This window comes from Cohaesibacter gelatinilyticus (assembly GCF_900215605.1).
Classification (GTDB): Bacteria; Pseudomonadota; Alphaproteobacteria; order Rhizobiales; family Cohaesibacteraceae; genus Cohaesibacter; species Cohaesibacter gelatinilyticus.
In genome coordinates this window covers 55,204-142,653 of the sequence record NZ_OBEL01000008.1, presented here as the reverse complement: position 1 = coordinate 142,653, position 87,450 = coordinate 55,204, and the positions used below count along the sequence as shown (strand labels likewise).

Sequence of the window (87,450 nt, the reverse complement as noted above, 5' to 3'; positions counted from 1 at the left end):
AAGTCAGCAGCAATGCTATGAAGGATAGTGACGAGCATTGCCAATATGGCGAGCATGGTGACCATGGCCCAGTGGCGCATTTGGTTTTCACGTTTCAGCATCTTGTTTCAGGAGCCCGGGGTGAGATTTGATCGACAGATAAAACTGACTTTCTCGACGCTGGCTGGGCTCTCCCTTGTTACGGCGGTCCTTGCTTTTGGCAGCATACTCTATTTGAACCAGAGTTATCGAACCTTGATTGAGAGCAATTCGCCCTTGATTGCCTCAACTTCCTCTCTTTCGGTTTCGCTGGAGCAAGTGGCACAACTATCCCGGGATTTCTCTCTTGCCCGTTCGGAGACCGAAGTCCTCGGCCTTGGACGAAAACTGAACCGAGAAGTCAATCAGGTCCGTCAGGAATTGCTTGCTCTGTCAGAACAGGACAATGCCCATCTTTCCATCTCTGATATTCAATCGGCAGCCGATATTCTGATCAAGGAGACCGAGACCCTGATGGGGCTGTCCGAGACGATTGCCAAGACCGATGATCAGCTGCGTGATCTAAGCAACGATAGCTTGCAAGCACTGGATCATTTGCGCGGAGTTGGTGACAATCTGGTCTCCAATGCGCGCGTTGCCCTGTCGTTGAACATGACCTCGCTCTATCAGCCGCAAAGCGATGAGAAGAAGACGGAAAGCTTGGACAAGCTGGTCGATGAGGATTTCTTTTTGCTGGAACGGATGGGAGAGTTTCGCCAGTCGGCCATTGATCTCTCCGGTCTGATCCAGAACCTTCTTCGCATCAAGGGTCAGAATGAAATCGAGCGCTTTCTTCCTGAGATCAGAAATCAATTGGATCGCATGAAAGTCCGCATTCCGCTTATTCAGGATGTGGACTGGGCAGTGCAGGTGAATGAGCGCTTTGCAAAGCTTCAAACCATTCTGGATGATGAGGGCTTTCCGGCCACCTATGAAAAGTTGTTTTCTCTTCGTCAGGATGCTTTGGATGCCAGCAAGTCCATTTCGATCAATTCTCTTTCGCTCTCGCGCAAACTCAGTCAGCTTATCGTACAGAGCCAGGAAGCGACCGAGAGACGGCAGACATCGGTTAGTGACCGCCTCAAATGGACACTCTTTGGTTTCCTGCTTTTGAGCCTTGGTGTCATTGGCGGAGCGGGTATCACTTTGACCTTTGCCAATCAGCGTATCGTGGCCCGCCTTCGTGATATCGCCTCCGGCATCGTAGCCTTGGCGCGCAATGATTTTTCTCGCAAGATTCGTCGTCGTTCTGGCGATGATTTGGGACGCCTTGAGCGTGCTGTTGAGATTTTGAATGGCAAGGTGAAGCATAATCACAGCCTGAAGTTGGAATTGCAAGCCAGCAAGCGCGAGTTGGAAGACAAGGTCGAAGAGCGGACCCGGCAGTTTCTTGAACAGGCGCGTGAAAGTGATCATGCCCGTGCCCATGCAGAAGAAGCCACGCGGTCTAAATCGGAATTTCTGGCCATGATGAGCCATGAGATCCGCACGCCTTTGAACGGCGTCATCGGCATGTTGCGGCTTCTGGAAGAAGAAGTCGATAAAACTGCTGGCAAACGCTTGAAGATGGTGCGTCAGTCAGCGCAGGATTTGCTCGATATTGCCAATGATCTGCTGGACTATGAGCGCTTTGGGCAATCGCGGGTCAATCTCAATCTGATCCATTTCGATATCAGGGCTTTTATCGAACAAGTGGTATCACTGGCCGGGGCTGATGCGCAAGAAAAGCATCTGTCGATGGACGTGTCCGTCTCGCCTCTGGTGCCGGATATCCTGCTGGGCGATGCCTCCAAATTGCGGCAAATCCTGATCAATCTGCTTTCCAACGCAGTGAAATATACCGAAGAAGGTGGCGTTCATCTATTTGTTGATATGCGTTATACCGATGACGGGCGGGACCTGCTGGTGATTTTCCGTGTTGAGGATAGCGGCATTGGCATTGCCAGCGATCAGTTGGAGCATATCTTTGATGCCTATGAGCACAGCCCGGAAGCCCACAAAGGCAAACGCTATAGTGCCGGACTTGGTCTGACAGTTTGTCGCCGTTTGACCGAATTGCTCTCTGGCATTCTGACGGTGGAAAGCGAGCCGGGCGAAGGCTCTTCTTTCCAGCTTATCGTGCCGATGCAGTTGGGTGAGGTCAGCGAAATCCAGTCAGCACAGCCGGAGGATCGTGGATATGCTCTGGATCTGAATATCTTGTTGGTCGAGGATCATTCGGTCAGCCGTCTGGTAGCCAAAAGCTATCTGGAGCATATGCAATGTGATGTGGTGGAAGCAGCAGACGGAATGAGTGCCCTGAAAGCGTTTGAGAAAGGTTCCTTTGATGCGGTTCTTATGGATCTGGATTTGCCCGACTGGACAGGTGTGGAGACCACAAAACGGATGATCCAGAAGGCTAGTGAGGCTGGATCAGAGCAGGATTTGCCACGCTTTGTTGCCGTCACCGCCCATGAAATGCGGGACATGGATGCCCTGCAACAGGCCGGGATTTCCCACTTTGTTCAAAAGCCCATCGCGCCTTCCGATCTGGTCGCCGCTCTCCAGGACCTCGCAGAGGCGGGAGATGTGATGCTGCCAGATGCGGAAGCAATGGAAGTCACGGAACAGGGCGCTTCGCAAAGGGATGATATCCGACGGCGTCTGGAAGAAGATATGCGTTACATGGGCGCGGATAATGTTGCGGCAATCCTCTCAGAATTTCTGGCAAAAACCCCGGATGATCTGACCCACCTCATTGCCGCTATGGAGCAACAAGAAGATCTTGCTCAAGTGGCGCATCTGGCTCATCGCTTGCGCGGATCTCTGTCCAATTTTGCCTTGAGTGAAGCGATGGGTCTATTGGCCTGGCTGGAAGATCAGGCCAAGGCAGGTGAGTTGGATTTATCACAGGCAGATGAATTGACGAAGCTGTTGGAGGTCGCTTTGCAGGATCTGATGGAAGTGGCGCAAGAGCTGGGATTGCACATCAATGAAGCCGGCGACTGATCAGCCAGCATCATCAGTGATGAAGATGTAGCCTTCGCCATGAACCGTGATGATGAAATCAGGTTGTCCGGGATCCGGCTCGATCTTCTTTCTGATCCGTCCCACCAAAACATCAATGGTGCGAGTGTCTGAGACAAATTGGCGATGAGTGACCATTTGCAACAGACGCGATCTTGACAAGACTTGTCCCGGATGAGTGACAAAAGCTTTCAGCAATTCATATTCGCCGCGGGTCAAGGCGACAGTTTTGCCTTCAGAATTCATGAGACGGCGACGGGCACTGTCAAAGCTCCAATGGCCTATCTGTGTACTGGGAGGTGACTGTTGGGATTGTGCCCTGCGGCACAGTGCTACGCGATAGAGGGTGATCTTGACCCGTGCCAGCAATTCGCGCGGATCAAAGGGTTTGGTCACATAATCATCCGCCCCCATTTCAAGGCCGATGATCCGATCCACTTGATCAGCACGACTGGTCAGCAGGATGATGCCAACGTCCGAGCGAGTACGCTGTTCGCGGGTGATCTGCAAACCGTCCTTGCCATCGAGATTGATATCGACCAGCAAAAGATCAGGCTCCACTCGCTCGACAAGTCTTTCCATCTGCTCGGCATCCGCGGCCTCACTGACCTGGTAATTCTGCTCGCGCAATAACGCCCCGAGGCGCTTGCGGGTGACAAGGTCGTCTTCGACAACAATGATATGAGGGTTATCGGTCATGGCATCACTTTAGGAGAAAGCGGGGCGAGAAAATAGGGCCATTTACATCTTGTTACAATTTTGAACGTCCTGTTTAGATGTCATGTGAGACCTGTTCAAAGCAATTTGAGACACTTTGGGAGAATTGACTTACATCCTTGGAGGATCAAATGACCGGCTTCAATACAGATCGTCGTACCTTTCTAAAAGGCGGTATGGCTCTTTTCGCATCCAGTTTGCTCAGCGGTTCTGCGCTGGCTGCCATCGATCCGAACTCCTTTGCCAAACGTGTGTTCCATGCAACCCATTTCGGCCCTTTTGAAGGCGTGGTCAAGGATGGCAAGCTGGTTGGCATCAACAACATGATGGAGCTGGATGCTCGTCCGACCGAGATGCTCAATTATGGTGTGATTGATCGCACCTATGACAAGACCCGCATCAATTATCCGATGGTGCGCAAATCCTATCTTGAAGGCTGGAAAACTGGCGAGATCAAACCTGAATTGCGCGGCAACGAAGAATGGGTTCGCGTCGATTGGGATACCGCTTGGAAACTGGCTGCCAAAGCTTTGCTGGATACCGCTAGCAACCATGGCAACGAAGCCATCTTCAGCTCATCTTATGGTGGCTGGTCCAATGCTGGCGTCTTCCGTCCAAACGTTTTGCAAGGTCGTCTGCTGAACCTGATGGGTGGCTGCACCAATACCCAAGGTGACTGGTCCGCCGGCGCATCTCAGGTTTCCCTGCCGCATATTATCGGTGATATGGAAGTCTATTCCGCGCAGTCTGCCTGGGAGACCATTCGCGATCATACCGAAGTGTTCGTTCTGGTCGGTTGCGATCCGATCAAAAATAACCGCGTTGAATATCGTGTGGCCGACCATGGCATGTATTCCCATTGGGAAGACATTCGCGATGCTGGCGTGAAATTCATTTCCATCAACCCGCAGCGCACCGCGACCGATGATTACATGAATTCCGATTGGGTGCGGATTGTCCCCAATACCGACGTCGCCCTGTTCCTGGCCATGGCTTATCATGTGCTGGAAAACGGCCTCGAAGACAAAGCCTATATGGACAAATATACCGTCGGTGCGGACAAATGGATTGCCTATGTGAAGGGCGAGACCGACGGCACTCCAAAAACACCTGCTTGGGCTGCCAAGGTCACTGGTATTGATGAAGCCAAGATCAAGGAACTGGCCGAACTGCTTGCCAAGTCCCGTACAGAGATTGCTGGTGCCTGGTCCCTGCAACGGGCGCAGCATGGTGAAATGACCCATTGGGCAATCATCAACTTCTCTGCTCTGACCGGCAAAATCGGCAAGCCCGGCCAAGGCGTCGGCTTCAGCTGGCATTATGGTAACGGCGGCATGCCACAGGGTGGCAATGCAACACCGGTTGGCATGAGCCAGGGTCGGAACTGGGTCAAAGGCGTTTGCCCCGCGTCCCGTATCACCGAGATGCTGGAAAATCCGGGCAAGGAAGTCTTTTATAATGGCTCAACCCACACCTATCCGGACGTCAAAGTCATCTTCAATGCTGGTAACAACTTCATGTCTCACCAGCAAGATACCAACCGCCTGATCCGTGCGCTCAACAAGGTTGAGACCATTGTCAGTGTCGATGTCTGGTGGACCGCAGCGACCCGTTGGGCCGATATTGTTCTGCCTGCCGCTTCTACTCTGGAACAGGATGATATCACCTCTGGTGGTACCTATTCCAATGACCGCGTCTATGCGATGAAGAAGATGATCGAACCGCTTGGTGAGAGCCTGCCGGATTACGAGATCTTCGAAGGTCTGGCCGACAAGATGGGCCTGTGGGCGCAGTTCACGGATAGCGAAGACAAGATGTATCACATCAAGCTGGCCTATGAAAAATCCTCTGCTGCCAAGGAAACTCCATTCGAGGAATTCTGGGAAAAAGGTTATGCCCGCATGCCGGTTCCAGAAGCTGCCCGCAAATGGGTTCGCCATGGAGCTTTCTATGAAGATCCAAAAGCCAATCCGCTGCATACCGCATCCGGCAAGATCGAAATGTTCTGTGAAGATATCGGCAACATGAAGATCGATGACTGCCCAGGCATGCCAATGTGGATGGAAAAACACGAATATCTTGGCAATGCCAAGCCGGGCCAATTGCATGTCGTCTCCCCGCATCCTTGGTTCCGCCTGCATAGCCAGATGGATCAGTCAAAGAGCCTGCGCGATATCTATAAAGTGCAGGGTCGAGAGCCGGTTCGCATCAACAGCGAAGATGCTGCATCCCGTGGCATCGAAGATGGTGATCTGGTCGAGCTTTACAACAAGCGCGGTACGGTCATTGCCGGTGCTGTCGTCTCTGACGACATCATGCCAGGTGTGGTGTCCATCTATGAAGGTTGCTGGCCACAATTGGATAGCAAGGGCCGCTGTAACTCAGGTCTGATCAACTTTGTGACTTCTACCCAGCGTTCTTCTGGTCTGTCAGAAGCAACAACCGCCAATACGGTTCTGGTTGAAATGCGCAAATGCACCGATCCGGAAGGTCCGAACAAGGCTTATGACAAACCACCAATCATTGAAGATGCAACTCTGCCGGAAATCTCCGATGAAGATATGGGCCTTGAACGACTGGAAGCTCTGACTGCAGCTCTCTATGCCGATATGGGGCCGGGTGAGAAGATTTTCTACGAGCGTTGCACGGTTTGCCATGCTCCACGCGAAGTCTCCCACTTCACCAAGCAACAATGGAAAGGAATTACCCCATCCATGTTCCCACGCGCAGGTCTTGATGAAGGCGAGTCCAAGTTGGTCATGGACTTCCTGATGAAAAATGCAAAGGACGCCCATTGATTTTCATCTCGCAGATGCATCCCGTAATGGGGTCAACATTACTGAGTCAGGGATGTATCTGCCCCTAACCTTCAAGTCCCCGCACCTAAAGTGGTGAGCCAGCCTGGCCGGATATCAAGTCCCCCGATATCCGGCCAGGCTATTTTTGTCTTGTAGCGCTTCCAGTTGTGTTTCCAGTTCCTGGATGCGTTCCTCTTTTTCATGCAAGGCGGCGCGCACGTCATCACCCTCGAAGCGTTGCGGGATATGCTGGGGGCAGTTGCGATCCCAGGCAAGGATGCGAAAGGTAATCACCTGCTCCGGCCGGATCAGATTGGTTTCGGTCCCCTTAAGCAGCTTGTCCATGAGGTCCGCATCCTCTTCAATGACCTTGGCTTCTCCCCAGATTTTGATACGGCTTTGATTCTGATAATCGATCAGGAACAAGAAGGCCTTGGCATTGTCTGCCAAATTGCCCTGACTGATGAATTGCTGATTGCCTTTATAATCGACAAAGCCGAGGGTCTTGTTGTCCAGAACCTTGATGAAGCCGGGCTGTCCACCGCGATGCTGAATATAGGGCTGGCCCTCTTCATTGGCAGTGGCAAAAAAGACGCTGCGCTGCTGGGCGATATAATTGGCCAGCATGGGAGTAATCTCCGTCGCCCAGCTGCCATTTTCCTCCATACGAGAATAGAGAAACCGTGAGCCCTTGCGCGACTGGATGGATTTCACGCGGTCAGTGAAGGCGATATCGCTGGAATAATCCATATCCATCTCTCCTTCTACAAACCGAGATCACTGAGACCCGGATGATCGTCGGGACGGCGGCCTTGTGGCCAATGGAACAGGCGCTCTTCTTCCTTGATGGGCAGATCATTGATGCTGGCATAGCGCTCTTTCATCAGGCCATCTTCATCAAAGACCCAATTCTCATTGCCGTAAGAGCGGAACCAGTTGCCGCTATCATCGCGCCATTCATAGGCATAGCGCACCGCAATGCGATTATCCTTGAAGGCGAAGAGCTCCTTGATCAGACGATAGTCATTTTCCTTTTTCCATTTCTCCCGCAGGAAGGCTTCGGCCTCTGCACGATTGGCGACGAAATGCGAGCGATTGCGCCATTTGGTATCGGGAGAATAGGCAAGGGCCACTTTTTCCGCGTCACGACCATTCCAGCCATCTTCGGCCAGACGAACCTTTTGGCGGGCGGTTTCTTCATCAAAGGGTGGGAGAGGAGGACGAGACATAGGATTTTCCTGTGTTTGCAAGATATGCCTTGTAATTTACTCTTCTTGTTGAAAATAATAATTGGAGAGAAATTGAAGTATCTATTTCAAAATATGAAATAATGATCTGTAGTTAGGAATTGTAGGAGCATCATGGACAAGCTTGATGGCATGCGGGTTTTCGTGCAAGTAGCGGAGCAACAAAGTTTCGTGGCCGCCAGCAAGGTCTTGGGGCTTTCGGCTCCGATGGTGACGCGGTCTGTTGCTTTGCTGGAGCAATCCTTGGGCGTCAAGCTCTTCAACCGTACAACGCGCCATGTCAGACTGACCGAAGCCGGGCGGCATTTCCTGCTTGATGCCAAACGCATCCTGGACGATCTGGAACAGGCCGAGGCCGCTGCATCCGGTCTTTATTCGACCCCGAAAGGCTCGCTTTCCATCACCGCTCCGGTTCTGTTTGGCCAGAAACATGTCATGCCAATCCTGACGGATTTTCTGATGCACTATCCCGATGTCGAGGTCAGGGCGCAATTGCATGACCGGGTGGTAAATTTGCTGGATGAAGGTCTGGATGTTGCTGTCCGTATCGGACATTTGAAGGATTCCGGCCTCTATGCCATTCCTGTTGGCAATGTGAATGTTGTGGTTTGCGGAGCACCATCCTATTTTGAAGCCAATGGCATGCCGCAAAAGCCGGAAGATCTGGTCGAGCATGAAATCATCCAGCCTTCCAGCGTAGAGACGTCAGCCATTTGGCAGTTTGAGACAAGCAAGGGAAGGAAGAGCATTAAGCTGAAACCTCGCCTTTCTTGCAATCAGAATGCAGGGGCGATTGCTGCGGCAAAGCAAGGCTTTGGCATCACCAGATTGCTCTCCTATCAGGTGGGGGAGGAATTCCAGGATGGTTCCTTGCTAAGGATCTTGCAGGATTATGAGTTGGAGCCTTATCCGGTCAATATCGTGCACCTGGAAGGTCGTCGGGCCAATGCCAAGGTGAGATCCTTCATCGATCTGGCGGTCGATCACCTACGTGCCAACCCCTTCATCAATCATCGTTAGGATCAGAAACTATATCTGTTCCGGCCTCGCAAAATGTTTCTCGAATATTGTGGGGCTGGTGCCAAGCTGGCGCTGAAAGGCGCGCTGCATTTGCTGACTATCGCGAAAGCCACAAAGACCCATCACCTTGCCAAGCGGGATGCCGGCATGGATGGCATCGCTGGCCTTCTTTACCCGCACCCGCTCCAGAAACTGTACAGGTGGGCAGCCGAGATGTCTTGCGCTTTGCCGAGACAGGGTGCGTGGGGTGAGACCGGCAAAGTCGGACATGCTTTCAAGGCTCCAGTCTTTTTGTGGATCCTGTATCAAGGCCGTGATCAGCTTCTGCAAGGTGCCATTTTCGCAATATTGCGCTTCCAATAGATCGGCGAACTGGCTTTGTCCACCCGCTCGCTGCACATAGACCACCAATTGCCGCGCGACCTTGAGCGCCGTTTCTGCCCCATGATCCTGCCGAACGATGGCAAGACAAAGATCAATGCCCGAGGTTACACCTGCTGACGTCATCAAGGTCGGGGATTGGTGATAGAGCTGATCAATTTGCCAATCGACTTGCGGGAAACTGGCTTTGGCTTGGCTCCTGCGCGACCAATGGGTCGTGGCGGTCTGTCCATCCAAAATACCAGCATCCGCCAGGAGCAAAGCCCCGGAGCAAATGGATATGACCCGCCCACGCGGACGGCTCATCCGCCATTTGGTAATCAGTGTCTGAAGCTTTGGATTGCCCATCTGAGCGTCCACTCCATTGCCGCCTGGGATCAGCAGATCATCTGCGCCACTTTCAAGGCTCGCTATCCCATCAGGCAATATGGTCAAGCCCGCGGTGCTGCGTAACGGCTCGCCATCCAGTGTAACGGTGCGCAGGCGATAGGCGGCTGGAAGATATTGATTGGTGGTCGCAAAGACCTCCATCGGGCCAGCAATATCCAAACTGTTTGCCTCGTCATAGAGCAGGATATCAATGCTTCTTGGTGATGAATGTGCAGATAAAATGTCCATAATTGATAATAGTATGACATTTTAGACAAAAGCCAAGTCTTTTACCCTGAGTGCCCGACTTAAAAGTCTCTGGGACCAACCCGCTCAAAAGAAAGACGTAAAGGCTTTGCAATGTTCACCCGCAATTTTCTCCTGATCCTGATGGCCAATATCCTTTTGGGAGCAGCCATGCCGCTGCTCATCATTCTGGGAGGCTTTGCAGGTGCGGAATTGGTACCGGGTTCGCTCTTGGTGACCCTTCCTCCAACCGTGCAGACCCTGGCCGGAATTTTGGTGGCCGCGCCCTTGTCCATTTTCATGGGTCGGTTCGGACGGCAGGCGGGTTTTCTGCTCAGCGCTGGCCTTGTCATGGCAGGAGGCGCATCGGGGGCTTTGGCCATGCAGGTCTCCCATTTCGGCTTGCTTTGCCTTGGCCATTTGCTGCTCGGCGCAGCTTTGATCGGCGTGAATTATTTCCGTTTCGCTGCGGCGGAAAGTGTCGAGGAGAAAAAGCGCGCCCGGGCCATGTCCTTCACCTTGGCGTCGGGCTTGGTCGCTGCTCTTTTGGGGCCAGAAATTTTCACCCATACCCGAAATCTGTTGCCGACCTTCCCTTTTGCTGGTGCCTATTGGGCGATTGCTGGCTTGGGGTTGATTGGTCTGCTGCCTGTTCTGGGACTTGGCAAAGAGTTGCGTCAGCGTACTCAATCAACAGGTCAGTCTCAAAAAGGCGCATGGAAAGCGCTCATCCGTCGCCCACAAATCCTCTTTGCTATCGGCGTGGCGGCTTTGTCTCATGCAGTGATGGTGTTCTTGATGACGCCCACCCCACTGGCCATGACGGGATGCGGTTTTGGCGAAGGGCAGGCAGCAGATGTCATTCGCTGGCATGTGGTTGCCATGTTTGCCCCTGGCTTCTTTACCGGTCATCTGATCGAGCGGTTTGGTGCCAAGAGCATTGCCAGCCTGGGGCTTTTGATCTCGCTTGGCTCAGCAGCGGTTGCGGCAAGCGGTCTGGATCTGAGCGATTTTTATATCGTGCTGATTTTACTGGGGCTTGGGTGGAATTTCGGCTTCACCGGTGGCTCGCACCTCCTGCAGGCCAGTGTGACAATGGAGGAAAAGCCTTTGGTGCAAGGAGTGAATGATACACTTATCGCACTTTGCTCTTCCTTGGCCGCGCTCAGTTCCGGTGCAATGGTAGTAAGTGTAGGCTGGACAGCTCTGTCTATTGCCGTCATGCCCGTGATCGTAGTGCTGATGGGCGCATTGATGCTGATTGGACGACGGCATGTGAGCAACGCATGATTGGTTCTCTCGCCACAGATTCTAGACAATCCATCATTTATGGCGAGAGCCCCTCAATTGCCAAGAGCCCTATGGCAATTGACGATTGGCTTGAGCGTCCAAAGCTGCTTCAAACTGTTCAACAGGCATTCCAGCGTCCAAAGCTTCCAGCATCAATTGTTGCTGGGTCTTGGGAGCAAGGCCGCCGATGGGTGGATCGCGATCCAGGTTGGTCGGGAAACTATAGCCTTCCGCACAGCAGGCAACAGAGGCGACGATCTGTTCATCGCTCAAGGTTTGCTTGGCTTTCAAATCCAGAAGGGCCGGATAAAGCGCTTTGCTCATGGCCAGACGATCAATGCTCTCCATGGCTCGGCCAAAGGCAGATGAGACCTGGAACAGGTTCACGAAACGATGGATGTCTGCGCTTCCATTGGCACCCGCTGCGTGCAATAGAGCGGGATTGAAGAAGACGGCGTCCCCCTTTTCGAGCGGCAGTTGAACATATTTTTCTTCAAAATAAGCCCGGAAATCGCCTCGTCTCCATGCCGCATATCCAGCCCGATAGGCTTGCGAGAAGGGCAGCAATTTGGTTGGACCACTCTCCACCGGCATATCGACATGCGCCAGCGCACCCTGCAGGGTCAGCACTGGTGATAGATCATGGACATGGGCAGGATAATATGAGCTGATCTCGGCGGTCTGGAAGCCGAGGTGATAGTCGCGATGGGCTTCCTGTGCGCTGCCGCCCGGATGGACCAGATTGACTTGTGCACTCATTTGATAATTGGGGCCGAGCCATGCCTCGCACACCGAATGAATGGCAGGATTGGCAAAATAGCGGGCAAAGACATCGGGTTCGGCCAGACAGAGCTTTTGCAGGCTGTTCCAGATGCGATCATTGCTGCCAGCAGCTGCGAAGTGATCAGCCTTGCTGCCAGATTCCTCTTTTTCCTGCGCAATAATTTGCTCATAGGCTTTGGTGGCTTGATCAATGGCTTTCAGATCCGTTCCAGCGCCTTTGACGACGATAACACCTGCTGAGAAACGCAAGATATTGGCCCATTCAGCCATCAGGCTGAGACGCTTGGCCGGATCTTGTAAAATGGGGGCGATGGTATCCGCCTGATAGATTGGAATATTCTTCTCGATTGCGCTGGCTGTTGGGGCCTGATCAGCTTCAAGGCTTTGCTCTGTCAGGGCTTTCAAATCATCAAGCTGGCAGTCATCGGCAAAGAAATATGGTGGATTGCTTTGCATGCTCATGTCGGTCTCCCGGATTTCTGATTAGTGCTTTTGCGTAGAGCCTAGCGAAGAAAGGTCTTGTGATCGACGCGATTTTCCATCAATAATCCATCAATGACCCATCGTTTCCCTGTCAAAGAAATTGCCCTTCAATCGGGTACCAGCGTCGCCACCGTGGATCGGGTGTTGCATGGTCGCCAGAATGTCAGCCCACAAACCCGCCGCCGGGTGATGGATGCGCTCAACGAGCTGGAAGGGCAGGAGCAGCAATTGTCCGCCCGCGGTCGTCGGCTCTTCTTTGATTTTCTTGTCGAAGCTCCAAAGCGTTTCAGTTCCGAGATCCGCCAAGCCGTAGAGCGAGAGATCCAGACCACGCGCACCGCCGTGATCCGTCCGCGTTTTCTGTTTCAGGAACAGATGAGCGATGAGCAATGTCTGGCTCATCTGGAGCGCATCATTCAGCGCGGCAGTCATGGTGTTTGCTTGAAGGTGCGCGATCGTCCTGCCATTCATGAAGCCATTGCCGAGTTGGCTGCGAAGAAAATTCCCATTCTGACGCTTTTTACCGATATACCGCAATCCAAGCGTCTGGCTTATCTTGGTATGGACAATGAAAAGGCCGGGAAGATTGCGGCCTATCTGATTTCTCAATCACTGCCCAAGGAAGCATCAAAGGGTAGCGTCTTGCTGACCCGCTCCCATGAGGAGTTTGTCGGTGAAGAAGAAAGGGCGAGAGGCTTTACTGCTGCTATCAAGAGCTTGCGACCCGAGCTGGATCTATTGGATATGAGCGGTGCGGCAGGCTTGCATCAATCTACCATCGAGCAACTTCGTGCGATGCTTCCCGATCAACCGGACATCGTCGCGGTCTATTCCATTGGTGGCGGCAACCGGGCCATCATTGAATGTCTGGATCAGTTTGATATTCATCCTGTTTGTTTTGTGGCGCATGATCTGGACAAGAGCAATCACAGCTTGCTGACACGGGAAAAAATCCAATATGTGCTGCATGACCGCCTTCAAGACGACATGGCCGCTGCCTTTCATCATTTGCTTCGTGCTCATAATCTTTGCCCGGAAATCAGCCCATCGCCCACCGGATCCGAGATTCACATCATCGTTCCAGCGCATGTTTCGGATGGTTTGGGCTGATCACCAACGGTCAACAATGCGTGATGAAATTCACAAATGATTTCAATCGTATTATCCTGCAGGCAACAGAGAATAAACGGAGGCAAGGATGGAATACAAAAAAACGCAGGAAGCTCTCGCTGGCCTGACCCCGGAACAATATCATGTCACCCAGCAAAACGGGACAGAACGCGCCTTCACTGGTGAATATGATAAGCATTTTGAGCCGGGTATCTATGTCGATATAGTCTCCGGGGAACCCCTGTTCGCGTCCTCCGCCAAATTCAATTCAGGTTGTGGTTGGCCTGCTTTCTCAAAACCAATCGACAAGGTCATGGTAACCGAACATCGAGACGCCTCGTTTGGCATGCAGCGGGTCGAAGTGCGCTCAAAGCATGGCGATAGCCATCTTGGTCATGTCTTCCCCGACGGCCCGCAAGATCAAGGTGGACTGCGCTATTGCATCAACTCGGCAAGCCTTCGTTTCGTGCCAAAAGATCAGATGGAAGCAGAAGGCTATGGGGACTATCTCGATCAGGTGGAAGCGGAATAAGGGACTGAACGAGCTGTTTTACAGCATATTCCCGAAAAGTGTGTGCGGTTTTCGGACAAGAATATGCTCTAGTTGATGGTTGATTGAGGAGTGTCGGGTGGTTTTGGTGGGCTTTGGTGGCGGATGTCATTGGTGTACAGAAGCGGTTTTCCAGCCGTTGGTCGGTGTGCGCGCCGTACGTCAGGGCTTCATCAGATCTGATGCACCTTTTGATAGCTGGTCCGAAGCCGTGGAAGTGGAGTTTGATCCTGAACTGATATCACTGCGGGATCTCATCAGCGTGCATCTGGCCACCCATGCCAGTATATCCGAACATAAGATGCGGGGCAAATATCGTAGCGCTGCCTATGTCTTTGATACGGATCAGCAAATGGACTGCGAAAGGATCATTGCGGACATTGGCAGTGAGGCGCAGACTGACTTTATCACGCAAGTCTTGATGCATCGAGGCTTCAAATCGTCTGATGAGCGCTTTCACAATTATTATCAATCAAAGCCCGAAAAACCCTTTTGCCAAGCCTATATCGAGCCCAAACTGGCCAAGCTTCGGACACAATATAAACAACTCCTGCAAGGGGAGCATGACCGATAATGACAATGACCTGGATTTTCCTGATCATTCTATCAGTCTTTGCTGCCTATTCTCTATTCAGCAAATTGATCACGCGCAGCCCTTTGACCCTTCCCATGATCTTCACAGGTCTGGGATTTGCGCTGTCCGATCCGCTTCATACGGTCTTGTCTGAAGACATTATCCTTGAAGGAACCAAAAGTCTGGCCGAAGTCACCCTCATTCTGGTGTTGTTTTCTGACGCCAGCCGTGTGCGGTTTCGAAAATTGATCATGAACTGGCAATATCCAGCGCGCATGCTTGTGATTGGTGTGCCGCTGACAATCGCGCTTGGAACAACAATTGTGCTTTGGCTGAATCCTGAGGCAACTTTCGCGGTTGCATTGCTGGCAGCAGCAGTTCTCACGCCTACCGATGCCGCAATTGCCCAATCTGTGGTAACCAGCCCAGACGTGCCCGACCGATTGGGTCAGACGATCAATGTGGAAAGTGGACTGAATGACGGTTTGGTGCTTCCTTTTGTGCTGACCGGGGCAATGCTTGCCTCCATGTCGTTGGGAGAGGCCCATGCCGATAGTTTGGCGATGGAAGCTTTGAGCGATATTTTCTTGGGTCTGTTTGCTGGGGTGGCAGTTGGCTGGTCTGCGGCCAAGGCCATGGACTGGGTGCAAAATCGTGATTGGATGCAGGAAGCATCAGGAGCGATTGTTTTTCTGGTGACCGCCTTTGCGGCCTATCTGTTCGCGGTGTCCATTCATGGTAATGGCTTTGTCGCTGCTTTTGTCTCGGGAATGGTGTTTGGCAATTCCTATCGCCACAATATCCATTTCATCAGTGAGTTCATGGAAGGGGCAGGGCAGTTGCTGTCCATGGCAGCTTTCCTTGTCTTTGGGGCATTTCTGTTGCCCAACGGCCTGGCGCATGTCAGCATGACCACTTTCATGGTGGCCTTTCTGTTTCTGACCCTTGTTCGCGTGGTGCCGACCTTCCTCGTCCTCACACGAAGTGGATTATCGACAAAAGAAAAACTGTTTCTGGGCTGGTTCGGGCCTCGTGGGCTGGCATCAATCCTTTTCACGCTGTTGATGATGGAGCAGTTTGATTTCCCCGGGGAAGAGGAGCTGTTGGCTTGTGTGTCCTTGACTGTCGGTCTGTCGATCCTGCTTCATGGCCTGACCGCAACACCGCTGGCCAAGCTTATTGGACGCGATGCCAATGATGGGGCCAGTATTGAGAAAAGCGATGGATTGGGACGTGATTTGAAGAAGTAAGCAGCCTTCATCCATTCCTCCAGTACGAGTTAAAGCCTCTGAGGCTGATATCCTTTGCGCTGTTTTTGACGTATGAGAGCCTGCATGGCGGTTTGCGCTTCTCGTCCGTCCGGATAGAAATCTGTCTTGCTCTGTCCGCGCTTGCTGCCAAGCCTGCCCCAATGACGGATCAGCGAAATTTCGCCAAACAGATTGGCTTGCAGCGACAGGCTATAATAGCGCTTTTTGTTTCGCGCTGGATCAATGCATTTCAGATGAATGTCGGGGCAAATCTCAATCATGGTGGGGGCAGTATCACAAGCCATGAATCTCACGTCCAATGAAAGTTTTGAATCAATCATCGCACTCGGATTCACCACTCTGATGGGTGGTTGGAAACTGACCTCTCAGGTGGAAAGTAACTTTTCACTTAACCGAGGCTGGCTGTAAGCGTCGTGACCTCTTTTCGTGGGATGATTTTCGTCCCTTTCTCTCATCTCATTGGAATCAATGATTCTTTTAACTCTGGCACACTCTTTGCTTTGAACCTCTCAGCACATGGCCGCGATAAGCCATGACAGGACCGTTTGCATCCATGCGCGTTTGAGACGCGCAGGAATGCGAACCAGACCAGAGGACAGTCAATGCAGGAAACATTTTACGATGTGATGCGACGTCAGGGCATTACCCGGCGCAGCTTCTTGAAATATTGCAGCCTTGCGGCAGCAGCTCTTGGCCTTGGGCCGAGTTTTGCGCCGCAGATTGCGCATGCCATGGAAACCAAGCCGCGCATTCCGGTGCTTTGGCTGCATGGTCTGGAATGCACCTGCTGTTCTGAAAGTTTCATTCGCTCTGCCCATCCGCTTGCCAAAGACGTGATCTTGTCCATGATCTCGCTCGATTATGATGACACCATCATGGCTGCAGCGGGCGAGCAAGCTGAAGCCATCATTGAAGAGACCATTCAGAAATATGATGGCAACTACATTCTGGCTGTTGAAGGCAATGCTCCGCTGAATGAAGATGGCATGTATTGCATTATCGGCGGCAAGCCATTCGTTGAGCAGCTGCGTCACGCGGCCGATCATGCCAAGGCCATCGTTTCCTGGGGCTCTTGTGCGTCATGGGGTTGCGTCCAGGCAGCGCGTCCGAATCCGACCCGCGCAACGCCGACCCACATGGTGCCGGGCATTGCCGATAAGCCAATCATCAAGGTTCCGGGTTGTCCGCCAATCTCGGAAGTGATGACAGCCGTTATCACCTATATCCTGACTTTTGAAAAACTGCCAGATCTGGACCGTCAGGGTCGTCCGAAAATGTTCTATTCCCAGCGTATTCATGACAAATGCTATCGCCGCCCGCATTTCGATGCCGGTCAGTTTGTCGAGAGTTTTGATGATGAAGGCGCACGCAAGGGCTATTGCCTTTACAAGGTCGGCTGCAAGGGCCCGACCACCTACAATGCCTGTTCCACTGTCCGCTGGAATGGTGGTCTTTCCTTCCCGATTCAGGCCGGCCACCCCTGCATTGGCTGCTCGGAAGATGGCTTCTGGGACAAGGGCTCCTTCTATGATCGCCTGACCAAGGTGAAGGGCTTTGGCATCGAAGCCGATGCCGACGAAATCGGCAAAACCGCTGCCACCGTCGTGGGGGGTGCCGCTGCCGTTCATGCCGCTGCCTCCATCGTCAAACATGTCGCCCAGAAGGGGAAAGAAGAATAATGTCCGTCACTGTTACCCCAAATGGATTTAATCTGGATACCAGCGGCCAGCGTGTGGTCGTGGATCCTGTCACCCGAATTGAAGGCCATATGCGCTGTGAGGTGAATGTTGACGAAAACAACATCATCCGCAATGCGGTGTCCACCGGCACCATGTGGCGTGGTCTGGAAGTGATCCTGAAAGGTCGCGACCCGCGTGATGCCTGGGCCTTCGTGCAGCGTATTTGCGGTGTTTGCACCGGTACGCATGCTTTGACCTCTGTTCGCGCCGTGGAAGATGCGCTGAATATCGATATTCCGGAAAATGCCAACTCCATCCGAAATATCATGCAGTTGTCCCTGCAGGTGCATGATCATCTGGTGCATTTTTATCACCTGCATGCGCTGGATTGGGTGAACCCGGTCAATGCGCTGAAGGCTGATCCGAAAGCGACCTCTGCCCTGCAGCAGAGCATCTCCAAACATGCCAAATCTTCTCCGGGCTATTTCCGTGATATCCAGACCCGCGTGAAGAAATTCATCGAGAGCGGCCAATTGGGCCCGTTCAAGAACGGTTATTGGACCAACCCTGCTTACAAGCTGCCACCAGAGGCGGACTTGATGGCGGTTGCTCACTATCTGGAAGCTTTGGATTTCCAGAAAGACATCATGACCGTTCGTACGATCTTTGGCGGTAAGGATACGCATCCGAACTGGCTGGTGGGCGGTGTGCCTTGTGCCATCAATATGGATGGCGTGATGGCTGCTGGTGCGCCGATCAATATGGAGCGCCTCAATCTGGTGAAATCCATTACGGATCGCACCATCGAGTTTATCGACAATGTCTATATTCCGGATCTTCTGGCCATTGCCGGCTTCTACAAGGACTGGATGTATGGCGGCGGTCTCTCCAGTCAGGCATTGTTGTCTTATGGTGACATTCCCGACCGTGCCAATGACTATTCCGCAGCCAACCTGATGATGCCACGGGGTGCCATCATCAATGGCAAGCTGGAAGAAGTTCACGAAGTGGATCTGCGCAATCCGGATGAGGTGCAGGAATTCGTGCCGCACTCCTGGTACAATTATCCTGATGAAGGCAAAGGCCTGCATCCTTGGGATGGTGTGACCGAGCCGAACTATGAGTTGGGTCCGAACACCGTTGGCACCAAGACCCATATTCGCGAGTTGGATGAAGGCGCGAAATATAGCTGGATCAAGGCTCCTCGCTGGCGTGGTCATGCCATGGAAGTGGGTCCACTGGCGCGCTATGTCATTGGCTATATGCAGGGCCATGAAGAGATCAAGGATCAGGTTGATGGCGTTCTGCGTCATCTGGATGTGCCGATCACAGCTCTCTTCTCCACTCTTGGTCGGACCGCTGCACGTGGTCTGGAAGCATCCTGGGCTGCGCACAAGCAGAAATATTTCCTTGATAAGCTGATCGCCAATATCAAGGCTGGCGATACGGCAACCGCAAACACCGATAACTTCGATCCGAGCACCTGGCCTTCTGAAATCAAGGGCGTTGGCTTCACTGAAGCCCCTCGTGGTGCGCTTGGTCACTGGATCAAGATCAAGGACACCAAGATCGACAATTATCAATGCGTTGTGCCAACCACCTGGAATGGCTCGCCTCGCGATAATCAGGGCAATATCGGTGCCTTTGAAGCCTCGCTCATGAATACCAAGGTCGAGCGTGCGGAAGAGCCGGTCGAGATCCTGCGAACCTTGCATTCCTTCGATCCATGTCTTGCTTGTTCAACTCACGTGATGAGTGAAGAAGGAGAAGAGTTGGCCGAAGTTAAAGTGCGCTAGGGGGAGATCATGTCTGATACAGACCAAATATCAACTGAGAAAAGGCATAGTGAAGAGGCTGTCTATATCTATGATGCGCCGCTTCGGGTCTGGCACTGGGTCAATGCTTTTGCCATTCTGGTGCTGTGTGTCACCGGCTACTTCATTGGCCAGCCTTTGCCTTCTGTCGCTGGCGAGGCCTATGACCATTACATCATGGGCTATATCCGTTATTTCCATTTTGTTGCTGCCTATGTGGTGATGATCGGCTTCGCTTTCCGTCTCTATTGGGCCTTCATGGGCCTTCATGCCAAACAGATCTTCTTCGTGCCTGTTTGGCGCAAGAGTTGGTGGGCAGAATTGATCCACGAGATCAAGTGGTATGCCATGATGGTGAAGGAGCCGAAGAAATATATCGGCCATAATCCATTGGCAGTGCTGACCATGCATGTTGCCTTCGTCTGGGTTCTGATCTTCATGATCATCACCGGCCTTGCGCTTTATGGTGAGGGCACTGGCATGGGCACCTGGCAATTTGACTGGTTCTCGTCGTGGGTGATCCCGCTCTTCGGACAAAGTCTGGATGTCCATAACTGGCATCGCATTGGTATGTGGGTGATGATCTGCTTCGTCATCACTCATATCTATGTGGCGGTGCGCGAAGACATCATGTCCCGACAGTCCATCATCTCATCGATGATTTCCGGCTGGCGCATGTATAAGGACAGCCGCCCGATGGATGGCAGCGAATAGGCCAGATCCATATAATCAGCATTGCTGATCGGATCTGCGGGGACATGTCCGGTCGGCATAAAGGGCGCTCCAGGCGCCCTTTTTCTATGCTTGTAGTAGAGCTGCAGGACCTCAGGCAATCAGGGCTGGCTAGCCACTTTCCGCCCAGATGGCAGGATTCTTACCGTCTGAATTTCAAAAATGGATAGAAAAAATACATTTTTCTATAAAAATGATAAATTTCCTTCCATTTATCTATTGCCAACTGCGTCAAAATGCCCTTCAATGCCTGCCATCCCATGACCGGGGATTGGAGGACCTGCAACATGACCAGCAAAAGCGTCTTGATTTTGGGGATTGGCAATCTGCTCTGGGCCGATGAAGGTTTTGGCGTTCGTGCCGTTGATGAGTTGAACCGTCTGTATGAATTTGAGGACAATGTTACGCTGTTGGATGGTGGCACGCAGGGCATCTATTTGGTGCAGCATGTGCGCGACGCAGATATTCTGATAGTCTTTGATGCGGTTGATTATGGTCTGCCTGGCGGAACCCTGAAGCGCGTAGAGGGTGATGAGGTGCCGCAATTCCTTGGCGCCAAGAAAATCTCTCTCCACCAGACCGGTTTTCAGGAAGTGTTGGCCATGGCCGATATGATGGACGACAGGCCGGAGCATTTGCTGCTGGTTGGCGTGCAGCCGGTTGAGATTGAAGATTTCGGCGGATCCTTGCGTGATGAGGTCAAAGCCCAGATCGAACCATCCATTGAGGTCGTGCTTGACTATCTTGCCAGTCATCAGATCACAGCCAAGAAGCGCGTCGAGAAACTCCCCGAAGATGTCACGCTGGCTTGCAATGTGATGCTCACCAGCCGTTATGAAGACGAACGCCCGGATGAAGCAGAGGCCTGTCGTGTAGGTGACAGTCGGATCATCGCCGATGATCGCTGGTCTGCACCGGAAGACTTTGATGGCGAGATGCAGGATGCGGTCAAAGGTGCTCATACCCTATCCGTTACACCGGGGGACCGCCTGTAATGTGCATGGGAATCCCAATGAAGGTGCGGGAAGTCGGCTTCGGTTATGCGGTTTGCGATGATCGCGGTGCCGAGCGCATCATCGACACCATGCTGGTGGGCGAAGTGAAACAGGATGACTGGCTGCTTGTTTTCATTGATGCCGCTCGTGAAGTGATAGCCGAAGAAGACGCCCTGAAAATCCGCGATGCCTTGAAGGCGGTGCAATTGGCCATGATTGGCGATGGCAATCTGGATCATCTCTTTGCCGATCTGACCAATGTTGCACCCGCCCAATCAGACAAATGATTCCAGCTTAGGACCAGCAAAATGGACTTTTCTCCCTTAACGACCAGCATCATCGAGCGAGAACAGATCGCCATATTGAACGAAGACAATATGGCTGACTTTCTGGCCGAGAATGGCGACGTGATCCTGATGATCTGTGGCGACCATGAGCGGCTGATGGAAGTCAATGATGCTGCCGTGATCTTGCCCGAACTGGTGAAAGCATCCAATGGATTGCTGACCCCGGCTGTGGTGGAGCGTGGTTTTGAGCGTGATGTGCAGCGCCGCTATCGCTTCAGTTCCTTCCCGTCCTTTGTGTTCTTGCGCGATGGTGGCTATCTCGGCTCCCTCTCCCGTGTGCTGGATTGGTCCGACTATATCACCGAGATCAATGCCATCCTGGCCAAGGAGCCAAGTGAGCCGCCCGCTTTCAAAATTCGTGGCTTCGAGACGCCAGCCAAGATTGAGACTGGCGCGACAAACGGCACGGCCGTTGCACCAAAACCAGAAAAAAGCATGACAGATCGCCTGATCGAAGAAGGAGCAGACAATGTCTAAGGATTTGATCCCCCCCGCTTTTGGCTCACAAGGCCTTGGTTCCGGTTTGGGTGTTGGTTTGGGCAACAGCTCGGCAGCTCTTTCTTCTGGCTTTGGTGTCGGCCCCGGCTCGCAACCGGTCGATGAAGACGGTATGGAGCTGGACTATATGGAAATGCCGCGCGAAATGGCGACTTTTGATCCGCCAATCGCACCGGAGCCAGAAGACACGACCGGCATGATTGCTGGCAAAGCCAAGCTCGAAGAGCTGTTGGTTGCTTTGAACGCCTATAAAGTGGGCGGTGCAAAGGGTAAAGTTGATATTTCCGAATTGACCTCCACTGATCTTGGCCTGATCAATCAGATCCTTGGTGAAGGCGAGGTATCCATCGTCTGCGGCTCCAATATTCAGGCACAAGAATCTGTGCTGGCTGGTGTCTGGCGGGTGTTGACCCACGATGACAATGGCGCCCTGATCCGTGACGAGATCGAGGTTGCCGATTATCCCGCTTGCGTGGAGCAGGCTGTTTTTGCAGAAGCACAGACAAGTGTTGGTGATGTGGATGCACAATTGCCACCGGGAATCTTCAACGCGCCGTCACTGATCTCTGAACTTCAAGACAAGCAAGGCAATTATAAGTCAGGCGATGTGGTGCATAGCATCAATCTCACCCTGTTGCCGCAGACCGAGGAAGATCTGGCCTATCTCGACAATAAACTCGGCAAGGGCAAGGTGGTGATCCTGTCCCGTGGCTATGGCAATTGTCGTGTTTCCTCTACCGGCACGAAGAATATCTGGTGGGTGCAATATTATAACAGCCAGGACGCCATCATCCTCAATTCCATTGAGGTGATCGATGTGCCGGACGTTGTTTGCGCCGCGCAGGAAGATATTGAAGACAGCGCCGAGCGTCTGGAAGAGATCCTTGTTATCTATCGTGATGGCGGAGAGACGCAATGAGCGAGCAGCAACCCGGCCTCAATATGTCTTTTTCCGGCGGCTCCTTTGGCGGTGATCTCTCAAAATTGAGCGATGATAGTGTGCTGGAATGCAAGATCTGCTGGCATGTTTATGATCCCAAACATGGGGATGATGTCTGGCAAATTCCGGCAGGGACCCCCTTCTCTCAGTTGCCTGAGCATTGGGCTTGTCCCAATTGCGATGGTGCACGTGAAGATTTCATGGTGGTGGATCAGGCCTGATGACACAGCAACCAGAGCATAAGGATGAGCTATCGAGCGGAGCCAATATATGCGCCCGAATTGAAGCTCTGTTCGAGACAATCGAACAGGAGCGCATGAAAGATGTGCCCATCCTCAATGATGCTCTGTCTGTTGCAGCCTTTGGATTTGAGACACCCGATGCAGGCGGTGAGCTGAGCACTTATCGTGTGGGCGTGCTGCTGACGCCCTGGTTCATGAATTTGATGCTGCTGCCCTTGCGACCCAGTCAATTGGATGGACAAAGCTTTGGTGAAAAGCAGAGCCATCGCCTTCCCGCTGGCCATTTTGAATTCGTGGTGGGCCGAGAAGAGGAGCTAGGTGCCTTTTTGACCTGCTCTCTCTTCTCCCCTGTGTTCCAGTTTGCTGATCAGGAGACAGCCTGCCAAACCGCAAAAGCGGTGTTGGAAGAAGTTTTGCGGGTGCCGGAAGAACCAACAGAGCAAAGTCAGGCCGAACAGGATATGCAGGCCATTTGGAAGGGTGAATTGCCCGAGCCGGAAACAGAAGAGATTGTTCAACCAGATACGCGGGAACCGGCTCCAGCCAGCCTTAGCCGTCGAGAGGTGCTACGCGGATTGCGCCCTTCTTCCAAAGAGAGCCAAGAGGTGCGGCCATGATCCGCGAAGACCAGCTCTCCATCCGTCTGTCCCCGAATGAGGAAGACAAGAATAACTTGCGCGTTGATATCGTCTCGACGCGAAAAAGCGATTTGGCGCAAATTTTCATCGGCAAAACTCCGATGGAAGCATTGCCGATGATTCCGCGGCTCTATTCCATTTGCGGTATGGCTCATAGCTATGCGGCCATTCAGGCCTGTCAGTCCTTGGATGACAGCAGGTCGTCGGCAATTCATGAGGCTTTGTGTCTCAATGAAATGCTGCGTGAACATGTTTTGCATATCGCCCTGCACTGGACCAAACAGATCGGCACAAAAGCACCACGCGATCAGATGCCTGTGCTGGTGCAGGCCTTTGAAGCGATCTCTCTCAAGCTCTTGGCTTATGCGCAGTTTGATAGTCAGCCCAAGGAAAAGCTGGAAGCAGCCCTCCTTGTTGCCAAGCTGGACCGGATCACTGAGTTGCTGGATGCTCTCTTCTTTGGCCATGCTTTGAAAGGCTGGAAAGATCTGAAAACTTCGCTGGATCTGGTCGTTTGGTGTGGCGATGACAACGGCATCATTGCGCGCATGATCAATCAGAGTATCCGCTCGGACCATCAGGACATAGCCGCAATTGAACCCGCCTTTCTGCCTGATCTGTCCAAGCAAGACTGGCAGCAGCTTTTGCAAAGGAACAAAGGCAGCGCCTTTTGTGATCAGCCGGATTGGCAGGATGCGCCACATGAAACCGGGTCCTTGCAACGACAAAGGCAACATCCCCTGATCAGAGCTTTGATGCCTGCTGGCAAAGCCAATCTTCTGGCGCGCCAGACAGCGAGAATTCTTGATTTGCTGAGCGTCATGGCGCAATTGCGTGATCAACTCAAGGCACTGGATGGTTATAATGCGGCGCCGATATTGCTGCAAAAAAATGGCGCTGGTGTTGGTGTGGTTGAGACAGCACGCGGTCGACTGGTTCATGCCATCGATTTGCAGGATGGATTGATCCGGCATTGGTCCATCCTTGCGCCGACTGAGTGGAATTTTCATCCCAATGGTGCGGCGGCACAAAGCCTGTCCCGCCTCACACCGGGGCCAGGGCTTGAAGAGCAGGCCCGACAGATTATGCTGGCCATTGATCCATGCATTGCGTTCGATCTTTTGGATGCGACGGGATTGGGGAAAGGAGCTAGCTATGCATGAAATGTCCATATGTGAAGGCATTTTGCAGGTGATTGAAGATCAGGCGAAAGCGCAACAATTTGCCCGCGTCAAACGTGTTCGCCTGGAAATCGGACCGCTGGCTGGTGTGGAACTGGAAGCGTTGACTTTTTCATATGACGTGGTGACAAAAAACTCGATCGCGCATGAGTCCAAGCTCGAAGTGATTGAGTTGCCGGTGAATGGCTGGTGCATGCCTTGCGCCAAACAGGTCAGTGTTGCTGCGCGCTACGAACCCTGCCCCGATTGCGGCTCCTATCAGGTGGAGATTACCGGCGGCGATGAATTGCGGATCAAAGATATGGAGGTGGAGTGATGTGTACCGTCTGCGGATGTGCCCATGGTGAAGTGAGCATTGAAGGCAAGGATCCTCATCATGCCTCTCATGGTCATGCACATGATCACAGTCATGATCACGACCATGGCCACCATCATCATAGCCATGATGAACAGGGCGGAGAGACCCATCATTATGGCAAGGGACCAGCCCATGCCCATGCGCCGGGCCTCTCACAAAGTCGGATGATCCAGATCGAGACCGATATCATGGCCAAGAATGATGGCTATGCGCATGCCAATCGGTCTTTGATGCAGAAGAAAGGCATCTTCTCGCTCAATCTCGTCTCCAGTCCCGGCTCGGGCAAAACCACTTTGCTGACCAAGTCCATCGAGGATTTGAAGGATGAGCTGCCCATTTCCGTGATTGAAGGCGATCAGCAGACGGCCAATGATGCCGAGCGGATTCGCGCGACGGGTGTCTCTGCAATTCAGGTGAATACCGGTAAGGGTTGTCATCTGGATGGCCATATGGTCGGTCATGCGCTCGAGAGTCTGGAACCGGAAGACAAGAGCCTTCTCTTCATCGAGAATGTCGGCAATCTTGTATGCCCGGCAGGTTTTGATCTTGGCGAAGCGCACAAAGTGGCGATCCTCTCAGTGACCGAAGGGGAAGACAAGCCGCTGAAATATCCCGACATGTTTCATGCTGCGGATGTGATGCTTCTGAACAAGATCGATTTGCTGCCTTATCTCACCTTTGATGTTGATGCCTGCATTGAAAATGCGCGCAAGGTGAACCCGAAGATCAAGGTGCTGAAGGTCTCGGCGACAAGCGGTGAAGGCATGGAGCAATGGTATCAATGGATCCGTGCTAGCCGCCAGATCGCGCTTATCGACCATACTTAAAGTTTGACCCCGCCTGAAGGACCAGTCAGGCAGAAAAGGACCAAAATCATGTGTTTGGCATTACCCGCAGAATTGATTGCCATTGATGAGGCAAGCGATATGGGCACCGTGTCGCTGGAAGGGGTCAAGAAGCAGATTTCCCTCGCGCTTGTCGATGGGGTGAAAGTTGGCGATTTCGTGCTGGTCCATGTGGGCTATGCGCTCAATACCATCAGCCCCAGCGAGGCGCAAAAGACGCTGGAGCTGATGAATGAGGCCGGATTGGTATCCGCTGATGAGGAGGCCGCACAATGAAATATGTCGACGAATTCCGCTCCAAGGACGGTGCCAAGAAACTGGCAACCGAAATTGCCCGCACGGTTGACCCCAACCGCTCCTATCATGTCATGGAGTTCTGCGGTGGACATACGCACGCAATTTTTCGCTATGGCGTTCAGGATCTGATGCCGGACAATGTGCAATTCGTCCATGGTCCCGGCTGTCCGGTTTGCGTCTTGCCGATCCCGCGCATTGATGCTGCCATTGAACTGGCCGAGCGCCATGATGCGATCATCTGCAGCTATGGCGACATGATGCGCGTGCCGGCCAGCAAGAAGCGCAGTCTGATCAAGGCCAAGGCTGACGGCGCTGATATCCGTATGGTTTATTCCACGCAGGATGCCTTGAAGATTGCGCAGGACAATCCTGATCGTCAGGTGGTGTTTTTCGCCATTGGGTTCGAGACCACCACCCCGCCTTCCGCTGTTGCTATCAAGCAGGCACAGGCCTTGGGCTTGGAGAATTTCTCGGTCTTTTGCAATCATGTCCTGACCCCAGCTGCCATTCAGCATATTCTGCAGGCCCCGGATTTGCGTGATTTCGGCGCTGTTTCCATTGATGGCTTCCTTGGGCCCTCTCATGTTTCCTCCATCATCGGCAGTCAGCCCTATGACTATTTTGCGCAAGAATTTCAAAAGCCTGTGGTGATTGCGGGCTTTGAGCCCCTGGATGTGATGCAAGCCACCTTGATGCTGATCCGTCAGGTCAATGAAGGCCGCTTCGAGGTGGAAAATGAATATAGCCGGGTGGTAACGCCAGAGGGCAATCTCAAGGCGCAGTCTCTCGTGCAGGAAGTGTTCGAGCTGCGTCGTAGCTTCGAATGGCGCGGTCTTGGTGATGTGCCCTACAGCGCTCTGCAAATTCGTGAATGCTATGCCGCCTTTGATGCCGAGCGCCGCTTTGATCTTACAAAATCCAAGGGGCAGGATGTGAAAGCGTGCGAATGCCCGGCCATTCTGCGTGGTGCCAAGAAACCAACGGATTGCAAATTGTTCGGAACGGTCTGTACGCCGGACAATCCGCAAGGCTCCTGCATGGTTTCATCAGAGGGCTCCTGCGCCGCCTATTGGAGCTATGGCCGGTTCCGGTTGGCACAAAACCAGGTCGCATAAAGGAAAAGCCATGTTGCAAAGAAAACCCGGCTCGAAACGCTTTCCCATGCGGCTGAATATCAAAAAGGGTCGCGTGGACATGACCCATGGCTCTGGCGGACGGGCCATGGCGCAATTGATTGAAGAGCTGTTTGCCAGTCATCTGGACAATGAATTATTGGCGCAAGGCAATGATCAGGCAGCTTTCTCGGTACCTGCTGGCCGCATGGTGATGAGCACCGATGGTCATGTGGTCTCGCCTCTCTTCTTTCCCGGTGGTGATATCGGATCGCTCAGCGTTCATGGCACAGTCAATGACGTGGTGATGTCTGGCGCAAAGCCGCTCTATCTTTCGGCTTCCTTTATTTTGGAAGAAGGTTTCCCATTGGCGGATCTCGACAAGATTGTTGCGTCAATGGCGAAAGCAGCCGAGGAGACCGGAACTCCGATTGTCACTGGCGATACCAAGGTCGTTGAAAAAGGCAAAGGCGATGGGGTTTTCATCTCAACCACCGGCATTGGGATTGTGCCCGATGGACTGATATTGTCAGGTGATCAGGTTCAACCGGGCGACAAGATTTTGGTCAGCGGCTATATCGGCGATCATGGCGTGGCCATCATGTCGAGCCGTGAAAATCTCGAATTTGAGACGAGCATAGCTTCTGATAGCCAGCCTTTGCATGACTTGGTGGCCGATATGGTGCGCGAAGTTCCGGAAATTCGCTGTATGCGTGACCCGACGCGCGGTGGTGTGGCCTCGACCCTGAATGAGCTGGCGCAGCAATCCTCTACCGGTATGCGACTGCAAGAAGAAGCCATTCCGGTGCGACCAGAAGTGCATGCAGCATGTGAATTGCTGGGACTGGATCCGCTTTATGTGGCCAATGAGGGCAAATTGATTGCCATTTGCCCTGCTGATCAGGCAGAAAAGCTGCTGAATGTGATGCGCGCTCATCCAAAGGGGCAGGATGCTGCCATCATCGGCGAAGTGGTCGAAGATGAGCATAGCTTTGTGACCATGGAAACCGTCTTTGGCGGACAGCGCATCGTTGATTGGCTGGCCGGTGAGCAATTGCCGCGCATTTGCTAGTGTGGTGGAATTGAAATAGGTATCATTTATCTGCAAGTTCGTTTGCCTATTTCAATTCCGAAAACCACACTAGAAACATATATTTGCTAGTCACCCTTTTGAATCTAAAGTTCGTTCGGTGCTCACGGCTCAATGTGACGAACTTTAGATTCGGGTGACTAGGCCCTGAGCCTAAGGTGCCTGGATTTAAGACAAGGTTGGAAGATGATTTCGTTTCTGCTTCTGGGATTTTTGATTGGTATGAGCCACGCATTGGAAGCTGACCATCTGGCGGCGGTCGGTGCCATGGCGACCTCTGGCAAGCCAAGCTCCAAAAGATTGGCTTTTCTTGGCGCTTCCTGGGGCTTGGGCCATACCACCACGCTCTTCCTGCTCAGCGCTGTCGTGATTGTCTTTGGTTTTGTGCTCAGTGACTTTCTGGCGTCCAGCCTGGAATTCTTCGTTGGCATCATGCTGGTGGGTCTTGGTATTCAGGTAGCAATGAAGCTTCGGCGCTCAAAGGTACATTTCCATGTGCATGATCATGGTGATGGCAAGGCTCATCTTCATGCCCACAGCCATGCGCATGAAGGATCCAAGGATCATTCGGCTCCCTCAGCCCATACCCACGAGCATAAAAGCGGCTTTTCGCTGAAAGCTTATAGCATCGGCTTGGTGCATGGTCTTGCAGGCTCCGCCGCTCTTTTGGTGATTGTCGCCGCTGCCACACAAGATGCCATGGCTGCAATGCTGTATGTGCTTGTTTTTGGCCTTGGATCGGTTGCTGGCATGGGCTTGCTAACCTACGCCATTTCCTGGCCGCTCAATTTGGGCAGCAAGGGGCGCAGCGAAAAGCTGGTGGGCCGCTTTTTTGTTGCCATTCAAGCTGCGTCTGCCTGTCTTGCCATTTACATTGGCGTAGCGGTGATGATGGAAACCGGCCCGGCCGTGCTGGAAGGCCTGCAAGCTCTATCTTAAGGGAACTGGATCAGGATTATGAGAATTCTGTTGTTCATTCATGGTTTCAATGCGCTCTCCCAGCGTTTGTTTGTGGAGCTGGAAGCGCTTGGCCATGAGGTGAGCATCGAATTTGATATCCATGATGACAATACACGCGAGGCCATCAAGCTGTTTCAACCTGATCTGGTTCTGGCTCCTTATCTAAAACGCGCCATTCCGCGCGATATCTGGGAAAACACCCGCTGCCTGATCCTGCATCCCGGACCGTTGGGGGACAAAGGGCCCTCCGCCCTCGATTGGGCCATCCTGAAAGGCGAGAGCCATTGGGGTGCAACACTTTTGCAGGCTGAGGAGGAAATGGATGGTGGTCCTGTTTGGGAAAGCCGTTCCTTTGCCATGGCAGAGCGCCCAAAATCCAGCCTCTATCGTAGTGAGATCAGCGATATTGCGGTTGCCAGCGTCAAAGATGCTTTGAAGCGGATTGAGGCAGGTGAGGCTTCCCCTCGCCGTTTATCAAAACAAGACGAGGATGTGACTGGCAACCTTCAGCCGGCCATTCGCCATAAAGACCGGGTGATCGATTGGAAAAAGGATGACAGCGAAACAATTCTGCGCAAGATCCGCTCAGCTGATGGTGTGCCCGGTGCGCAAGATGGATTCTTTGGTCGCTCGCTTTATCTCTATGATGCTCATCGTGTTTCAGATGAGGCGCTTCTGATATTGAATGCAGCACCAGGGGCTGTGATTGCCAAAAGCGGTTTTGCACTTTGCCGCAAGACCAAGGATGGAGCGCTTTGGATTGGGCATATGCGCGATCCCCACGGTGAGCATGGCTTCAAACTGCCAGCTGCACTGGTGCTGGAAGCGGATTTGGACAAAGAGCTGAGCGAAGTTGGCGGTTATCCGACGATTTGTTCGCATCGGATCGGAGATGTCACCCATCTGCATTTCCCGTTTTACAATGGTGCCATGTCGACCAGCGAATGCGAAGATCTGTTGGCAGCTTATCGGGAGGCTGCCCAACAGGACAGCAAGGTGATTGTACTGCATGGCGGGCCGGATTTCTGGTCCAATGGCATGCATCTCAATGTGATCGAGGCATCAAATGATGCTGCGAATGAGAGCTGGCGGAACATCAATGCCATTGATGATCTGGCCGAGGCCATCATTCGCACCGAAAGTCATCTGACCGTTGCAGTCATGCATGGCAATGCCGGGGCTGGTGGAGTGTTTTTGGCGCGTGCCTGTGATCAGGTCTGGTTGCGTGATGGCGTGATCCTCAATCCTCATTACAAGGATATGGGCAATCTCTATGGTTCTGAATTTTGGACCTATCTGCTGCCTCGCTATGCTGGCGAAGAGAATGCCAATCGTATAGCCGAGCAACGTCTGCCCATGGGCGCGGATGAAGCTGCGATGCTTGGATTGGCTGACAAGGTGCTCAGTAACAATCGCGCGTTTTTTGCCAGCGAAGTGGATGAGCAGGTCATGCAGCTTTGTGAGGCGAATGTTTGGTCCAATCTGATTGACAAGAAGATCAAACAGCGCCGCGAAGATGAAGCGATCAAGCCGCTCAGCACCTATCGTGAGGAAGAATTGACGCGTATGCGGGGCAATTTCTTTGGCTTTGACCCCTCTTATCATGTTGCTCGCTATAATTTTGTCCATAACATAGCCAAATCGCGCACGCCAATCACTCTGGCGCGCCATCGGGACAAGCGCTATCAATCTGGTGCGGCCCATCGTTCAACACATAAGGGATATGGAACCTGATGAGTGAAAGTCTTCCAACCATTTTGATTGTTGACGATGAAGTCCGCTCTCTGGAATCGCTGGAGCGCAATCTCTTTGCTGATTTCGATGTGCGCACCGCCACCAGTGCCGCTGAAGCTGAAAAGATTCTGGAACAGGAATGGGTGCAGATCATCCTTTGTGATCAGCGCATGCCGGAAGAGACCGGCGTGCAATTCCTGACCCGTGTTCGAGAGCGCTGGCCAGAGGTGATCCGGATCATCATTTCCGGCTATACCGACGCAGGTGATATCATTACCGGGCTGAATGAAGCCGGGATCTATCAATATATCACCAAGCCTTGGCGGCCGGACGAATTGATGCAAGTGCTTAAAAATGCATCGAAAATGTTCGAGCTTCAGCGCCAGAATGAGTTGTTGGCCATTGAGCTGCGGATGTTGGACAAGACAGCGGAAAGCACCATTGAGAGCCGCCGGGCACGCCTCAAAGACCGCTATAATGATGAAGACGGTATCATTCGCGCCAAGCAAAGCCCGATGAATGGGGTTTGCCAGACCTTGCGTCAGATAGCGGCCTTTGATCTGCCCGTCCTGATCATGGGCGAGTCTGGCACCGGCAAGGAATTGGCCGCCCGATCGCTGCATTATAATTCCCTGCGCTGGAACAAACCGTTCGTGGTCGAGAATTGCGGCGCGCTGTCTGACGAATTGCTGGAAAGCGAGCTGTTTGGCCATAAGCGTGGAGCCTTTACCGGTGCGGTGGAAGATCATATCGGTCTGTTTGAACGGGCCGATGGTGGTACCATCTTCCTTGATGAAATCGGCGAAGTCACACCGAGTTTTCAGGTGAAATTGCTGCGCGTCTTGCAGGAAGGCGAAATTCGCCCCGTTGGCTCGAACAAGACCCGCAAGGTGGATGTGCGCGTGATCGCTGCCACCAACCGCGATATGGATGAGGAAGTGCGCATGGAGCGCTTCCGAAAGGACCTTTATTTTCGAATGGCTGGCATTGTGGTGACCATGCCGCCACTGCGTGAACGTGCTGGCGACGTTCCGGCCCTGGCTGATCATTTGCTGAGGCAAGCCGTGAAAGAGCTTGGCAAGGACGCCAAGGGTTTCACGCCGGAAGCGGTCGATTGCATGCGCCGCTATCAATGGCCGGGCAACGTACGAGAAATGCAGAACGAGATCCAGCGCATGCTGGTGATGGCACCAGATAACGCCCTTCTTGGCTCGGAATTGCTATCTCCTCGCGTGGTGCATGCAGCACCAGAAGAGGACAAGGATGAAATGGCCATCCTGTCCGAATTCAATGGCTCGCTGAAAGACCGGATTGAACAGCTGGAAGCGCGGGTTCTGCATGAAACCATGATCCGCCATCGCTGGAACAAATCCAAAGCCGCCAAGGAGTTGGGCCTCTCTCGTGTCGGCTTGCGCGGCAAGCTGGAACGCTATGGTCTGGAAAAGGTTGAACAATTGGACGTAAACGGTCAGGATGATGATGACGGTGAACTTGTAGATCAGCAGACATCCAAATCTGCCAAGAGCGTCAGACAAACGACCAAACTGAGCTCGGCACAAGACAAGGGCTAAGTTCGTAAATCAGGACCAAGGATCAAGATAAGGCAATGGCACATCATCCCGGCAAGGACGGGTCCAACTCTGATGTCACTCCGCTTTCCACTTCCTCGCCTCTTCAAACCCAGCTGGGAGGCGCACAATTGGGAGAGGATGGAAGTTTTGCCATGCCTGATGCTGATGAGGCGACTTGGATTGATGTGATCCAGAAAATGGATAGCGTCTATGCGGAGCTGGTGGAAAGCCAGACCGAGCTGGAAGAAAAGAATGCCGCGTTGGAAGAAGCGCAGTTCTTCATTTCCAGCGTGCTGTCCTCCATGACCGATGTGCTGATTGTTTGTGATCGTCATGGCCGCATCCAGCAAACCAATGCAGCCCTGGAGGAATTGACCGGTTTTGCCGAGCATAGTCTGTTGGGGCAATCTCTTGGTAATATCCTCTCTTCCGAGAATAGTGATCTATTGAGCCAAATGGCGGAACGCTTGTCGAGTTCCTCGCCTATTTCCGACTGCGAGGTGGCGGTGGTGGATTGCCAAGGCAACGCCGTGCCGCTGTCCATCAATTGCTCCCCACGCTTTGACCATCAAGGCAATATGGTTGGATTGGTACTGATCGGGCGGCCATTGGGTGAGCTGCAAAAAGCCTATCGCGAGCTGGATGAAGCCCATCACACGTTGCGTGAAGCTCAGCAACAGCTTGTTTTCTCGGAAAAAATGGCGGCGCTTGGTCGTTTGGTGGCAGGCGTTGCCCATGAGTTGAACAATCCCATCAGCTTTGTCTTTGGCAACATGCATGCGCTGAAGACTTATGGCGAGCGCATCACTCGCTATTTGCACGAAGTGGAAGCCAAGAGCCAGAATGCGGAGCTGGCCGAATTGCGCCGCAAGCTCGGCATCAAGCGCATCATGGACGACATTCTGCCGCTATGCGAAGGTACGTTGGAAGGGGCAGAGCGGGTCAGCGATATTGTGCAGGAACTCCGTCGCTTCTCATCCTCACAAAAGGAAGCACCAGAGGAATTTGCGCTGCGTGGTGTGATTGAAACCGCCACCAATTGGGTGTTTCGCGGTGCCAAGGTCAACCCTGATCTGGTGATTGAATGCGACGGGACATTGTGCCTTTCGGCCAAAAAAGGCTATGTGCATCAAATCCTTGTCAATCTGGTGCAAAATGCCATCGACGCGATGGACGGTGAGGGATCTGCCAATGCCATTCAATCCAGTCTGCATATCGCGTGTGCAGGCGTAGGTGATGAGAAGGATCAGATAGCCTTGTCCGTTCGTGACAATGGGCATGGCATATCGGAAGGCGATCTGGCTCGTATTTTCGAGCCTTTCTATACCACCCGCCCGATCGGACAGGGCACCGGGCTTGGTCTTTATGTAAGTTACAATCTGGCCGAAGAAATGGGCGGTTCTCTCGCAGGAAGCAATCACGAAGATGGTGGCGCCTGTTTCACCCTGACTTTGCCGATCAAGCCTAAACCCTCTTCAGCATCAAAAGAGCAGGAGGGCAGTGATGACTGATCGGTCTTCCAAATCGACCAAAACTCTGCTGTGGCTGCAATCGGGCGGCTGCGGTGGCTGTTCTCTTTCGCTCTTTGGGGCGGAAGCCCCGGATCTGCTATCGAGCTTTGAAGCGGCCAATATCGAGCTGCTTTGGCACCCTTCCCTATCATTGGAAACCGGCCAGCAAGTTCTTGATCTGATTGAGGCTATCCGGTCTGGTCAACAGAAGCTGGATATTCTTTGTCTGGAAGGCTCAGTTATCAATGGGCCAGATGGCACCGGCGCCTATCATTTGATGGCGGGCACTGGCGGCAAGCCCATGCGCGATATCATCTCCGAACTTGCAATTCATGCGTCTCAAGTGGTGGCGATCGGCTCTTGTGCGGCCTATGGCGGCATCACGGCCGCAGGCGAGAATGAGGTAGAGGCAACCGGCCTTTCCTTTGACGGCAACAAGCCGGGGGGATTGCTGGGTGGTGATTATCGCTCGGATCTGGAGCTGCCGGTAATCAACATTCCTGGCTGTCCCATTCATCCGGACTGGGTGACCGAGACGCTAGCCCATCTCAGCTCCGATCAGATGAAAGCGCAGGATCTGGATGCCTTTGGCCGGCCCTTGTCCATGGCGGGATCGCTGGTCCATCATGGCTGCTCGCGCAATGAATTTTATGAATATAAAGCCAGTGCCGAGCGTTTGGCCGATCTTGGCTGCATGATGGAAAATCTTGGCTGTAAAGGCACGCAGGCGGCAGGCGACTGCAATTCCCGTCCCTGGAATGGATCGGGCTCTTGCATCACTGGTGGCTATCCCTGCATTGCCTGCACTGAACCGGGTTTCGAAGAGCCGGGCCACTCTTTTGCCGAGACACCAAAGATTGCAGGCATCCCCGTTGGCCTCCCTACCGATATGCCAAAAGCATGGTTCGTGGCGCTGGCATCTCTGTCAAAGGCAGCAACACCCAAGCGTTTGAGCGAGAATGCGACCGCGGAGCGGGTGATCTTTACCCATAATCGTGTGCCGGTTGGCGAAGGTTCCAAGCCTGACAAGAAACCTTCTTCCCCTGCCCCGCTCTTTGGCATTGCAAGACGAAAGGATCGCTCATGAGCCGCCTGATCATCGGTCCTTTCAATCGCGTCGAAGGTGATCTGGAAGTCAAACTGGATATGCAAGAGGGACGGGTTGAGGAAGCGCGTGTGGTTTCGCCGCTTTATCGTGGGTTTGAGAGGATCTTGAAGGGAAAGGATCCGCAAGACGCTTTGGTCTATGCGCCACGCATTTGCGGCATCTGTTCGGTGAGCCAGTCAACGGCGGCAGCTTATGCGCTGGCTGGACTTGAGGGTGTTTCTACACCGCTGAATGGTCAGCGTGCCAGCAACATGATTTTGGCGACAGAGAATATCGCCGATCATCTGACCCATTTCTATCTGTTTTTCATGCCGGATTTTACCCGTGAGACCTATGGCTCTGAGCCTTGGTATGCGGGCATTGCGAAGCGCTTTCAGGCGATCAAAGGCGAAGCCACGCAGGATTTTTTGCCAGCACGGGCCGAGCTGTTGCACATCACGGGTATCTTGGCAGGCAAATGGCCCCATACGCTTGCCATTCAGCCAGGCGGCACCACGCGGTCCATTCAGGCCAATGAGCAAGCAAGGCTGAAAAGTATTCTTTTCACTTTCCGTCGCTTTCTGGAACGCCATCTCTTTGGTGCCGATCTGGAGGAAATCTCCTCTCTTTCCAGCTATGAGGCGCTTGAAGCGTGGTTAGCTGCTAAAGGCCCGGATCATAGCGATTTTTCTCGTTTTCTTGCTATCTCAAGAACTCTGGATCTGGCCAAGGCTGGCCGTTCCTGTGATCGCTTCATGAGCTATGGCGTTTATCCGCAAGGTGAAGAGCAAACACCCCTTTTCGCACAAGGCATTGTGATGGATGAACAAGCCTTGCCATTGGATAGCGCCGCCATTGCTGAAGATGTCAGCCATGCCTGGATGGTCAGCGATGAACCGCGTCATCCGTCCGATGGCCAGACCATTCCCGATCCTGGCATGCAGGATGGCTATAGTTGGTGCAAGGCCCCTCGCCTGAATGGTCAGACGATGGAAACCGGGGCTTTGTCACGACAACTGATAGATGGACATCCGCTCATTCGCGATTGTGTTGCGCGTTCTGGCGGCAATGTCGAAAATCGTGTTCTGGCCCGGTTGCTGGAGGTCGCTATTCTGGTTCCGCATATGCAGGCATGGTCTGAGAGCTTGGATCTTGGTGAGCCTTTCCGTCATCACGGTAAAGGATTGCCCGATGGCCAGTCCGTTGGTCTGGTGGAAGCCGCACGCGGCTCGCTTGGCCATTGGCTGAGCGTGAAAAATGGTGTGATCGAGAATTATCAGATCATCGCACCGACCACATGGAATTTCTCACCGCGCGATGGGCAAGGCCTGCCTGGCCCGCTGGAACAGGCGCTTGTAGGGGCTGGATTGCGCGAAGGCGAGGTTGATCCGGTTTCTGTTCAGCATATCGTGCGCTCTTACGATCCCTGCATGGTCTGCACGGTGCATTGACCATGCCTGATCCCTTGTCTCATGGCTCATGTCACTCCATTCGCGTGCGCGGATTGGTGCAAGGGGTTGGTTTTCGTCCCACGGTTTGGCAAGTGGCCAAGGCTTTGAAACTTAAGGGTGATGTGCGCAATGATGGCGAAGGAGTCTTGATCCGTCTTGCGGCTGATCAAAATGAGTTGGCCGCGTTTGTCCAGAATTTGCGGAACGCTTGCCCTCCCCTTGCTCGCATAGATACCATTGAATGCCAACCACTCGATGAGCTAGTCTCTTTCGACGACTTTTCCATTGCAGCCAGCGCCGAGACTGATATTGCCACCGGCATTGTTCCCGATGCTGCCACCTGCCCGGATTGCCTTGCTGACATCGAAGATCCTCCCAATCGACGCTATCGCTATCCCTTCACCAATTGCACCCATTGCGGCCCCCGCCTCTCAATCATCAAGCAGCTTCCCTATGATCGTGCCTATACTTCGATGGCAGAGTTCGAGATGTGCGCGTATTGTCAGGCGGAATATGATGATCCGGCGGATCGCCGTTTTCACGCCCAGCCCAATGCCTGTCCCGACTGTGGCCCGCAATTATCGCTGATTTGGGCGGATGGGACACCGATCATGTTGGATGATGAGCAAGATGCGATCCAGCGCTGCGCGTCGCTTTTAAAGCAAGGCAGGATCGTCGCAATCAAAGGCATTGGTGGGTTTCATCTGGCGGTTGATGCTTCCAATGAAGATGCTGTCGCCGAGCTACGCGCTCGAAAGCTGCGCTATGGCAAACCGCTGGCCCTTATGGCGCGGGATCTGGATATGGTCCGGAGCTTTTGTAAAGTGGGAGAAATTGCAGAAAACCTCTTGCTTGATCGCGCTGCGCCCATTGTGCTTTTGGAGCAAAAAGAAAATGCGGCGGAACTGGCATCTGCTATTGCACCGGGACAGCGCCGTTTGGGTTTCATGCTGCCTTACAGCCCACTTCATAGCTTGCTGATGCAGGAGTTGGATCATCCCTTGGTGATGACGTCTGGTAATCTCTCTTCTGAGCCACAGGTGATTGACAATGAGGAAGCGTTGCAACGCCTGTCCTCAATTGCGGACGCTTTCCTCATGCATGATCGCGCCATCATCAATCGGCTGGATGATTCCGTCCTTCATCTGGTGGATGATCGTGCGGCGGTTCTGCGCCGAGCGCGCGGATTTGCGCCAGAGCCGCTGCCTTTGCCTGCGGGATTTGAAACAGCTCCCGACATTCTCGCCATTGGTGGAGAAGTCAAGAATACCTTTTGCTTGCTGGAACATGGTCAATTGACCCTCTCCCATCACATTGGCGATATGGAAAATCCCAAGCAGCAAAAGGACTATCGCAGGGCTTTGGATCTTTATGCCTCTGTTCGAAACTTTGAGCCTCAGCGCATCGCTCTGGATTGTCATCAGGGCTACTTTTCTACGCGTTTGGGTGAAACTCTGGCGGTCGAACAAGATTGCCTGATAGATGCTATCCAGCATCACCATGCTCATCTGGCGGCTTGTATGGCCGAATATGCTTTGCCGTTGGATCACGGGCCTGTTCTTGGTGTCGTGCTGGATGGTTTGGGATCATCTGAAGAAGGCGAACTTTGGGGCGGAGAGTTTTTGCTCGGTACCTATCAGGGCTATGAGCGACTGGCCCATTTTGCATCTGTCGCCATGCCAGGTGGCGGCAAGGCCTCTTATGAGCCGTGGCGCAATTGCTTTGCGCAATTGCGAGAGTTGGGCGGTTGGGAACAAATCTCTGCGGACTATGCTGATCTGGAAATCATTCGCTGGCTCGGCAAGAAGCCTTTGACACAAATGAACGCCATGATCGAACGCGGTCTGAATGCACCCAAAGCTTCTTCTGCGGGGCGGCTTTTTGATGCGGTTGCAGCCTGTCTCGATATGTGCCGCGATCAGGTGCGTTATGAAGGGGAGGCGGCGATGCTGCTTCAAGCCCATGCAGAAGAGGCGTTCGTGCGATATAGCGAGACACAAATCGAGCCTTATGAGAAGGAGCTTCAACGCTCATGTGAGGAGCAAAGCAAGGAGCCTTTGGTTCTGACGTGGCGTCCTCTTTGGCGTGGTATTTTGGAAGATCTGAGATCGGGCAAAGACAGAGATCTCATTGCTGCCAGATTCCATCAAACCTTGATTGTTGTGATTGCTGATCTGGCAACTGAACTCGCTCAAAGCCATTCGGTGAAGAAAATAGCTCTGACCGGTGGTGTCCTTCAGAATGTGATTCTCTGCGAAGGTGTCGCTGCTCGGCTGCGTAAAAGTGACTTGGAAGTGCTTATTCCTCGTCTGTTTCCTGCCAATGATGGCGGATTGGCACTGGGACAAGCTATGATCAGTGCCGCGCGTGCGATTGCTGCAAGCAAAACCGCATAGTGAAATTGACAGCCGTACAAATCTGTATTTCTAATATGTAAATCAACTAGATAGTTTGATTTTTAGATCAAATTTCCAGCTCTGTCATGGCTTTTTGATTTAATGCCCGGTTAACCATAAAATTCTGTACGGATCTTCTTTGCGGTCAGATGCACGCCCGGCAGCCGGGGGTATTAACCTTTCATTAACGAAAAATCTCTTGCCAGAATCGGGGAATCATCCGATTGTTCACACTTAAGATGCCTATTCGCGATTAAAAGCGATATTTTTAAAAATGCTAACTTGGTGACGGTAGCTCAGATGAACAGCCCTGTCGGTTTCGATCAGATCATCTTACAGCAAGGCGAGCTGATCTCGGACAAATTGCATATGTTGCGTGTGGAGCAATTCCCACCCAACGCGACGAAAGGGCTGCGCCAATTCTCACTTGCCGAAGTTGCCAGTTATCTTGGTGTGACCCAGTCCAATATCAAGAAATTGCATTTGGAAGGCAAGGGGCCAGTTCCAACCACATCAGCCAGCGGTCGCCGGTCCTACACGGCCGAACAAATGCTGGAGCTGCGCCGGTATCTCGATAAGAATGGCCGCCCGGGCAAGAAGCCATATCTACCTCACCGTTCCGAAGGTGAAGATCTTCAGGTTATCTCGGTCGTGAACTTCAAAGGTGGATCAGGCAAGACCACGACGACGTCGCATCTGGCACAGCATCTGGCTTTGACGGGGCATCGCGTTTTGGCAATTGATCTCGATCCTCAGGCATCTCTGACCGCGCTCTATGGTATTCAGCCAGAGCTGGACCAAACAGGTTCGCTCTATGAGGCCTTGCGCTATGATGAAGATCGTCAGTCGATTACCAGCGTCATTCGTCCGACCAATTTTCCGGGTCTTGATATTGTTCCTGCTAATCTGGAGCTGCAGGAATATGAGTATGACACGCCTTTGGCAGCTGCCAGCAAGGACAGTAATGAAGGGCGTTTGTTCTTTACGCGCATCACCGAAGTCCTGGCTGATGTCGAAGATCAATATGACATCGTTCTGATTGATTGCCCGCCTCAGCTTGGCTATTTGACTCTGACAGCTTTGACGGCATCAACTTCGGTTTTGATCACCGTTCACCCACAGATGCTGGACATCATGTCCATGAGCCAGTTCCTCTTGATGCTGGGCGGCATTCTGGAGAGTATGAATAGTGCAGGGGCAGGTATCAATCTGAATTGGTTCCGCTATGTGGTCACCCGCTATGAGCCGACCGATGGGCCACAGGCCCAGATGGTTGGCTTCATGCAGGCGCTGTTTCCCAATCAGATGCTCCAAAACCATATGCTGAAATCCACTGCGATTTCCGACGCTGGTATTACCAAGCAAACCCTCTATGAAATTGATCGCTCTCAATTCAACCGTCAGACCTATGATCGCGCAATCGGGTCACTGAATGCGGTCAATGGTGAAATTACCGATTTGATCCATCGTGCATGGGGAAGGGACGTCTGATGACTTTGACAGCCGTACAAATCCCGTTTTTCTCAAATGATCTCAGTAGGTTGATTCTGAAGGAGGTGCATTGATGGCTCGTAAGAACCTTTTGGCTTCCATCACCGGCGGCGCAACCGATCAGGGAGTGAACCCGAAACGCGCCAAATATGTGAAACGTGGTGCATCTCGCTCAATGGTATCCACCATTGAGGAGATGGCCGAGAACAGCAAGAAGATGATGGAAGGGGAGGCTATTGTTTCCCTGAACCCGGATCTGATTGATGCTTCCTTCATTGCTGACCGTTTGGAAACTGATCCGCAGGCCTTTGAAGAACTGAAGCAGGCTATTGCCGAACACGGCCAGTCCACGCCTATTCTGGTACGTCCTCATCCTGATGATGAAGGTCGTTATATGGTGGTTTATGGTCATCGCCGGGCGCGCGCTGCAAAAGAGCTGGAGATTGAAGTTCGGGCTGTGGTGAAAAGTCTGAATGATATTGCCCATATCATTACCCAAGGCCAGGAAAACACAGCTCGTTCCGATCTGACTTTCATCGAGAAAGCCCTTTTTGCTCGCAAGCTTAGCGATATGGAGCAAAGCAAGGACGTTATTCAGGCAGCGCTGACCATCGATGCTACGCTGCTTTCTCGCATGCAGTCCATCACCGATATCATTCCATCCGAATTGTTGGATGCACTTGGCTCCGCACGTGGCATTGGTCGGGATCGCTGGGAAGACTTGAAGCGCCTTGTAACCAATCCGAAACAGCGCGATGTAGCGCTTGGATTGCTGGAGGATGAAGCCTTCATGCAAGCGGAGGTGCGTGAGCAATTCGAGATGCTGTTTGCCAAGCTTGGTAAGGACAAGAACAAGGTTGCGAAGTCCGCACTTGGCCCCAAGGGACGGATGAGCAATGTTGCTAAGAAGCAATTGCCAGGCTGGTCAGCCAAGGATGAGAAGGTCAGCGCGAGCTATAAAGCAAGTGCCAAGAGCTTCAATCTGACCCTCAAGAAAGAGGATGCCAAGGGTTTTGGCAATTTCATCACTGCTCATCTGGAGCGACTTTACGAGGAATATCGTCAAGAATTGGAAAAGGACGAAAAGCGGAAGTAGCAAAAGAAAAAGGCTCCCGAACCGAGTCAACGGAAACGAGAACCTCTCATAGATGTAGCAATCAGAGAATCCCATTTCCGCGAATCATAGTCAAGTATTTTTCGCACCGATTCGGTGAACAGATTTCTTTTGCCTTTTGAAAGGTGAAAAAATGACTGTGACGCATATCTCGACGCCTTTCGGTGGGCGATCGATGACACTTGCCATGGCGGCAAGACAAATAGATGTGGCTGAAAAGGCCGCAAACCAGGACCATTCCGAGCCATTGGACAAATGGGATCTCTTCCGCCTGATTTGTGAAGCGCGGATTCTGGTCGGGGTTTCCGATCGGAGCCTGACGGTTTTGAACGCTCTATTGACCTTCTATCCTGGCAAGGAGCTGGTGGAAGATCAGGGCATGATTGTCTTTCCATCCAACAAGCAGCTTTCCCTGCGCTCCAACGGAATGGCTTCGGCCACCTTACGTCGGCATCTGGCAGCATTGATAAAGCAAGGCCTGATCATTCGCCATGACAGTCCCAATGGCAAACGCTATCAGCGCAAAGGCTCTTACGGTCAGGAAGACGCTACTTTTGGCTTTTCCCTGCAGCCCTTGCTGGCGCGTGCGACCGAGTTTGCCAATATGGTTTATCATATTCGTGCTGAGAAAGCGGCCCTGAAGACCACACGAGAGCAATTGACCCTTGTGCGCCGCGATATTGCCAAGATGATCGAAATGGCCCTGGAAGAAGGCTTGGAGCTCGGGCAGGGGGCATCCTGGGGTGAGCTGCATGACCAATTTCGCGATCTGGTGGTTCGGATTCCACGCAAAGCGGATATTCTTGAATTGAAGCCTTTGCTGAAGGAATTTGAAGCTCTTCGTGACCTTGTGAATAAGTCACTGGAAAATCATTTAAATTCAGAACAATCAAGCGCCAATGAGTCTCAAAGTGAGCGCCACTATCATAATTCAAAACCAAATATCTATTTTGAATCTGAACCGGCTTCCAAAAAGGAAGTCGAGGGTAAATCCGAGGTCAACCAAGATCGAATGAAGCCCAAGGTGAGATCTTATCCATTGGGGATGGTGCTTCAAGCCTGTCCTCAGGTGTCCATCTACTCGACTGGAGGACAAATTCGACATTGGGTGGATCTGATCCAGACCACAGATACGATCCGCACCATGTTTGGCATCAGTCCGCACGCCTATGAAGCCGCGATCGAAGCCATGGGGCAAGAGCAAGTGGCCATTGTCATTGCCTGTATGTTGGAGCGATCGGATAAAATCGTCTCGCCGGGCGGATATTTGCGCGTCTTGACCGAAAAGGCCCTGGATCATGACTTCTCGGTCGGGCCGATGCTGATGGCGCTCATGAGAACCAACCTGGAACACCAGAAAAATGGGGTAGGGGTTGCCTAGGACGTAGCCTCATAAAAGAGTCTGCGTCCTAGAATGGCTGGTGGAAACGTTTATCTGCAAAATTCGAGGGCATTGATGGTACCGAGCAAACCAAAATTCTTGTTCCGATACAGATAAACGGGAAATTCCTTGCGGAATTTTGTATGGCGGCCACCTTCATTGAAAGCCTTCATGAAAGTCGGTTTTTCGAAGATCCAGTCATTGGCTTGCAGGACGCCACCAGATAGAAAAATACCGCCTTCAGCTGTAAGAGCAAGTGCAAGATCCCCGGAAACAGCACCAAGATAGTGGCAGAAACGATCAATAACGATAGCAGCGAGGGATGATGAATTTTCCTTTGCATTGGCAAAAATTTCCGCAGCTTTCGTGCCTGAGATAGGTTTGCCATGCAACTCTTCCAGCGCTCGCATCACAACCGGAATACCGGTACCACTGACAATGGCTTCTGCTTCCAGCGCCAATCCGGATCCCATTTGTACTTCTGGCCAAAGATCAGCCAGCCTTTTGAAAAGCTCGATATCATCGTGATTTTCCGGGGCGATACGGATATGCCCTCCTTCTCCCTGGAGCACATGAGGGCGATTGCCCGCCCAGATTTGAGATCCGACACCCAATCCAGTGCCTGGACCCACAATGAGTCTGGTGCCTGTAGGGGCTGGATTGCTTTCAGGAATTGACGGCAAATCTCCCTGCAAGGCGATAAGATCATTCGGATGAGCTGTTACCAACGACCAGGCAGCAGCTTCAAAATCATTGATGATACGAGCTGTTTGTGAGCCAGATGCTTTTAGAATCTGTTGTTCGGAAAAGATTTTCCCTGCATTGGTGAGCTTTACTGCACCGTCTGCAATGACCCCAGCGGCAGCAACACCGGCATGAGCGGGTGATGAACCGGATCTGGCAACAAAGTCTGAGATCGCCTCTTCGATATGCATATCTCCCGTTGTTGGATAGCGCTTCTGATCGGTGATTGTTGCCTGTTCAACTTTGGCAAGGCGCATGTTTGTGCCGCCAATATCACCAATCAGGTTCCAAGAGGTGCCGGAGTTGCTCATATCGTTCATTTCTCATCTGTTTTGAAGAGGAAGAGAGTTGGCCATTTTTATCGAAAAAATGCCGGTTTAACAACGTAAACCGGCATCTGGATCAGGCTATTTTGACCCAAGTTTAGGATTGGCGCACCTGCTAGCAGGTCTCAAGGGGCCATCCAGTCAAAAAGTGCGATGTCAGAGCTGAACAGACTTTCTGTTCGGCTCTGACAAGGATCTGTTTGGGGAACAGATCTGGCAACTTTGAGCTTGGTTAAATCCGCTCTTCCGTTTGCGGATCAAACAAGCTTGCGCGGCTCATATCGATGCTGAAAGCAAGCTGATCGCCGCTTCCCACATCAATGGCGGAACTAACGCGTGCCATGACATCGTGTTTGCCCCATTTCAGGAAGCAAAGGGTATCAGCGCCGGTCGGTTCTACCACATCGACATTGCTCAGGATTGTTTGTTGTCCGTTGACGTCTGCTCCATTGACATAAGTGATCATTTCGGGACGCAGTCCAAGGACGACTTCCTTACCGCCATATTCCGTGATATCGGCATCATTGTTGGCGAGCGACAGATCGATGACATCATTGTCTGTATCCTTGTTCAGAGACAATCGGGCATGTGTGATACCGTCTTTCTCAACCAGTGTGGCTGGAATGAAATTCATCGGAGGTGAGCCAACCAAACCAGCCACAAAGATGTTGGCCGGCTTGTTGTAGATCTCGGTAGGCGACGCCAATTGCTGAACGGAGCCATCTTTGAGGATGGCAATGCGATCTGCCAGCGTCAGCGCCTCGATCTGGTCATGAGTGACATAGACCATGGTGGCGCTGAGTTCCTTGTGCAGGCGTTTGATTTCGGTGCGCATCTCCAGACGTAGTTTTGCGTCCAGATTGGAGAGCGGTTCATCAAACAGGAAGACCTCAGGGCGACGCACCAGAGCACGCCCCATCGCCACACGCTGGCGCTGACCACCTGACAATTGAGCTGGCTTACGATCCAACAAATGGCTGATTTGCAGCATTTCGGCAACGCCTTCGACTGCTTTCTGGCGTTCGGCTTTCTGAATCCCGCGCATCTCCAGACCAAAGGCAATATTCTTGGCCACAGTCATGTTGGGATAGAGTGCATAGGACTGGAATACCATGGCGATATCACGATCCTTGGGATGCACATCATTTATGACACGGTCACCGATCATGATCTCACCACCGGTCACGCTTTCCAGACCTGCAATCATGTTGAGCAGGGTGGATTTGCCGCAGCCTGAGGCGCCGAGCAGTACCAGAAATTCTCCATCTTGCAGGTCAATGGATACATCTTTGAGGACTTCGACAGTACCATAGCGTTTGACCGCATTTTTGATTGTTAAGGATGCCATATCTCTCTCCTTATCCTTTGACTGAGCCTGCGGTCAGGCCACGAACGAAATACCGACCAGCAATGATGTAAACCAATAAGGTTGGGGCTGCGGTGATCAAGGCTGCTGCCATGTCCACGTTATATTGCTTCACCCCTGTGGTGGTGTTCACCAGATTGTTCATCGCAACCATGATTGGCTGAGCGCCACCAGTGGTGAAGCTGGCGCCAAACAGGAAGTCGTTCCAGATTTGTGTAAACTGCCAGATGACCGAAACCACGATGATGGGGGGTGACAGTGGCAGGATGATACGGATGAAGATGGTGAAAAATCCAGCACCATCGATGGTTGCTGCCTTCACCAACTCATCAGGGATCGTCACATAATAATTGCGGAAAAACAGGGTGGTGAAGGCAAGGCCATAAACCGTATGAACCAGGATCAGACCATAGACGGTGTTGGTGATGCCGATCAGACCCAAAGTCTGCGCCATTGGCAAGATGACCACTTGAAAGGGTACAAAGCAGCCAAACAGGATCAATGCAAAGACAATATTAGCGCCCTTGAATTTCCATTTGGTCAGGGCATAACCTGTCATCGCACCCAGCAAAGTGGATAGAAAGACAGATGGCAGAGCCATGGAGACCGAGTTCCAGAAATACGGCTTCAAGCCGGTGCATTGCACCCCGATGCAAGCTTCACTCCAGGCAAATTTCCAGGCAGAGAAGTTCAATTCGTGTGGAAGAGCCAACAATGAGCCACCACGGATTTCTTCCAGATCCTTCAGGGACGTGCCGACGACCACATAGGCAGGTAACAGGAACCATATAGCGAACAGGATCAACAAAGACCAGATCAGCAGGCGTCCGACCCATCTGGAGGGCGTTGGGGCCTGGGTTATCATATCAATATTAGCCATTTTTCTGCCCTCTCAGTTCGGAATAGAGATAAGGCACCATGATTGCGGCAACGGTTGCCAGCATGATCATGGCCGAGGCCGCACCGACGCCGATCTCATTGCGTCGAAATGTCATCTCATACATAAAGTTGGCTGGCAGAGTGGATGAATAGCCTGGTCCACCGCCTGTGAGTGCCACTACCAGATCGAAGCTCTTGATGGCCAGATGAGAGAGGATTACAACTGCACTCATGAAGACCGGACGCATGGAGGGCAGAATGATGCGCAGATAAATCTTTGCAGGTGATGCACCATCCAGACTGGCGGCTTTGATGATGTCCTGATCTACACTGCGAAGTGCGGACAGAAACAAGGCCATGACGAAGCCGGCTGATTGCCATACAGCAGCCATGACCAATGCATAGACGGCAAGGTCCTGGCTGACGGTCCAGCCGAAGGAAAAACTCTCCCAACCCCAGGAACGAATAACGGATTCCAGTCCCAGCGATGGATTCATGATCCATTTCCAGGCGGTGCCGGTAATGATGAAGGAGATGGCCATTGGATAAAGATATACTGTTCGAATGGCCCCTTCTGCGCGAATTTTCTGATCAAGCAGAATGGCCAGCAAACAACCTATGGCGATTGCGACCACAATGAACACAAATCCGAAGACAAACAGATTGTTGAAGGCGACTTCCCAACGGTCCATCTGGAACAGGCGCTCATAGGGGCGCAGACCGATGAAGGTGTAGTTGGGAAGCATTTTGGATTTGGTTGTCGAGATATAACCGGTCCAGAAGATGAAGCCATAAACGAAGACGACAATTGCCAGAAAGCCGGGAGACACGACCAATTGGGGAATCCATCGCTCAAGCTTGCGAGCGATGCCTCCATGAGAACGAGCCATCATGGTTCTCCTTACAATGGCACAGAATATATTGGCACTTGGAAATAGTGCAGGGCGGTCAATTGAGCGTTAGATTTTGTCACTCAACCCTACTTTGCTTACAAATCGGGCCTGTTACAAGGGTAACAGGCCCGTTCTGCAAGTCTGGTTATTGGGCGAGTTTGATCGCTTCAACCAGTTTCTTCGTGGCTTCCTCGGAAGACATGTCGGAATTGAAATGCGCAGTCGCTACATCAGTGAAAGCACCGCGGATGGCTCCGGCCTGTGCAATTTCATGAGCGACAGATCCGAGCAGTTTGTTGGATTTTGCAGCTGCTTCCATGTCATCCATGGATTTCAATGCACAGCTGTCAAAATTGTCGCGCTTGACGCCGGTACGGGCGGGAACGGAGCCTTTATAGAGGTTGAAGGTTTCCTGGAAATCCTCAGACAGGATCAATTCCGCCAGCAAAGCTTGACCTTTTGCCTTGTCATCGCCTTTGACATTGAACATGGCAAAGCTGTCGGAGTTCAACAGATACCCACCATCAGATGGTGTGGAAGCACAGATGTAATCAACGCCAGGTTTCTTGCCTGCGGCGGCAAATTCGCCTTTCGCCCAGTCACCCATGATCTGCATGGCAGCTTCACCACGCATGACCATGCCGGTGGCAAGGTTCCAGTCACGGCCAGGGAAGTCAGGATCGACATAGCCACGCATCTTGCGCATCTGATCGAAAACCTTGACCATGGTGTCTGAACCAAGCGCCTCCTCATCCAGCTCAACAAGTGCCTTACGATAGAAATCGATGCCACCAATACCCAGAACGACAGTTTCGAATACGGTTGCGTCCTGCCAAGGCTGGCCACCGTGGGCCAATGGTACGATGCCTGCGGCTTTCAGCTTGTCTGCCGTCTCATTGAATTCAGCCCAGGTGGTTGGAACTTTTGCACCAACTTTGGCCAAAACCTTGGGGTTTGCCCAAATCCAGTCAACGCGGTGCACGTTCACGGGAACGGCAACATATTTGCCGTCATATTTCACGATATCCTTGATGGCTTGAGGAAGAACACCATCCCAATTCTGGGCTTTTGCCACTGCGCTCAGATCACCCAATGCGCCAGCTTCGGCCCATTCCTTGATGTTTGGACCTTTGATCTGCACCGCTGCTGGTGGATCACCTGCAAGAACGCGGGAGCGCAGAACCGCTGCCTGTGCATCACCACCACCACCTGCAACCGGGGCATCCACCCATTTGCCGCCGCGATCCTTGAAAGTCTTTTGCAGGGCTTTCAGAGCCTTTGCTTCACCACCGGATGTCCAGTAGTGCAGAACTTCTGCAGTTGGTTCGGCCTGTACGGAAAATGGGGTTGCTGCCAAGGCAATGGCACCCAATAGAGCAAATTTCAATGATTTCATTCTTTCCTCCCAGAAATTCATTGATCGAAATCCATGTTGCCAAACGTTAGAGGATTTTGATCTGCCTGTAGCGCAGATTTTTGTATGTTTTTGTTTCAGAAAACCAAGCATAACAGAGTGAATGTTACAAACTGCAACATTATAGATCTTGTCGTAACAATTGCTTTGTTCGAAACTACAGAAAACCCGGGGGAGGGATCTGTGCGCCGTATCCATATCATTGAAGATGATCCCGAGATTTCTGCGCTTCTGTCCAGCTATCTGACAGAGCGACAGTTCGAGTGTACGGTCTCGGCCAGCGCTGAAGAAGCCTATCAGCATGCTCCAGATCTGTTCGATCTGATGATTGTTGATGTTATGCTGCCGGGTGACAGCGGCCTTGAGGTCTGTCGTCATATTCGTCAGATGTCCGATATTCCCATTATCATTCTCTCTGCGGTGAAGGGGGACACCGAGCGCATCATTGGTATCGAGCTGGGAGCGGATGATTACATCGAAAAACCGTTCAATCCGCGGGAGCTGCTGGCGCGCATCAATGCTTTGTTGCGCCGGACGGGGTCGCATCAAGCCAAAGCGACATCCGGCAAGTTGCAATTTTCCGGCTGGGTGCTGGATTTGTCTGCGGAACAGCTCCATGGACCGGGCAATTTGCTTGTCCCGCTGAGTACACGTGAATATTCCGTGCTGGCTATTCTGGCGCGGACCTCCCCCAATCCGGTCTCGCGGGATGATCTGGCGCAATTGTTGATCGGGCAGGATATAGAGCCGGGAGATCGCCGGATCGATATTTTGGTGAGCCGATTGCGCAAGAAACTGTTTGATATCGACAAAGAAGCCGACTTCATCCGTACCGTGCGTAATCAGGGTTATAAATTCTGCTCCGATATCACACCGCTTGACGCAGCCGCTTCCAACCAGACCTCATCAGGAGGCAGGAGGGAATGAACGGTCTCAATCAGCTGTTGGGTTTGTTTCCTCGACGCTTGTCGGCACGCTTGCCACTGATTGCGATTTTGAGCTTTCTGGCTGGTGCTCTGGCCGCATGGTTTCTGCTTATTGCTTATCAAAACCGGCAGACGGATCTGCAGATAGCGGAAATGACTGGCGGTATTCTTGCACGGGTCGTTGAGCAGAATTGGCAGGTTGAAAAAAACATGCCTGTTGCGATCAGGCAAGGGTTGCCCTATGAGGTGCAGCATCTTGAGGCCTTTCCCGCAAATCCTGATGTTCATGTCATTCCGCTGATCCTAAGCCTTGATGATCTTCGGGTCCGGGCTGCTGTGCAGTTCAAAAGCGCCCCGCCCCGCCCTGGTCTGTTGCGGGCGAATCCTGACAATTCAAATGTTGATGCCAACATGCGTCTTTCCTCGCTTTCCCACGGAATAGCCCGGCAGGATATGGAGGCGAACCTGCTGATTTTCTTGTCGGATGACAGTGTTCTGCTGATAGAAGCACCGCAAATCTGGCATGATCGCTTATCGGAAGCCAAAAGCATGCTTCTGGCGCTGATCGGGATCATCGGCATGCTTGCAGCGATTTTCCCCTTGTCTCTCAGTCTGACCATACCTTTCAAGAAACTGGCCCAAAAGCGCGAAAATCCACGGGCCAGTCTGGGGTCCTTTGCTTCCGAGGAAGCCATTGCCATTCAGGATCATATCAATTCCTTGCAGCGCCAGTTCGATCGCGAGCAGGAAAGTCAGATTCAGAGCCTTGCCTCCATTTCTCACGATTTGAGAACGCCCGTCACCCGTCTTCGCCTGCGAGCGGAGATCATGAAGGAAAAGGAGATGCAGGAGAAATTTCTCAGTGATCTGGAGGAAATTTCCTGTCTTGTTGAAGGGGCGTTGGATCTGTTGTCGGTGCGCAAACTTCCCGAAGATCATTTCAAATTCTCGTTGGATTCCCTGATCCAGAGCCTGTGTGATGACTATTGTGATATTGGCAAGGATGTGCGTTTTGCACTGCCGGAGCAGATAGAAATTGGCGGGGTCGCATCAGTCTTTGGGGGCACCGCGCCGGTGCTGGTTTCCGCCGAGACCCATGGCATGATGATTGGTCAGCCCAAAAAACTGCGCCGTGCCCTTGTGAATCTCATTGATAACAGCCTGAAATATGGACGCTATGCAGACATCTCGCTGGGGTATGATGGCAGCGATCATCTGATCATTCGTATCACAGATGGTGGACCGGGTATTCCAGCCGAGAAGATGGATCAGGTCATGCTGCCATTCGTACGGGGGCATTGGAGCAAATTGCAGCGTGGCTCAGGTTTGGGCCTGAGCATCGCCAACGAGATTATCAAGCATCACAAGGGAGAGCTGTCCCTCAAGAATGGCTCGGATGGGTTACTCGTGGAGGTCCATCTGCCAAGAGAACAAAGCAATTAGCCAACAATCAAATTAACGCCCTGATCGCCAGGCTTGCTGCGTGCAGTCCAGCTTTTGCCGCCTCATCTCCCATCGCCAGACCCTGCACATAGATGAATTCCAGATCGACAATTCCCATGAAGCCGAAAGCCGATCTGAGATAAGCTGTTGCCAGATCGTCGGATGTTCCCAGAAAATTGCCACCCTGAGCAATGACGATATAGGCTTTCTTGTCTTTTAAAAGCCCGACGGGACCATCCTCAGTGAATGCAAATGTTTGTCCGGCACGCGTAACATGATCGATCCAGCTTTTAAGGGTCGATGGGATCATCAGATTATACATGGGCACTCCCAGTACGAGTATCTGTGCATCCTTCAATTCCGAGATCAATATATCGGAACGCGCCAATCCGGCCTTTTGTGCGGAAGTAACAGCAGTGTTCGGATCGAGGAAAGTTTGAAATGTGTCATGATCAAGATGCGGAACAGGATGTTTGCCCAGATCACGTTTTATGCGTCGCATATCTGCAAATTTGGTGAGCAGTTTTTCGCTTACCTTGTCTGCAAGGTTTGAGGATTGTGAGGCTGTCTCCTGCATGCTGGTATTGATTTGCAACAGAATTGTCATGTGGCTTCTTCTCTCTCAATTTAAGTTGTTGGTCTTCTCATTGGTGTGGGAAGACACAAATTGATTAATCGAGAAAAGAAATGGTATAAAGTTAGTAACTAATGATTTTATCAATAGATGGATAAACAGTGCCAAGCCTGGATCAACTGAGAATGTTCATAGCAGCAGCTGAATCGGGTAGTTTTTCTGCAGCTGGTAGAGCTTTGGGCAAGGGACAGTCAGCCGTCAGTACGGCAATTGTCAATCTGGAAGTCGATCTGGGGTTTGAGCTTTTTGACCGGACCACCCGAAAACCGCAACTCACCGATAACGGTGACCGCATGCTGATCCATGCCCGGGCAGTTCTGATGCAGCTTGATGATATGACAAGCGCAGCGAACAGTATTTTTCAAGGTGAGGAAACCTGCATAAGGCTCATGATCGATGATGCCCTGGTTCTTCCCTCGCTGGGCCGGATATTGATTGAATTTGGACAGAGATTTCCCGCCACGCAAATTGACCTGCAATCTGGTATCAGTCCCGAAATTCCCAATATGGTTTTGCAGGATATGGCTGATATCGGTCTGATGTTTTCCAGCGGAGGGGTTCAAAAAGGCGTGGAGCAGACGTTCATTGGCAATCTGCCATTTGTGTCTGTTAGCGCACCGGATTATCCGCTTACGAAGCTTGCCGAGATCGGGGCGAATGAATTGCTGTCCCATCGTCAACTTCTGTTGCGGAGCCCCCAGGGCAGTGTTCTTGCGCAATTTCCTACCTTATCGACGCAAGTTTGGTATGCGACCAGCTTTCACACAATGCAGGATCTGGTTCTGCAAGGGGTGGGGTGGGCCTATCTGCCGGAGCATATGGTTGATGCGGCAATTGCATCCGGCCATTTGTCCAGGCTGAAATTACGGTTTGAGCATAAGCTCTGGAGTCCGCCGGTTGAGTGTATCAAGCTCAAGAATTCCTGTATGGGACCGGCTGCTACATGGTTGTTTGAGCAGATCAAGGACATTCTTGCATGAAAATAGCCATGCCAAGGACCCTATGTCCTAAAGCACTGCTCACAATCGTTCAATCGTGAGTGGTGCTTTAACCCTTTGATCCAAAGCGATTTCTTATCCGAAAAGTGCTTCAACTTTTCGGGAACACGCTCTAATCTGCATAATGAACCAGGGTGGATTGGTCGCGGTTCAAAATTGCACGAACCGGTGCTTCGAACTCATCCTGACCATTCATGGCCTGTTCAAGAGCGGTTTTCTTCTCCTCACCAGCAATAAGCAGATGAACGGACCCGGCAGCTTTGAGAACAGGTGCGGTCAGGGTGAGGCGTGGTTCCGGTGCGCCGGGTGCGCGCATGGGCAACAGGGCAGGGGCAGCGTCGGACAAGGCTTCGTTCAGCAAATCAGCGCCCGGGAAAAGCGAAGCCGTATGCATATCGGTGCCCATGCCAAGAACGCAGATATCCAAAGGCAGGGCCTGATCAAGCCCGGCACAGAGATCTTGCAAAACTTCTTCTGGTGCATCACCTGCCATATAGAGCGGCACATAAGTGGCTTTGGCGGCGTGTTCCTGCAACAGGCTGCGCCGGATCAGGGCGCTATTGGAGCGTGGAGAGCTTTCCGGCACGAAGCGTTCGTCGGTCAGAAGAATAAAAACCTTTTCCCAATCCAGGTCCTGCTTGCGCAGATTGAGGAAGAAAGGCTCAGGCGTTGTTCCGCCTGGCACCGCAAGACTGGCAGAGTCTTTTGTCTCAAGTGCGGCTCTCAACTCGCTGGCCACCTTTTCTGCCAAAGAGTGCATCAATTGTTCGCGGGTGTCGTAGGAGCGGATGTCTGTCACTTTTCAATCTCCCGCCAGCGGCGATTGTCCCGGTGCATCAGCATCAGGGCATCTTCCGGTCCGGAAGACTCGCTGTCATAAGGACGTGGCCGGTCTGCCGATTGCTCCCATTGTGTAATCATGCGGTCTGCCCAGCTCCAGGCGGCTTCCACTTCATCGCCACGCATGAACAAGGTTTGATCGCCACGGATCACATCCATCAGCAATCGCTCATAGGCATCCGGCGTTGCGATGCTCGATCTATTGCTCAGATCAGCAAAGGTCATATCCAGAGGCACTTCCGTCAGGCGAATGCCACCCGGGCCGGGTTCCTTGATCAAGACATGCAGCTTGATGCCTTCATCCGGTTGCAAGCGAATGACAAGCGTATTGCCGGAGAGATTGGGGGCGCGATCCGCGAATATATTGTGCGGTGGTTCCTTGAAGGTGACGGCAATTTCGGACATGCGATTGCGCAGGCGTTTGCCGGTGCGCAAATAGAAAGGCGTACCCGCCCAGCGCCATGTTTCGACATGAGTTTTGAGCGCAATGAAACTTTCTGTGCGGCTATCCGGATTTCCGCAATCTTCCAGATAGGAGCCTTTGTCACCCTTGCTGCGATATTGACCACGCACGATATCGCTCGTCGGCACATCAGTCAAAGCGTTGATGACTTTCAGCTTTTCATTGCGAATGTCATCGGGGGCAACACCGGCCGGAGGCTCCATTGCGGTCAGACACAGAAGCTGCATGAGATGGTTCTGGACCATGTCGCGCATGGCGCCCGACTGATCATAATAGGCCCCGCGTCCCTCAACCCCGATTTCCTCGGCAGCAGTGATCTGAACATGATCGACATAATGTGAGTTCCAAAGAGGCTCGAACAGAACATTGGCAAAGCGAAGCGCCATCAGGTTCTGAACGGTTTCCTTGCCGAGATAATGGTCGATCCGATAGATCTGGGATTCCTTGAAACATTGGGCCAGATCATTGTTCAGAGCCCTTGCACTCTCAAGATCATGTCCAAATGGTTTTTCCACCACGATGCGGCTATCCGCCGTTGAAATCTGGTGCGTCACCAATCGTTCCGACAGTGGGCCGAAGAGGGAAGGACCAACGGAAAAATAGAAGGCTCGAACGGCATCTTCGCGTAATTGCTCACGTAAATCGGACCAGCCATCATCCCCCAGGGCATCAAGACGCACATAGATGCATTGGTCAAGAAAAGCCTCGACCAAGGCATCATCCTTGACGCTCTCATCGAGAAATGTTTGCAGGGATGTGCGCACCAGATCCCGGAAACTGTCCTGGTCCTTGTCACTATGGGCTGCAGCGATGATGCGGGCATCTGCCGGTAACTGGCCAGCGCGCCGACGGCAGTAAAGGGCAGGGAGAATTTTACGACGGGACAGATCTCCCGTTCCGCCAAAGATGACCAGATCAAAATTCTCAACCGGTATGACTTGTGCAACCATGTTCGGTCCTCATGTTGTTGCCATCCTGGGAACAGAAATCAATTCAGCGCGGTAGTTGAGCTGCTTGCCGGGCCAGTTCTTCAATGTCATCCCATTTGCCTTCTTTGACAAGACTTTTCGGAGCCACCCAGGACCCACCTGCACAAACAACATTGGGAAGCGATAGATAGGAGCCGATATTGTCCGGGCTCACCCCCCCGGTCGGACAAAAATGAAGCTGCGGGAGAGGGCCATTCAGGGCTTGAATCATCGCCGCTCCACCCGCAGCTTCTGCAGGAAAGAACTTGGCATAACGATAGCCACGCTCAAGAAGAGCCATGGCTTCGGATGCTGTTGATGCTCCTGCAAGTAGGGGTAGATCTGCTGCTTCGCAAGCGGTCAGCAAATCCGGGGTTGCACCGGGGGAAACCGCAAATTGCGCCCCGGCATCTTTTGCGGCCAGAACATCTTTCTGGCCAAGAACTGTCCCAGCTCCGACAATGCCGCCTTCAACGTCCGACATGGCCTTGATGACATCAAGGGCTACAGGAGTGCGCAAGGTCACTTCCAGTACCGGCAGACCGCCCGCCACCAGAGCCTTGGCCAGCGGGACCGCGTGGGCCACATCGTCAACTACCAGAACCGGAATAACAGGAGCAACAGAACAAATATGTTTCAAGCGCTCATTACTTTGGTCAAGCGAAGAATTCATTGTCATGGGTCAGACTTCTCTAAAAAATTGTTGCGCCGGTCTCGGCGGAACCAACGGACTGGCGGAAGGTAGCAAACATCTCTCGTCCCAAGCCTTCGTGACTGTCAGAAAGATCTGGCGCTGTGAAAGAACGATCCAGAACCGTTGGATCAAGAATTTCAAGCTTACCATTCCCGGCATCCACTCGCACCATGTCACCATTTTGAAGTTTGGCAATTGGACCACCGTCCAGTGCCTCGGGGCTGACATGAATGGCAGTAGGAACCTTACCTGATGCACCAGACATACGGCCATCGGTAACCAGAGCGACCTTGTAGCCACGGTCCTGAAGGACAGCCAGGATGGGCGTGAGATTGTGTAGTTCGGGCATGCCGTTGGCTTTCGGCCCCTGATAGCGGACCACCACCACAACATCCCGGTCCAACTCACCTGTCTGAAAGGCCGTTCTGACATCGGGTTGGTTGGTAAAGATCTGGACAGGCGCTTCAATCAGATGGCGCTCTGGGGCAACTGCGGAGACTTTCATCACTGCTGCACCGAGATTGCCGGCAAGGCGCTTCAAGCCACCGGTATCCTGAAACGGCTTGTCGAACGTGCTGATGATGCGATCATCAAGCGAAATGCCCGCGCCCGCAATCCAGGTCACATCCTTGTCACCACTCACCTTTGGCTCACGGGTATATAGCTCCATGCCGTCTCCGGCGATGGTTCTTGCATCTTCATGCAAGAGACCACCTTTCAAGAGCTCGCTCACCACAAGACCCAACCCGCCGGCAGCATGGAAATGGTTCACATCTGCCAGACCATTGGGATAAACCCGTGCAAGGAGTGGAGTGATTTCGGATATGTCGGCAAAGTCTTCCCAATCAATCAGAATGCCAGCAGCTTTCGCCATTGCCAGCAGATGGATCAGAAGATTGGTGGAGCCACCGGTTGCATTCAGGCCGACCATGCCATTGACGATGGCCCGCTCATCCAGAATATGGGCAGTCGGGCGGAAATCATTGCCAAGAGAGGTGATTTCCAAAGCGCGCTTTGCAGCCGCCTTGGTCAGGATATCACGCATATCATCGCCAGGATTGACGAAGGATGCACCGGGGAGTTGCAAACCCATGAACTCCATCAGCATCTGATTGGAATTGGCGGTGCCATAGAAGGTACAGGTACCCGGTCCGTGATAGGACGCCATCTCTGATTTCAGCAGCTCTTCACGTCCAACGAGACCTTTGGCAAATTCCTGACGCACGCGGGCCTTTTCATCATTGGGAAGGCCGGATGTCATGGGACCGGCTGGTACAAAGACCGCAGGGAGGTGACCAAAGGTCGCCGCAGCAATGACCAGTCCTGGTACGATCTTGTCACAAACACCAAGAAAAACCGCGCTGTCATAAACATTATGAGACAGGGCAATGCCGGACGCCATGGCAATCAGATCGCGCGAGAAAAGCGAAAGATCCATACCGTCTTGCCCTTGCGTGACGCCATCGCACATGGCCGGCACACCACCAGCGACCTGGGCGGTTGCCCCCATTTCGCGAGCAGCCTCGCGAATAAGGTCCGGATAGCGCTCATAAGGCTGGTGGGCAGAGAGCATGTCATTATAAGCGGTGACAATACCAAGATTGGGCGTGCGGGCCTCCGCCAGTCTTGTCTTGTCTGCGACAGGGGCAGCAGCAAAGGCGTGAGCCAAGTTACCGCAAGTCATATGCGCTCGGCCAGGCCCCTGTTCAATCGCTCGCTCGACCTTGGCGAGATAGGCGGCCCGGCTGTTGCGGCTGCGCTCGCGGATGCGATCTGTTACGCGCCTGATTTGGTCTTGCAAAGGTCTGTTCATGGTCCTGTACCCCAGCATGTGGGAAAATGTTAGCGCTAACATATAGAGAAATGCTGATTTTTGCAAGACTGTTTCTGATAAGAAAATTCACTTCTCCTGCCGATTGTTTCTGGCCTAGGATGCGCATCACCTGATATAGGATACAAATCCAGTTAATCTGCTGCTTTGAAGAGAATGAGATGGGCCAGAAGCCAACTTTGAAAAATGTCGCCCAACTGGCAGGGGTCAGTGAAATGACTGCCTCACGTGTTTTGCGCGGTGTTGGTGATGTGTCTGATCGCACGAAAGAGAAAGTGAAAACCGCTGCCCGTGAGCTTGGCTATGTACCCAATCGTATCGCAGGTGGGTTGGCATCCCGTTCGGTCAATCTTGTGGCTGTCATTGTGCCATCCATTCGAAACTATGTATTCCCGGAAGTTTTGACCGGCATCTCGGATGCATTGGCGGAATCGGAACTCCAGCCTGTCTTTGGGGTCTCCAACTATGATCTGGAGCAGGAAGAGCGGGTGATCAATGATATGCTGTCCTGGCAACCGCAAGGGATCATTCTGGCTGGTCTTCATCATACCGAGGCCGCGCAAAAGATGCTGGAAGCGGCCAATATCCCGATCATCGAGATCATGGATTGTGATGGAGATCCTATCGATATGTGTATCGGCATCTCTCATCGGCAGGCCGGGCAGGATATGGCACGTCTGATCATGGAACGGGGCTATCGCAAAATCGGCTTTGTTGGCACGCAGATGCCGTTGGATTTCCGTGCTCAGAAACGGTTGGAAGGGTTCAAGTCCGAACTGGCGCAAAACGACATGCAACTATCGGATGAGATTTATTATGATGCGCGCTCTTCCATTGCCAAGGGCAGGGATATGACCGTGACGCTGATGGAGCGCAGCCCCGATCTTGATTGTCTATATTATTCCAGCGATCTTCTGGCTGTCGGCGGGCTGATGCATTGCATGACAAGTGGTCTGAGCATACCCGACGATATTGCCCTGGCGGGTTTCAATGGGCTCGACATGCTGGATGGCCTGCCGACCCGTTTGGCAACCACGCATGTTCCCCGCTATGAAATCGGCCTGCGTGCCGCCAAAGCCATATTGGCGCGCAAGGAAAATCCCGACATGCCGCTCAAAGACAAGATGCAATTGCTCGACATCTCAACCGAGATGGCCGATACGCTCTGATCTTGACATGGTAGGTTAGCCGGTGATGAGTTCGCTATATGTTTGGTTGAGGCAGCTGATGACATGCTGTTTGAGTATTTTGACCGCCGTTTTCTTGTCGCGGTCGAGTGCAGCTTCAAAAAGCAGGCGATGTTCTTCGGCCGCAGGTGCGCCGCGAAAGGTCAGAACCTGCATCTGATACCGAAGATATTTGTCGAAAACAGTGCGATGCAATGACAAGAGATTCTTTGAGCCGCAGGCGAAAATAAGAGCTTGATGGAATTCCCAGTCGTAGCGTTTCCATAGCTCTTTTTGCGTTTCATCGCCGGAAAGCATTTTTTGTTCCATACGATGCAGCTTGTGATGAGCGGCTGCAACATTGCCTTCCCATTCGGTATCGCCATTGTCGATGGATTGCTCCAGGGCGCTGCATTCCAGCAATACACGAAGCGCTGCAATTTCTTCCAAATCACCTCGCGATACGGGCGCCACAAAGAAGCCGCGCTGCTCCTCAGCCACAACAAAGCCCTCGCTTGCAAGACGGTTCAAACTTTCTCTGACGGTGGAGATACTTGCCTTGTAGCGGTTTTTCATCTGATCGAGCTTGAGCTTCAAATCAGGCTCAAGACGACCGAAGATGATGTCTTCGCGAATGGTGGCATAGGTGCTGAGACCTACTGTATGGGCTGTGTTTTGCATTGGTCGAAAATAGCGGAGCAAATGAAAAATGTCAGCAAAATAATAAATTTTTGCAATTTTATAAACAGGAGTAAAAATCAGATAATAATAAAAATATCATATATTATTGACGAAATCGGACAAGACTTATAATCTCTGTGATGAAGATGCAGCAATGCTCTCGAACCGGTGATCTGTTCAGCCTAGGCGATCAAACCGACGAAGCTGGGTTCATTGTGTAGATTGGCTGAAACAAGGATTGTCTCGATGGAAAAAAGAATTTTATTTTTGAACGGACCAAATCTGAATTTGCTCGGAGAGCGGCAAAAAGATGTCTATGGCGAAGTAACCCTGGATGACGTGGAACAGCGCTGCCGGGTTTTGGCGGATGATTTGGGTCTGACTGTACGCTTTGAACAAACCAATTATGAGGGGGCAATGATTGAGCTGATCCATGAGGCGCGAACCTATGCCCATGGTATCATCATCAATCCGGGTGGATATTCTCATACATCGGTTGCCATACTGGATGCGTTGAACGCCTTCATTGGAACAGTGCTTGAAGTGCATGTTTCCAACATTCACAAGCGTCAGGCATTTCGTCACAAATCCTTTGTCTCGTTGCGTGCAGATGGTGTGATGGCTGGATTTGGAACGGATGGTTATGAGCTGGCACTGCGCCGCATGGCGAGTGTTCTGCTATGAGAGCCAAGAAAAAGATCGCCCTTGTCGGGGCGGGGCTGATTGGTCGGCGGCACTTTGATGTGATGCGCAAGCTTGATGACGATATCATCATCGACAGTATCGTTGACCCGTCAGAGGCGGGGCAAGATTTTGCAAAGTCCAGACATATTCCCTGGTATCCGTCAATCGGCGATATGATCCTGGCAAGCTCGCCCGATGGAGCCGTGCTGGCGACGCCCAATCAGGTTCATGTGGTAAATGGCGTAGAGTGTGTGAATGCCGGGATTCCGATCCTGGTTGAAAAGCCGATCGCGACATCCTGTTCTGCTGCAGAGGAGCTGGTAAAAGCGGCTGCAGACAATGATGTTCCTGTTCTGGTTGGCCACCACAGGCGACATAATCCCTGGATATGCAGGGCAAAAGAGATGATCAAAAGCGGGGGACTTGGCCGGGTTACCTCAGTTCATGGATCCTTTTGGCTCTATAAGCCTGAAGATTATTTTGAACAGGAATGGCGTCGCAAGGATGGTGGTGGTCCGATCATGGTCAATTTGATACATGACATTGATCTGCTTCGATATCTTTGTGGAGAAATCGAAATGGTACAGGCCATCTCCTCCAACAAGGAGCGTGGTTTCGAAACGGAAGATACCGCTGTTGCCATGATTGCTTTCAAATCGGGCGCGCTTTGTTCATTCAATCTTTCAGACACCATTGTCGCCCCCTGGAGCTGGGAGCTGACTGCCAGTGAAAACCCGGAATATCCGGCAACATCTCAGAGCTGTTACATGATTGGGGGCACCAGAGCATCCCTGTCGATTCCGGACATGAAAGTCTGGTCTCACGGTGAGCACGGCCATTGGAAAGAGCCGATCCATGCCAAATCTGTCAGTGAACCCAAGAGGGATCCATTGTTATTGCAGATGAAGCATTTCATTGACGTGATCCGCAAGGAAGCAGAGCCAATCGTCTCTGCGCAAGATGCCGTTGAATCCTTGCGTGCTGTTGAATCCATCAAGCTGTCAGCGTTGCAGAACAGGCCTGTCTATCTGCATGAAAAACAGACATAACGATAAATATCAGATATTTTTTAAAATATCTATGAATTTTAAATTCACTGTGCTATCAAGAGAAAATCGTAATTTCAGTTGGGTGGAGCAAAACTGAAATCTGACATCCAAGGGAGGAAAATATATGACAATCAAGTTTACACGTCGCAAAATGATGTCCGCACTGGCAACGGTTGCGCTTGTCGGAAGTCTGGCGACAAGTGCAATTGCAGCAGACAAGATCAAGCTTCGTCTGGCTTCATCGGGTTCAGCAACCGGCACCCGGGCAATCGCTCTGATCGAAAAATTCGGTCCGGGTGTGTCTGACTTTGCTAACTTTGAACCTCATTGGAATTCCTCATTGTTCAAGCAAGGCACCGAATTGGAAGCCATTGCCCGGGGCAATTTGGAGATGGCCATTGCTTCGGCGCAGGAGCTTGCTGAATTCTTCCCGGAATTCTCGATTTTTGCAGCCGGATATGTTCATCGTGATGCTGCGCATCAGGTGGCGGTTTTCAATGACCCATTGATGGACCCGTTTAAGAAAAAAGTGGAAGATGAGCTCGGTCTCAAACTTTTGACCGTCATGTATCTTGGTCGCCGGCAGGTAAACTTGCGCACGGATGACAAGGTCATGAAGCCTGAAGATCTGGCCGGTGTCAATTTGCGCATGCCAGGGACCGCAGCATGGCAGTTCCTTGGAAAGGCACTGGGTGCCAATCCAACGCCAATGGCTTTCTCCGAAGTTTATACCGGTTTGCAAACTGGTGCTGTCGATGGACAGGACAATCCCTTGCCAACGGTTGTTGACAAGAAATTCTATGAAGTAACCAAGCAGATCGTTCTGACCTCGCATCTGGTGGATCTCAATTATATTGCGATTTCCAAAAAGGTTTGGGATAGCATGACACCAGAGCAGCAGGCCAAGACACAGGCTGCTGCAGATGAGGCAGCGGAATTTGGTCGCCAGAAGCAGCTTGCGCTCGAAGAATCCCTTGTTTCGTTCCTCAAGGAAAAAGGGCTGAAGGTTTATGAGCCGGATGTGGCATCCTTCCGTAAACGCGTACAAGGTATGTATGTGGATTCCGAGTTTGCCAAAAGCTGGCCGAAAGGACTTCTGGAAAAAATCAACGCTCTTTAAGACTTAGGTGGGGGGAGGAGCCGACCAATGAACAGATTCAAGGATTGGCTCCTCAAAGGAGCGGAGAGCATAGCGGCGGCAATGTTGGCCGCTATGTTCCTCACCTTCCTGCTTCAGATTTTTTCACGCTATGTTTTGGCCGAGCCGTTTGGCTGGACACTGGAGCTGTGTCTGACGCTTTGGCTATGGATGATATTCTGGGGCAATGCGTTTGTCGTTCGCCATGATGAACATGTTACATTCGATGTGCTCTATCATGCGGTCGGCAAGCGAACACGACAGATCTTTGCCCTTTGTGGCGCTGCTGCCATTGTTGTCGGTCTGGCTTATTCTCTGGCTCCGACATGGGACTATATCGATTTTTTGAAAATCAAGAAAAGTGCGACGCTTCGCATTCCCATGCGCACAATCTTCTCGATTTATGCCGTGTTTTTGGTCGCGACAATCGCGGTCTATGCCTATCGGTTTGTTCTGATCCTGCGAAAGGGTGCACCGGAAGACTGGCACAAACATGAGGTGGGTGACACATGAGTATTCAATTTGCGGCCTGCCTTTTCACCATGCTCCTGCTTGCCGGAATTGGTACACCGGTTGCTTATTCCATCATCCTTGCGTCAATAGTCTATTTGGCAATTGCCGGGCAGGATATCGCCCTGGCAGGAGAACAGATTCTGTTTGGCGTCTATCAAAGTTTTGTTCTGCTTGCGGTCCCGCTTTTCATTGTGGCCGCCAACATAATGAATGCCGGTACGATTTCAGATCGATTGCTCAATTTCTGTGTCGCATGTGTCGGCCGATTTCGTGGCGGACTTGGACATGTCAATGTCGTTGCTTCTCTGATTTTTTCAGGCATGTCCGGCTCGGCCGTCGCAGATGCTGCGGGTATTGGCAAGATCATCATTGATATGATGCGCAAGGAGGGACGCTATCCTCCCGGATATGCAGCGGCCATAACCGCGGCGTCCGCCACGATCGGACCCATCATACCACCTTCCATTCCCATGGTGCTTTATGCTTTGATTTCGGATCAGTCCATTGGCTATCTGTTCCTCGGCGGTATTGTTCCCGGTCTTGTCATGGGATGTGTCTTGATGGCTTTGAACAGCTATCTGGCGAAGGTGCGTAACTTTCCGCTGGAAGATCCTGTTCCGGTTCGTGAATTGCCTGCATTGACGGTCGAGGCCTTTCCGGCACTGCTGATGCCTGCCATTTTGCTCTACGGGATATATGGTGGTGTTACGACGCCGACGGAAGCCGCAGCTGTTGCCGCTGCTTATGCGCTGATATTGGCTGCATTTTTCTATCGCGCGTTGAAGCTGCATCGTCTTTACGAGATTCTGGTCAGCTCGGCGCGGTCCTCGGCGGCTGTTGGATTGGTCATTGGCGGCGCCTTGATCCTCAATTATATCGTCGCGTCGGAGAATATTCCCAATCAGCTTGCCAGCAGCCTGGTCGGGTTGGATGTGCATCCTCTGATTTTTCTGCTTGGCGTCAATATCCTGTTGCTCTTGCTCGGGGCCATTCTGGATGCAACCACAATCATTCTCGTCATTTTGCCATTGTTCATTCCCAGTTGTCGTGAGCTTGGTATTGATCTCGTGCATTTCGGTGTCATTGCGGTCGTCAATTGCATGATCGGACTGATTACGCCGCCATATGGGATTCTGCTGTTTGTGATCAATGCCGTGACGGATATTCCCCTCGGTGAGATCATCCGTGAGTCCTGGATCTTCACGTTGGTTTTGATCGGGGCATTGGCCACCTTGATTCTGATCCCGGATCTGGTGCTTTGGCTACCACGACTGTTCGGATATGCGGGATAGGCTGACGGGCATGTCTATGACATCGAACCATTCGGTTCGCCAATCAGGCCACTTGAAAGCGGCCCTGATTGGCCGTGATATTCAGCTCTCACGCAGCCCTGATATGCATGAAGTCATGGGAAGAGCCCATCAGCTGGATTATCGATATGATTTGCTGGATCTTTCCCTGATCTCGCACACCAGGGATGACCTTGCCCATTGTCTGACAAATCTGGAAGAGCAGGGATATATCGGCGTGAATGTGACTCACCCGTTCAAAACCGAGGTCATCAAGCATATTGATGACATGGCTGAAGAAGCTCGTCAGATCGGCTCTGTCAATATTGTTCGATTTTCTGAAGGACGTCGAATTGGTCACAATAGTGATGGGCTGGGGTTCAAAAGTGCTTTTCAGGCTCAGTTTGGTGAGGTTGAGCGGGAGAGCGTTCTGCTTGTGGGAGCAGGAGGGGCAGGTTCGGCAGTGGCCTTCGCGCTTGTGGATCTGGGCGTTCGTACCCTGAATATTTTTGATAGCAAGGCGGAAAATCTGATTTCGCTCAAAACCAGGTTGAGACAATGTCATCCGGATCTTGTGGTTCGGATATATAGCGATCTGGATGAAGCGCTTTGTGAAAACCATGACGGGATCATCAATGCAACACCGGTTGGGATGTCTTCCTATCCGGGAAGTGTTGTGCCGTCCAGACATTGGCATGACAGGATTTGGGCGTCAGATATTGTCTATTTTCCGCAACAAACCCAGTTTCTGATAGATGCGCAAAGGGCTGGCTGCGCCACCATGTCCGGTGTGGGCATGGCAATTGGTCAGGCCATGCGGTCCTTCGAAATTCTGACAGGCCATCCTGCACAATATGAGCCATGTCTGCGAGTGTTTGATAATTCCGTATCATAGATGCAACCAAAAAGGTGATTGTCGCCATGCAAGACAGACAGGATAAACAAGCCATCGAACATTGGTGGCGAACCTCGATCATCGATATGTCGCCTGGCAGAATTTCTTTTCGAGGCAAACCTATTGAAGAGCTGATCGGGACAGTGTCATTCCCCCAAATGATCTGGTTCATGGTCATCGGAGAGATGCCGTCGGAAGGCCAGGCAAAATTGCTGGAAGCCGCCTTGGTTTCGGCGGTGGACCATGGACCACAAGCCCCTTCGATAGCTGCTTCACGAATGGCTGCCACTTGCGGGCTTGGGCTTAACAATGTCATGGCGACATCCCTGAATATGCTTGGTGATGTGCATGGTGGTGCTGGCGAGCAATGTGCAGAGCTCTATTATTGGGTCTCTGAGCATATCGAGAATGGCAAGACACGTGAAGACGCCGTCAATCTGGGGTTGGCCAGATGGCGAGAAGAGCGCGGCAAAATTGTCAGCGGATTTGGCCATCGGTTTCATAAACCCGTCGATCCCAGAGCGCCGCGTTTGATGGCTTTGGTGCGTAGTGCAGCCAAAGATGGATTTGTCACCGGGCAATTTGCCGATATTGGCGAAACCATTCAGGATCAGTTGGCGCGTGACAGGGGAGGGCGTCCGCTGGCGATGAATATCGATGGAGCCACAGCGGTTATCTTCTGTGAACTGGGGTTCCCTCCACCTTTGGCGCGCGGTGTTTTTTGTCTTTCCCGCTCTGTCGGAATTCTGGCCCACGCCTGGGAGCAGATGCAGCAGGGCGGGCGCAACAAAGGCCCCATGCCTCCCAAATTCCTACCTGAATATCAACCAGAAGAATAGAAACGACATCCGGGCGGCGTGATCCCGGATGTAACGAAGGTAATTATGATGTCAACGCTTCGCGTGGGGCTGATTGGATGTGGTGTCATCAGTGACATCTATATTCAAACCTGCCAGAAATTTGATGTTTTGGAAATCGTGGCCTGTGGCAGCCTCAATATTGAGGAGTCGCAAGCAAAGGCGGCCAAATATGGTATTTCCAAGGCCTGTTCTCCGGATGAGATCATTGATGATCCCGATATTGATTGCATTCTCAATCTGACAATTCCTGCAGTGCATGCAGAGATCAGTCTCAAGGCGCTTGCAGCTGGTAAACATGTCTACTCCGAGAAGCCGTTTGTGACGACCCTTGAGGATGGCAGGAAGATCCTCAAACTTGCCGAGGAAACAGGGCTGTATGTCGGCAATGCGCCTGATACGTTTCTTGGTGGGCGCTGGCAAACCGTAAGGCGCCTGATTGATGAAGGTGTGATCGGAAGGCCGACTGGCTTGTCTTCCTTTGTGGGTACGCATGGCGTCGAGCGTCATCACCCCAACCCTGATTTCTACTACCGCGCTGGCGGTGGACCCTTATTGGATCTGGGACCCTATTATTTGACCGTCATGGTATTTTTGCTCGGCCCTCTTCGCCGGGTATGCGGCCTGTCACGTCGAACTTTCGATGAGCGCATGATCGAGTCTCAGCCACGTCATGGAGAGATCATGAATGTGGAGGTGGATACCCATGTTCAAGGGATGTTGGAATTTTCCTCAGGTGCCATCGGGTCGATCACCATGAGTTTCGATGTATGGGATTCAGAAACGCCTCGCCTTGAAATATATGGAGAGAAGGGGACAATTTGTATTCCTGACCCTGATCCGGTGCATGGGGCCAACCTGTTTCAGGGTCCGGTATGGTACCGCACCAGAGAAACATCGCGTTGGACCTACAAGCCTCGTGTTGAAGGGCTTGATGACTGGCAGATCGCAGACAATCATCATGACCATAATGAGGATTCACGTGGTCTGGGGTTGGTTGATCTTGCCTATGCTGTGCGCGACAGGCGCCCTTTGCGGGCCAGTGGTGCTATGGCTCATCATGTTTTCGAGGCGATGCATGGAATTCTGGCGTCCCAGAATGATGGTCAATATTGGATGCTCCAGAGCACATGTGATCGCCCTGATATTCTTCCTGCCAATTTTCCGATCAGTGAAGATGCTGGCCAATAGGCCCTTCAAAGGATTTGTTTGATGACAATAAAAGTCCTGGCATTTGCCGACCCTTTTTTCTCCGTTCGCTATATTACGAATGAAACTGACTATGAGGTCGGTGAAAAATCAATTCTGGTCAATCTGTCTGAAAAACCGATGCATATCAGGGATCAGACACTTCAGTCCTTACAATCAGTTGTTGTCACAAATGTGGTTGTTGAAGATCTGGATCATGCGGTGATCATAGAGCGTTTTGCCGATTATCCTGATGAACAGCAATTGTTTGAGAAGGTTAGGAAGGTGTGGCCGTCCGCCTATGACGTGCGGGGCGAGGAGCGCCTCAAAGGTGTTGCTCATTATATGTCACCCAAAGAGGATTTGGGACAAATACGGCTGAGTATGTATCACGCCGGATCGGTACCATTGAAAGTGGGTTTGCACAAAGACCATCCGTTTTGCGAAGTGCCGGGTTTTCGCGAAGTCCACACCCAGATTGTCGGGTTTGGGAAGATGCAGCAATGCCGAGAGAGGGATGTCAGCACACTCTATATGGAGGAGCTGATGGCCCCGGGGACAACCCACCGGCCGATGTATGATGAGTTTGGCAATTATCCCTGGCATCAGTTTGAAACAATCACACCCGGTATTTTTATGGCTTTTGAAATTCTGCCCGAAAAAGCTGTGTGAGTTTACGCCCTGGACAGCCTCAGCCGTTCGTCAATTTTCAGGCTTGAATAATCTTTGGAGTTTCCCATGACCAAAATTCTACCCGTCGACTTCTCTTTTCAAGATGATTTTCCGCAATTGTCCCGGCGCTTGCGGTTGGGCATTGTCGGAGGGGGGCGTATCGCTGCAACTCAGGCAATGGCAGCCCGAATGAGCAATCATTGGGATATCGCCGCCGGGGCTTTGTCTTCAAGCCGTTCCAAAGCTCGTGCCAGGGGAGCAGAATGGTTTCTGCCAAATGATCGGTGTTATGGCTCGTTTGAAGAAATGGCTCGGGTGGAGTCACGAAGACCAGATGGTGTCGATGCTGTGATGATTACAACACCCAACCATGTTCATTTTGATGCTGCGAAGGCTTTCCTGAAAAATGATATTGATGTTTTGTGTGACAAGCCTTTGACCAATGATTGCGCCCAGGCACAGGAGTTGGAGCAAGAAACAAGTCAAACGGGTTTGGTCTTCGGTGTTTCCTACGTGATGTCGGCTTTTGCCATGGTCAGGCAGGCAAGAGAAATTGTGCTGAGTGGGGAGATTGGCGATGTTTGCCAGATTCATGTCGAATTCATGCAGGATTGGATGATACCCGAAGATGTGATGAAGGCCGAGCATGTGAAATGGCGATTGGACCCTGCCAAATCGGGCAAGACCAGTTGTACTGGTGATATTGGTACCCATGCTGCGCATCTGGCGAGCTTTGTTTCTGGCTTGGATATGACGCATCTACGGTCTGAAATGCATGTTTGTGGTGCGCCCAAGCAGTTGGAAGATACGGTTTTCATGATGACCAGATATGAAGGTGATGTGCCGGGCACGTTAATGGCCACTCGTATTGCGTCCGGAAATCGTGGAGGATTGCGGGTCCGGATTTTTGGAAGCAAAGGTGGTGTTGAATGGGATCTGGAGCATTCCGAATATCTGAAGGTCAATATCTATGGGCGGCCCGATCAGGTGATCTCCCGAGGTCATGGTCATGGCGTTCTGCCAAAGGTTCAGCGGCTGGTCAGAACAGGACGGGGTTTCCCTGAAGGGCTCATTGAGGCATGGGGCAATCTGTATACGGAGTTTGCCATGGCGGTGGCTGCAAGACGCGATGGCCTCACACCTCCACAATCCTGGTTGGATCTTCCTCTTGTTCAGGATGGAAGCAAGGGTGTTCGGTTCATTGATGCTGCTGTTGAATCTCACGAAACCGGAGGAAGCTGGGTAAGCTTGTAATAAATCCCATACATGAATTAGTCATAGAGCTGGAATTTGAAATTTGCCGATGGGCGAGGGGAGAAATCCCTTCGCCCTTTTTGTTGTCTGCATGTGGTTCCATGCCTTTGTTTTTGAGTTTTCCCCCCAGTGTCCTGAATTTTGTCGACGGTCAATTCAATCGGATTGTGTGATCTGTCATGCGAATTGGCAGATGTCTAACAGGCTGACTTCAAAGAACAATACCAGTTGGAGCCGGGATAAGGATCTACAGGGTCGTCCGGTTTTATCGCGCTTGATTGAAGATATTATGATTTTTTAGATAAAATATGTTGATTATAAAAATATCAGATATTATTGTTATTTTGATATATTTTTAGAGTCAGCAGATGTTTTCTGACTCTTTCATGAACCTGAAAGAGTGATCGTGAATGTCGTCATTTTCATTGGCACACCTGACCTTGATTGGATGTTCCGCGCCGGAACTGGTCTATATCGCAGCACGCTGCGGATATGATGCTGTCAGTCCGCGCTTCATTCCCATGCATGTGCCGGGAGAGTTTTCCTGCGAAGCTCACGATGTTTCTCTCGTGCAAGCAACCAAGGAAGCGCTGAAGAATACCGGTATCAGAGTTGGGGAACTGGAGCTCATTCGCATTGTCGAAGGAATGGATCCGTATGCCAATGAAGTGGCGATTTCGCTTGCGGCGGAAATGGGAGCGACCAGGATGATCACATCTGTCTGGTTGTCCGAGCCAGCGGAACGCACCTACATTGTCGATCAATATGGTGCTCTATGCGACATCGCTTATGATTATGGACTGACGGTCGATCTGGAATTTCCGACATTTTCTACCTTGAAAACCCTGCATGCGGCAGCAGATATCGTGCGCGCAGCAGGGCGCCCCAATGGTGGCATCCTCATTGACACAATCTATTCGGAATTTTCGGGGCTGAATCTCAATGAGATTGATAGCCTGCCAAAGGATTGGTTCCACTTTCTGCATATTGCTGACGTGCCTTCGGAAATTCCCACTTCGAACAATGGCATGATCGAAATCGCACGCGGTGCACGGCTCTATCCAGGAGAAGGGCGTATCGATTTCTCCGCCATATTGAAGCACTTGCCCCCGGTAACATTTTCCATCGAATTGCCAAATCTGGCGCGTGTACAGAAGCTTGGTTATGAAGGCCATGCGCGGCGCTGTCTGGAAACGGCCAAACAAACTCTTTTGCCAGCGGCTGATGTCTAACCGCTGCAATATCTCTTGAAAGGATTTATCTGATGGCCCGCGAAATCACCTCGGAGGAACGTGATCTGGTTGACCAGTTATTGGCCCGGGCGCGTTCAGCCATGGCTGAAGTTGAGAATTATAGCCAGGAACAACGCGATCGTCTCAGTCAGGCAATTGCCTGGTATGCAGGCAATGAAGAGACATTCACCCGTCTGGCACAACTGGGTGTCGATGAAAGCGGGATTGGAGATCGAGAAGGGCGCCCTGCAAAACGGTTCAAGATCCATATGGTCTTGCGGGACGTTCTGCGGACCCCGTCAACAGGTATTGTCGAGGTGGATGAAGCCAAGGGGCTGGTTAAATATGCCAAACCAGCTGGAGTCGTTGCTTCTCTGATCCCCATGACCAACCCTGCAATGACACCACCGGTCACTGGCGTATCTTCAGCCAATGCTGGCAATGCAGTTATTTTCTCACCACATCCACGCACCGCACGCACCACGACTGAAATGGTCGATGTCATGCGCGCTGCCTGCCGTGCTGTCGGTGCCCCGGAAGATCTGTTTCAGGTCATCTCCAAACCTTCCATTCCGTCGACCCAATATCTCATGCAGGTGTGCGATCTGACTCTGGCAACCGGTGGCAAACCAATGGTTCAGGCTGCATATTCAAGCGGCAGACCGGCCTATGGTGTCGGGGCTGGCAACTCATCCATTGTGATTGATGAGACCGCTGATATCGATATTGCTGCTGCCAATACTCGCATGTCAAAAACTTCCGATTTTGGTTCCGGATGTTCCGCTGATGGCAATATCATCATTCAGAAGTCTATCTTTGATGACATGGTAAAAGCGCTGGAAGCAGAAGGCGGGTATCTTTGCAATGAAGAAGAAAAGGCGCTTCTTGAAAAGGCGATGTGGGACGAAAAGGGCAATCGAACTTTTCCGACCATTGCCTGCAAACCGCAACAAACAGCTGATGTTGCCGGTTTCTCCATTCCCGAAGATCGCAAATTTCTCATGGTCTATAATCATGGACAAATAGGGCAGGAGCACAAATTCTCAAAAGAGAAGCTGACGACAGTGATGGCATTGTATCACTTTGATGGCTTTGATGATGCTCTTGAGACTGTACGCCAGATTTATGCTGTGGGTGGCAAGGGTCATTCCTGCGGAATTTATAGCCACAATGATGACAATATCGATGCTCTTGCGCGTGTCGCACCTGTAAGCCGCATGATGGTGAGACAGCCGCAATCCAAGGCCAATGCCGGTGCCTGGACCAATGGTATGCCGATGACAAGCTCATTGGGATGCGGAATTTGGGGTGGCAACATCACCAACGAGAATGTCACGCTGAAGCATATGCTGAATTATACCTGGGTCAGCCGTCCAATTGCAGAAGACAGACCTTCGGAAGAAGAGCTTTTCGGTGAGTTTTATAACGGGGAGGTCTTGTGAGTGATGACGATTGATCCAGCAAGAAAAACAGTTGCCGAACATCTGGTCGACTATCTGGAGCGGCGGGATATCAAGCATATTTTTGGTCTATGTGGCCATACCAATATTGCGGTGCTGTCGGCCCTGGAAGAAAGCGCCATTGATTTTGTCAATGTCCGTCATGAGCAGATAGCCAGCCATGCTGCCGATGCTTATGCGCGTGTAACCGGGCGAGCGTCTGTTGTTCTGTCTCATTTGTCACCCGGTCTGACCAATTGTGCAACCGGGGTAGCCAACGCCGCGCTTGATTGTACGCCTATGGTGGTCATCGCAGGGGATATTCCTACCCATTATTATGGGAAGCACCCCCACCAGGAGGTCAATCTGCATGCGGATGCCGCGCAATATGAGATCTACCGACCCTTTGTGAAGCGTGCCTGGCGCGTGGATCGGGCCGATCTCATGGCGGAAATCCTTGAAAAGGCGTTTCATCTGGCTGAAAGCGGTCAGCCCGGACCGGTATTGGTCAATGTTCCGATGGATATATTCAGCGAGGTCATAGACAGCGCAACATTTGATCGACTGCGCGATCACACCAAGTCATTGGTCAAGCCATCGATTGATGACGAGACAGCAGAGCGCATCTTGACGACACTGGCTGACGCCAAAGACCCGGTTCTGTATGTAGGGGGAGGTATCTTGCTGGCTGAGGCGTCGGACGAGCTGGAGGCCTTTGTTGATCATATGCAAATTCCGGTGGCGCATAGCTTGATGGGCAAGGGAGCCTTGAGCGATGCGCATCCGTTGGTTTTGGGCATGACCGGCTTCTGGGGAACGGAGCTCGTCAACAAGTCATGTCTCAATGCAGATATCATCATGGCCATCGGAACACGGTTCAAGGAAGCGGACTGTTCATCCTGGTATCCGGGTTATACCTTCAATATTCCAGGCTCGAAGGTTATTCATATCGATATCGAGCCATCCGAAATCGGACGGAATTATCCGACGGAGATCGGAGTTGTTGCGGATGCCAAAGCAGCTTTGCGGGTCCTGCTGCGTGTTGCCAAAAAGCTCTTTCCCAATGGTTTTGACAGACCGACACTGAAAGAAAAGATTGGTGCATTCCGAAAAGAATTCAAAGCTGGCAATGCAGAGATGGCAGCGAGCGATGCCTTTCCGATGATGCCGGAGCGGATTTTGTCTGATACCCGATCCGCCTTGCCAGATGATGCCATCATAACGACGGATGTCGGCTGGAACAAAAATGGTGTGGGTCAGCAATTTGACATTCTGACGCCGGGCAGCATCTTGACGCCGGGCGGTTTTGCGACGATGGGCTTTGGCCCTCCCGGTGCGATTGGGGCCAAGATTGCTGCGCCTGATCGTGTGGTGCTTTCGTTGGTGGGTGATGGTGGATTCGGGCAGAACCCGGCCATGCTGGCAACGGCAGTCGAACAGGATTTGGGTATTGTCTGGCTCGTCATGAACAATAATGCATTTGGTACAATTGCCGGGTTGCAAAAGGCCCATTATGGCAAGACCTATGGAACATTGTTTGATGGCAAGAATGGAGATGCCGAGCTTACGCCGAACTATGCCGATATCGCCAATGCTTATGGTGCGGTCGGTATTCGTATCTCGTCTGCCGCTGAATTGTTGCCAACCTTGAGAAAGGCAATAGCCAGTGGCAAGCCAACCGTGATTGATGTTTCCATGATCAACAATCCCACCCCTACCACGGGACATTGGAATATTCTTGATATCTACTCTCCCGACAAGGATGTGTCCCACGTCTCGACGGATTAGGACCCGGACCTGTTGCAAGAGCGACAGTGTATGATATTGGCCGCAGATCAGGGTCTGAAACCCGGTCTGCGGCTTGTCCTGTTGCCAATGGCGTTCTTGAATAGAGGCAATCCGTTTGTCAGGGTTTTGATCTTTGAAGGGTACTCGATTGTTGAGACATTGTTTGCCAACACAAGAGCCGATGCCAAGACCCCGGGCGGGTGAGCGGCTGGCCTCTTGTAAGCCGATATCCTCCGCCCTATTTTTGAAGGAGGTTTTTCTATGAAATTGGATTGCAGATGTCTCCAGACCAAGAACGAAAGAAGAAATTTGCCAGAATTATTCTTGGCTATCCATTTGCCTTGGTCCTTGTCAGTCTGCTGGTAAACTTCCTGCTGTTTGGGGTTGATGCAATTGTCATTGCCTTGCCAACTCCTTCAATTATCATGGCTTTGATACTGAGTGCGGTGTTGCTGCTGATAAATCACACATGGCTGATGACCAGTACCGAACTGACGCGCCTCAAATACAATATGCATGCAACGCCAGAAGAGTGGGCTGCGAGCAAGAACAGTCTGAGTGATGTTTCCCAAGAAGGTGTACGGGAGCTCCAGCGGCGCCACAATGCACATGGCAATGCGACTGAGAATATCGTTCACTTCGTATCCCTCGCTTTTTTGATCAGTATTGTTTCGCCCGTCACGATCGCAGCTCAAGTCTGGATTGTGGGGTTTGCAGTCGGCCGTGTGGGTCACACTTTTTCCTATCTGACTGGCAAGGATGGAGCACGAGGTATATTCATGAGTGTCAGCCTCGTTTCGCTGTATGGGATGGCCAGCTATCTTGTTGTCAGTATGTTCCTATGAATATTTGTACGGATTCCATAGGCAAGCCCTTGTATTATCATTTCAAATTCGTGTCCTTCTCTGCGAATGTCCGGTGTTGCGGGCAAAGAAATATTGGATCATGACAATTGGTGTGACTGCTTCATGATGTCTGTGACGGTGTTTTTTGTCGGTACCAGGATCTCAGGCAATCCAGCAGCAGGAACGCGCGTTGAACAGCCTGTATGACTTTTACCCTGATTTCGCTCTCTCGCGTGAATGGAATGCCAAGCCGAACCACAGTCATTGCTCTCAAATTCATTAATATTGATAAGAGTTACTTATCATTAATTATAAGACTCTGTTAACCATGTTCAAGTGATGATAGCTAAACCATCTTTTGACATGTTTTTAAATATTATTGTTATTTATTTCAATTGTTTAAATCCAATTGGCTCATGGTGTTTCATTGTGTTGGCTGCTGTTGCATCAGAGCGGCCTCTCAAATCTGATCGCTCAAGCGGGGCTGATCAACTTTTTGTGTGTGGAGTTGTATTTCTTCATACATAATTCGATGCCGCTTTTTTCAAGCCAACCTGTTGATACCCGTAAGGGTGAGAGGCTTGGCGGACTGTTCGGCCGCTGAGCCCTTCATCATGCCAGGGGAATATTGCTTTCCGAGATCGGAATATCATTATTCAAATTCATGGAATATTTTAGGATAAACGGTCTAAAAACAAATAGATAAACCCGTTTTGATGTTTGGGAGATAATCAGCGATCTACGGACCCGGTTTGTTTTTTACAATCCCAATGGAACAACCATAGCGCAGAAATGCAGGGTGATTCAGGTATCCGGAACCATGATAAATGATGCGAAATCTTTTGCTCTCTTGGTGATGAGTGAGAGAAGATCTTTCCCGGGAGGCTCCAACTTTCGTCGTGTTATTGGCTGGTATTCAATGAAAAGCTGTCATAACCTCAGGAAACTACTTACCGGAAATTACTAGTAATAACAGGTGGGTTTCTATGAAACGATCGATATTAATCGCAATGGCGTCTCTTTTGATTTCAGGGACTGCAAATGCCGAGACTTTCCGCTGGGCGGGTAAAACGGATCCACAAACGATGGACCCTCATGCCGTCAATTCAGCGCCCGTACTGGGCTTTCTGAACAATGTGTATGAAGGCCTTGTTCGCCGCAATAAGAATATGGCGATTGAACCTGCTCTGGCCACATCCTGGGAACCTATTGGTGAGGGTAAAGGCTGGCGCTTTAATCTTCGCAAGGGCGTGAAATTTCACGATGGCAGTGATTTCGACGCTCAAGATGTTCTTTTCAGCTATCAGCGTGCATCTGCTGAAGAGTCAGATACCCGCAGCTGGTTCGCTCCTGTGTCTGACGTCAAGGTGGTTGATGATTACACCATCGATATCATGACCAAGGCTCCGAACCCGATCTTCCCGGATTCAATTGCAAACTGGATGATCATGGATTCCGGGTGGGCCGAAACCAATAATGCAGCCCGTCCGGACAAGGAAAAAGGCAACTTTGCCACCTTGAATGCCAATGGCACCGGTGCCTTCAAACTGACCGATCGTCAGGCTGGTCTGTCCACGACCTTGAAGCCGTTCGAGAAGTGGTGGGACAAGGCAGAGCATAACATCACCGAGGCCACCTTTACCCCGATCAGCAATCCGGCAACTGCTGTTGCTGCCTTGCTGTCCGGCGAAGTCGACATGATCAATCCGGTTCCAATTCAGGATGCCGCTCGTATTGATGGCAAAGGTGGAACCAAGGTCATCCGCGGGATTGAAGCCCGTGTGATCATGCTTGGTTTTGGCCATGACCATGCTGAGCTGAAATATACGTCTGATGCTGGCAAGAAAAACCCGTTTCAGGATGCGAGCGTTCGTGAGGCAGTTGCAAAGGCGATCAATGTTGATGCCATCCGTGTAACCATCATGCGTGGGTCTGCTGAAGCTGCCAGCCAGCTGGTCAGTCCTGCCATGCGTGGATATTCAGAAGCAAATGCAGCCCGCACAGCTTATGATCCTGAAGGGGCCAAGAAGCTTTTGGCTGATGCCGGATATGCGGATGGCTTTTCTTTTGGTCTGAAATGCCCGAACAATCGCTATCTCAATGATGAGGCTGTCTGTCAGGCAGTGACCGGCATGCTGGCGCAAATCGGCATCAAGGCTGAGCTGGATGCAATGCCAGTGCAAAATTACTGGCCTGAGCTGCGTGGCGACAATTACGACATGTATCTGTTGGGTTGGTCTCCGGGAACGCTCGACCATGAGCATCCTGTCCGCTTCCTGGTCACCACACCAAACAAGGAAAAGAAGCTGGGTTCCTGGAATTTTGGCGGCTTCTCCAATGCCAGGGTTGATGAATTGCTGCCAATGATTCAGTCCGAGATTGATGACAAAAAGCGTCAGGCCATGATTGATGAAGTGGTTTCCATCTATCAGTCAGAGCATGCTTATGTGCCGCTTTATGTTCAGCCGCTGGTATGGGGAATTCGGGACAATGTGACACTGACACAGCGTCCGGATAACTTCTTCATCCTGCGTTGGGCTCGCGTGAACTAAGCTTACGATAATCAGATGCGCGTCCCGGATGGTTCTTGCCATGCCGGGATGCGCGTTCTTTGGAACTTGATTTGGAAGTCCTGAACCAAGCCCTCCCCCTCCCAAACCACCCGTCATGGTACCCCCAAGGTACTTTCTGTGGCGGTTTGGGAGGGGGAGAGGGCTGGTGAAGCAGCCTGAAAGGCTTAATGAGCCTTTCAAATCGGGCACTTAGAGAAGCCGCATGATTTCATATATCCTAAAACGTGCGATGCAATCCGTGGTGGTTCTGTTCGCCGTGGGGCTGGTTGCATTTGGCATGTTCCGCTTTGTTGGTGATCCCATCGACAATTTGCTGGGACAGGAACGTACGGAAGCGGACGTCGAGCGTTTGCGAGAGCTGCTCGGTCTGAACGATCCTTTTGTTGTTCAATATTGGAACTTTCTCTCCGGAGCCTTTCAGGGAGATATGGGGGTCAGCTATCGTCAGGGACGGCCCGCTCTTGAAATCATTCTGGAACGCTTGCCCGCGACATTGGAACTGGCCATGGTGTCAGCTGCGCTGGCAATGGTGATGGGGATCCTGCTGGGTATCTATACCGCCATCAATCGCAAGGGTTTCATCACGACAACCATCCTGACAACATCCCTGATCGGGGTTTCCCTGCCGACCTTCCTGATTGGCATTTTGCTGATTTATGTGTTTGCCGTCGAGTTTGGCATCTTGCCCAGCTTTGGACGCGGCGAGGTCGTGGATCTTGGCTGGTGGAAGACGGGGCTTTTGACATGGTCGGGGATCAAGGCGCTGATATTGCCTGCCATCACCCTTGGCCTCTATCAGATGACGCTGATCATGCGCCTGGTCCGATCCGAGATGTCCGAGATTTTGAAGCAGGATTATATCCGCTTTGCACGGGCTCGTGGGCTGACCGAAAAAACCATCAATTTCCGCCATGCCGTGAAGAATACGCTGATACCGGTAATCACGGTGGCAGGTCTTCAAATCGGCTCCATCATCGCTTTCTCCATCATCACCGAGACGGTCTTCCAATGGCCCGGCGTGGGGCTGCTCTTCATTGATTCCGTGCAGTTTGTCGATATCCCGGTCATGGCCAGCTATCTGATGATGATCTCGGTGATGTTTGTGGGCATCAATTTCATTGTCGACATGCTCTATCTGGCAATTGATCCGCGCCTGCGCGATGGAAAGGAGGACTGACCCATGGCTATGTTGAAACGTGTCATTGATAGCGATCTGTTCTGGTCTTTCCGCCAAAGCCCGGTCGCGATGATTTCCGCTTTTGTTGCGCTGTTGCTGATGTTGTCAGCAGTCTTTGCGCCGTTGATTGCGCCTCACAATCCGTTTGATCCGGCCTCGCTGAATCTGATGAATGGCTTCTCCAAACCGATGGAGCCAAACCAGTTCACGCAGGATGTCTTCCTGTTCGGAACGGACGATCAGGGAAGGGATGTCTTCTCGACCATTCTCCATGGCATGCGGATTTCGCTCTTTGTCGGTTTTGCTGCCGTTCTGTTCGCCATGGTCATTGGCGTGGTAGCAGGTCTGGTGGCCGGCTATGTAGGCGGTCGCACGGATGCCTTCATCATGCGCATTGCTGATATCCAATTGACCTTTCCATCCATTCTGGTGGCGATGCTGATCTTCGGCATTGCCAAGGGTTTCACACCTGTTGACATGCGCGATCAGGTGGCCATCTGGGTTCTGATTATCTCCATCGGTCTGTCTGACTGGGTGCAGTTTGCCCGCGTTGTGCGCGGTGCTGCATTGGTTGAGAAGAAAAAGGAATATGTCGAAGCGGCGGCTCTTGTCGGACGCAAGCCAACGGCGATCATCTTTCTTCACATTCTGCCCAATGTGTTGTCGCCTGTGCTGGTAATTGCCACCATCTCACTGGCACTGGCCATCATTGCCGAGGCGACTTTGAGTTTCCTTGGAATTGGCGCGCCGCCAACCGAGCCTTCCTTGGGGACGTTGATCCGCATCGGGCAAGGATATCTCTTCTCCGGCGAATGGTGGATCCTCTTCTTCCCGGCTGTCACCTTGTTGCTGCTTGCCTTGTCGGTAAACCTGCTGGGTGACTGGCTGCGCGACGCCCTAAACCCGAAATTGGATGATTGATATGACACTCTTGGATATCAAAAACATGCGGGTGGAATTTCCGGGTCGTCACGGCGTCTTCACATCGGTCGATGATGTCAGCCTGTCTGTCGCGGAAGGGGAAATCCTTGGCCTGGTCGGGGAATCCGGCGCAGGCAAATCGACCGTCGGCAATGCCGTGATGGGTCTGTTGCAATCGCCCGGCAAGATGGTGCAAGGCGAAGTCCTGTTGCATGGAGAGCGGATTGATCAGCTCTCAAAGGCCGATTATCGCTGTATTCGTGGCAAGCGCGTGGCGATGATCTTTCAAGATCCGATGACCTCGCTCAATCCGATCGAGACCATCGAGCATCAATTGATGGAGACCATTCTCACCCATCTCGATATTTCGCGCGAGGACGCACGAAAGCGGGCGGTGGATCTGCTTGATCAGGTCGGCATTCCCGACCCGGCCGTGCGCATCAAGCAATATCCGCATCAATTTTCCGGCGGTATGCGTCAGCGCGTGGTGATTGCACTGGCACTGTGCGTGGAACCGGAACTGATCATCGCGGATGAACCGACCACGGCGCTGGACGTGACCATTCAGGCGCAGATCCTGCAACTGATCAAGGATCTGTGCCGGGATCGCAATCTCGGGGTCATTCTGGTCACCCATGATATGGGTGTGATTGCCGAAACGGCTGATCGTGTCGCCGTGATGTATCGCGGCCGTCTGATTGAGGTGGGTGATACCGAGCAGATCATGAGCGATCCGAAGGAGCCCTATACCCGTTCCCTGATTGCAGCTGTCCCGCCATCCAACAGGAAGATTGACCGCTTTCCAAAGGTTGCCATTGAAGAGAGCGATGGCAATGCCTTGCAGAATTTTGACCTTCAGAGCCATTGGTTGGGGCAGGGGGATGCGTTCGATACCAGTCAGGTCAATTTGCTGGAAGTGAGCGATCTGCATAAGCGTTTTGTGGTGCAGAAAGCCTTCTTCAAGCGCAACAGAAAATATCTTGATGCGATCAATGGCATCAGCTTCAACGTCAAGGCAGGGGAAACCTTTGGTCTTGTCGGCGAAAGTGGATCGGGCAAATCGACCGTTGCCCGTGTCATCACCGGCATTCACTCAGCCAGCGGTGGGGCCATGCGATTTGCGGGTCAGGACCTGATCGGCAAGGAAGGGGCCAGACGACAGGATGATCTGAGGCGTGACATTCAGATGGTGTTTCAGGATCCCTATTCTTCCCTCAATGGCCGCATGAAAGTCAGCTCAATCGTTGCAGAACCGATCATTGTCAACAAGCTGGCCTCCAGCAAGGAAGAGCGCAATGAGGTTGTCATGGATCTTCTGGAGCTGGTGGGTTTGGGCAAGGATGCTGCACGCAAATATCCGCATGAGTTTTCAGGGGGTCAGCGGCAGCGCATTTCCATTGCAAGAGCCTTGGCAACGCGCCCGCGCTTCCTGATTTGTGATGAGCCAACCAGCGCATTGGATGTCTCCATCCAGGCCCAGATTCTCAATTTGCTGAAAGATTTGCAGGATGAGCTGAAATTGACGCTGCTCTTCATCAGCCATGATCTGCCGGTCATTCGTCAGATGTGCGACCGCATCGGCGTCATGCGCCATGGGGATCTTGTGGAGGTAGCGGAGACGGAAGCTCTGTTCGAACAACCACAACATAGCTATTCGCAAACCCTCATCAATCAGATGCCAAAGTTCGCCAAATAGCGGTCTGATCAGATCATCATGATATCAGTCATCTAATGGGTGGGTTGATAGCGCCAGATGGGCGCGCGGAAACCGGCCTGAATGGCTTCCGCTTCGGTGCAGAACCAAAGCTCGTTCTTGGCTTCGCTGATCTCGATCTCGGAATACCAGGGTGACCATGGCACGTGATAGATGTGGCCTTGCTCGGAAATGTCGCCCTTGATCGGGCAGCCATCCGGTCTGGCCTGAATGGCGTGCTGCCATTTCTCTTCCCGATAGGCCCATGCAGGGTCGCTTTGGGTGCGCCAAATGCCGACGCCCTCGGATTTGGCCTGCTCTTCTTCTTCGATATAGTCGTTGGAATATTTCCTGAATGCCCAGGCCAGACCTTGGCGGACCAGATGGTGATTGAGCTCTTTTCCATTCAGCGAACAGATGGATATTTCGCGTCCATAGCCGTCATTGCCTTGAGATTGGCAGCGAACTGTTCCACCTGCCAACAATCGAACCATCTCATCCGTGGCTGCTTTTCCGCATGGCCAATTACCGTCTTTGCCCGCCTTGCATAATTGCCCTTCTTCCGGAGCATCAATGCCATGCAGGCGGTGGGTTATGTCGCCAATGATGATGGTGTCTCCATCAATGACAAAGGCGCGTTCGGCTTTGGCAACAATCGCCAGAGACAAGCTGATGCAGAAGAAAGAGATGAGTCTGATCATGGTAGGACACTTGATTGAAGGGCGGGAACTCATTCTGGAAATTTACACATACAATTAGTGTCATATTAGGTTGCGCTTCTCAACCATCTTTAAACAGCACGACCCTTTGGATTGCTTTCTTCCTTTCGCTCAAAGCCAAGCGCCCGGGGCATCGTCGCCAGCACGGGCGCTTCCCTGCTGGCTTATTAAATGGCGGATTTGACGGTTCCGTTTGCTAGCCATTCATCGAATTTGGCTAGCACTGCATCGCTGAAGGCCTGATCATTGATGTGGCACTCGAGATCACTCATCTCAGAGGCGGCTGGTATGACCTTGCGGGCCTCATCAATCAGAGCCGCCAGACCCTCCGGATCATGGGCTTCCTGACCTTCGCGGTCCCATTCTTCCACGCCACCAGCAGTGAGGAAGAAGTGGGTCGGGCCCTTGGCCTCTTTCAAGCGGTTGGCCAGTTCACGCACCCATTGACGGCGTTCCTCTGCATTGAAGACGGCGCTCTTGATCAGTCGGTTATGCTCATGGAAGGGGCGATCCTGATATTGTTCGGGGATTTCCTGCCAGCCTGCAAAATCGAGTAAATCCAGCGCGCCAGCTGCAACAAGCTGCGGGGTTCCAGAGGCTCCGGCATTGGTCAGTCGATCAGTGCCGCTGGAGACCAAGGATCCCGCCAGCATATTGCCAAATTCTTGCATGGAGAAATCCATCACGCAGGCAAAGGCGCCTTCTCGTGCCAGCTTTTCAAAGGCCATGCCCCCCATGCCGGTGGAATGGAAGACAGCCACTTCAAAGCCACGTTCTTCCAAAGCGGGTTTCAGGCTTTTCATATATCGAAGGCAAGAAGAACCAAGGCTGGTCATGCCGATCATCGGCTTGTCACGGGCTGGCATTTCCACCGCACGGGCTGCACCAAGCACGGCCCCGGCTGCCTGGGAGAGGGAGGATTTGCAGATGGAATTCATGCCATAGAGGCCACCGGCCCAAAGGATCATCTGAATGTCAGCGGCAAGACGATGGGGCGGGATGAGCGGGGAGAAGCTGACGGTGGAGACAATATATTTCGGCACACCCATGGGCAGGGCTTGCGCGCAATCCAGCGCCAGATCGGTTCCCATGGTGCCACCAAGGGCAATCATCGCATCAAAGCGCCCGGCCATATAGGCTTCCAGCACAACGGAGGCTGCACCACGGGACATGACGCGGAAGGCCTTATTCTCATCGCCCTGGGCAATAACTTGTTCGATGGTCATGCCACCGGCCTTTGCCACATCATGCTTGGAGATGTCCGTTGGCTCGACCGGGTCACCCAACACACTGACATCCATGGTCAGAACCTTGCCGCCCTGATCGCGGATCTTGGATGCGATATAATCGAGCTCATTATTCTTGGTGTCATATGTCCCGATAATGAGAATTACCTTGTCATTCATTGCGTCCTCCCAACGCTTTGCCAAAGCGTTATTCTATAATCTTTCGTGCCCAATGCCCTGCTGTTGCGATGAAGCGGGCATTGCGAGCGGTCCCTCCCGGTTCGCTCAATCGCGGAATGATCCAGCCGAGATAGGTCAGCGCACGGATCATCATGAAGAGATCAAGCAAGGCGGTATCGATCGGTCTCACTTGCCTGTAACCATTCAGCAGAGCGGCTTTCAGCTGTTCGAAATCATCTCTGTCAGTCAATTTCGACAGCAAGGTTGCCAGCTCGAACAGGCGATAGCCATATCCTCCATCGTCAAAGTCGATGAATTGGGTGCCTTGCTCGCCGAGCAGAATGTTCTCGCGCACCAGATCAGCATGGATCAGTCCGTAATCCAGCGATGTGTGATACTTGCTCAGCCGCTGATTGGCGAAGGCTTTTGCTTCCAAAAACAGATCGCGCTGGGATGCTGTTAGGTCAGGGTTCTTCCAGAATGCCCCCCAGACCGGCTGCTCGCCGATCAATCCGTTCTGGTTCCAATGCCAGCGTGTGAAATCGGCATCCGGTGCCCATGCATCGGAATGGTGATGAAGGAGAGCAATATCGCGCCCAATGCTGAGTATGCGTTCAGACAGATTTTCAATTGTTATGGGATGGCCTGTCTTACCCAGAGGCGTGCCATTCAACCAGTTCAGACAATCGATTTGAAATCCACCGATGGTGCAAAGAAGTTGACAATTCTTGGTGGTCTGCGGTGTTGGCACCAACAGACCCTGATCAGACAGCATCCGCATCCAGCTCAGCTCGGAGCGCAACTCCGCATCAATGCGATAGCCGGGGCGATGCAAACGAAGCGCAAAAGTGCCGTTCTTATGCCGCACCTGAAACACTCTGTTTTCTCGCTCTGCCACCAGATGATAATCGGCGCCCATCAAGTCCCATTCGGTAAGAGCTGCTTTGACAATCACAGCCAGATCAGGAGCGGTGTGGGCCGGTTTCACTACACCATTCATGAGGGCGCATCCATCGGCAGGCTTGCCAGCACTTCATCCAGGTGATCAAACAGCAGATCAGCATTTTCCCTAGAGAATGGCATGGGTGGGCGGATCTTCAGCATATTGTAATGCCGTCCAAGCTTGGACAGGATGATGCCACGCTGGCGCATCTCGTTCACCAGCTTGTTTGCATAGCTTGTAGCCGGTTCCTTGGTCCCACGATCCAGCACCAATTCCGCGCCAAAGACCAAGCCACTGCCTCTGACATCACCGATCTGTTCGTGCTTTTCCTGCAAGTCCAGCAGGCGCTGTTTGGCATAGGCTCCGACAGTGTGGGCATTGTCCATCAGGGATCGGTCTTGCAATTCGTCCAAAACGGCCATGGCAGCAGCGCAGGAAACCGGATTACCACCAAAGGTGTTGAAGTAACGAAAGGACTTTCGAAACGCCGCTATGATGTCTGTTTGTGTGACAACCGCGCCGACCGGATGGCCATTGGCCATGGGTTTGCCCATGGTCACGATATCCGGCATAACACCTTGTTTTTGATGACCCCAGAAATGGCTGCCCAGACGACCAAAGCCCGGCTGCACCTCATCGCAAATGATCAGGCCACCAGCCTTGCGTGCGGCGTCAAAGGCTGATTTCAGCCAGCCCTGCGGGAGATCCGGAAAGGCTTCATTCAAGAAAAAGGGGCAGAGAATGAACGCCGAAAAGCCATATTCGCTTTTCTCAAGCGCCTCGATCTCTTCGCGCAGCTTCTCGGCAAAAAGCTCGGCATGCGCCATACCCCCTTCGCTGCCAAGAGGGCGATAGCTGTCGGGCGCTGGTACGAAACGCACATGATCGCCGATGCCAGTACCCGGCACATTGCTGCGTGATAGCTGGGAGACAGCAGTGGTGTTGCCATGATAGGTGGCGTCCGTTGCAATGACACCGCGCTTGCCGGTCACAGCCGTTGCCATACGAAGGGCAATGTCATTGGCCTCGGACCCGGTGCAGGTCATGATGGCGGTCGATAAGCTGTCATCAAAGGTGGAGGTGAGCCGCTCGACATAATCCAGAATGCCTTCATGCAGATAGCGGGTATGGACATTGAGGGTGCTGGCCTGACGATGGATTGCTTCCACCACGCGCGGATTGCAATGGCCCACATGGGGCACATTGTTATAGCAATCGAGATATTTGCGCCCGTCGGCATCCCATAGCCACACGCCTTCTCCTTTGACCACATGAATGGGTTCGTCATAGAAGGTTGAGACATTGGGGCCGAGCAATTTTGCGCGCCGGTCCAAGAGATCTTGAGATTTTGCTGACAGCGTCATCGGCATGCCCTCTAAAGCTGGATCCAGGCGGATTTCAGATCGAAATATTTGTCCATGGCATGCAGGCTCTTGTCATGACCATTGCCCGATTGCTTCACGCCACCAAGGGGCACGGTCAGGTCCGACCCGCCATAGGTGTTGACGTGAATGACACCGGATTTGATTTCCTCGATCATGCGGTGAGCGCGGGAGAGATTGGATGTCCAGACACCGGCAGAGAGGCCATAAACGGTGCTGTTGGCAATGCGGATGGCATCTGCTTCATCTTTGAAAGGCGTGACGGCGAGAACCGGGCCAAAGACTTCATTCTGGTGCAGATTGTCCTCTACCTTGACGCCGCTCATGACCGTTGGGGCCATGTAGTAGCCACCGGTTTCCGAAAGGATCCGCTTTCCACCAGCCACACATTGCGCGCCTTCCTCTTGCGCCGTTTGCACGAATTGCAGATTGGCTTCCAGCTCGGACAGACTATGTACAGCCCCAATCTGGCTGCTCAGATCAAGGGGATTGCCGACCTTGAAGTCCTTGGCATGGCGGCTCATTTCAGCAACGAAGTCATCGTGAATGTCTTCTTGGACCAGAAGGCGGGACCCGGCCACGCAGACCTGACCGGAATTGCGGAAAATGCCCGCGGCAGAGACCTTGGCGGCTTGTGCCAAATCTGGAGCATCATTGAAAATGATGTTTGGTGACTTTCCGCCAAGTTCCAGATAACAGCGCTTGAGATTGGAGCGGGCGGAATATTCCAGAAGACGTCGACCCGTTGCGCCAGATCCGGTAAAGACCAGAACATCCACATCCATGGATAGGCCCATGGCCTCGCCAACTACGCTTCCCTTGCCTGTCACGACATTGAAGACCCCGTCAGGGACACCTGCTTCCGAGGCCAATTTGGCCAGATGCAGCAGGGAGAGGGAGGCGCTTTCAGCCGGTTTCAGGACGATACTGTTACCTGCAGCGAGCGCAGGTGCAATCTTCCAGGAACCGATCATCAGCGGGAAATTCCAGGGCACAATGGCTCCCACCACGCCGACGGGGGCATGATGAATGAGACCAAGAACGGAGTTGGCGGTGGGGGCAATCTGACCATAAATCTTGTCAATTGCCTCGCCATAATAGCGAAAGGTGCCGGCGGCGGACAAGCTCTCCGCCTTATAGGCCATGTTGATCTCGGTGCCATTGTCGCGGACACCGAGCACGGCAAGTTCCAATGCGTCGCGCTCGATCAGTTCGGCCAGCTTGATGAGGATCTTTTTTCTCTGCGCCGGAGCCATTTTCGACCAGCGGCCATCTTCAAAAGCTGAGCGGGCGGACGTGATCGCGCGGTCCATATCTGCCTTGCTGCCCGCAGCAACGGACGTGAGGATCGCGCCATCAATCGGGGAGATGATATCCAGAACATCCCCACTGTCTGAGGCGATGCTTCGGCCATCGATGAAATGGCCACGCGGGGCGAGGGTCTGGCCGCGGACGGCATCAATTGCTTCTTGTTGCAGCATGAGATTAGCCTTGTTGAGTGGAGGTTTCCGGACCGACATGATCGTCCGGATCATCATGATTTTGCTTGTTCATCTGATGCTCCTGCATCACCGTGCGCACATGTGCCACCAGAATGACCAGGATCATCACGAACAGGATGGCAGCGATGGGCCGATCGATGAAATCCAACGGGTTCTTCACCCGGGCCATGGCTGTCCTGAACTTGGTTTCCATGATGCCGCCTAGCACCATGCCAAGAATGATCGGAACGACCGGCAGATTGAGCCGTTTCAATATGAGGCCGAAGACACCAAAGCCAGCAGCCAGCATACAATCGGTCATGGAATTGCGCAGGCTATAAACGCCGACAAAGGACAGGATGATGATCATCACGCCGAGGAACCGGGTCGGAATCTGAATGATCTTCAAGAGCCAATTGGTTGAGAAAAGCAGGAAGATCATCACGAAGATATTGAGCAGCAGCAATGCCATATAGAGCGCAAAGACGAAGTCGAGCTTGGTATCGAACAATTGCGGACCGGGAATGACATTATGGACATAGAAGACCGATAGCATCATCGCGGTCAGGGCCTCACCTGGAACGCCCAATGCCAGAAGCGGGATCATGGCTGCGCCGGGTACCGCATTGTTGGCGGCTTCAGAGGCGACCAGACCCTCCGGGGATCCATTGCCGAACTTGTCCGGATCTTTCGAGCTTTTCTGCGCATAGGTATAGGAC

At 52.2% G+C, this 87,450-nt stretch carries 78 protein-coding genes (1 of these 78 only partly in view); 55 read left to right on the top strand and 23 right to left on the bottom strand.

Annotated features, from left to right (window positions below; translation table 11 throughout):
* The first annotated feature begins 120 nt into the window (after positions 1-120).
* Positions 121-3,006 (top strand): ATP-binding protein, encoded by a 2,886-nt coding sequence (locus tag CRO57_RS22870; RefSeq protein ID WP_170956221.1) that lies wholly within the window; start codon positions 121-123, stop codon positions 3,004-3,006.
* Here CRO57_RS22870 and CRO57_RS22865 read toward each other — a convergent pair whose 3' ends face one another.
* Positions 3,007-3,723, bottom strand: coding sequence for a response regulator (locus tag CRO57_RS22865; RefSeq protein WP_097155846.1), 717 nt, complete (start codon positions 3,721-3,723; stop codon positions 3,007-3,009). It lies immediately after the preceding gene.
* A 149-nt stretch (positions 3,724-3,872) separates the two neighbouring features.
* On the opposite strand from CRO57_RS22865, the gene CRO57_RS22860 reads away from it, so the two are divergent.
* On the top strand, positions 3,873-6,539 hold the full coding sequence (locus CRO57_RS22860; protein ID WP_097155845.1) for a molybdopterin-dependent oxidoreductase: 2,667 nt from the start codon (positions 3,873-3,875) through the stop codon (positions 6,537-6,539).
* 114 nt (positions 6,540-6,653) lie between these two features.
* On the opposite strand, the gene CRO57_RS22855 is transcribed toward CRO57_RS22860, so the two are convergent.
* Positions 6,654-7,289, bottom strand: a complete 636-nt coding sequence (locus CRO57_RS22855; protein ID WP_425291296.1) for a pyridoxamine 5'-phosphate oxidase family protein — start codon at positions 7,287-7,289, stop codon at positions 6,654-6,656.
* 14 nt (positions 7,290-7,303) lie between these two features.
* Complete coding sequence (locus CRO57_RS22850; RefSeq protein WP_097155843.1) at positions 7,304-7,768, bottom strand: nuclear transport factor 2 family protein; 465 nt, start codon at positions 7,766-7,768, stop codon at positions 7,304-7,306.
* Between the two features lie 132 nt (positions 7,769-7,900).
* Between CRO57_RS22850 and CRO57_RS22845 the strand changes: the two genes are divergently transcribed.
* Entirely contained in the window at positions 7,901-8,806 is a 906-nt protein-coding gene (locus CRO57_RS22845; RefSeq protein ID WP_097155842.1) for a LysR family transcriptional regulator, read from the top strand.
* A 9-nt stretch (positions 8,807-8,815) separates the two neighbouring features.
* On the opposite strand, the gene CRO57_RS22840 is transcribed toward CRO57_RS22845, so the two are convergent.
* Positions 8,816-9,805, bottom strand: a complete 990-nt coding sequence (locus tag CRO57_RS22840; RefSeq protein WP_097155841.1) for a GlxA family transcriptional regulator — start codon at positions 9,803-9,805, stop codon at positions 8,816-8,818.
* A 111-nt stretch (positions 9,806-9,916) separates the two neighbouring features.
* Here CRO57_RS22840 and CRO57_RS22835 point away from each other — a divergent pair, with 111 nt between their 5' ends.
* Positions 9,917-11,092 carry an MFS transporter gene (locus CRO57_RS22835; protein WP_097155840.1) on the top strand — a complete coding sequence of 392 codons (1,176 nt, stop codon included), beginning with the start codon at positions 9,917-9,919 and terminating at the stop codon, positions 11,090-11,092.
* A gap of 69 nt (positions 11,093-11,161) precedes the next feature.
* On the opposite strand, the gene CRO57_RS22830 is transcribed toward CRO57_RS22835, so the two are convergent.
* A complete protein-coding gene (locus CRO57_RS22830) occupies positions 11,162-12,337 on the bottom strand; it encodes a phytanoyl-CoA dioxygenase family protein (RefSeq protein ID WP_097155839.1) in 1,176 nt (391 codons plus the stop codon).
* A 93-nt stretch (positions 12,338-12,430) separates the two neighbouring features.
* Between CRO57_RS22830 and CRO57_RS22825 the strand changes: the two genes are divergently transcribed.
* The 4 genes from CRO57_RS22825 to CRO57_RS22810 all read left to right on the top strand — a co-directional run bounded on the left by CRO57_RS22825 (position 12,431) and on the right by CRO57_RS22810 (position 15,842).
* The gene (locus CRO57_RS22825) at positions 12,431-13,468 is read left to right on the top strand and encodes a LacI family DNA-binding transcriptional regulator (protein WP_097155838.1); all 1,038 of its coding nucleotides are present in this window, start codon (positions 12,431-12,433) and stop codon (positions 13,466-13,468) included.
* Positions 13,469-13,556: 88 nt separating this feature from the next.
* A complete protein-coding gene (gene msrB, locus CRO57_RS22820) occupies positions 13,557-14,000 on the top strand; it encodes a peptide-methionine (R)-S-oxide reductase MsrB (protein ID WP_097155837.1) in 444 nt (147 codons plus the stop codon).
* Between the two features lie 97 nt (positions 14,001-14,097).
* Positions 14,098-14,592 (top strand): peptide-methionine (S)-S-oxide reductase, encoded by a 495-nt coding sequence (locus tag CRO57_RS22815; protein WP_097155836.1) that lies wholly within the window; start codon positions 14,098-14,100, stop codon positions 14,590-14,592.
* Positions 14,592-15,842 carry a cation:proton antiporter gene (locus tag CRO57_RS22810; RefSeq protein WP_210200985.1) on the top strand — a complete coding sequence of 417 codons (1,251 nt, stop codon included), beginning with the start codon at positions 14,592-14,594 and terminating at the stop codon, positions 15,840-15,842. The genes CRO57_RS22815 and CRO57_RS22810 overlap by 1 nt, the downstream gene beginning before the upstream one ends.
* A 29-nt stretch (positions 15,843-15,871) precedes the next feature.
* Here CRO57_RS22810 and CRO57_RS22805 read toward each other — a convergent pair whose 3' ends face one another.
* Entirely contained in the window at positions 15,872-16,147 is a 276-nt protein-coding gene (locus CRO57_RS22805; RefSeq protein ID WP_244580189.1) for a WGR domain-containing protein, read from the bottom strand.
* 318 nt (positions 16,148-16,465) lie between these two features.
* Here CRO57_RS22805 and CRO57_RS22800 point away from each other — a divergent pair, with 318 nt between their 5' ends.
* The 25 genes from CRO57_RS22800 to repC all read left to right on the top strand — a co-directional run bounded on the left by CRO57_RS22800 (position 16,466) and on the right by repC (position 43,327).
* Positions 16,466-17,542, top strand: coding sequence for a hydrogenase small subunit (locus CRO57_RS22800; RefSeq protein ID WP_097155834.1), 1,077 nt, complete (start codon positions 16,466-16,468; stop codon positions 17,540-17,542).
* Complete coding sequence (locus tag CRO57_RS22795; RefSeq protein WP_097155833.1) at positions 17,542-19,338, top strand: nickel-dependent hydrogenase large subunit; 1,797 nt, start codon at positions 17,542-17,544, stop codon at positions 19,336-19,338. Before CRO57_RS22800 ends, CRO57_RS22795 begins: the two co-directional genes overlap by 1 nt.
* A gap of 9 nt (positions 19,339-19,347) precedes the next feature.
* Positions 19,348-20,070, top strand: coding sequence for a Ni/Fe-hydrogenase, b-type cytochrome subunit (cybH, locus tag CRO57_RS22790; RefSeq protein ID WP_097155832.1), 723 nt, complete (start codon positions 19,348-19,350; stop codon positions 20,068-20,070).
* A 305-nt stretch (positions 20,071-20,375) separates the two neighbouring features.
* A complete protein-coding gene (locus tag CRO57_RS22785) occupies positions 20,376-21,083 on the top strand; it encodes a HyaD/HybD family hydrogenase maturation endopeptidase (protein WP_097155831.1) in 708 nt (235 codons plus the stop codon).
* Complete coding sequence (locus CRO57_RS22780) at positions 21,083-21,370, top strand: HypC/HybG/HupF family hydrogenase formation chaperone (protein ID WP_097155830.1); 288 nt, start codon at positions 21,083-21,085, stop codon at positions 21,368-21,370. The genes CRO57_RS22785 and CRO57_RS22780 overlap by 1 nt, the downstream gene beginning before the upstream one ends.
* Positions 21,371-21,391: 21 nt before the next feature.
* Positions 21,392-21,907 (top strand): thioredoxin domain-containing protein, encoded by a 516-nt coding sequence (locus tag CRO57_RS22775; protein WP_097155829.1) that lies wholly within the window; start codon positions 21,392-21,394, stop codon positions 21,905-21,907.
* Complete coding sequence (locus CRO57_RS22770; protein WP_097155828.1) at positions 21,900-22,847, top strand: hydrogenase expression/formation protein; 948 nt, start codon at positions 21,900-21,902, stop codon at positions 22,845-22,847. The genes CRO57_RS22775 and CRO57_RS22770 overlap by 8 nt, the downstream gene beginning before the upstream one ends.
* Positions 22,844-23,089: a rubredoxin gene (locus CRO57_RS22765; protein ID WP_244580188.1), complete on the top strand. Its 246-nt coding sequence runs from the start codon at positions 22,844-22,846 to the stop codon at positions 23,087-23,089. The genes CRO57_RS22770 and CRO57_RS22765 overlap by 4 nt, the downstream gene beginning before the upstream one ends.
* On the top strand, positions 23,089-23,727 hold the full coding sequence (gene hybE / locus CRO57_RS22760; RefSeq protein WP_097155827.1) for a [NiFe]-hydrogenase assembly chaperone HybE: 639 nt from the start codon (positions 23,089-23,091) through the stop codon (positions 23,725-23,727). Before CRO57_RS22765 ends, hybE begins: the two co-directional genes overlap by 1 nt.
* Complete coding sequence (locus CRO57_RS22755) at positions 23,724-24,911, top strand: nickel-dependent hydrogenase large subunit (protein ID WP_097155826.1); 1,188 nt, start codon at positions 23,724-23,726, stop codon at positions 24,909-24,911. Before hybE ends, CRO57_RS22755 begins: the two co-directional genes overlap by 4 nt.
* A complete protein-coding gene (hypA, locus tag CRO57_RS22750) occupies positions 24,904-25,245 on the top strand; it encodes a hydrogenase maturation nickel metallochaperone HypA (RefSeq protein ID WP_097155825.1) in 342 nt (113 codons plus the stop codon). The genes CRO57_RS22755 and hypA overlap by 8 nt, the downstream gene beginning before the upstream one ends.
* Entirely contained in the window at positions 25,245-26,114 is an 870-nt protein-coding gene (gene hypB / locus CRO57_RS22745) for a hydrogenase nickel incorporation protein HypB (RefSeq protein WP_097155824.1), read from the top strand. Before hypA ends, hypB begins: the two co-directional genes overlap by 1 nt.
* Before the next feature lie 48 nt (positions 26,115-26,162).
* The gene (locus CRO57_RS22740) at positions 26,163-26,408 is read left to right on the top strand and encodes a HypC/HybG/HupF family hydrogenase formation chaperone (RefSeq protein ID WP_097155823.1); all 246 of its coding nucleotides are present in this window, start codon (positions 26,163-26,165) and stop codon (positions 26,406-26,408) included.
* On the top strand, positions 26,405-27,544 hold the full coding sequence (hypD, locus tag CRO57_RS22735; protein ID WP_097155822.1) for a hydrogenase formation protein HypD: 1,140 nt from the start codon (positions 26,405-26,407) through the stop codon (positions 27,542-27,544). Before CRO57_RS22740 ends, hypD begins: the two co-directional genes overlap by 4 nt.
* 10 nt (positions 27,545-27,554) lie before the next feature.
* Positions 27,555-28,613, top strand: coding sequence for a hydrogenase expression/formation protein HypE (gene hypE / locus CRO57_RS22730; RefSeq protein WP_244580187.1), 1,059 nt, complete (start codon positions 27,555-27,557; stop codon positions 28,611-28,613).
* A 204-nt stretch (positions 28,614-28,817) separates the two neighbouring features.
* Complete coding sequence (locus tag CRO57_RS22725; protein ID WP_097155821.1) at positions 28,818-29,570, top strand: sulfite exporter TauE/SafE family protein; 753 nt, start codon at positions 28,818-28,820, stop codon at positions 29,568-29,570.
* A gap of 18 nt (positions 29,571-29,588) precedes the next feature.
* Entirely contained in the window at positions 29,589-31,325 is a 1,737-nt protein-coding gene (locus tag CRO57_RS22720) for a hydrogenase maturation protein (protein WP_097155820.1), read from the top strand.
* Positions 31,325-32,896: a sigma-54-dependent transcriptional regulator gene (locus CRO57_RS22715; protein WP_097155819.1), complete on the top strand. Its 1,572-nt coding sequence runs from the start codon at positions 31,325-31,327 to the stop codon at positions 32,894-32,896. Before CRO57_RS22720 ends, CRO57_RS22715 begins: the two co-directional genes overlap by 1 nt.
* A gap of 35 nt (positions 32,897-32,931) precedes the next feature.
* Positions 32,932-34,407 (top strand): ATP-binding protein, encoded by a 1,476-nt coding sequence (locus CRO57_RS22710; protein WP_210200983.1) that lies wholly within the window; start codon positions 32,932-32,934, stop codon positions 34,405-34,407.
* Entirely contained in the window at positions 34,400-35,494 is a 1,095-nt protein-coding gene (locus tag CRO57_RS22705; RefSeq protein WP_097155818.1) for an NADH-quinone oxidoreductase subunit B family protein, read from the top strand. Before CRO57_RS22710 ends, CRO57_RS22705 begins: the two co-directional genes overlap by 8 nt.
* On the top strand, positions 35,491-36,945 hold the full coding sequence (locus CRO57_RS22700; RefSeq protein WP_097155817.1) for a nickel-dependent hydrogenase large subunit: 1,455 nt from the start codon (positions 35,491-35,493) through the stop codon (positions 36,943-36,945). Before CRO57_RS22705 ends, CRO57_RS22700 begins: the two co-directional genes overlap by 4 nt.
* Positions 36,946-36,947: 2 nt before the next feature.
* Positions 36,948-39,341, top strand: a complete 2,394-nt coding sequence (hypF, locus tag CRO57_RS22695) for a carbamoyltransferase HypF (RefSeq protein ID WP_097155816.1) — start codon at positions 36,948-36,950, stop codon at positions 39,339-39,341.
* 300 nt (positions 39,342-39,641) lie between these two features.
* Positions 39,642-40,832 carry a plasmid partitioning protein RepA gene (gene repA, locus CRO57_RS22690; RefSeq protein ID WP_097155815.1) on the top strand — a complete coding sequence of 397 codons (1,191 nt, stop codon included), beginning with the start codon at positions 39,642-39,644 and terminating at the stop codon, positions 40,830-40,832.
* 73 nt (positions 40,833-40,905) lie between these two features.
* The gene (repB, locus tag CRO57_RS22685) at positions 40,906-41,928 is read left to right on the top strand and encodes a plasmid partitioning protein RepB (protein WP_097155814.1); all 1,023 of its coding nucleotides are present in this window, start codon (positions 40,906-40,908) and stop codon (positions 41,926-41,928) included.
* A 151-nt stretch (positions 41,929-42,079) separates the two neighbouring features.
* Complete coding sequence (gene repC, locus CRO57_RS22680) at positions 42,080-43,327, top strand: plasmid replication protein RepC (RefSeq protein WP_097155813.1); 1,248 nt, start codon at positions 42,080-42,082, stop codon at positions 43,325-43,327.
* Between the two features lie 50 nt (positions 43,328-43,377).
* Here repC and CRO57_RS22675 read toward each other — a convergent pair whose 3' ends face one another.
* From CRO57_RS22675 to CRO57_RS22655, 5 genes are all read right to left on the bottom strand, one after another.
* Positions 43,378-44,382 carry a glucokinase gene (locus tag CRO57_RS22675; RefSeq protein ID WP_170956220.1) on the bottom strand — a complete coding sequence of 335 codons (1,005 nt, stop codon included), beginning with the start codon at positions 44,380-44,382 and terminating at the stop codon, positions 43,378-43,380.
* A gap of 247 nt (positions 44,383-44,629) precedes the next feature.
* Positions 44,630-45,745, bottom strand: a complete 1,116-nt coding sequence (locus CRO57_RS22670; RefSeq protein ID WP_097155811.1) for an ABC transporter ATP-binding protein — start codon at positions 45,743-45,745, stop codon at positions 44,630-44,632.
* A gap of 10 nt (positions 45,746-45,755) precedes the next feature.
* Positions 45,756-46,643 carry a carbohydrate ABC transporter permease gene (locus tag CRO57_RS22665; protein WP_097155810.1) on the bottom strand — a complete coding sequence of 296 codons (888 nt, stop codon included), beginning with the start codon at positions 46,641-46,643 and terminating at the stop codon, positions 45,756-45,758.
* Entirely contained in the window at positions 46,636-47,535 is a 900-nt protein-coding gene (locus tag CRO57_RS22660) for a carbohydrate ABC transporter permease (protein ID WP_097155809.1), read from the bottom strand. The genes CRO57_RS22665 and CRO57_RS22660 overlap by 8 nt, the downstream gene beginning before the upstream one ends.
* 145 nt (positions 47,536-47,680) lie before the next feature.
* Positions 47,681-48,931, bottom strand: a complete 1,251-nt coding sequence (locus CRO57_RS22655; RefSeq protein ID WP_097155808.1) for an ABC transporter substrate-binding protein — start codon at positions 48,929-48,931, stop codon at positions 47,681-47,683.
* A 201-nt stretch (positions 48,932-49,132) separates the two neighbouring features.
* Here CRO57_RS22655 and CRO57_RS22650 point away from each other — a divergent pair, with 201 nt between their 5' ends.
* Together CRO57_RS22650 and CRO57_RS22645 are read left to right on the top strand one after the other, a co-directional pair.
* Entirely contained in the window at positions 49,133-49,876 is a 744-nt protein-coding gene (locus CRO57_RS22650; RefSeq protein ID WP_170956219.1) for a response regulator, read from the top strand.
* On the top strand, positions 49,873-51,318 hold the full coding sequence (locus CRO57_RS22645; RefSeq protein WP_097155806.1) for a sensor histidine kinase: 1,446 nt from the start codon (positions 49,873-49,875) through the stop codon (positions 51,316-51,318). The genes CRO57_RS22650 and CRO57_RS22645 overlap by 4 nt, the downstream gene beginning before the upstream one ends.
* Positions 51,319-51,325: 7 nt before the next feature.
* Here the strand turns inward: CRO57_RS22645 and CRO57_RS22640 are convergent, their stop codons facing one another.
* The gene (locus CRO57_RS22640; RefSeq protein ID WP_097155805.1) at positions 51,326-51,925 is read right to left on the bottom strand and encodes an FMN-dependent NADH-azoreductase; all 600 of its coding nucleotides are present in this window, start codon (positions 51,923-51,925) and stop codon (positions 51,326-51,328) included.
* A gap of 128 nt (positions 51,926-52,053) precedes the next feature.
* Between CRO57_RS22640 and CRO57_RS22635 the strand changes: the two genes are divergently transcribed.
* Positions 52,054-52,932 carry a LysR family transcriptional regulator gene (locus CRO57_RS22635; RefSeq protein ID WP_280176206.1) on the top strand — a complete coding sequence of 293 codons (879 nt, stop codon included), beginning with the start codon at positions 52,054-52,056 and terminating at the stop codon, positions 52,930-52,932.
* 130 nt (positions 52,933-53,062) lie between these two features.
* Here CRO57_RS22635 and pgl read toward each other — a convergent pair whose 3' ends face one another.
* The 4 genes from pgl to edd are packed head-to-tail and all read right to left on the bottom strand — an operon-like array spanning position 53,063 to position 57,728.
* Positions 53,063-53,749 carry a 6-phosphogluconolactonase gene (gene pgl, locus CRO57_RS22630; protein WP_097155803.1) on the bottom strand — a complete coding sequence of 229 codons (687 nt, stop codon included), beginning with the start codon at positions 53,747-53,749 and terminating at the stop codon, positions 53,063-53,065.
* Positions 53,746-55,203, bottom strand: coding sequence for a glucose-6-phosphate dehydrogenase (gene zwf / locus CRO57_RS22625; protein ID WP_097155802.1), 1,458 nt, complete (start codon positions 55,201-55,203; stop codon positions 53,746-53,748). The genes pgl and zwf overlap by 4 nt, the downstream gene beginning before the upstream one ends.
* A 43-nt stretch (positions 55,204-55,246) precedes the next feature.
* A complete protein-coding gene (locus CRO57_RS22620; RefSeq protein WP_097155801.1) occupies positions 55,247-55,900 on the bottom strand; it encodes a bifunctional 4-hydroxy-2-oxoglutarate aldolase/2-dehydro-3-deoxy-phosphogluconate aldolase in 654 nt (217 codons plus the stop codon).
* 13 nt (positions 55,901-55,913) lie between these two features.
* The gene (gene edd, locus CRO57_RS22615) at positions 55,914-57,728 is read right to left on the bottom strand and encodes a phosphogluconate dehydratase (protein WP_097155800.1); all 1,815 of its coding nucleotides are present in this window, start codon (positions 57,726-57,728) and stop codon (positions 55,914-55,916) included.
* 179 nt (positions 57,729-57,907) lie between these two features.
* On the opposite strand from edd, the gene CRO57_RS22610 reads away from it, so the two are divergent.
* Positions 57,908-58,915 (top strand): LacI family DNA-binding transcriptional regulator, encoded by a 1,008-nt coding sequence (locus CRO57_RS22610; RefSeq protein WP_097155799.1) that lies wholly within the window; start codon positions 57,908-57,910, stop codon positions 58,913-58,915.
* A 15-nt stretch (positions 58,916-58,930) separates the two neighbouring features.
* On the opposite strand, the gene CRO57_RS22605 is transcribed toward CRO57_RS22610, so the two are convergent.
* Positions 58,931-59,593, bottom strand: a complete 663-nt coding sequence (locus tag CRO57_RS22605; RefSeq protein WP_097155853.1) for a GntR family transcriptional regulator — start codon at positions 59,591-59,593, stop codon at positions 58,931-58,933.
* A gap of 246 nt (positions 59,594-59,839) precedes the next feature.
* Between CRO57_RS22605 and CRO57_RS22600 the strand changes: the two genes are divergently transcribed.
* The 18 genes from CRO57_RS22600 to CRO57_RS22515 all read left to right on the top strand — a co-directional run bounded on the left by CRO57_RS22600 (position 59,840) and on the right by CRO57_RS22515 (position 80,803).
* Positions 59,840-60,277, top strand: coding sequence for a type II 3-dehydroquinate dehydratase (locus CRO57_RS22600; RefSeq protein ID WP_097155798.1), 438 nt, complete (start codon positions 59,840-59,842; stop codon positions 60,275-60,277).
* Positions 60,274-61,326, top strand: coding sequence for a Gfo/Idh/MocA family protein (locus tag CRO57_RS22595; protein WP_097155797.1), 1,053 nt, complete (start codon positions 60,274-60,276; stop codon positions 61,324-61,326). The genes CRO57_RS22600 and CRO57_RS22595 overlap by 4 nt, the downstream gene beginning before the upstream one ends.
* A gap of 124 nt (positions 61,327-61,450) precedes the next feature.
* Positions 61,451-62,446: a sialic acid TRAP transporter substrate-binding protein SiaP gene (locus tag CRO57_RS22590; RefSeq protein WP_097155796.1), complete on the top strand. Its 996-nt coding sequence runs from the start codon at positions 61,451-61,453 to the stop codon at positions 62,444-62,446.
* Positions 62,447-62,473: 27 nt separating this feature from the next.
* Complete coding sequence (locus tag CRO57_RS22585) at positions 62,474-62,977, top strand: TRAP transporter small permease (RefSeq protein WP_097155795.1); 504 nt, start codon at positions 62,474-62,476, stop codon at positions 62,975-62,977.
* Positions 62,974-64,269, top strand: coding sequence for a TRAP transporter large permease (locus CRO57_RS22580; protein ID WP_097155794.1), 1,296 nt, complete (start codon positions 62,974-62,976; stop codon positions 64,267-64,269). The genes CRO57_RS22585 and CRO57_RS22580 overlap by 4 nt, the downstream gene beginning before the upstream one ends.
* A 10-nt stretch (positions 64,270-64,279) precedes the next feature.
* The gene (locus CRO57_RS22575; protein WP_170956218.1) at positions 64,280-65,161 is read left to right on the top strand and encodes a shikimate dehydrogenase; all 882 of its coding nucleotides are present in this window, start codon (positions 64,280-64,282) and stop codon (positions 65,159-65,161) included.
* A 26-nt stretch (positions 65,162-65,187) separates the two neighbouring features.
* Entirely contained in the window at positions 65,188-66,000 is an 813-nt protein-coding gene (locus tag CRO57_RS22570) for a citryl-CoA lyase (protein ID WP_097155792.1), read from the top strand.
* A gap of 45 nt (positions 66,001-66,045) precedes the next feature.
* A complete protein-coding gene (locus CRO57_RS22565; RefSeq protein ID WP_097155791.1) occupies positions 66,046-67,209 on the top strand; it encodes a Gfo/Idh/MocA family protein in 1,164 nt (387 codons plus the stop codon).
* A 21-nt stretch (positions 67,210-67,230) separates the two neighbouring features.
* Positions 67,231-67,878, top strand: coding sequence for a hypothetical protein (locus tag CRO57_RS22560; protein WP_097155790.1), 648 nt, complete (start codon positions 67,231-67,233; stop codon positions 67,876-67,878).
* 66 nt (positions 67,879-67,944) lie between these two features.
* A complete protein-coding gene (locus CRO57_RS22555) occupies positions 67,945-69,132 on the top strand; it encodes a Gfo/Idh/MocA family protein (protein WP_097155789.1) in 1,188 nt (395 codons plus the stop codon).
* A 410-nt stretch (positions 69,133-69,542) separates the two neighbouring features.
* On the top strand, positions 69,543-70,364 hold the full coding sequence (locus CRO57_RS22550; RefSeq protein ID WP_097155788.1) for a sugar phosphate isomerase/epimerase family protein: 822 nt from the start codon (positions 69,543-69,545) through the stop codon (positions 70,362-70,364).
* Between the two features lie 32 nt (positions 70,365-70,396).
* Complete coding sequence (locus CRO57_RS22545) at positions 70,397-71,806, top strand: aldehyde dehydrogenase family protein (protein WP_097155787.1); 1,410 nt, start codon at positions 70,397-70,399, stop codon at positions 71,804-71,806.
* Between the two features lie 3 nt (positions 71,807-71,809).
* Complete coding sequence (locus tag CRO57_RS22540) at positions 71,810-73,591, top strand: thiamine pyrophosphate-binding protein (protein ID WP_097155786.1); 1,782 nt, start codon at positions 71,810-71,812, stop codon at positions 73,589-73,591.
* A 278-nt stretch (positions 73,592-73,869) separates the two neighbouring features.
* Positions 73,870-74,436, top strand: a complete 567-nt coding sequence (locus CRO57_RS22535; RefSeq protein WP_097155785.1) for an MAPEG family protein — start codon at positions 73,870-73,872, stop codon at positions 74,434-74,436.
* A gap of 986 nt (positions 74,437-75,422) precedes the next feature.
* The gene (locus CRO57_RS22530; RefSeq protein ID WP_097155784.1) at positions 75,423-76,988 is read left to right on the top strand and encodes an ABC transporter substrate-binding protein; all 1,566 of its coding nucleotides are present in this window, start codon (positions 75,423-75,425) and stop codon (positions 76,986-76,988) included.
* Between the two features lie 223 nt (positions 76,989-77,211).
* On the top strand, positions 77,212-78,186 hold the full coding sequence (locus CRO57_RS22525) for an ABC transporter permease (protein ID WP_097155783.1): 975 nt from the start codon (positions 77,212-77,214) through the stop codon (positions 78,184-78,186).
* Between the two features lie 3 nt (positions 78,187-78,189).
* Positions 78,190-79,107: an ABC transporter permease gene (locus CRO57_RS22520; protein ID WP_097155782.1), complete on the top strand. Its 918-nt coding sequence runs from the start codon at positions 78,190-78,192 to the stop codon at positions 79,105-79,107.
* Between the two features lies 1 nt (position 79,108).
* Complete coding sequence (locus CRO57_RS22515; protein WP_097155852.1) at positions 79,109-80,803, top strand: ABC transporter ATP-binding protein; 1,695 nt, start codon at positions 79,109-79,111, stop codon at positions 80,801-80,803.
* Between the two features lie 32 nt (positions 80,804-80,835).
* On the opposite strand, the gene CRO57_RS22510 is transcribed toward CRO57_RS22515, so the two are convergent.
* From CRO57_RS22510 to CRO57_RS22485, 6 genes are all read right to left on the bottom strand, one after another.
* The gene (locus CRO57_RS22510) at positions 80,836-81,501 is read right to left on the bottom strand and encodes a thermonuclease family protein (RefSeq protein WP_097155781.1); all 666 of its coding nucleotides are present in this window, start codon (positions 81,499-81,501) and stop codon (positions 80,836-80,838) included.
* A gap of 185 nt (positions 81,502-81,686) precedes the next feature.
* Positions 81,687-82,925: a Tm-1-like ATP-binding domain-containing protein gene (locus CRO57_RS22505; protein ID WP_097155780.1), complete on the bottom strand. Its 1,239-nt coding sequence runs from the start codon at positions 82,923-82,925 to the stop codon at positions 81,687-81,689.
* Positions 82,926-82,953: 28 nt separating this feature from the next.
* Positions 82,954-83,925: a phosphotransferase enzyme family protein gene (locus CRO57_RS22500; RefSeq protein WP_210200981.1), complete on the bottom strand. Its 972-nt coding sequence runs from the start codon at positions 83,923-83,925 to the stop codon at positions 82,954-82,956.
* Positions 83,922-85,232, bottom strand: a complete 1,311-nt coding sequence (locus CRO57_RS22495; RefSeq protein WP_097155779.1) for an aspartate aminotransferase family protein — start codon at positions 85,230-85,232, stop codon at positions 83,922-83,924. The genes CRO57_RS22500 and CRO57_RS22495 overlap by 4 nt, the downstream gene beginning before the upstream one ends.
* An 11-nt stretch (positions 85,233-85,243) precedes the next feature.
* Complete coding sequence (locus tag CRO57_RS22490) at positions 85,244-86,731, bottom strand: aldehyde dehydrogenase (protein WP_097155778.1); 1,488 nt, start codon at positions 86,729-86,731, stop codon at positions 85,244-85,246.
* A 4-nt stretch (positions 86,732-86,735) separates the two neighbouring features.
* Positions 86,736-87,450: the 3' portion of a tripartite tricarboxylate transporter permease gene (locus tag CRO57_RS22485; protein ID WP_097155777.1), read on the bottom strand. The gene runs 821 nt beyond the window's last position; 715 of the gene's 1,536 nt are visible here — the last part of the coding sequence; the start codon falls outside the window, past its right edge; the stop codon is at positions 86,736-86,738.

What these genes read in the sequence shown, in the direction of transcription:
- CRO57_RS22865 (WP_097155846.1), bottom strand. Translation starts at nt 3,723, where the DNA reads ATGACCGATAACCCTCATATCATTGTTGTCGAAGACGACCTTGTCACC.
- CRO57_RS22860 (WP_097155845.1), top strand. Translation starts at nt 3,873, where the DNA reads ATGACCGGCTTCAATACAGATCGTCGTACCTTTCTAAAAGGCGGTATG.
- CRO57_RS22855 (WP_425291296.1), bottom strand. Translation starts at nt 7,289, where the DNA reads ATGGATTATTCCAGCGATATCGCCTTCACTGACCGCGTGAAATCCATC.
- CRO57_RS22850 (WP_097155843.1), bottom strand. Translation starts at nt 7,768, where the DNA reads ATGTCTCGTCCTCCTCTCCCACCCTTTGATGAAGAAACCGCCCGCCAA.
- CRO57_RS22845 (WP_097155842.1), top strand. Translation starts at nt 7,901, where the DNA reads ATGGACAAGCTTGATGGCATGCGGGTTTTCGTGCAAGTAGCGGAGCAA.
- CRO57_RS22840 (WP_097155841.1), bottom strand. Translation starts at nt 9,805, where the DNA reads ATGGACATTTTATCTGCACATTCATCACCAAGAAGCATTGATATCCTG.
- CRO57_RS22835 (WP_097155840.1), top strand. Translation starts at nt 9,917, where the DNA reads ATGTTCACCCGCAATTTTCTCCTGATCCTGATGGCCAATATCCTTTTG.
- CRO57_RS22830 (WP_097155839.1), bottom strand. Translation starts at nt 12,337, where the DNA reads ATGAGCATGCAAAGCAATCCACCATATTTCTTTGCCGATGACTGCCAG.
- CRO57_RS22825 (WP_097155838.1), top strand. Translation starts at nt 12,431, where the DNA reads ATGACCCATCGTTTCCCTGTCAAAGAAATTGCCCTTCAATCGGGTACC.
- msrB (WP_097155837.1), top strand. Translation starts at nt 13,557, where the DNA reads ATGGAATACAAAAAAACGCAGGAAGCTCTCGCTGGCCTGACCCCGGAA.
- CRO57_RS22810 (WP_210200985.1), top strand. Translation starts at nt 14,592, where the DNA reads ATGACAATGACCTGGATTTTCCTGATCATTCTATCAGTCTTTGCTGCC.
- CRO57_RS22805 (WP_244580189.1), bottom strand. Translation starts at nt 16,147, where the DNA reads ATGGCTTGTGATACTGCCCCCACCATGATTGAGATTTGCCCCGACATT.
- CRO57_RS22800 (WP_097155834.1), top strand. Translation starts at nt 16,466, where the DNA reads ATGCAGGAAACATTTTACGATGTGATGCGACGTCAGGGCATTACCCGG.
- CRO57_RS22795 (WP_097155833.1), top strand. Translation starts at nt 17,542, where the DNA reads ATGTCCGTCACTGTTACCCCAAATGGATTTAATCTGGATACCAGCGGC.
- cybH (WP_097155832.1), top strand. Translation starts at nt 19,348, where the DNA reads ATGTCTGATACAGACCAAATATCAACTGAGAAAAGGCATAGTGAAGAG.
- CRO57_RS22785 (WP_097155831.1), top strand. Translation starts at nt 20,376, where the DNA reads ATGACCAGCAAAAGCGTCTTGATTTTGGGGATTGGCAATCTGCTCTGG.
- CRO57_RS22780 (WP_097155830.1), top strand. Translation starts at nt 21,083, where the DNA reads ATGTGCATGGGAATCCCAATGAAGGTGCGGGAAGTCGGCTTCGGTTAT.
- CRO57_RS22775 (WP_097155829.1), top strand. Translation starts at nt 21,392, where the DNA reads ATGGACTTTTCTCCCTTAACGACCAGCATCATCGAGCGAGAACAGATC.
- CRO57_RS22770 (WP_097155828.1), top strand. Translation starts at nt 21,900, where the DNA reads ATGTCTAAGGATTTGATCCCCCCCGCTTTTGGCTCACAAGGCCTTGGT.
- CRO57_RS22765 (WP_244580188.1), top strand. Translation starts at nt 22,844, where the DNA reads ATGAGCGAGCAGCAACCCGGCCTCAATATGTCTTTTTCCGGCGGCTCC.
- hybE (WP_097155827.1), top strand. Translation starts at nt 23,089, where the DNA reads ATGACACAGCAACCAGAGCATAAGGATGAGCTATCGAGCGGAGCCAAT.
- CRO57_RS22755 (WP_097155826.1), top strand. Translation starts at nt 23,724, where the DNA reads ATGATCCGCGAAGACCAGCTCTCCATCCGTCTGTCCCCGAATGAGGAA.
- hypA (WP_097155825.1), top strand. Translation starts at nt 24,904, where the DNA reads ATGCATGAAATGTCCATATGTGAAGGCATTTTGCAGGTGATTGAAGAT.
- hypB (WP_097155824.1), top strand. Translation starts at nt 25,245, where the DNA reads ATGTGTACCGTCTGCGGATGTGCCCATGGTGAAGTGAGCATTGAAGGC.
- CRO57_RS22740 (WP_097155823.1), top strand. Translation starts at nt 26,163, where the DNA reads ATGTGTTTGGCATTACCCGCAGAATTGATTGCCATTGATGAGGCAAGC.
- hypD (WP_097155822.1), top strand. Translation starts at nt 26,405, where the DNA reads ATGAAATATGTCGACGAATTCCGCTCCAAGGACGGTGCCAAGAAACTG.
- hypE (WP_244580187.1), top strand. Translation starts at nt 27,555, where the DNA reads ATGTTGCAAAGAAAACCCGGCTCGAAACGCTTTCCCATGCGGCTGAAT.
- CRO57_RS22725 (WP_097155821.1), top strand. Translation starts at nt 28,818, where the DNA reads ATGATTTCGTTTCTGCTTCTGGGATTTTTGATTGGTATGAGCCACGCA.
- CRO57_RS22720 (WP_097155820.1), top strand. Translation starts at nt 29,589, where the DNA reads ATGAGAATTCTGTTGTTCATTCATGGTTTCAATGCGCTCTCCCAGCGT.
- CRO57_RS22715 (WP_097155819.1), top strand. Translation starts at nt 31,325, where the DNA reads ATGAGTGAAAGTCTTCCAACCATTTTGATTGTTGACGATGAAGTCCGC.
- CRO57_RS22710 (WP_210200983.1), top strand. Translation starts at nt 32,932, where the DNA reads ATGGCACATCATCCCGGCAAGGACGGGTCCAACTCTGATGTCACTCCG.
- CRO57_RS22705 (WP_097155818.1), top strand. Translation starts at nt 34,400, where the DNA reads ATGACTGATCGGTCTTCCAAATCGACCAAAACTCTGCTGTGGCTGCAA.
- CRO57_RS22700 (WP_097155817.1), top strand. Translation starts at nt 35,491, where the DNA reads ATGAGCCGCCTGATCATCGGTCCTTTCAATCGCGTCGAAGGTGATCTG.
- hypF (WP_097155816.1), top strand. Translation starts at nt 36,948, where the DNA reads ATGCCTGATCCCTTGTCTCATGGCTCATGTCACTCCATTCGCGTGCGC.
- repA (WP_097155815.1), top strand. Translation starts at nt 39,642, where the DNA reads ATGAACAGCCCTGTCGGTTTCGATCAGATCATCTTACAGCAAGGCGAG.
- repB (WP_097155814.1), top strand. Translation starts at nt 40,906, where the DNA reads ATGGCTCGTAAGAACCTTTTGGCTTCCATCACCGGCGGCGCAACCGAT.
- repC (WP_097155813.1), top strand. Translation starts at nt 42,080, where the DNA reads ATGACTGTGACGCATATCTCGACGCCTTTCGGTGGGCGATCGATGACA.
- CRO57_RS22675 (WP_170956220.1), bottom strand. Translation starts at nt 44,382, where the DNA reads ATGAGCAACTCCGGCACCTCTTGGAACCTGATTGGTGATATTGGCGGC.
- CRO57_RS22670 (WP_097155811.1), bottom strand. Translation starts at nt 45,745, where the DNA reads ATGGCATCCTTAACAATCAAAAATGCGGTCAAACGCTATGGTACTGTC.
- CRO57_RS22665 (WP_097155810.1), bottom strand. Translation starts at nt 46,643, where the DNA reads ATGGCTAATATTGATATGATAACCCAGGCCCCAACGCCCTCCAGATGG.
- CRO57_RS22660 (WP_097155809.1), bottom strand. Translation starts at nt 47,535, where the DNA reads ATGATGGCTCGTTCTCATGGAGGCATCGCTCGCAAGCTTGAGCGATGG.
- CRO57_RS22655 (WP_097155808.1), bottom strand. Translation starts at nt 48,931, where the DNA reads ATGAAATCATTGAAATTTGCTCTATTGGGTGCCATTGCCTTGGCAGCA.
- CRO57_RS22645 (WP_097155806.1), top strand. Translation starts at nt 49,873, where the DNA reads ATGAACGGTCTCAATCAGCTGTTGGGTTTGTTTCCTCGACGCTTGTCG.
- CRO57_RS22640 (WP_097155805.1), bottom strand. Translation starts at nt 51,925, where the DNA reads ATGACAATTCTGTTGCAAATCAATACCAGCATGCAGGAGACAGCCTCA.
- zwf (WP_097155802.1), bottom strand. Translation starts at nt 55,203, where the DNA reads ATGGTTGCACAAGTCATACCGGTTGAGAATTTTGATCTGGTCATCTTT.
- CRO57_RS22620 (WP_097155801.1), bottom strand. Translation starts at nt 55,900, where the DNA reads ATGACAATGAATTCTTCGCTTGACCAAAGTAATGAGCGCTTGAAACAT.
- edd (WP_097155800.1), bottom strand. Translation starts at nt 57,728, where the DNA reads ATGAACAGACCTTTGCAAGACCAAATCAGGCGCGTAACAGATCGCATC.
- CRO57_RS22610 (WP_097155799.1), top strand. Translation starts at nt 57,908, where the DNA reads ATGGGCCAGAAGCCAACTTTGAAAAATGTCGCCCAACTGGCAGGGGTC.
- CRO57_RS22605 (WP_097155853.1), bottom strand. Translation starts at nt 59,593, where the DNA reads ATGCAAAACACAGCCCATACAGTAGGTCTCAGCACCTATGCCACCATT.
- CRO57_RS22600 (WP_097155798.1), top strand. Translation starts at nt 59,840, where the DNA reads ATGGAAAAAAGAATTTTATTTTTGAACGGACCAAATCTGAATTTGCTC.
- CRO57_RS22595 (WP_097155797.1), top strand. Translation starts at nt 60,274, where the DNA reads ATGAGAGCCAAGAAAAAGATCGCCCTTGTCGGGGCGGGGCTGATTGGT.
- CRO57_RS22590 (WP_097155796.1), top strand. Translation starts at nt 61,451, where the DNA reads ATGACAATCAAGTTTACACGTCGCAAAATGATGTCCGCACTGGCAACG.
- CRO57_RS22585 (WP_097155795.1), top strand. Translation starts at nt 62,474, where the DNA reads ATGAACAGATTCAAGGATTGGCTCCTCAAAGGAGCGGAGAGCATAGCG.
- CRO57_RS22580 (WP_097155794.1), top strand. Translation starts at nt 62,974, where the DNA reads ATGAGTATTCAATTTGCGGCCTGCCTTTTCACCATGCTCCTGCTTGCC.
- CRO57_RS22575 (WP_170956218.1), top strand. Translation starts at nt 64,280, where the DNA reads ATGTCTATGACATCGAACCATTCGGTTCGCCAATCAGGCCACTTGAAA.
- CRO57_RS22570 (WP_097155792.1), top strand. Translation starts at nt 65,188, where the DNA reads ATGCAAGACAGACAGGATAAACAAGCCATCGAACATTGGTGGCGAACC.
- CRO57_RS22565 (WP_097155791.1), top strand. Translation starts at nt 66,046, where the DNA reads ATGATGTCAACGCTTCGCGTGGGGCTGATTGGATGTGGTGTCATCAGT.
- CRO57_RS22560 (WP_097155790.1), top strand. Translation starts at nt 67,231, where the DNA reads ATGACAATAAAAGTCCTGGCATTTGCCGACCCTTTTTTCTCCGTTCGC.
- CRO57_RS22555 (WP_097155789.1), top strand. Translation starts at nt 67,945, where the DNA reads ATGACCAAAATTCTACCCGTCGACTTCTCTTTTCAAGATGATTTTCCG.
- CRO57_RS22550 (WP_097155788.1), top strand. Translation starts at nt 69,543, where the DNA reads ATGTCGTCATTTTCATTGGCACACCTGACCTTGATTGGATGTTCCGCG.
- CRO57_RS22545 (WP_097155787.1), top strand. Translation starts at nt 70,397, where the DNA reads ATGGCCCGCGAAATCACCTCGGAGGAACGTGATCTGGTTGACCAGTTA.
- CRO57_RS22540 (WP_097155786.1), top strand. Translation starts at nt 71,810, where the DNA reads ATGACGATTGATCCAGCAAGAAAAACAGTTGCCGAACATCTGGTCGAC.
- CRO57_RS22535 (WP_097155785.1), top strand. Translation starts at nt 73,870, where the DNA reads ATGTCTCCAGACCAAGAACGAAAGAAGAAATTTGCCAGAATTATTCTT.
- CRO57_RS22530 (WP_097155784.1), top strand. Translation starts at nt 75,423, where the DNA reads ATGAAACGATCGATATTAATCGCAATGGCGTCTCTTTTGATTTCAGGG.
- CRO57_RS22525 (WP_097155783.1), top strand. Translation starts at nt 77,212, where the DNA reads ATGATTTCATATATCCTAAAACGTGCGATGCAATCCGTGGTGGTTCTG.
- CRO57_RS22520 (WP_097155782.1), top strand. Translation starts at nt 78,190, where the DNA reads ATGGCTATGTTGAAACGTGTCATTGATAGCGATCTGTTCTGGTCTTTC.
- CRO57_RS22515 (WP_097155852.1), top strand. Translation starts at nt 79,109, where the DNA reads ATGACACTCTTGGATATCAAAAACATGCGGGTGGAATTTCCGGGTCGT.
- CRO57_RS22510 (WP_097155781.1), bottom strand. Translation starts at nt 81,501, where the DNA reads ATGATCAGACTCATCTCTTTCTTCTGCATCAGCTTGTCTCTGGCGATT.
- CRO57_RS22505 (WP_097155780.1), bottom strand. Translation starts at nt 82,925, where the DNA reads ATGAATGACAAGGTAATTCTCATTATCGGGACATATGACACCAAGAAT.
- CRO57_RS22500 (WP_210200981.1), bottom strand. Translation starts at nt 83,925, where the DNA reads ATGAATGGTGTAGTGAAACCGGCCCACACCGCTCCTGATCTGGCTGTG.
- CRO57_RS22495 (WP_097155779.1), bottom strand. Translation starts at nt 85,232, where the DNA reads ATGACGCTGTCAGCAAAATCTCAAGATCTCTTGGACCGGCGCGCAAAA.
- CRO57_RS22490 (WP_097155778.1), bottom strand. Translation starts at nt 86,731, where the DNA reads ATGCTGCAACAAGAAGCAATTGATGCCGTCCGCGGCCAGACCCTCGCC.